The following is a 114812-nucleotide window of genomic DNA, read 5'->3' as shown; positions in this document are numbered from 1 at the left end:
AACTGCACCGGCAAGGAGTTCAGCCCCCGCATCCAGATCGACGGCCGCCACGTCAGCTCCGAGGGATCGACCCCCAGCACCAGGTCGGGCAGCCGCTCCAGCAGCGTCTCCACCGCCGTACGGGCCATCACGTCCGCGAGGAGCGGCGCCGGATACGGGCAGCGGTGCTCGCCGTTGCTGAACGACAGGTGCGAGGAGTTCTCCGCACCGACGTGCGACTCGGGCCAGATCTGCGGGTCCGTGTTGGCCGCCGCGAGACCGAGGACGAGGCAGTCGCCCTCACGGATGAGGCGCCCGCCGAGCTGCGTGTCGCGCACGGCCCAGCGGCCGATGAAGTTCTGGGTCGGCGTGTCCAGCCACAGCACCTCGTTCAGCGCGTCGCCGACACTGACCCGGCCGCCGGAGACGTTCACCGCGAACCGCTCGTCGGTCAGCAGCAGACGCAGGGTGTTGCAGATCCAGTTGGCGGTCGGCTGCTGGGCGGCGGCGATGACGGAGATCAGGTCCTGCACGATCTCCTCGTCGCTGAGCCCCGCCGCGTCCTGCAGCATCCGGGAGGTGACATCGGGACCCGGCCGGTCCCGCTTCTCCTTCACCAGCTGCATGATGCGCTCCCCGACGCGCATGTACGCCGCCACCGGGTCGTCGCCCTCACCGGCGTCGAGCGAGATCCGCAGATCGTCGACGAGCTGCTCGGTGTCCGCGCTGCCCTGCGGCATACCGCACATCCACAGCACGGCACGGGCGGGCAGGGCGTGCGCGTACGTGCTCATCAGCTCGGTCTGCCCGCTGCCGCCGAACGAGGCGATCAGCGACTCGGCGATCGACTGGCACTCGCGGGCCAGTTCGAACTGGTCGACCCCCTCCAGCGCCTGCGTGATGACACCGGCCCGGCGCTGGTGCTCCGGGCCCTCGGTGAACAGCACCGACGGCTGGTAGCCGACGAACGGCATCAGGGGCCAGTCCGCCGGAATGTTCGGCCACTGGTTCCAGCGCCGGGAGTCCCGCGCGAACAGCTCGTCATGGCTGGTCACATAGCTGACCTCGGGATAACCGAGGACGAGCCAGGCCGGGATGTCGCCGTCGAGGAAGACCGGAGCCACCGCGCCGTGCTCCCGGCGCATCGTGCGGTACAGCTGCGAGGGCGTCTGCTGGTACTCCAGACCGCCCAGCTGCACGGCGGAACCGTGCGCCGGGCAGCCCGGTGGAGGGGTCTTCGACGAAGTGGAGCCGGTGGTGTCGCTCACGACGTCCCTTCCTGGGACAGGGCCAGTGCGTAGAGATGGTCCACGAGAGTGATCAGGACTTCCTTGCCCGACGACCTGACCCGCGCGTCGCAGTCGACCATGGGCACATGGTCGCCCAGCGCGAGCGCCTGCCGGATCTCGTCGAGCGAGAACCGCTGTTCGTCGTCGTCGAAGCGGTTGACGGCCACCACGAACGGCGTCTTGTGGTGTTCGAGCCTGTCTATCGCGTACCAGGAGTCCTCCATGCGCCGGGTGTCGACGAGGACGATCGCGCCCAGGGTGCCGGAGAACAGCCGGTCCCACAGGAACCAGAAACGCTCCTGGCCCGGTGCGCCGAACAGGTAGAGCACCATCCGCTGGTTGAGGCTGATGCGCCCGAAGTCGAAGGCGACGGTGGTCGTGGTCTTGCGCTCCACACCCGCCGTCTCGTCGACGCCCTGCCCCGCCTGCGTCATCACCTCTTCGGTGTTCAGCGGCCGGATCTCGCTGACCGAGCGGACCAGGGTGGTCTTGCCGGCGCCGAAACCGCCCACGACGACTATCTTCAGTCCGGTCTCGGCGGCATCGGCCAGCGGCGTGCGCTGGGCGGGCAGCTCAGAGGTTGCGGAGCCCATGGAGCACCTCCTGCAGCAGTGCGGTTTCGGGGAGGGTCGCGACGGAATCGGCCGCGCGGGGGTGACGGGCGCTCACCTTGCCCATGGCATGGAGGTCGCCGAGGAGGATCCGCACGACGGTGATGGGCAGTTTGAGCTCGGCCGAGACCTCGACCAGTGCCGTGGGATGGCGGCACAGCTCAAGGATCCGGACGTGCTCGGACTGCATCCCGGCGGTGGGCTCGCACTCGCTGACGATCAGCGTGACCAGGTCGAAGGCGTCATCGGCTTCGCTGCGTCCGCCCGTGACCGTGTAGAGCCGGTCCGGGTCGCCGATGTCCACGGGTTTGCGGCTCACGCCGAGGCACCCCTGCTGGTGACGGGCGTACGGGGTTCGGCCCGCAGATGGTCGCCGATCTGCTCCACCAGCTCGGTCATCTGATGGCCGACGACGCCCGGGTCGGCGCTCTCCTCGGCGACGAGCGCGAGGTGCGCGCCCTGGCCGGCCTCCACGATGAACAGCAGGCCCCCGTGGAACTCGGTCATGGAGTGCCGGACGCCGCCGGTTCCGTCGCCGAACTCCACGGACGCGCCCTGGGCGAGAGCCTGGATGCCGGAGCAGATCGCCGACAGCTGGTCGGCCTGGTCGAGGGTCAGGTGCTCCGTCCAGCACAGTTTCAGACCGTCCCGGGACAGGACGAGTGCGTGGCGGGTGCCCGGCGTGCGCTCCAAGAGGTTCATCAAGAGCCAGGTGAGGCTGTTGTCAGTGGTCTCCATGATGGGCGGGTCGGGCGATGACCAGTCGGTGGTCACCCGGCCCGTTCCTCCAATCCAACGGGGTGCGGCGAATCAGTGCGGGGTGGGCTTGCGGAGCTGTGCGAAGGTGCGGAGGCGATCTAGCCGTTCGCCTCGGGCCCGGTCTCGGTCTCGGGTCCGGCGTCCTCGCCGGGCGCGGCGGGGGAGCCGTCGGCGGCCCCTCCGGCGTGCCGGCCGCGGTGGAAGGCGCCGAACCGGCTTCCGGCGTCGCGCGGCGGAGCGTTCACGTCGGGCTCCGCCTTGGGCGCCTCGGGAGGGTTCTTCGCCCGTCCGCGTTCCGCCTCGGCCATGGTGCGGCCGGGAGCCCGGACGGGCAGTCCGCCCGGAGTGGCCGCGCCGCGCCGGCGGGGGATGTCGACCGGGGGCGCCTCGTCCACGGGCGCGGCCGCCTGCGGAGTGCGTACCGGAAACGATTCCTCGGCCGCGGGGACCGGCGCGGGGGCCGGGGGTGCGGCCGGTGCGGCAGCGGCCGGACGCTCGGGACCGACCGGTTCGCGCTGCTGGGCCACCAGTTGGGGCGGCAGCAGGACGACGACACCGGTGCCGCCGCGCGAGGAGGGGCGGTAGTTGACGCTGATGCCGTGCTTGGCGGCGAGCCGTCCCACCACGCTCAGGCCCAGGCGGGTGCCCTGGAGCGAGGCGAGGTCGGTGACCTGGCCCGACACCGACTCCTCGGCCCGGCGCATGGAGGCGCCGGACATCTTCAGGCCGCTGTCCTCGATGGTGACGACGAGACCGGCGCTGCGCTCCTCCACGTACACGTGGACCTCGTCGATCGGCGGCGAGAAGTTGGCGGCGTTGTCCATGAGTTCGGCCAGCAGGTGCATCACGCCCTCGGCGGCGAAGCCCGCGATGGAGGCCTTGCTGGAGTTGTGCAGCCGCACCCGCCGGTACGCGGCGATCCGGCCGACGGAGCCGCGCAGGATGCTCTCCATGACGATCGGCTTGTTCCACACGCGGCTGGAGCGACCGCCCATCAGCAGGGCGAGCCGGTCGGTCATGAGGCCCAGCTGGGAGGTGCTGTGGTCCAGCCGCAGCAGATCGCCGAAGATCTCCCCGCCGTGGCGGTCCTGCATGTCGCGGAGGTCGGCGAGCATGCCGACGGTCTTGGCCTGGACCCGGCTGAGGGCCTTCGCGGAGGCGGCCTGGGCGGCGGCGGACCGGCGCTCGCTGTACGCCAGTTCACGGATGAACGATTCCGCGGGCGAGCGCAGCAGCGGATTGCTCGGCCAGTCGAGCTTGGCGAGCACGGTGTCGGCCGAACTGCCCTCGCGCAGCAGGGACACCGCGGCGGGCAGGGTGTCGTGGGTCAGCCGCTCAAGCTCCTGCGTCCCGTTGGCCAGTTCGCGCCGCATCACGTCGAGGTCCGACTGCGCGTCGGCGGTCCGCAGCACGGACTGGGCGACCTCGGTGGTGAAGACATGCAGCATCCGGCGCAGATACGGGTCGGAGGGGGTGGGCAGACCTGCCAGCACCTTGTCGGCGCCTACGCCGTTCTTCAGCTGTTCGGCCACCGCCGGCAGGGTCACGTTGACCAACTGGTCCGTCTCGGCGCCGTGCTGGCTCCAGTTGTTCTTGGTCATCTCCAGTTCGCCGGTGCGCGACACCGTCTGGCGGTGGGCCTTGCGCAACCGGGCGGAGGCGAGGGCGACGACGGCCGCTATGCAGCCCCAGGCGGCGATCGCCGTGCCCGCCACCCAGGGGCGGGCGCTCTCGGGGGCGAGGCCGACGGCCGCTCCGGCACCTGCGGCCGTGACGAGCAGGACCGCGGGGAACACGACCGGAGTGGAACCCGTCTTCTGCGCAGATCGGCGTTGACGGGGGCGAGCAGGCACTGGCATTCCGCGGTCCCTCGGTCCGTGCGAGCAGGAGTTAAGTCCACAGGTGAAACATCGCCGGGAGTCCGGAAGATGGTAGGCCCTCCTCCGGATCAAGCGCGCCCTCATGCTAGTCACCGCGGCCGGTGGACAGGACCGACAGGGCGCTCATCACTCGCACGACTTCACTTCGTCGGGAAATGGCTACCACGACATCACTGTGTGGTAGATGAACTGAGTTGACGTCAACTGGGGGATGACATGCGGCAGTCGTCATTTTCATGCGCTTTGCCGCCCGGGCGTCATGTTCGAAACTTCGTCACCTTCGATTCACAGCGTGCATTTTCAGCCAACTAACCGCTGATCCTGGCCGATGAGCCGACCGTTTCGACCGCCAGAACCTCCGTGTCGAGCAGGGACATGAACGCCCTCGCCGCCGGGCTGGTCGCCTCCGGCGGCGGCAGCATCGCGACCGTCTCGTACGGCGTCTCGGTGTCGGCCTTGAGCGGGAGGGCCGGGAGGGCCGGCCGCTTGTGGGCGAAGTGACGCGGTACGACGGCGATGCCGAGGCCCTCCTCGACGAGGTCGAGCAGGCTGTGCACGTCGTTCACCTCCAGGGTGACCGTGCGCTGCACCCGCGCCGCCGCGAAGGCCGCGTCGGTGGTGCGGCGCGGCCCCCAGTCGGGGTGGAAGTCGACGAAGGCCTCGCCGCCCAGCTCGTGCGGGGTGACGGGGCCGCCGCCCGCCAGCGGGTGCGAGGGATGGCAGACGACGGTCATCGGCTCTCGGGTCAGCGGCAGACTGCGCAGCTGCTCCGTGTCGGCGCGGGTCGTCACCGCGAACGCCAGGTCCAGCCGGCCCGCGGCGACGTCCTCCGCGAGCGCGCCCGAGCCGGCCTGTCGCAGCCGGATCTCCACGTCCGGATGGCGTCTGCGGAACTCGGCCAGCAGGGGAGCCACGTGCACGCCAGCGATGCACTGCTCGGTGCCCAGCGACAGCGTGCCGCGCAGTACCCCCTGTACGGCGGCCACCGCGTCGTGGGCCGCGCGGACCTGCGCCAGGATCCGCTCCGCCTCGGTCAGCAGCGCCCGCCCGGCCTCGGTGAGCGTGACCCGGCGGGTGGTACGGACGAACAGCGGCGCGCGCAGCTCGCGCTCCAGGGCCCGGATGGAGGCGGACAGGCCGGACTGCGACACCATGAGGCGTTCGGCCGCCCGGGTGAAGTGCTGGTCCTCGGCGACCGCGACGAAATGCTGAAGGTGGCGCAATTCCATGATTGAGAAGCGTATCCGCTGAATCCCATCCGATTCTCCTGTTGGACCACTGTCGGTGGGGCAGGCGAGAGTGGACCGTGGTCCACTCCGTACCGACCCCTCTGGAGAACGCGTTGTACACCGCACACACCGACCGCTACGCGGACATGCCCTACCGGCGCACCGGACGCAGCGGCCTGAAGCTGCCCGCCCTCTCCCTGGGCCTGTGGCACAACTTCGGCCCCGACCGGCCGGTGGACACCCAGCGCGCGATCCTGCGGCGAGCGTTCGACCTGGGTGTCACCCACTTCGACCTCGCCAACAACTACGGGCCCCCGCCCGGCGCCGCCGAGTCGGCCCTCGGCGAGGCGCTGAAGGCGGACTTCGGGCCGTACCGTGACGAGCTGGTCATCTCCTCCAAGGCCGGCTACCTGATGTGGCCGGGTCCGTACGGGGAGTGGGGCTCGCGCAAGTACCTGCTGTCCTCGCTCGACCAGAGCCTGAACCGCATGGGCCTCGACTACGTCGACATCTTCTACTCGCACCGCCCCGACCCCGAGACGCCCCTTGAGGAGACGATGGGCGCCCTGCACTCGGCCGTCCAGCAGGGCAAGGCGCTGTACGTCGGTGTCTCCAACTACTCTCCGGAGCAGACCCGCGAGGCCGCCCGCATCCTGGGCGAGCTGGGCACCCCGCTCCTCATCCACCAGCCGCGCTACTCGATCCTCGACCGGCGCCCCGAGGAGGAAGGGCTCCTGGACGCGCTCGACGAGCTGCGGATCGGGTCCATCGCCTACTCGCCGCTGGAGCAGGGGCTGCTCACGGGCCGCTACCTGGACGGGATCCCGGAGGGGTCGCGGGCCGCGAGCGACAGCCCCTTCCTGAGCGCGGACAAGCTGACCGAGGAGCTGGTCGCCGATCTGCGCGCGCTGAACGACATCGCGAAGTCCCGCGGGCAGTCGCTCGCGCAGATGGCGCTGGCGTGGGTGCTGCGGGGTGGGCGGGTCACTTCCGCGCTGATCGGTGCGAGCAGTCCGCAGCAGCTGGAGGACAGTGTGGCCGCCACGGGGAATCTGGAGTTCTCGCAGGACGAGCTTGATCGGATCGACTCGCTCGTTCAGCGGTAACGCTCCGCGGTAGCGCTCCGCTTTGGGGTGGGGGCGTTGTGGGTTGGCTGCGGGCCGGTGGGGGTCGGCCGCGCAGTTCCCCGCGCCCCTTGAGGGGGCTGGTGTTGTGGGTCGGGTGCCGGTCCGTGGGGGCGGTCGGATTCGGTTATTCCGGTGCCGGGAGCCGGTCCAGGAAGCCGGATACCGTGTGGATTCGGGCGTCCTCGGTCAGGGTGATGACGTCGGAGCCGGCCACCGGGGCCGAGCCGTCCGTGGGGTTCACCAGTTCCCAGGTGAAACGGACGATGTCGTGGTGGCCGTCCACCGGACCGGCCGGGCGGAACACGAAACCGGGGAACTGCTCGTGGGCCGCGGCGATCACCGCAGCGATCGCGTCGTGCCCGCGCACATCGGCGAGCGGGTCGGTGTACCCGCCGTCCGCGGTCCAGGCGGCGGCCACCGCCTTCGCCAGGGCCTCGGCCCCGTCCGCGTTCCACGCCTCGAAGTAACGGGCGACGGCGGTCTCGTAACGGTTCTCGTTCGCGGACACGTTCACGGACATGAGGAATCAGCCTCCATCGAGGTCTTCGGGATGCGGTACCGCAACCATGCCGGGCGCCGCCGGGACCGTCGATTACCCCGCGGGTAATGGGCCGCCGAGCACGGATTCCGTACGGACGGAGACGATCCGAGCCGTTTCGGCCAAAGAAGGCCGTGAATATGCCAGGAGACTGGCTGGAAAGGTGTGGTGACACTGTGTCAGGAGTGGCGATACTCGAAGGCTAGGGCAATTCACCCTTCACCACTCATCGGAACAGCGCCACGGTGCACGCCGGAACGAGCCGCGGGAAAGACCGGGAAGAGAGGCCGACAGGCGGCGAGCGGATGCGATGGGGAGTGATCGTGCACGATGAATTCCTGTGCCACGTCACCGCGTACGGAGTCTGTGGCGGAATGTGGGTCGGCGTACCGCTCGGCACCTACCGGGCGCCCACCCTGGCCCTGGCCATGTGGTGGTTACGGGACCGGGCGTCCTGGATCGCCGAGCGCCTGGATCCCGATCCCGACGCCCCCTACTTCCCGCCGAACTCGATGGCGCCCGTCGCGGGCACGACCCCCGATGTGCCCGGCCTGCTGCGCGGCTGGTGCGGCGACGACGCGCAACAGGAGCTGACCGCCGAGGAGTTGGCCGCCGGACATCTGGTGCGCATCGCCGCCAGCGACGAGACCACCGAGTACGAACTGCTCGCGGAGTCCATCGACGCCCTGCGGATGCAGCGGACCCTGCCCCACCTGTCCGCCCCGGCCGCCTGAGCCGAGCCCGCGGCCCTCCCTCGATGGCCTGGCCTCCGCGCCTGCGGCAGGCGCATATGCGGACGAATAGCTAGAATTCAGGCATGGGAGAGCGGTCGGCGGTGCCCGAACTCGTCCTCGAAACGGAGACGGGCTCCACGGTGATGACCCCGGACCACGCGTACCACGTCGGCCGGGACCCGCTCAGCGACATCGTCATCGAGGACGCCCGGGTCTCCTGGCACCACGCGGTCCTGCGGCCGGGCACCGACCACTGGACGCTGGAGGACGAGAACAGCACGAACGGCACGTACGCCGACGGCCGCCGCGTCCACGAGTGGGACGTCGGAGCCGGCAGCGTCCTGCGCTTCGGCGCCCCCGCCGACGGCCCGTGCGCGGTGCTCGCCGACCGTGCCCCGCCCGCCCCCGAACGGCCCTCGGCCGTCTCCGTGCCCGCCGCGACCGGCACCTTCCGCCGGCCCACCAGCGTGCGGCCGCTGCCCTCCCGCACCGTCCGGATCGGCCGCGGCGGCGACAACGACCTCGTCGTCGACGACCTCGGCGTCTCCCGGAGCCACGCGGAACTGCGGGCGCTGCCGGACGGGACGTACGAGATCGTCGACCTGGGCAGCCACAACGGCACGTTCCTCAACGGGCAGCCCGTCACCCGCGCCCGTATCGACGCGGGCGACATCGTCGGCATCGGCCACTCGGCGTTCTCCCTGGTCGGCGACCAGCTCCAGGAGTACGTCGACACCGGCGAGGTCTCGCTCGACGTGCAGGACCTCGTCGTCGCCGTGGACCGGGGCCGCAAAACGCTCCTCGACCGGGTCTCCTTCCCCGTCGGCGAGAAGTGCCTGCTGGCCGTCGTCGGACCCAGCGGCGCGGGCAAGTCCACGCTCCTCAACGCCCTGACCGGGCAGCGCCCCGCCGACCGGGGCACGGTCCTCTACGACGGCCGCGACCTCTACCGGGACTACGCCGAGCTGCGGCGGCGCATCGGACTCGTACCGCAGGAGGATATCCTGCACGCCCAGCTCACCGTGCGGCGCGCCCTCGCCTACGCCGCCGAGCTGCGCTTCCCCCAGGACACCGCGAAGGCGGAGCGCGAGGCCCGCGTCGACGAGGTGATCCGCGAACTCGGTCTCGGACAACGTGCCGGGCAGCCCATCCACAGCCTCTCCGGCGGCCAGCGCAAACGCGTCAGCGTGGCCCTGGAACTGCTCACCAAGCCGTCCCTGCTCTTCCTAGACGAGCCGACCTCCGGCCTCGACCCCGGTATGGACCGCTCCGTGATGCACATGCTGCGCGGGCTGGCCGACGACGGGCGGACGGTCGTGGTCGTCACCCACAGCGTCCTCAGCCTCGACGTCTGCGACCGGCTGCTCGTCCTCGCGCCCGGCGGCAAGGTCGCCTACTACGGGCCGCCCGACGAGACGCTCGCCTTTTTCGGCTACGAACAGTGGCCGGAGGCGTTCGAGGCGTTCGAGCGGGACCGGGAGAGGGACTGGGCCGGGGACTATCGCGTGTCGGCCCAGTACCGCCGGTACATCGTCGACTCCACCGCCCAGCCACGCCTGCCGCAGGCCGCACCCGCCTCCGGCGGGGTCGCGCGGCCGCCCAAGGCGCAGAGCTGGGGTTCGCAGCTGGGCACCCTCGTGCGCCGGTACGCCGCCGCGCTCGGCGCCGACCGTACCTTCCTCGCCATCATGATCGCCCTGCCCTTCGTCATGGGAGCGATGGCGCGGGCCCTCGCGGGCAGCAGGCTCACGCAGGAGACGGCGATGAACGCGCTGCTCATCCTCTGCGTCGGCGGAGTGCTGACGGGCGCGGCCAACGCCGTGCGCGAACTGGTCAAGGAACGGGTGATCTACCAGCGGGAACGGGCCGTCGGCCTGTCCAGATCGGCGTACCTGATGTCCAAGGTCGTCGTCCTCGGCACGGTCACCGTGCTCCAGGCCGTCGTCCTGACCCTGGTGGCCCTGCTCGGCGTCGACCTGAACGCGCCCGGCGGCGAGGGCGTCCTCCTGCCGCCCCTCGCCGAGATCACGGTCGCCGTGGCCCTGCTCGCCTTCACCGCGATGATGCTCGGGCTCCTCGTCTCCGCGCTGGTACGCAAGGAGGAGGTCACGATGCCGCTGCTCGTGCTCCTCGCCATCGTGCAGGTCGTGTTCTGCGGCGCGCTGCTCAGACTCGACGGCGTCCCCGGCATCGAACAGCTCTCGTGGCTGGTGCCCTCGCGCTGGGCGCTCGGCGCCATGGCGGGCACCGTCGGACTGGCCCGGCTCGTCCCGGGCGACCTGACCGCCGACCCGCTGTTCCGGCACTCGGCCGGGGTGTGGCTGCTCAACATGGGCATGCTCGTCGTCCTCTCGGCCGTCTTCGGCCTCCTCGTGGCCCGGCTGCTCAGACGGCACGAACCCGCGGTCATGCGGAAGTAGGAAGGGGAGCCGGACGCGATGACGACGACCACTCCCGGATTCCGCCCCACCCATGTGGTTCCGCCGGACGGCATGCCCGCCTGGGACGCCCCCGACCCGGTCCGGCCCACCGTGCCGCTCGACGCCCTCCTGCCCGTGCGGCTCGTCGAGCGGCGCGGCGACTGGGGGCACGTGTTGTGCGCCAACGGCTGGTCCGCGTGGGTCGACGGCCGGCTGCTGGTCGCCGTCCCGCAGGACCCGCCCGCCGCCGGACAGCCGCTCGCCCGCACCGCCGATCCGCGCCCGCTGCTGGCCCGCGTCGAGGAGACGCTGCGCCGCTACCGGCAGCACGTCGAGGAACTGGCGGCCGGACGCCTCGACCGGGAGGCGTTCCACGACCTGACGACGGGGATGCGCGTCGGGATCGTCGTGGAGGGGGAGTCCGTCTGGCTGTACGAGGCCGAGCACGAGCGGTGGGTGTACTGCGACGGCACCCGCGTGAGCACGTACGCGACGGGGCAGCCGCCGTCCGCGGCGGGCTCGGACCTCCCGGCAGCCGAGTTCCGACCCGAGCCACCCACCGGGCCCGGCCCGGGCCCGTCCGACGCCGCGTCCCCTCCCGGACCTGCGGCGCCGGGCCCGGAGCCGCCTGTCGCGGGCGGCCACGCGCCCACGCAGGTCGTACGGGGCGTGGGCCCGGCGGAACCCGCACCGGAGCCCGCACCACTCGCGCGGAGCGTTGAGCCGGAGCCGGCCCGGGGTGACGCGGGCGCGGGGCCGGAGTCGCCCGAGGGCCAGGAGGGCATCCGGCACGCCCCGACCCGGCTCGTCACGGGGGACGGCGACAGCGCCGGTCACGGCGGCAGTGCTGGTCACGTCGACAGTGCCGGGCGCGGTGACCGGTGATGGCGTACGACACGAGTCCGCACGCCGGGCGGGCCTCCGAGCTGGTCGGCAGGCAGATCGCGGGGTACCGGATCGAGCGCGAGGTCGGCCGGGGCGGCATGGCCGTCGTCTACCGCGCCAAGGACCTGCGCCTCGACCGCACGGTCGCCCTGAAACTGCTCGCCCCGGAACTCGCCCGCAACGACACGTTCCGCAGACGCTTCACCTACGAGTCACGGGTGGCCGCCGCGATCGACCACCCCCACATCGTGCCGGTCTTCGAGGCGGGCGAGACGGACGGCGTCCTCTACATCGCCATGCGGTACGTCGCGGGCCGCGACCTGCGTCATCTCCTCGACAAGGAGGGGCCGTTGGCCATCACGACAGCCACCCGCATCGCCGTACAGGTGGCGTCCGCGCTCGACGCCGCCCACGACCACGGGCTGGTCCACCGGGACGTCAAACCCGGCAACATCCTGGTCGCGCCGGGCACGGACAGCGACCACCCCGAGCACGTCTACCTCACCGACTTCGGGCTGACGAAGAAGTCGCTGTCCCTGACCGGGTTCACGACCGTCGGCCAGTTCGTCGGCACGCTCGACTACGTGGCGCCCGAGCAGATCTCCGGGCGCCCCGTCGACGGCCGCTGCGACGTCTACAGCCTCGCCTGTGTCGTGTACGAGACCCTGGCGGGCGGGCCGCCGTTCCGGCGCGACGACGACATGGCGCTGTTGTGGGCGCACCAGTACGACGTGCCGCCGGCGGTGTCCGGGAAGCGGCCCGAACTCGCCGGGGGCGTCGACGGCGTCCTGGCGAAGGCTCTCGCGAAGAGTCCCGATGACCGGTACGGGTCGTGTCTCGCGTTTGTCGCGGCGTTGCGGGCGGCGGCGGTGGGGGAGCCCGAGCGGGGTTGGGCTCCGCCCTTGCCTCCGGCTTGGGCTCGGTGTGTGGTTCCGGATGCCGGGGGCCCGTAGGGATGTACGTCAGGTGCGGGCCGGTGGGGGCTGGTCGCGCAGTTCCCCGCGCCCCTCACGGGGCGATGGTGGGCGCGGACCCTACGGTGTGGGGGTCTTCGTGAGCAGCAAGTGGGCGTGCGGGAACTGGCGTTCGTCCTCCAGTGGGGCCCTGACGAGGCGGGCCTTCTCCGTGAAACCCGTCTCCGTCAGCAGGGCGGCCACGCGGTCGGGGGACCAGCGGTAGGCGAGGGCCACTTTGTGGTCGAAGGACTCCGCCAGCTCCGCGGGGTCGTCGTGGGCCTGGAACGCGAGCAGCAAGTGACCGCCGGGCGCCAGCACGCGCTGGAACTCCGTGAGCACCAGAGGCAGTTGCTCCGGCGGGGTGTGGATGATCGAGTAACGGGCCAGCACACCGGCCAGCTCGCCGTCCGCACGATCCAGCGCGGTCATCGAGCCCACCTCGAACCGCAGGTCCGGACGGGCCGCCCGGGCGATGGCGATCATCTCCGGGGACAGGTCGATGCCGGACACATCCAGGCCGAGCGAGTCCAGCAGGGAGGTCACATGACCCGGGCCGCAGCCCAGGTCGGCCACCGGTCCGCCGCCGTCCGCGCGCACGAAGGCGGCGAATGCGCCGAGCATCGCCCGGTCCAGCGGGAAGTCCTCCAACCCGTTGGCGAAAAGCTCGGCGTAACGGGCGGCCCACGTGTCGTAGGCCGCCCGGGTGGTGTGAAGGAAGTCCGGCTCGATCATGGATGCGTACGGTAGTACGGCCCGCGGTCCTCAGTCCTTGGGATTCTCCAACTCGCCGTGATGACGCGTGCGGGAGGCGAGCAGTGCGCCCAGGAAGCCGGCGACCAGGCCCCAGAGCAGGGCGAGACCGAGCGCGCCCCACAGCCGTGGCCGCAGGAAGAGTTCGCCGGACAGTCCGCCGCCGAGGTCTCCGATGCCGAACAGCGACAGCCCGTAGTGCGCGTCGATCCGGCCGAGCAGGCAGACGGTGAGCACCGTGAGCGCGAGGGCGACGGCCATGTGCAGGCCGTGCCGCCAGGCCCGCATCCGGGCAGGCGAGCGTGAGGCCATCAGGAAGGCGACGGCCAGCAGGAGCACCGCGTCGACGACCACCAGCCACCACACCCTGCCGTCCTGCTCGGAGAGTGTGCGCAGATTCAGGGTCGAGAGGTCCGGCGTACGCAGCACACGATCCAGCACCTGCGGCATCGGCAGCCCGAACGGTCCCTCGACCCTGCCGTCCCAGGTCGCCCCCAGACCGATCGTGAAGACGGGCCAGACGAGGTTCGGCAGCCCCAGGAGCACCACCGCGAGCGTCTGGGCGGCATGCCCCCGCGTCACCGCCACCACCAGCGCGACGACCACGCCCAGGACCACGTACGCGAGCAGCAGCACGACCATGGCGTACGCGGCCGGCCGTACCGACTCCTGGAAGCGCAGCAGCCGGGGCGGGAGCGGCGCCCTGGGCGAGACGAGCAGCGCGAGGACGAGGACGCCGGCCAGCCACAGAAGGCCGAAGGGCAGCGTCACCGGCACATCGGTCTCGAACCCGACCCGCGGTGACGAGGCGCCGAACAGATCGCCGAGGTCGGAGAGCGCGCCGTCACCGAGGGAGACCGCGAAGGTCCGGCGGGCCGACAGCGCCAGCGCGGTCAGGGCGAGCAGCCACAGGACCGCGATGCGGCCGGCCCAGCCCGCCAGTTCGGGCAGGCCCGCGACGGCCCGGTGGCGCAACGGCCGCAGGAAACCGGCGGCGACGACCAGGGCTCCGGTCAGCGTCACCGAGAGCGGGAGCACCGTCAGACCCGCCCGGGTCCCGGCGATCGCTCCGGCGTTCCCGGCGAACTTCACCGAACCGCCGACCGCCGTCACCACCGTCGCGGCGACGACCCGCGGGAACGCGCCGTCCGGCAGGTCGGCGGCCCCCGCCGCCCACAGTCCGAGCGCGGCGATCACGAGCATGGCGATCAGTCCGGCGAGGACCGTGGCCAGGGCCTGGACCCAGCCGTGCCGGGACACCGCCTGGTCAGGGGCTGTAGAGAGGCTCACGCTGCCACGCTAGGCAGGCCTGTGGCGGCGCGCCTGCCGGGAGGGCCGACCGCGTCGGCTTGCGGGCGGTACGGGACCGGAGCACACAATGGGCTGATCGTGGAATCAAAGCCCGTGAAACGCAGCAAAGTGGATCGAAGTGGCAGTGTCGTGATGCCGCTGTGTCGCTACGCCGGGAAGAGGAGCTCGTGAGCGTCGAACCGCCGTCCTCAGGCCGCCCCACAGGACCCCCCTCCGGCCCTCTGTCGGGGCCGACCCGGCCGAACCCCGTACCCCCTCCGGACGGACGCGTTCCCACGGGCTCGTCGACCGGAGGACCGGGCGAGTGGGGCGGAGCCGGTGCGGGCGGCGGCGGACAGGGCGGCGGATCGGGAGGCGGACCGGGTGACGGCGGGTCCTCCGGTCCGTCCGGGCCGGGCGCGGGCCAGGGCCCCGAACGGCCCTGGTGGAAGTCGGTCCCGCGGGTCGCCCTCATCGCCGCCGCGGTCGTCGTCGCCGTGGTCCTGGCCGTGGTCCTCACCCGGCCCGACGGCACGACCACCGCCAAGTCCTCGGACGGCGAGGTCTTCCTCCAGGCGGCGGGCAAGTCGGGGCCCGACCCGTTCACCGGCTCCACGGCACGGGACGGTTCCACCGCACCCGTGACGCCCTCGCCCACAGACACCTCCGGGTCGGCCAATGTGACACGGGGCGTGGACGGTTCGGCGCCCGGCCTCTACGGCGGAACCCGTGACAGGGGCAGCTGCGACGTCGAGAAGCAGATCTCGGCGCTGGACCGGGCGCCCGACAAGAAGCAGGCGTTCGCCAAGGTGCTCGACCTCAAGACCTCCGCGGTGCCCGCGTATCTGCGCTCGCTCACCCCCGTACAGCTGCGGATGGACACCCGCGTCACCAACCACGGCTACCGCGACGGAGGAGCCACGAGCTATCAGGCGGTCCTGCAGGCCGGCACCGCTGTCCTCGTCGACGACCGCGGTGTTCCCCGGGTGCGCTGCGCCTGCGGCAACCCGCTGCTGCCGCCGGTCGCGCTGAAGACCACACCGAGGACGACCGGGGACTCCTGGCCGTCGTACCGGCCCTCGGACGTCGTGGTCGTCTCGCCCTCGACCCAGGTCGTCGACATCTTCGTGATCTTCGACGCGGACAGCGGCGACTGGTTCACCCGGCACCAGGGCGACACCGGCGGCAAGGACCGCAGGACCGATCCTCCGGCGCACCAGCCGTCCCCGTCGATGAGTTCCCCGCCGCCCTCGTCGGACTCCCCGTCGCCCTGCGTGTCCGTGGGGGACGGCGCGACCGTGCCGCCGGGCGGTTCGGCGAGCCCCTGCCCCTCGACCTCCTCTTCCCCGGCCACGCCGTCGTCGCCCTCCGAGGAGTCCGGGTCGCCGTCGTCCGCACCGCCGGCGCCGGACTCCTCCGAGCCCGCGCCCGACGACGCGTCCGGTACGACGACGGAGTCGGCCGCGAGTCACGGCGTCCCGGAGTCGGCCGCGACCTCTCCGGGACTGTGAGGAGCCTGCCGCGGGCTACTCGTCGATCGCGGCGCCGAACGCGGCGCCCAGGGAGGGTGCGCCGAGCGTGTCGGCCCCGTACGTCCACGACCCCGCGGCCGTGATGCCGCCCGCCCCGGCCGACAGCACCCAGACGAAGCCGTCGCCCGCGTTCTCGCCCGGCGCCGAGGCCAGCAGCCCGAAGCGGCCGTCCGCGTTCGGGTCGGTGAGACGGACCTGGCCGCCCCACTTGTCGCCCTTCTCGGGCACACCGGACACATCGGCCGAGTCCTGGTCCCACGACTTGGCGCCCGTCGCGGTCAGACCGGCGGACGTCCCGCGCAGCACCCACACCGCGCCCGCGTCGGCGACCGTGCCGATGTCCTCGCCCGCGGCGCCGATCGCCACGTCCGCGTACCCGTCGCCGTCCGTGTCCGCCACGGACAGGTCCGTGCCCCAGCCGTCGCCCCGCTCGGCCGTGCCGGGAACGCCGGGGGAGTCCTGCGTCCACCACTGGACCTCGTCCGCCGGCCCGTTCTCGCCGCCGTAGCGCACGCCCACCAGACCGCCGGTCATGGTCTCGCCGCCGTCGTCGGGGGAGTTCGGCTCGCCGGTCACCAGGTCGTCGTAGCCGTCGTTGTCGATGTCACCGGACGCGGTGACCGGGCCGCCGCGCACATCCCGCTCGTACGTCAGCCCGTCCGCCTGCCCGGAGAGGTACGTCGACCAGCCGTGTCCCGGTTCGTCGCCGACCGTCACGCCCGAGACGACGAGGTCCGCGAACCCGTTCTTGTCGTAGTCGCCCGTGGTCAGCGACTTGGGCAGGATGTTCCGCTCCTGGGCCCGGGCGGAGAGAGGCGCGGACGAGCGCCGCTCCAGCGAACCGGGCGCGGCGGAGTCGTAGGCGAACAGCTCCAGGCCGTTGTGGTCCATGACGGCCAGCAGGTCGCCCGGCGTCTCGTTCGTGAAGTGCCCCGCGGCTAGGCCCGCACCGAACTGCTCGCCGGTGACGGGCTCCTGGGTCTCCAGCCAGTCGCTGGCCGCCCCGGTCAGGCCCGCCTTCGAGCCCCACAGGATCACGGCACCGCCCGCGTCCGCGACCGTGCCGAGGTCCTCGCCGGGGATGCCGACGATCGCGTCGTCGTACCCGTCCCCGTCCAGGTCGCCGGTGCCGACCGCCTTGCCGAAGCCGTCGCCCGTCTCCGCCGCTCCCGCGACGCCCGCGGTGGACTGGCTGAAGAGGGCGGCGCCGGTCGTGCCGATGCCCCGCGACGAGCCGTACTGCACGGTCACGAGTCCCGCGCCCTTCTTGCCGCTGACGGTCGCGCCGGGGGCGCCCACCAGCACGTCCTCGTAGCCGTCGCCGTTGAAGTCGCTGTTGCGGTCGGAGGCCCGCGTACCGCCGGGAGTGCCCGCGTACGCGGAGGGCGCGGATGCGATGCCCAGTCCCGCCAGCAGAAGAAATGATGCCGCGGCGAGTGCTGTGGAACGGTTCTTGCGCATGAGTCGGCTCCTGTCAGGAAGAACGGCTGGGCAGCGCGGGGGTGTCCGGAAAGGGCCCGTTCCTTGTCCGGCGCCCTGTTTGACATCGCATGGGGCCCAAGGGTTGTACGGGAATTCCGATGCCGTTCACATCTGCTGTCGCCGCCGCTGTCGTTGTTGCCGCCGGGTCGGTCGGGGGCCGCGGGCAGGCAGGTCCGCCCGGCCCCCATCACCTCGCGCTGCCGCCGTCGCCCCGTACCTGACGGAAGAACGCCCGTACGTCCCCGACGAGCAGGTCCGGCTGCTCCATCGCGGCGAAGTGGCCGCCCCGGTCGTACTCCGTCCAGCGCACGATGGTGTCCGTGCGCTCCGCGCGGTGCCGCAGCGGGATGAAGTTGTCCCGGGGGAAGACGGCGAGCGCGGTCGGTGCGGTCGACGGCTGCGCGGGCGCGTTCCCGCCGTCGGCGTGCGCGCGCTCGTAGTAGATCCGCGCGGACGATCCCGCCGTGCCCGTGAGCCAGTACAGCATCACGTTCGTGAGCAGCTGGTCCCGGTCGACCGCGTCCTCGGGACGCGTGTCCGAGTCCGTCCACTCCTTGAACTTCTCGACGATCCAGGCGAGTTGGCCGACGGGTGAGTCCGTGAGCCCGTAGGCGAGCGTCTGCGGCCGGGTCGACTGGAGGTCGGCGTAACCCTGCCGTTCGCGCGTCCACTCCTGGTGGCGCCGCCAGGAGGCGAGGGCGCGTTCGCGTTCCCCGGGGTGCAGCGCCGCCAGCTCCTCGGCGGTCGGCTCGGAGGTGGCCTGGGCGCCGGGCAGCAGGTTCAGATGGACGCCGATCACCCGCTCCGGGTGGGTGCGGCCCAGCTCGTGGGAGATCGCCGCGCCCCAGTCGCCGCCCTGCGCTCCGAACCGCCGGTAGCCGAGTCGGTCCATCAGCACGGCGAACGCGGCGGCGATACGGCGGTACTCCCAGCCGGTGTCGCGCGTGGGCCCCGACAGGCCGAACCCGGGGATGCTCGGCACCACCACGTGGAAGGCGTCGGAGGGATCACCGGCGTGGGCGCGCGGATCGGTCAACGGGCCCACGACGTCCAGGAACTCCGCGATCGAGCCGGGCCAGCCGTGGGTGACGATCAGCGGGGTCGCGTCGGGCTCCGGCGAGCGGATGTGCGCGAAGTGCAGGTCGGCCCCGTCGACGACCGTCGTGAACTGCGGCCACTCGTTGAGCCGGGCCTCCGCCGCGCGCCAGTCGTAGGAGTGCCGCCAGTACTCCGCGAGCTCCTTGAGATAGGTCCGCGGCACCCCGTAGGCCCAGTCCACCCCCGGCAGCTCGTCCGGCCACCGCGTGAGGTCCAGGCGCGCGTGCAGATCGTCGAGGTCGGCCTGGGGGATGTCGATACGGAAGGGACGGAGCCCGCTGCCGGGCTGAACGCTGTCGTCGTGCGGGAAGATCATGGCGGCCCATGCTAGTTCGGTCGCGCACATCGGTCCTGTGCATAAAAAGCGGCTGGAAAGTCGGCGCGCCACCGATGAGTTTTCCGCCGAGGATCGGTCGGTAAGGACGACAGCGTTCCCGCTCCGCTCCAGGAGGCACTCATGAGCACCGACGGATTCACCACGTGTCTGTGGTTCGACGGCCAGGCCGAGGAGGCCGCGAACTTCTACGTGTCGCTCTTCAAGAACTCCGAGCTCGGGAAGACGGTCCGTGCCACGGAGGCCGGGCCCGGCCCGGCCGGCTCCGTCGTCACCGTCGAGTTCGTGGCCAACGGCCAGAGGTTCGTCGGGCTGAACGGCGGACCGGAGTTCAAGTTCACCGAGGCCATCTCCTTCACGATCGACTGCGCGGACCAGACCGAGGTCGACTTCTACTCGAACGCGCTCATCGAGGGCGGCGGCGAGCAGGGCCCCTGCGGCTGGGTGAAGGACAGGTTCGGCCTCTCCTGGCAGGTCGTGCCGACCAGGCTGACCGAGATGATCAGCGACTCGGACCAGCAGAAGGCGGGCCGCGCCATGACGGCGATGCTGAAGATGCACAAGCTCGACCTCGCGGCCCTGGAGAAGGCGTACGCCGGGGAGTGAGGCGTACGCCGGAGGGACGGCGTCCGCCAGGGGTGGGGCGCCCGCCGGGGGGCGAGGCGCCCGCCACCGCACGACGGCCGCCGTCCGATGGCCGGCGCCGCGCCGGCGGCGGTCCGGCGTGTGCGGCACACCGGCGGCGGTCCGGCAGGAGCACCGCGACGGCCGCTTTCGGGACGTCCAGCCAGGTTGGTGTCCGGCCGTCCGTCCGGCAGACGCGACGCCGGCGGTCGCCGTCCGGTACATGCGGCACGACGGCCGCTTTCGGCACGACGTCCGGCCTCGATCGTGGCCGTCCGGTAGGCGCGGTGCGCTGGCAGCCGTCCGGCTGACGCGGCGTGGCGCTCGCCGTCCGGTGAGCGCGGTGCGGTGGCGGCCGTCCGGGCAGGCGCGGCGCGGCGGAGGTCTCCCGACCTGTCCGGCGAGACGGCCGCCGTCCGACACCTCCGGCACGTACCGCGCGACGGCCGCCGCCCACCCCTGGGCGCGCACGGCCGCCACCTGCCCCGGGCGCGCACGGCCTCCGCGGCCCCGGACCGAGGAGGCGGACCCGGCCGCCCCCGCAGGCCGGCCGCCGCCCCACCCCGCCTTCAGGCCGGCAGGCCGCTGCCGTCGTGCAGTGCCGTGTACGCGCCCGCCCGGGACATCAGTTCCTCGTGCGACCCGATCTCCCGGACCGTGCCGTCCCCCATCACCACGATCCGGTCCGCGCCCCGGATCGTCGACAGGCGGTGCGCCACCACGAAGGTCGTGCGCCCGTGCACCAGACGGGCCAGGGCCTGCTGGACCAGCGCCTCGGACTGGGTGTCCAGCGCGGACGTCGCCTCGTCGAGGATCAGGACGCGTGGATTGCGGATGAGGGCCCGCGCGATGGCGAGGCGCTGCCGCTGACCGCCCGAAAGGCGCGCCCCGTGCTCGCCCACCACCGTGTCGAGCCCCCGCGGCAGCCGGTCCACGAACTCCAGCGCGTTGGCGTCCCGCAGCGCCGCGCGCACGGTCGCCTCGTCGGCGTCCGCGTCGTCCATGCCGTACGCGACGTTCTCCCGCACGGTGCCGTCGAACAGGATCGACTCCTGTGGCACCACCGACACGAAACGCCGGTAGGTCCGCAGGTCCAGGGTGTTCATGTCGGCCCCGTCGAGCAGCACCCGGCCCGAGGTCGGCCGGATGAACCCGATGACGAGACTGAGCACCGTGGACTTGCCCGCACCCGAAGCGCCGACGAGGGCGATCGTCTCGCCCGGCGCGACGGAGAGGCTGAAGTCCCGTACGGCGGGCCGGTCCGCGTCCTCGTACGCGTAGCCCACGCCCTCGAACTCGACCGCCCCGCGCACCGATGAGAGCCGCGCCCTACCCTCGTTGTCCTCCAGTTCGGGGGCCTGGAGCACCTCACCGACGGACCGTACGGACTCCAGGCCCTTGGTGATGACCGGGGTCAGCCCGGCCAGGGTGGTCGTGGAGTTGGTGAGGGTGGTGAGGAACGCGCTGAGCATGACGACGTCACCGGGGGAGACGGCCCACACGCCGTAGTACGCGACCAGCGCGGCCGCGGTGAGGAAGACGACCCCGATCATGTTCAGGAACACCCAGGCCAGTGAGGCGAAGCGGCCGTTGAGGAGGTCGAGCCGCAGCCCCGAGGTCAGCACCTTGTGCAGGGTGCCGTCCATGCGCCGCAGGGCCTTGCCCTCCAGACCGTGCGCCCGCGTGACCGAGATGAGCCGCGTCATCTCCGTGACCCGCGAGGACAGATGCTCGACCTCGTGCCGGAAGTCCTCGTTGTGGACGCGCAACCGGCTCCGCAGCCGCGCCACGAGCAGCGCCGCGACCGGCACCACGCACAGGAACACGGGGACGAACTCGGGTGTGCGCACGGCGATGATGATCAGCCCGCCGGTGAGCACGGTGACCGCGCCGAGCCCCGTCTCGGCGGTCTGCTGGACCATCTGCTCGACCGTCTCCACGTCACGGACGACCTTCGCCTGGAGCACACCGGCGCTGACGCGTGAGTGGTAGCCGATGGAGAGGTGCTGCATCCGCGTGCAGAGCGCGGAGCGCAGGGCCGTGCCCATGCGGCGCACGCTGCCGTAGAGCAGCCGCACGTACAGCAGGTGCAGCGGCATGTTGACGATCAGGATCGCCAGGATGACTCCGGCGCTGAGCCAGAGGTCGGCTATCGGTCCGTGCCGGACGACCGTGTCGATGATGGTCGCGGTGATCAGGGGCAGCAGCCAGACCGGGCTGTGCTTGACGGTGAAGACGACGAAGGCGGCGGCGAGCTTCCACCGGTCGGCCCGGAACAGATAGACGAGGGTGCGGATCGGGTGCTCGCCGCGGTAGCGGTGGTCGAGCGGTTTCTCCCACGAGGCCATGCCGGCCGTCCCTCCTCAGGGAGTGGTGAACACGGGGCAAGCGCTTTCTCCCCATCCCTCGATCACCTACACCCTCCGCCCCGCGATCACCTGTCCCCGTCGGGGTCCGGCTTCCTCCGGCCGCCTCCAGCCACGTAACGGCTCGGTTTCCGACGTAAATTTCCGCGCTCCGAGGGTTGGCGGACCACTGGCGGCTGGTTATCGTTCACGCACTTCACTCAATCGTTCCGCTGAACGAATAGCGAACGCATAGCGAGAGGGACGGTCGGCCCATGCCCGACACCCATCACCCCGGACGGCGCTCCGTCCTTGCCGCGGCAGCCGCGGGCAGCGCGTCGCTCGGTGCGTCCTGGCTGCTCACCGGCTGCACGGGCGCCTCGGCCGCCCCCGCTCTGCCCGAAGGCGCGAAGGCGGGCACCCCCGACCGCGGCGGCACGCTCCGCATCGCCCGGCCGCCCGCCTCCGAGGCCGAGACCCTGGACCCGGCGAGCGCCCTGTCCGCGTACGAATACCTCGGCGCCCTCTACAACCGGCTCGTCCGCATCGGCGCGAACGGCGAACTCGCCCCCGACCTCGCCGAGTCCTGGGAACCGGACGCCAAGGCCCGCACCTGGACCTTCCGACTCCGCAAGGGCGTCACCTTCCACGACGGCCGCGAACTCACCTCCGCCGACGCCGCGTACACCCTGCGCCACATCCTCGACAAGGCGACGGCGTCCCCGCAGGCAGCCGTCCTCGCCCCGCTCATCGACCCGGCGAAGCTGCGCACCCCCGACGCCCACACGCTCGTCGTACCGCTGAAGACCCCCAACGCGGAGTTCCCGAGCCTGCTCACGCACTACAACTGTTACGTCGTCCCCGACGGCAGCGCCCGCGGCATCGGCCGCACCGGCATCGGCACGGGCCCCTTCAAACTGGAGTCCTTCGCGCCCGCGGGCCCCGGCCGCATCACCGCGTTCACGGACCACTGGGCGGGCCGCCCGGTCCTGGACGCCATCGACTTCTACTCCGTCGCCGACATGTCGGCCCGCTCGAACGCCCTGCTCGCGGGCCAGGTCGACCTCCTCTCGCAGACCAACCTCGACTTCGCGACCGCCCGCGTCGTCGCCGCCTCCGACCGCGCGACGATCGCCCGCGTCGAGAACGCGCAGTGGTACGTGCTGCCGATGCTCACCACGGAGAAGCCCTTCACCGACGTACGCGTCCGGCAGGCGATGAAACTGGCCTACGACCCCGAGCACGTGGTGAAGGTCGCCCTCCAGGGCGCGGGCACACCCGGCTGGGACAACCCCGTACCGCCGAGCGACCCGGCCCATGTCGCCGCACACCCGGAGCACGACCCGGAACAGGCCCGCCACCTGCTGAAGAAGGCGGGCCACGAGGGCCTGACGGTCGACCTCTACACCTCCTCGTACGACCCGGTCTTCACGCCCATGGCCCTCGCCTACCAGGACTCGGCCAAGCGCGCCGGGATCCGCGTGCGGGTGAAGACTGCCTCGGCGGACTCGTATTACACGCAGATCTGGATGAAGAAGCCGCTCATGGCCACCTACTGGTACACCGGCAGACCCGTCGACCAGCTGTTCACGCAGGTCTTCCGCGGCGGCTCCTCCTACAACGAGACCGCCTGGTCGGACAAGGCGTTCGACGCGCTGCTCGACCGGGCCAGGCAGGAGACCGACGACGAACGGCGGCGCGAACTGTACGGCGAGGCGCAGACCTTCGTCGTCGAAAAGGGCGGGGCGATGACCCCGATGTTCGCCGACCGGCTCGTCGGCATCTCGCGGAAGGTACGCGGATACGCCGAGCACGGCTTCGAGTTCGACTACCTCGGCATCGGCCTGAAGGGAGCCTGACCATGCTCTCGTTCATCGCCCGCCGCGTCCTCGCCGCCCTCGGCACCCTCGTCCTCTCCTCCGTCCTGGTCTTCCTCGCCGTCCAGGCCCTGCCCGGCGACGTGGCCACCCAGGTCCTCGGCAAGGACGCCACCCCCGACGCGGTCGCCGCCCTCCGCGAGAAACTGAAACTCGACCAACCCGCCTGGGAGCGGTACGCCGACTGGATCGGCGGCGCCCTGCACGGCGACTTCGGACTCTCCCTCGTCTCCGGCAAGGCGGTCGGCGGCGAAGTCGGCATGTACCTCGGCAACTCCGCGCTCATCGCCCTGGTGACCGTCCTGTTCGCCGTCACCGGCTCGATCGTCCTCGGCATCCTCGCCGGCCTGTACCGCGACCGCTGGCCCGACCACCTCATCTCCACGGTCAGCCTGGTCGGGATGAGCGTCCCCGAGTTCGTCGTCGCCACCGTGCTCGTCCTCTGCTTCTCGGTCGCCCTCCCGTGGTTCCCCGCGGTCGTCCTGTACGGCCCCGAGGCCACCGTCGGCCAGCTCATGCCCGCCGTCTGGCTGCCCGCCCTCGCCCTCGCGGTCGTCATGGCCGCGTACATCGTCCGGATGGCCCGCACCTCGGTCATCGACGTCATGGCGAGCGAGTACGTCACCACCGCCCGCCTCAAGGGGCTGTCGAGCTGGCGGGTCGTCACCCGGCACGCACTGCCGAGCGCCCTGCTGCCGACCCTGCACGTCATCGCCCTGAACGTGGCCTGGCTCGCGGGCGGCGTCGCCGTCGTCGAGAACGTCTTCAACTACCCCGGCATCGGAAAGCTGATGCTCTCCTCCGTCCAGAACCGGGACCTGCCCGTCATCCAGGCCATCGCCCTGATCAGCGCGGTCGTGTACGTCGTCTGCAACCTGGCCGCCGACCTCGGCGCCATGGCCCTCAACCCCAAGCTCCGTACGCGCGGGAGGACCCGATGACCACCCTCGACACCCCGGCGGACGCACCCGCGGCCCCCGCCGCACCACCGTCCGCGGCGGCCCGCGCCTGGCGCACCGTGCGCTCCTCACGGGCAGCCGCCATCGGCCTCGCGATCGTCGCCGTACACGTCCTGATCGCCCTGCTGGCACCGGTCCTCACCTCGTACGACCCGATCGCCAACAACGCCGACCAGGCGCTGCTCGGCCCCAGCGGGAGCCACTGGGCGGGCACGGACCAGTACGGCCGTGACGTCCTGGCCCGCGTCCTGTACGGCGGCCGGTACGCGATCGGTGTCTCCGTCGCCGCGACCCTCGTCACCCTCCTGATCGGCACGGTCGTCGGCTGCGCCGCGGCCCTGCGGGGCGGCTGGTTCGACGACGTGCTGGGCCGGGTCCTCGACGCGGTGCTCTCCATCCCGTCGGTACTGGCCCTGCTGGTCGTCGTCACCGCACTGGGCACGGGCCCCTCGGTCATCGTCCTCGCCATCGCGGTCGTGTACGTGCCCCAGGTCGTACGCGTCGTCCGGGGCGCCGCCCTCGCGGTCGCACCCGCCGACTACGTGACCGCCGCGCGGGCCCGGGGCGAGAGCACCTGGGCGATCCTGCGCCGCGAGATCCTGCCGAACATCACCGACGTGGTGTGCGTCGAGTTCGCCATGCGGGCCTCCTGGGTCGTGCTGCTGATCTCGTCGCTGTCCTTCCTCGGCTTCGGCGCCGACCCGCCGACGCCCGACTGGGGCCTGATGGTGGCCGAGAACCGCACCGCCATCACCGTCGTCCCGATGGCGAGCCTCGCACCGATCATCGCCCTGGCCACACTCGTGGTGGGGCTCAACCTCGCGGCCGACGGCCTCTCCAAGGCATGGGGCGTCGACCGGATCAGGGAGGGGTCCTGATGACCGCCGCCGTCGTTTCGACGACATCCCCGGTGTCCGTGAACTCGCTGTCCGTGGCCTACCGTTCGGGCGGCCGTGACGTGCCGGTCGTGAGCGAGGTGTCCCTGGAGGTGCTGCCGGGCCGGACCCTCGCCCTGGTCGGCGAGTCGGGAAGCGGCAAGTCGACCGTCGCGGCCACGCTGCTCGGACATCTGCGGCACGGCTCGCGGGTCACGGGCGGCTCGGTACGGGTCGACGGGGCCGACGTGTTCGCCCTGCCCGCACGGGAGTTGCGGCGGCTGCGGGGCGGCACGGTCGCCATGGTCGCGCAGAACGCGGGCCACGCCCTGACCCCCTCCATGCGCATCGGACGCCAGATCGCGGAGGCCGGCGGTGACGTACCCGTGGTGGACCTCCTCGAACAGGTCCGGCTGCCCCGCCCCGCCGAACTCGCCCGCCGCTACCCGCACGAACTCTCCGGCGGCCAGCAGCAGCGCGTCGCCATCGCCATGGCGATCGCGGCCCGCCCCAAGGTCCTCGTCCTCGACGAGCCGACCACCGGACTCGACGTCGTCACCCAGCGCGGAGTCCTCGACCTGATCGGCACCCTGCGCGACGAACTCGGCCTGTCCGCCGTGCTGGTGAGCCATGACCTCGGCGTCGTCGCGCACATGGCCGACGAGGTGGTGGTCCTGCGGTCCGGCCGGATCGTGGAGGCGGCTGCGACGGGCCGGCTCTTCGCGCTGCCCCAGGACCCGTACACCAAGCGCCTGCTGGCGAGCGTGCCGCGCCTCGACGACGAAGGGCTCGCGCGGGTGGGCGAGGGCGGTGAGCGGGAGGTGCGGCCTCGGGCGGTGATCCCCGAGGAGGCTCCCGTGGCCGTGACCGCCCGGGACATCACGATCGACTACGGGTCCAGTCGTGCCGTGGACGGGGTCTCCTTCGACGTCCGGCGTGGCGAAGTCCTCGCGCTGGTCGGCGAGTCGGGGAGCGGGAAGTCCACGCTCGCCTGGGCGCTGGCGGGGCTGCGTACGCCGTCCGGCGGCACGATGACGCACGGCTCAGGTGGCGGTTCCGGTCCCGGCTCTGACTCCGGCTTCCGCTCCGGCTTCGGCTCCGGCTCGGATTCCGGTGACCTCGCCCGGCCCGCCGGGAAGCGGCCGTCGGCGTTGCGGCGGCGGGTCCAGCTCGTCTTCCAGAACGCCGACACCTCCCTCAACCCGCGCCGGTCCGTCGGGGACGCGGTGCGGCGGCCCCTGCGTTTCTTCGGCACGACGGACTCGCGTGCCGAGACCGTCGTACGCGCCCGGCAGCTCATCTCCGACGTCCGCCTCGACCCCGCCCTCGCCGAACGCCTGCCCGCGCAGCTCTCCGGCGGGCAGCGGCAGCGGATCGGCATCGCGCGGGCGCTGGCGGGCGAGCCGGACGTGTTGATCGCGGACGAGATCACGACGGCGCTGGACGTGTCCGTGCAGGCCGACGTGCTGCGCCTGCTCGACGATCTGCGGCGGGAGCGGTCGCTTGCGTGCCTGTTCATCAGCCACGACCTCGCCGTCGTACGGGGGATCGCGGATCGGGTGGTCGTGCTGTGGCGGGGGGTGGTGGTGGAGGAGGGGCCGACGGACTCGGTCTTCTCCTCGCCGGGGCACCCGTACACGCGGCAGCTGATGGCTGCTGTGCTGGAGCCCGATCCGGAGGCGCGGTTCGTGACGGGGGATGTGCCGGAGTGGGTGGATGCGGCGGAGGGCGGTGACCTGTGGGTCACCTCTGCCGGGGGGCATCGCGTGCGGCGGTGGCGGGCGGTGGGGTAACGGACTTTCCTCGCCCCCGCCGCCCCTACCCGTTCCCGTTCCCGTATGGGGGCTGCGCCCCCTTGCCCCCCGTATCGCGCTTCGCGCTCGTCCTCAAACGCCGGACGGGCTGAATCGTTTTCAGCCCGTCCGGCGTTTGAGGACCGGGGGTTCGGGGGCTGGCCCCCGAGTCGTTGACGGGAACGGGTAGGGGCGGCGGGGGCGAGAACACCCCAGCTCAACCCCCACCCCACCCGAACAAGGAGCCAAGTTGCACTACCGAGAGCACTTCGACCGGCAGGTCACCGTCGAGGACGTCTGGATCCCCACCCGCGACCCGCACACCCACCTGCACGCCCGCATCTGGCGCCCCACGGACGCCGACACGGCCCCCGTCCCCGCCCTCCTCGAATACCTCCCCTACCGCAAGACCGACTGGACGGCCCCCAGGGACGCCCAACGCCACCCCTGGTACGCGGGCCACGGCTACGCCTCCGTCCGCGTCGACATCCGCGGCCACGGCGACAGCGAGGGCACCCCCGGCGACGAGTACGACGCCCAGGAACTCGCGGACGGCGTGGACGTCGTCAACTGGCTGGCCGAGCAGCCCTGGTGCACCGGCAAAGTAGGCATGTTCGGCATCTCCTGGGGCGGCTTCAACGCCCTCCAGATCGCCGCCCTCGCCCCCGAACCCCTCAAGGCGATCGTCACCGTCTGCTCGACGGACGACCGCTACGACAACGACGTGCACTACACGGGCGGCGCCGTCCTCGGAGTGGACATGCTCGCCTGGGCGGGCACGATGCTCGCGTTCGCCTCGCGCCCGCCGGACCCCACCAGCGTGGGCGCGGACCGCTGGCTGCCGATGTGGCGCGACCGCCTCGAAAACCTCGAACCCTTCCTGCACACCTGGCTGGCCCACCAGCAGCGCGACGACTACTGGCGGCACGGCAGCGTCTGCGAGGACTACACGGCGATCGACGCGGCGGTCCTCGCCGTCGGCGGCTGGAACGACCCGTACCGGGACACCGTGCTGCGGCTCGTGGAGCACCTGCCCGACGACCGCGTACGCGGACTCGTCGGGCCCTGGTCGCACCAGTACCCGGACCGCGGCCTGCCGCCCGGCCCGGCGATCGGCTTCCTCCAGGAGACCCTGCGCTGGTGGGACCAGCACCTGAAGGGCGAGGACACCGGCATCATGCGCGAGCCACTGCTGCGCGCCTGGCTCAACGACCCGGTCCCGCCCGCCACTTCGTACGACGTGATGCCTGGACGATGGGTGGGGGAGGACAACTGGCCCTCCCCGTCAGTCAGTTGGGACGCGCGCCCCCTGGGGCGGGGCACCACCCCCGTCCTCGTACGCTCCCCCCAGCACACCGGTCTCGACGCCGGCCGGTTCTTCCCGTTCGGCAACGCGAGCGATCTGCCGCCCGACCAGCGGGAGGAGGACGGCCGTTCCGTGTGCTTCGACTCGGAGCCGCTGGACGAACGGGTGGAGATCCTCGGCCGGCCGCGCGTCCGGCTCCGTCTCGACAGCGCCACACCCCGCGCCCATGTCGTCGCCCGGATCTGCGACGTGGCCCCCGACGGCTCGTCCACGCTCGTCACCCGCGGTGTCCTCAACCTGCTCAGCAGACACGGGCGCGACCGGGCCGTGGAGTGGACCCCGGGGACGTACGAGACCGTGGAGTTCGAGCTCAATGGCGTGGGCTATGCCTTTCCGCCGGGGCATCGCGTCAGGGTCGCCGTCTCCGACGCGTACTGGCCGTGGGTGTGGCCGCACGGCGAACGCGGCGAGCTGACCGTGCTGCCCGCCGAGAGCGCCGTACTCCTGCCCGTGCGGGACCCCGCGTCCGACGAGGGCCGCGCGCCCATCCGCTTCGAGGAACCCGAGCAGGCCGTACCGCTGGCCGTCGAGCACGAGCGGGCGGCCGACCCGGGGCCGGAGCGGCTGGTCACGCATGACGTGGCCGAGGGGGAGTGGACCCTGGAGGTCGACCCCAACTACGGCGGCTCACGGGTCTACCCGGACGGGCTGCGCTACGACGAGAGCGCCCGCGAGACGTACACGATCCGCTCCGACGACCCCCTGTCCGCGCGGGCGGTCTCCGAGTGGGCGATCCGGCTGCGGCGCGGCGACGACTGGGACGCTGAGATCATCACGCGTACGGAGCTGCGGGCCACGGCCACGGAGTTCATCATGGACAGCCGGATGGAAGCACGGGCGGACGGAGAGACAGTGGTCAAGCGCGCATGGCACCGCACCACCCCGAGGACGTCCGCGTGAAGGCCGCGAAGACGCCCCGCCGTGCGGTCGCCGCGGCCGACCGCACACGGCAGCCCACCGAGGTTCGCCGCCGGCTCATCGTGGAGGCGGCCGTCCCGCTCATCGCCGAGCGGGGCTACGCGTCCGTGGGCGTACGGGACGTCGCCGCCGCGGCCGGGGTGTCGGTGGGCACGGTCACGTACCACTTCGGCTCGGTCCAGGAGATCCTCTCCGAGGCCATGGTGCTGAACATCGAGCGCTACTACGCGGCGCTGAACGAGGCCGCAGAGGAGGCGTCCGGCGCAGCCGAGGCGCTGCGGCTGCTGATCGACGCGCTGTTCACCGAGGACACCGACCGGCACTGGCGGATGTGGTTCGACTACTGGAGCGCCGGCGACCGCGACCAGGACCCCGAACAGGCCTTCGCGGGCGGCCAGGCCAAACGGTACGAGGACTGGCACGGGCAGATCCGCGCACTGGTCGAACGGGGCGTCGCCGACGGCGAGTTCGTCTGCGCCGACCCCGCCGGGTTCACCGTCCGCTTCGCCGCCCTCTCCGACGGCCTCGCCCTCCAGCGGCTGCGGCAGGCGCCGCCGCTGAGCACGGAGGACGCGCGCCGGCACATGTACCGGCTGGTGGAGACGGAGCTGGGGACCGGCGGACGCTGAGTCCGGTGCCTGAGTCCGGTGGCTTGGTTCTCAGTCCGCCGGCGCGGCCACGGCCCGGCCGATCGCCTGGCTGATCGCCCGGGTGATGCGCAGGATGCCGGGGGAGCGGACCGGACAGGGCTTGGGCGTCGACGTGGTGGGTGCCAGGCAGAAGTGCAGGTAGTCGTCGTCGCGGTGCAGTGCGGTGCGGCCACTGCCCGGCTGCGTGCAGTACGCGCCGTGCTCACGCTCGTACGCGGTGCACGGCAGGTACTGGGTCCAGGTGTAGCGGGCCGAGGCCGCGCTCACCGTCTTTCCGGCGTCCGCGAGCAGACCGCCGGAGGCCCGCGCCTGCCGCTCGTACACCGCGTTGACACGCCGGACCCGGTCGGGAGTGATCGGGTCGGGTCCCTGGAGCACCCAGACGATCCTCGCCCCGCTCGCGGCCTCCGCGATCTGGTCCGTCAGCCGCCCGGCGTCGGCGGTGTAGCGCGCGAAGTACTCGTCCCGCTCCTTGTCGTACGTGATGCCGTCCATGCAGGGCGTGTAGCCCCAGGCGTTCCCCCAGAACTGGAGCACCACGAAGTCCGGCCGCAGCCGGCGCACCAGGGCGGCGGCCTTGTCCTTCGGCGGGACGAGGGAGTCCTCGCCGCTGCCCTCCAGGTAGTCGCACAGCGTGGTGCCGGAGTAGGGGGCGCTGGTGTAGCGCGCCTTCTTCTCGTCCCGCAGGAGTCCGCCGAGGACCTTCTGGTTCTCCATGGCGAGGGAGTCGCCGAGATAGAGGACGGTGGGGCGCTCGGCGGGGGCTCCTTGGGTGTCGGCTCCTGCGGTGTCGGTCCCTCGGGCGTCGGCCCCTCCGGTGTCGCCTCCGGCGCTCGCCCCGGGCGTGGCGGCCGGGCGCTGATGCGTGGTCGAGGCTGTTCTCGGGGACGAGGGCGTGGACGCGGTCTCGGGCTCCGACGAAGGATCCCCGCACGCGCTGAGCAGCAGTAATCCCGCCAGTACTCCACCGATCCACGGCCTGCTCATACGGCAACTCCCGCCCCAGCCACCGAAAACGGCCCCCAGACAAGCACAGCGGACCGCAGGGTGGAAGGGCCCGGGCGCGCCCTCGGCTACCTGCCGGGACTACCGCTCCAGCTCCCCGGCGGCCCGCGTCACGGCCGCGAGCACCCGGTCCGTGTCGGCCCCGGTCGTCCGCCAGTTGCTGAACGCGGCCCGCAGCGCATGGGTCCCGTCCAGGAAGGTCGGCGTCAGGAACGCCTCCCCGGACCCGGCGACCGCCCGGCCCAGCGCGTGCACCCGCTCCTCGGTGGCGGACCCGGCGAGGGTGAAGCAGACGACGTTCAGCCGGACCGGCGCGAGCAGGCGCAGCCCCGGTACGCGCGCGATCCCCTCGCCGAGCCGCCGGGCCTCGGCCACGTTCCGCTCGACGATCTCGCGATGCCCCTCACGGCCGTACGCGGTGAGCGAGAACCAGGCCGGAAGCGCGCGCAGCCGACGCGAGTTCTCCGGTGTGAGATGGACGAAGTCGGGCTCCCCGGTGGGCAGTCCGAGGTACGGCGACGCGTTGTGGAAGACCCGCACCTGAAGCTCCCGGTGCCGGGTGAACTGCACAGCGGCGTCGTACGGGACGTTGAGCCACTTGTGCAGATCGACGCAGACCGAGTCGGCGGCGTCGATGCCGTCGGTCAGGTGCGCGTGCTCGGGGGACAGCGCGGCGAACCCGCCGAAGGCGGCGTCCACATGCAGCCAGAAGTCGTACCGCTCCTTGAGCGCCGCGATCGCCCGCAGATCGTCGAAGTCGACCGTGTTCACCGTGCCCGCGTTGGCCACCACCACGGCCGGGCGCCCGTCCAGCGCCTCCAGTGCCTCCGCCAGCCGCGCCACGTCGACGGCCTCCCGGCCCCCGGTCAGCACCGGCACCGTACGCAGCCGGTCGCGGCCGATGCCCAGGACGGACAGGGCTTTCGGGATGCTGGAGTGCGGGCTGCCGGAGAGCACGTCGACCGGGCCGAGCGCGGCGACGCCCGCCTCGGACACGCGCACTCCCTTGCGGTCGCCCAGCCACTCGCGCGCCAGGGCGAGGCCGACGGTGTTCGACATGGTCGCGCCCGTCACGAAGGAGCCGCTGTGCGCCGGGCCGAGCCCGAACAGCTCCCGCAGCCAGCCCAGCGTCTCCCGCTCCAGCGCGGCCGCCGAGGAATCGTCGCCGCCGGCGGCGTTCTGGTCGTAGGCGCCGGTCAGCCAGTCCCCGGCGACCGCGGCCGGGGTCGCGCCGCCGGTCACGAAGCCGAGATAGCGGGGTCCCGAGGTGGCGGCGAAGCCGGGCGCCCACGACGCGGCGAACCGGGCGAGGGCGCCCTCCGCACCCGCGCCCTCGGCCGGAAGCGGCCGCGGATCCGGCGCCTTGCCCTGCTGGACCACGGGCCGGGCGTCGATCCCTGACACCTCGCGGGCGGCGAAGTCACGGGCGGACTGGAGGAGTTCGGGGAGCCGGGAGAGATCGCCGGCGAGTGCGGGATGCATGGCGGCAGCGTAGGCGGGCAGGTGAGCGGGAAGCAGGGGCCAATCGCGGGGAACTGGCCCCGTCCCGGGGAACCGGCCCCGCCCCGGAGCGGGGGAAGCCGCTCGCGTGGCGTCCCGTACGGTTCCGTACCGTCGTCCCGTGTGCCGAATGACCCGGTTCAAGATCATGTCACCGTTTCGTTCCAGCTGGTCAGGCACCACAACCGATGTCCCGCGGTGTGTGTCTAGCTGGCAGAGATCGACCGGATCGAAGAAGCACCCAAGTGGAACCGAAGCGGAACCGAAGAGGAAAGGCCTGGCCATGGGGGACATTCGCAGACGGGTAACCGTCGCACTGGGGATCACCGGGATGGTGGTGCCGCTGACCGTCGCACTGGGCGCGGCGCCCGCGCAGGCGGCCAGTTGCACCACGTCGAGCGGCCCGTACCAGAAGAAAGTGGAGAAGTTCCTCGGCCGGCCGGTCGACGGCAAGCAGTCCACCGCCGACTGCAAGGCGATCAAGGCCTTCCAGACCCAGCACGGCATCACCCCGAACATCGGCTACGCCGGTTCCATCACCTGGGGCGTGATGGATCTGATGACCAAGCAGAAGGCCGTCGGGACGAACCCGAACAAAGACGGCAAATGCCCGGTCAACAAGGGCCGTATCGCCTGCGTGAACCTGACGCTCCAGCTCAGCTGGATCCAGGACGGCAAGAAGCTCGTGTACGGACCGGTGCCGGTGCGCACGGGCCGCGACGGCTACGAGACCCGTACCGGCCTGAAGAAGATCTACTGGCGGCACATCGACCACGTCTCGTCCATCTACGACGTGCCCATGCCCTACAGCCAGTTCTTCGACGGCGGCCAGGCCTTCCACTCGGTCGGCGTGAGCATGTGGAACCCGCCCGGCTCGCACGGCTGCGTCAACATGACGAAGACGACGGCCAAGAAGTACTGGTCGCTCCTGAAGAAGAACGACGACGTCTACGTGTACGGCCGCAAGCCGGGCACCTGAGCCGCACCGGCCGCACGCACCGGCCGCACGCACCGACCGCGCGCGGCGGGTGAACGCCCGAGTCCCGCCCCACCGGTTTCGGTGGGGCGGGACGCGGACTCCCCCCTGCGGAAATGGTCGATCGGTCAGAGCAGGACGTTCACGGTGCCGACGTTCACGTAGCCGCCCAGCGGTGCGGGCGACCCGGCGGGATTGCGGTAGGCCAGCGAGGCGACGAGCGAGTAGGTGCGCCCGGCCTGCAGCGACGACAGGACGATCTCCTGCCGGTAGTCGGGATTGCCGTTGAGCGGGACGGGCACCGGCGTCGACGGCTCGTTGAAGTCGTGCGGGCCGCCGATCTCGTCCACGCTGACGTGCAGGTTCCAGGTGCCCGCCAGCAGCGGCACGAGGAAACCGGTGAGGTTCCACTCGACCCGTACGGTGACCGGCGTGCCCTTGTTGACGACATCGGCGGGGTTGCCGCCGGGGTCCAGGACGATGGCGCTGATGCGGCCGTCGAGTGCCGTGGTCGGGACCGGAAGGGACTGGAAGGTTCCAGAGGCCATGCGATGACTCCTTGTCGGATACTGGCCGGTTGTGGACATCTCCCACGGTGCGGCGCCCGGCCCGTCCGCAGCAGAGGCAGGCGTCCTGTCCGGGCCGGGACGCCGTCCCGGCAGCCGTGGGACGCGCTCGGGCGGTGGAGTGGAGGGGGAACCTGTTCAGGCCGCCCGGGGCAGCGGGAGGTGTACGCGCACCTCGGTGCCGCTGCCCCGGACCGTACGCACGGAGAGGGTTCCGCCCGCGGCCTCGGCGCGCTGCCGTATCGACGTCAGCCCCACCCCGGCCGTCGCGCAGGCGATACCGCGTCCGTCGTCGGCGATCGTGACCAGCAGCGAGCGGGGCCCCGCGGCCAGGGTGACCCGCGCGTGCCGGGCGTCGGCGTGCCGCACGACGTTGGTCATCGCCTCCGTGACGATCCGGTACACCGCGCTCTCCACGGCCGACGGCAGCGCGGGCAGCGCACACGTCACGATCTCGACGTCCGTCGGCGGCGGAACGAACCGGGCGTGGTCGCGCAACGCCCCGACGAGCCCCAGCGAGGCGACCGCGGCGGGAGGCAGCGCGTCGACCAGACGGCGGACCTCCACCACGGCGTTGGACACCTCCGTACGGATCCGGTGCACCAGAGTGCGCTCGATGTCCAGACCGCGCCCCTCCAGCCGGTCCGACAGGGCCCGGGCGCACAGCGCTATCCCCGACAGCAGGGGACCGAGCCCGTCATGGAGGTCGTGCCGGATCCGGGTGCGCTCCACGGCGACGGCCTGCCGGACGTGTACGTCGGACGGGCCGCGGCGCAGCAGGGCGGGGACCATGGCGGTGAGCGCCGCACACAGTGCCCCGATGCCGTAGAGGGCCAGAGCCACGTCGGCCCGTGCCGAGAAGCAGCCGACGGCGGCGAGCTGAAGGGCCAGGCAGACCGGCACGGCCACGACGGCCCGCGGCCTGGTCCTCACGGGTGGGGGGTCCTCACCGTGTATCCGGCCCGCCACCCGGCCGTCCGCGGGTGGGCGGCCCGCACCTGGCGCAGGGCCCAGCGCATCCGGGGCACGGCGGTCTCCGGGCGCTCGCCGTAGGCGCACGCGAGCGCGCCCGCGCAGCCCAGGCTGCCGCCGTTGCTGCGGATCGCCCGCCGGATCGCCTCGGTGATCTCGGTCCGCGTCGGCTCGGATCCGGTGGCCAGGTCGCTGCTGAACAGCGCCTCGGCCCGGGCCGCGGTCAGTAGGTCGGTCATGGATGCCCCCGTGCTCGTGGATGGCTGAAGCCGGTGTCGAAGCCGACGCGATGTCGGAGTCGGTGTCGGCTTCGGCGTCGCTGCTGCTGTCGGTGTCTGTGCTGGGGGAGCCGAGAGGGAGGGGTGCGTCACCTCCCGCCCGGCCCCTGACACCAGGCTGCGGGCGGGGGTTGCAGCCCCCGCTGCAGGAGCCGTTGCAGTCCGGGCAGCGGTGTTCACACCGGTTTGGCGCTAGCGTGGACGGCAGGTGCCGCTTGAGGTGGGAGCCCGTGATGACTGGGCCTGAGCCGTTCACCGGACTGCGTTTCCAACTGCTCGGACCGCTGCGGGCATGGCGGGGTACGACCGAGCTGGACCTGGGACAGATGCAGCAGCGTGTGGTGCTCGCCGTGCTGCTCCTGCACGCCGACACCCCGATCGGCCGGGACCAGCTCGTCGACGCCGTGTGGGGATGGGCCGTACCGGCGCGCGCGGCCAACCTGCTGCAACGGCACGTCTCCGGACTGCGTCGCGTCCTGGAACCCGAACGTCCGCCCCGCGCGCCCTCGGGACTGCTCGCGTGGACCGAGGCCGGCTATCTGCTGACACCGGGACCGGCACAGCTGGACGTACGGGCTTTTGACGGCCTCATCGAACGGGCGCACCTGGCCCGCGCCAGGGGCGACCGGGCCGGGACCGCCGAGGCTCTGCACGCGGCCCTGGGCCTGTGGCACGGCCGGCTCTGCGAGGGCATGACGGGACCGCTGGTCGACGCCGAGCGCGACCGGCTCGCGGAGCGGCGCCTCAGCGTCCTGGAGGAGCGCATCGAGGTCGACCTGTCCCTCGGCGACGACTTCGACCTCGTGGGCGAGACACACCGGCTCACCGTCGAACACCCGCTGCGGGAGGGCTTCCACGGTCTGCTCATGCTGGCCCTGCACCGTGCAGGGCGGCAGGCGGAGGCGCTGGCCGCCTTCCACCGCGCCCGCCGCCTGCTGCGCGACGAACTCGGCATCGAGCCGGGACAGCGGCTGCGCCGCCTGCACGCGAGGATCCTGGCCGACGATCCGGCGCTCGGCACGGGCCCGGACGATCGCGGACCGACCGAGGCGCCGCAGGGCCGCGCGCCGCGCGCCCCGGCCGACACCGGCCTGCCGACGACCGTCGTACCCGCCCAACTCCCACATCCGGTCGCCGGTTTCGTCGGCCGGGAGGAGGCGATCGACCGGCTCGACTCCTTCCTGCCGGGGGCGGGCGCGGGGCCGGGCGGCGACGGCGGGACCGTCGTCATCACGGCGATCGGCGGCACGGCAGGGGTCGGCAAGACCACCCTGGCCGTGCACTGGGCCCACCGGGTCCGCGAGCGCTTCCCCGACGGACAGCTCTACGTCAACCTGCGCGGCTTCGACCCGAGCGGCACTGCCATGCATCCGGCCGAGGCGATCCGCGGATTCCTGGACGCGCTCGGGGTGCCGGCCCGGCGCATCCCCGTCGACACGGACGGCCAAGCGGCCCTCTACCGCAGCCTGCTGGCGAACCGGCGCATGCTCGTCGTCCTGGACAACGCACAGGACGCGGATCAGGTACGCCCCCTCCTGCCCGGCTCGCCGGAGTGCTTCAGCGTCGTCACCAGCCGCAATCTGCTCACCGGACTGATGATCACCCACGGGGCTCAGCCGCTCGGCCTCGGCCTGATGTCCCACGCCGAGGCGAAAGCCGTACTGGGCCGCCGTATCGGTACGGACCGTCTCGCCGCCGACCCCGACGCGGTGCGGGACATCATCGCCTCCTGCGCGCGTCTTCCGCTCGCCCTGGCCATCGTGGGAGCCCACGCCGCCACCCGCCGCCAACAGCCGCTCGAAGCGGTGGCGAAGGAACTGCACGCCGCGGGCAGCGCACTGGACCTGCTCGACGGCGGCGACTCCGCCACCAACGTCCGGAAGGTGTTCTCCTGGTCCTACGAGCGTCTTTCCGAACCGGCCGCCCGACTGTTCCGGCTGCTCGGACTGCACCCCGGCCCCGACATCGGCGCGGCCGCCGCGTCGAGTCTGGCAGGCCTGTCCCTCGCGGAAGCCCGGACGCTGCTCGACGAACTGACGGCAAGTCACCTTCTGGCCTCTCCGTCGGGCGACCGCTACGAACTGCACGACCTGCTGCGCGCCTACGCCGGCGAACTCGCCCTGACACGAGACCTGCCCGTCGACCGGCTGACCGCGACGCAGCGCATGCTCGACCACTATGTGCACAGCGCCTACCGGGCCAGCCTGTACGTGAGTCCGTACCGGGACGACCCCATCACTCTCGTCCCGCCGCTGCCATCGGTCACCGGTGAGAACTTCGCTGACCACGACGAGGCGCTGTCCTGGTTCCTGCGGGAACACGCCGTGCTGCTGGCGATGCAGCAGGAGGCCGGGCGCAGCCGGTTCCACACCCACGTCTGGCAGCTGGCCTGGGCACTGCAGCCCTACTTCGACCGGGCCGGACACTGGCACGACTCCGCCGCCGCACACGAACGGGCCCTTGAGGCCGCGCATCGTGAGGGGAGTGCCCACGGCAAAGCGGTCAGCCATGGGTGCGTCGCCTATGCGTACATGAGGCTCAGCCGGTATGAGGACGTCGCCACCCACATGCGGCAGGCACTCGACCTGTACGAGGCGCTCGGAGACGTCCTCGGTCAGGCGCACGTGCATCGGACGCTTTCCTGGCTCAAGGACGAGGAAGGGCAGTACGAAGAAGGGCTCGACCATGCCCGTAGAGCGCTGGAGTCCTTCGAGGCGGTCGGTCACCGTACCGGTCGGGCGCGGGCGCTGAACGCGGTGGGCTGGTTCTGCTCCCGGCTGGGCCGTCACCGGGAGGCGCTGGACCACTGCGTGGCGGCGCTCGACCTGCTGGAGGAAGTGGGGGACCGGTTCGACCAGGCCGACACCCTGGACAGCCTCGGCCACATCCACCTCGACCTCAAGCAGTACGAACAGGCCGCCGAGAGGTATGAACGGGCGCTCACCATCTACCGGGAGATCGGCGACCTGTACAACGAGGCCGACACGCTCTCTTCCCTCGGTGATGTGCTCCTGGCCACCGGCGACCGGGGCGCGGCGGGCGCGGCGTGGGGGAGGGCGGCGGTGCTGCTGGAGGAACTCGGACACCGGCAGGCCGCCCAGGTGCGGGCTCGCCTCGCCGCCGAAGTGGAGGCCGGGGTGCCGCAAAACAAGGCCCCTTGACGGAAGGGTGTCCCGCCACCAGACTCCCCGGCGTTCAGTGTTGCCAATTAATGTTCGGAAAGGGGCGTCGTGGACGGGAATACAGTTGATTGGCAGGACATAGAGCGTCTCGCGAACGCGGTGGTGCGGGCGGGGGACAAACTCTCCGAGGCCGACAAAAGGGCTTTGGAATTAGTGTTCGAGGCTGCCGGTGATCAGCTCACCGGCAGGATGGAGGCGCAGCTTCTGGGTACGCGCTTCAAGCGCGGGCGTGACTCACGCAGGTCCCGGGCCGCGTTCAAAGTGAACCGACTTTACTCGGCGCAGGACGACGGGGCAGACCGGGGAGACCGGGGCGAGCGGAACGACCGGTTGGCGAATGAGCCACCGAAGTCCGGGCCGACCAGGAAGTAGCCCGGGCTCCGAGATGTCGAGTGTGAGCGATCCGCGGCGTGGCGAATGGCCCGTCGTCCTGGTGTGCATGCCCTTCATGGACGACCGGCGCCCCTCCCTCCAGGCAGGGCTGCTGAGCGCCCTTGCCTGGACGCACGGGTTCCCCGCGACCACCCTCCACGCCAACCTGGATTTCGCCGCGGGCCTCGGCGTGGACATGTACCGCGCTCTCGCCGACAACTCCGGACGCCTGGTCGGGGACTGGCTGTTCTCCCTGGAGGCGTTCGGCGCTGCTGCGCCCGATCCGCGGAACGAGTCCGTCGACCTGTACGCCGAAGACCTCGCACCGGCCCTCGGTACCCCCGTGGACCGGTTGCGCGAACGGCTCGTGCGCATCAGGTGCGACGAAGTCCCGGCCTATCTGGACGCCCTCGTCGACGCGTACCCGTGGGACCGGTTCCGTGTAGTCGGTTTCACCTCGACGTTCCAGCAGAACGCGGCCTCGATGGCGCTGGCCCGACGGCTCAAGCAGCGGCACCCGGAGCTGTTCACCCTCTTCGGCGGCGCCAACTTCGACGCTCCCATGGGGCAGGAGTGGGTACGCGCGGTCGACAGCATCGACGCGGCGGTCATCGGGGAGGCGGACGCGGCCTTCCCGATGCTGCTGGAAGCGCTGGCCGGCGACAGGGACCTCGACGGCGTGCCCGGGCTGGCCCGCAGGAAGGCCGGGCGCGTGGTGACGGGGCCGTCGGCACGGCTCGTCCAGAATCTCGACGACCTGCCGATGCCGGACTACGACGAGTACTTCCGACGCGCCGAGAACCTTCGGCTGCAGCCCCGCGCGGCGTCCCGCGCCGTCCACCTTCCTCTGGAGACCGCCCGCGGCTGCTGGTGGGGGATGAAACACCACTGCACTTTCTGCGGCCTCAACGGGGAGACCATGCACTTCCGCTCCAAATCGGCCCAGCGAGTTGTCGACGAATTCGCCTGCCAGACCCGTCGATACGGCAGTTTTCGATTCGAGGCGGTCGACAACATCCTCGACATGCGCTACTTCCGGACGTTGTTTCCCGCGCTGGTCGAAAGCGGCGCACACTACGAGATCTTCTACGAAGTCAAGGCCAATCTTTCCCGGGCCCAGATCAAACTGCTCGCGGACGCCGGTGTTTCACAGATCCAGCCCGGAATCGAGTCGTTCAGTTCCCGTGTGCTGAGTCTCATGCGCAAAGGCGTGACGGCCGCGCAGAACGTGAATCTCCTGCGCTGGGCGCGCCATCACGGGATGGACGTGCAGTGGAACCTCCTCTGGGGATTTCCCGGCGAGAGCCCGCGGGACTGCGACGAGCAGGCCGCCGCCTTGAGGGACCTCTGGCATCTGACACCGCCGGGGGACGCCGGCCGTCTCACCATGGAGCGGTTCAGCCCCCTGTTCACAGACCGGGACGAGATCCTGCGCGACCTGCGTCCCGAGCCCGCCTACGCACGGGTGTATCCCGCGGACATCGACCTCGATCTCGTCGCGTACTTCTTCCGCTGCGAGATGGAGGGAGCACTCCCCGACGACGACTACAGGTCCCTGCGCGAGGCCGTCGCCGATTGGCAGGGCGCGTGGCTGGGCGACGCCGAGCCACCCGTACTGGAGTACCGGCAGGCGCCGCACTACGTCCAGATCCACGACGGCAGAAGGAAGGAGGACGAGGGCACCTACGTCCTCGAAGGCCCGACGGCGGACCTGTACCTCGCCTGCTGCGACCGCCCCGTGACGGCGGCCGCGGTGCACGAGCGGCTGGGACTGCACGGACCGGTGGACGGGGTGCAGCACGTCCTGAACGAATTCGCGGAAGCCGGGCTCGTCTTCAGGGACGGCCCCAGGAACGTGGCTCTGGCCGTCCCGGCCACCCGGCCCTGACTCATCGGGGGTACACGCACATGGCCTACAGCATCGAGAACCGTCTGCCCGGCAGGGTGTACGCGCACGCGTCGCCCCTTTCGCGAGGCGGGGTCTCCCTCTTCGACGCCGGCACGATCACGACGGAGAACGCGGAGCAGTTCGTCTCGGACGACAGCGTCGTCCAGCGCGCGAAGCAGGAACTCACCAGGGCCGGCTTCACCGTCCTCGGCACCACCGACGACAGCAGCACGGTGAGCATCAACATCGTCGGTCCGCCGGACGCCTACGAGGACTACTTCGATACGATCCTGGTCACGGAGGAGCGCGAGGTCATCCAGCCCGGCGCGGTGAATCTGCGCAGGACCCGCACGTACATCGACACGGCCAGGGCCGATCTGCCCGGTCTCATCTCGACGGAGGGGCTGCCGGCGGCCCAGTTCCTGGAAGGCGTGGCACTGGAGCAGCCGGCCACCACGCTGCGCGGCGCCGGCCCCCTGCCGAAGCTCGACTACTGGCATCTCACCACCGACCAGGTCGCCGAGTACCTGGGCGCACGCACGGTGCACGGCCGGCACATCCTGGGCACAGGCGTCCGGCTGACCATGGTGGACACCGGATGGGAGGAGCATCCGTATTTCGTCGAGAGGTCGTTGAAGGGCACCGTCGTCCTGGGGCCCGGCACCAGCGATCGGGAGATCGACGAGGACGGACACGGCACCAGCGAGTCGGCCAACGCCTTCGCGCTGGCACCAGGTATCGACTTCACCATGGTCAAGGCGCTGGACACCAATCTCCTCGGGGCGTTCATCGAGGCGGCTCAGCAGAAACCCCAGCCGCAGATCATCAACATGAGCCTGGAGTACGACCGCAAGGCGGACCTGTCGGCCCTCGATCCGTTCCTGGCGGCGGCGGTGTCGCTCGCGGTGAAGAAGGGCATCGTCGTGGTGTGTGCCGCGGGCAACGGCCACTACGCGTTCCCGGCCCAGCATCCCGACACCATCGCCGTCGGGGGCGTCTACCGGGACGAGTTCGAACAACTGGAGGCGTCGAACTACGCCAGCGCGTTCACCAGCGCTTTCTACCGGGACCGCAAAGTTCCCGACGTGTGCGGTCTCGTGGGGATGCGCCCCGACGCGACCTACATCCTGCTGCCCACTCCCCGTGGCTCCACGATCGACCAGGAGCAGTCGAGGAAGGCCTCGGACGGCACGACGCCCGGTGACGGCTGGGCGCTGCTGAGCGGTACGTCCGCCGCCGCACCGCAGGTGGCTGGAGTCTGCGCGCTGCTGCTGGAGCGGAACCCCGACCTGTCACCGCGCGAGGTGCGGAGCCTGCTCAAGGCGACCGCACGTCCGGTCGACCGGGGATGGAGCAACGAGGACACCGGTGGTCGGTCCGCCCGTGCCGGCGCGACAGGTGCGGGGCTCGTCAGCGTCGAGAGGGCGATGACGCTGCTGATGGACCGATGAGGTGCGACGCGGTTCGTGTCCCGCGCCCTTCATCCGTGCGGGACACGAACCCCGTGCCCCGCACGGCTTCACCCCCGCCGCGCCGCCACGGGCGCCCCGGTACCCGGATCCTGCGCGTCCCGGCGCAACTGCAGCTTGATCGCCTGGACGAGGTCGAAGAGCACCTGGGTGCGCTCGGCGTACCGGCGCCCCACATCGGAGACGAGCCACGCCAGCGCACCGAGCAGGACGGGCAGATAGACGTTCTCCGGCAGTGGCTCGCTGTCCCAGTGGCTCACCATTACCGCGTTGGTGACGAGCAGGGAGACGGTGTACAGGACGCTCGTGAGGAACAGGGCCGGCCGCGCGCGGTCGTGCAGGCGGTGTGCCATGGCGACGGCGACGGCGAAGACCCCGAACCCCAGGATCGGGAAGCCGCGCAGGGCGACCGAGCGGTAGATCTCCGACTGGTCGCTGGGATGCTTGCCGCTCCAGTAGCCCAGGCTGCCCAGACCCACCCAGGTGGCGACCAGGTCGAGGAGCCAGAACGCGGCGACCCCGAGTGCCACGGTCAGTACGACGGTGGTGGTGCTCGGCTCGATCCGCGGCCGCGGACCGACGATCCGCGTGCTCTCGCCGGGTGGCCCGGCGGCCCGCCGGCAGTCGGCGTTGGTGGAGCGCTGCAGCACGGGCAGACCGGCCAGGATGAGTCCGAACGCGCAGGCGCCGACCTGGGCGATCTGCTCGGCGTCGGTCGTGTGCAGCAGCAATGTGAGCACGGCGGTCAGCAGGGGAGGAAGGGACTGCAGGGTGGCTGTCGTTCGAGGACTTACGGCGAACTGAGGCGGGAAGATCGACAAGGTGCTCCCTCGATTCTGGCGCCGGGCTCGGCGCGGAGTACACGACAGGGTCGCCGCCCGCCGCGCCGCCGTCCTGATGCGCAGGTCCCGTCGGTGCCGGGAGGACGGTCCGCCAGGAACGGGACACGGGTTCCGCGGACAGGGGCACCGACCAGGACCGGGGAGAGGCGATGAACGACGGAGCCGGCCGCCGGGCCGTCCGCGTCGTCATCGCCGACGACCACCCCATGTACCGCTACGGCCTGGCCGCCGTGCTCGCCACCAGCGGGACCGTGGACGTCGTGGGCGAGGCCGGCAACGGCGACGACCTGCTGGCGGCCGTCGAGCGCACATCACCCGACGTCGTGGTGACCGACCTGGCCATGCCCGGTCTGGACGGCACCGCGGCCACGCGTGCCCTGCTGGCCCGCCACCCGTCCCTCGGCGTACTGGTGCTGACGATGCACGAGGACGACCAGGCCCTTTTCGGGGCGCTGCGGGCCGGAGCCCGGGGGTACCTCCTCAAGGACGCCGACAGCGCGGACATCGTCCGGGCCGTACTCACCGTCGCCGCCGGGGACGCGGTCTACGGCCGGGCGGTGGCCCACCGCATCATCGCCTTCTTCACCGGAGCCCATCGCGCGTACGCCGCCCAGGTCTTCCCCGAACTGACCGAGCGCGAAAGGGAGGTGCTGGACCTGGTCGCCCTCGGGCACGGCAATCACCAGATCGCCGGCCGGCTGGTCCTGTCGGAGAAGACGGTCCGCAACCACGTCTCCGCCATCCTGTTCAAGCTCCAGGTCTCCGACCGAGCCGCGGCCGTCGCCCGGGCCCGAGACGCAGGGATCGGTGGGTCCCCGACCTCGTCCGAATGAACCGGGACACCGGGACCACGTGGAGGGGGCCGGTGCCGTCCGGCACCGGCCCCCTCCACGTGAAGACCGCTCACACCTCCGGCGCGTCCCCGAAGTCCGGGATCTCCAGCCGGGCCCCGCCCTGCCGCGCCGACTCGTGCGCGACGATGCCCGGCAGGGTGTAGCGGGCCGCCACCCACGCGTTCACCGACGGCAGGGTGCGGGTGTTGACGGCGGTCACGAAGTCGTCCACCAGGAAGTGGTGGCTGCCCTCGTGACCGTTGTGCAGGTTGTCGAACTCCCTCGGCAGCCGTGAGCGGTCGTGCACCGGGGCAGAGCCCGAGGTGAAGGCGGCTCGCAGCTCCGGCGCGATGTGCTGGAGGGAGGGGTCGTCGGGGGACATGGTGGGCTTGGGCTCAAGGAGTTCGCTGATGTCCTTGACCCCCTTCTTGTCCTGCCAGAAGGCCACCGTGGCGAGCTGCTCCATGCTGGCGTCCGTGCCGAAGAACCGGAACCGCGACTCCCGGATGTGCGAGGGATAGCCCACCCGCCGGAACTCGTTGGTACGGAACGAGCCGCCGCCCGCGACCTCGAACAGCGCGGTGGCGTTCGAGAAGTCGTTGCCGAACTGGCTGATCTCCTCGTCGAAGACGCCGTCCCCGCGGTCGTCCCTGACCCCGATCGCGGACACGCTCACCGCGTGCGTCTGCCACGCCCCGAGGACCCCGCCCACCGAGTGCGTGGGGTAGAGCAGCGGGGGATAGCTGGCGGTCGCCTTCCAGTTCTCGCCGCCGCTGTACTGATAGGCCTCGTAGAAGCCGAGGTCCATGTCGTGCACGTAGTCGCCCTCGGCGTAGAAGAGCCGGCCGAAGGAGCCGTCCGCGATCTGGTTGCGGGCGTGGACGGTAGCCGGGTTGTACTGGCTGGTCTCACCCATCATGTAGGTCAGCCCGGTGGCCCGTACCGTGTCGATGATCGAGGCGATCTCCTCGTGGGTGATCGCCATCGGGACCGCCGAGTAGACGTGCTTGCCCGCGTTCAGGCCCTGGATCACCAGCGGGCCGTGGGTCCAGCGCTGGGTGAAGATCGCGACGGCGTCCACCGCCTCCGACTCCAGCATCGCCTGGTACGAGGGGAACGTGCCCGCCAGTCCTTCGGCGGCGGCCAGTTGCTCGGCGCGCTCCGGCAGCAGATCGGTGACGTACACGTCGCCGACACCCGGGTGGGCGAGGAACAGCTTCGCGAACTGGCCGGAGAACTGGCCGGCGCCGACGATGCCGAGGGAGAACGTCATGGAGTGTGTGCCTTTCACTGTGCGAGTCATGGCCCGGGTCACTGGCCGAGGATGAAGTTGATCTGGTCGTTGGTCTTGGTCAGGCCCTTCACCGGGGCGTTGTTGGCGAAGACGTCCTGCATCGCGGGACGCATCAGGGCGTACACGTCCGCCGCGTAGTCGGTGACGGGGAACGAGAAGGTGGTGAAGTCCTTCTTGTCCGCGACGGGCCCGGTGAACGCGGACACGTCGATGTCCTTCTTCTCGTACGCGGCCACGGCCGCCTCGGTACCGCCCGGGGTCGCCGGGAAGACGATGCCGTAGCCGCCGACGGTCCGCTGGCACTCGTCGGAGGCCAGATAGCGAACCCACTTCTTCGCGCCCGCCTTGTTGTGGGCGTTCTTGGTGATGGAGTCGGCGAGGCCGTTCATCATGGTGGCCCGCTTGCCCGTCGGACCGGCCGGGGTGACGGCCGTCCCGACGTCGAGGCCCTTGGTGCCGTAGTACGTGGAGATCATCCAGGCGCCGTCGAAGGCGGTCGCCGCCCTGCCGGAGGCGACCTGGGCGTTGGCCGGGTTGGCGCCGTCGGTGTAGTCGGTGAACGGGGCGAGGTACCCCTTCTTCGCGAGGCCGAAGTACCAGTCGACCACCTTCTGGAAGGTCTTGCTGTCGTACTGGTACTCGGTGCCCCAGCGGGCCTTGTCCGTGTACTTCCAGCCCGCCGAGGCGGCGAACGGGCTCCAGGTGGTCTGCCCGTCGCTGTCGCCGGCGCCGCCGGTGGCGAGTCCGTACACCTCGACGTTCTTCCTGTCGAAGCCCTCCTCGTCGCCGCGCCTGCCGTTCTTGTCGACGGTCAGATGCGCGATGGCCTTCTCGAAGGTGCCGCCGTCCTCGGGGTTCCAGGAGAGGTCGCCCATCTCCTCGGCGGCCAGCCCGGCCTTCTCGGTCAGCTTCTTGTTATAGAAGAGGGCGACGGTGTCCCAGTCCTTCGGGGCGCCGTAGCGGTGACCGTCCTGGCCGGTCCAGTTGGCGGCGAGCCCCGGCTGGTAGGCGGACTCGTCGATACCCAGGTCGTCCAGCGGTTCGAGCACGTTCAGATCGGCGAACTGACCGAACTTCTGGATGTGGTCGGTGAACACGTCGGGCTCGGTGCCCGCGATGAAGCTCGCGGTGAGCTTGGTCCAGTAGTCGGCCCAGCCCATCTGTGTGATCTTCACGTCCAGGCCCGGGTTCTGCTTCTCGAAGTCCTTGGCGCAGGCCTGGTAGGCGGGCAGCTGGTTGGCGTCCCAGAGCCAGTACGTCACCGTGTTCGCGCCCGCCCCGGCGGCTCCGCCCTGTGCGCAGCCCGTGACCAGGGACAGCGCCAGCGCCCCGGTCAGTGCCACGACCGTACGCGTACGAATTCGCATGCCCGTCCCCTTACTTGATGCCGGTGAAGCTGATGGTGCTGACGATGCGGCGTGCGAAGAAGCCGAAGAGCACGAGCATCGGGAGAGCGGCGATGAGGGTCGCCGCCATCAGACCGGACCAGTCGTAACCGGTCTGCGGTGTCTGTGCCCGGAAGATGGCCAGGGCCACGGTGAGCACGCGCGAGCTGTCGCTGTAGGACACCATCAGCGGCCAGAAGTAGTCGTTCCAGGAGGTGATGTACGTCAGGACGCCCAGGGTGAGGATGGGCGAGGACGCCATCGGCAGCATGACGCGGAAGAAGATCCGGATCTTCCCGGCCCCGTCGAGCAGGGCCGCCTCCTCGACCTCCCGGGGCACGTTCATGAAGAACTGGCGCATGAAGAACACCGCGAACGGGGTCATGAACATCGTCGGCAGGGAGATGCCCAGCAGGCTGTCCACCAGGCCGAGTTGCTTGATGAGGACGAAGTTCGGCAGCAGCGTGAAGATGGTGGGCACCATCAGCCCGGCCAGGAACAGCCCGAACACCTTGTCCCGCCCGCGCCACCGCAGCCGGGCGAAGGCGTACGCGGCCATGGCGGAGAAGAGGATCTGGCAGACGGTGATCAGGGTGGACACGACCACCGAGTTGAGCAGATAGCGCCAGAACTTCAGCCCACCGCCCGAACCGCCCTGGGCGATCGCCTCCTCGGTGGACTGCAGACCCAGCGCCCGCTCGAAACCTCCGGTCGTCGGGTCCACGGGCAGCACGTCACCGGGGTGGGCCGCGAGCGCCGCGTTCGAGGACAGCGCGGTGCGCAGGATCCAGTAGAACGGCAGCAGGGTGATGAGGACCATAGCGGCCATCACCGTCCAGGCCAGCACCTTCCCCGGGGAGAGCCTTCGGCGCTGTGGCCGTACCTTCGTCGTCGTTGCCGTCACGGCGGTCATGTCGGTCGCTCCCTTCGTCAGCCGAGGTCGGTCTGGCCGGCCCGGGTGAGCCGGTACTGGAGGATGGTGATCGCGCTGAGCACGGCCAGCAGCGCCACGGACATCGCGGAGGCGTAGCCGAACTGGAAGCGGCCGAACGCCGAGCCGTAGATGTAGAACTGGAGGACGTTGGTGGCGTTGGCGGGGCCGCCGTTGGTCGTCACCGCCACCGTGTCGAAGACCTGGAACGAGCCGATCACGGTCATGATCAGCACCACCGCCAGCACCGGCCGCAGCAGCGGCATGGTGATGCGCCAGAACATCCGCCACTCGCTCGCGCCGTCGACCTTCGCGGCCTCGTACATGTCGTTCGGGATGGCCTGGAGTCCGGCGAAGAGCAGCAGGGCGGTGTAGCCGACGTGCCGCCACACGTTGATCAGCGCGATCGTCGGGATCGCCCACGTCTCGTCCGCCAGGAACGGGATGCGGTCGAGGCCCAGGCCCGCGATGATCTCGTTGCCGATGCCGAGCTGGGTGTCGAGCATCCACAGCCAGACGATGCCCGCCACGACGTTCGACATCAGATACGGGGTGAGTACGACCCCGCGCAGCACCGCGGACTGGGTGAGACGCTGCAGGAGGACGGCGATGGCCAGCGCGGAGACCGTCTGGACCCCGATGTTGATGAACACGTACTCGACGGTGACCTTCAGCGAGTCCCAGAAGATGGGGTCGTTGACCATGCGCCGGTAGTTGTCGAGGCCGACCCACTCGGCCGGGGTCAGCAGGTTGAAGCGGGTGAAGCTCAGATAGATGCCGCGCAGGGTGGGCCAGAACAGGAAGAGCAGGAAACCGAGCATGGCCGGAGCGATGAACAGCGCCGCCAGGGCCCCGTCACCGCCACCGCCGTGTTCTCGCTTCCTGCCGCTCCTCGGCTGCGGAGCTGTCCCCTCGACGTCGCGCGGTGACAGACGCGACGGTGGGCTGCTTGAGGCGACGGTCATCGGGAGACTCCCTCGTCTGCGGCTCGTCCTCGGGCCCCACTTACTTTTGGGCCGAAAGAATCCAGCCGTCAAGAGGTCTGCGCATAACTTTTACTTCCAGGATCGGATGGGCTTACGTGCTCCGTGGTGGCATGATTACTTCTGCACCGAAAGAAACGACGAGGGGGTCGGTCATGACCGCACGCGCCGCCAGCTGGCTGCCGCTCAGTCCCGGTGAACGCTCCGTGGCGATCGAGGTCCTGACCCACGGCCCTCTGTCGCGCAGCGACATCGCCCGCCGGCTCGACCTGTCCGCGGGCAGCCTGACCCGGCTCACCAAACCGCTCATCGAGTCGGGCCTGTTGGTCGAGGTCCCCGAGGGCAACGCGCTCCCCGACGCCGAGGTCCGCCAGGGCCGGCCTTCCCAGCCCCTCGACATCGTCGCCGAATCCCGCACCTTCATCGGCTTCAAGATCACCGAGGACATGGTCTACGGGGTCGTCACGACCCTCAGGAGCGAGATCGTCGCCCGCCACGACCTGCCCCTGACCGGCCACGATCCGCAGCACGTGGTGGATGTGCTCCAGGCGGTCACCAAGGAGTTCGCCCGGGAGTTCCCCGGCCTCGCCGGGATCGGCATCGGACTGGGCGGGCGCGCCTCGGACCGCTCCGTCGTCGACGAGTCCGCCTTCCTCGGCTGGCGCGACGTCCCACTGGCGCGGCTCCTCCAGGAGCGCACCGGACTGCCCGTGGTCGTCGAGAACGACGTGAACGCGCTCGTCGAGGCCGAGAGCTGGTTCGGCGCCGGCCGTGGCCTCGACCGGTTCGCGGTCCTCACCATCGGCGCGGGCCTCGGCTACGGCCTGGTCAGCGGCGGCAAGCGGGTGGTGACCGCCGAGGACGGACGCGGGGTCGGCCGCTTCTGGATGGTGAACCCGAACGGCCCGCTCACCCCCGAGGGCGAACGCGGCAGCGCCATCTCCCTGCTGACCATCCCGAGCATCCGCTACCAGGTCCGCGCCGCCACCGGCCGCGACGTCTCCTACGACGAGGTCCTCGCGCTGGCCGCCGAGGGCGAACCCCTGGCCGCCCGGGTCGTCGACGAGGCGGCGCGCGCCCTGGGCACCCTCGTCGCGCAGATCGCCAACTTCGCCATGCCCGAGAAGATCCTCCTCGCCGGTGAGGGGGTGGGCCTGGTCGACGTGGCCGGTCCGGTGGTCGAACAGGCGGTCCTGGCCAACCGCCATCCGCAGGCCGACCCGGTCAACCTGGAGACGAAGGTGTCCGACTTCCACGACTGGGCGCGCGGCGGCGCCGTACTGGCCATCCAGACGCTGGTCCTGGGCTCCGGCTCCGGCTGACGGTCCGACCGGTACGGCCGTCCGATACGGGGAATTGACACCGTGGTGCTTGTCACAGCCGCCGGAAGGCGGTAAGGATCACAGTCTCCACTCACATGGTCTTCACGCACAGCCCCGTATGATTCACGCTATGTCCACCACTCACCGTCGTGCGCCGGGAGCCACGCAAAGATCAGCCGCCGAGGTCAACGAAGAGATCCGGGCCCTGTGGCTCCGGGCCGGCGGAACACTGAGCGGTGAGCAGCGGCGGGACTACCAGCGACTGGTCCTGGAGTGGGCGGCCGCCGCCCCCCGGGCCGACGCGCACGCCGACTCCACGCAGGCGGCCTGACCGACCGGTCCGCCGCCGCACCCCGTCGACAACCCCGCCGCACCGCTCGCCCCTTCACCCCTCGGCCCCCACCGCTCAGCCCTTCATCGCCCCCTGCAGCAGTCCCGCGAGGAAACTGCGCTGGAAGACGACGAAGAGGATCAGGATCGGCAGCATCACGATGATCGTCCCCGCCGCCAGCGTGGGGATGTCCGTGCTGTTCTGACCGACGAAGAACCCGAGACCCGCGGGGGCCGTGTGCTTCGTGGTGTCCTGGATGAGGACCAGCACCAGCAGGAACTGGTTCCACGACCACATGAAGACCAGCAGCCCGAGCGTCATCAGGGACGGCCGGGCCAGCGGCAGCAGGATGCGGACCAGGATCGTCGCCGACGACGCCCCGTCCATCCGCGCCGCCTCCACCAGTGACATGGGCGTCGACAGGAAGTGCGTACGCATCCAGAACACGCTGAACGGCATGAACAGCGCGATCTCCACCAGGATCACACCCAGGTACGAGTTGGTCAGCCCGAGATTGCGCAGGTCGAAGTAGAGGGGCACCACGATCAGTTCGACCGGGATCGTGAGGCCAGCGATGAAGAACGCCGCCATCGCGTTGCCGCCGGGAAGCCTCATCGTGCCCAGCGCGTACCCCGCCAGTGCGGCGAGGACCAGACAGGCGGGCACGACGCCGACCGCGATGATCAGACTGTGCCGGATGAGGTCGGAGAACCCGGCCACCGACCAAGCCGTCTCGTAGTTGTCCCAGCTCCACCGCTCCGGCCAGGTCAGACCCACCACCGGCGTGCCCGCGGGCTGGAGCGAGGCGAGGAAGACACTGAGGAACGGGATCACGACGACGATCGCCATGACGGTCAGCAGCGCATAGCCGGACCAGCGTTCCGAGCGCGCGACGGTCTTCATGTCCGGTCCCTCGACAGTCGGTTGATGAGGTAGACGATCGCGAGTATCAGGACGCCCAGGACGACGGCCAGGGCGGCGGCGAGCCCCACCTTGCCCTCGGAGAACGCCAGCCGGTACACGAGGAGCCCGGGGACCGTCGTCTGCTCGCCCGGACCGCCGTTCGTCGTCACGTACACGATGTCGAAGCTGGCGAGCGCGGCCACCGTCGTCACGGTCATGGCGACGGCCAGCTCACCGCGCAGATGCGGCAGCGTCACGGACAGGAACTCGCGGACCGGGCCCGCCCCGTCGATCCGGGCTGCCTCGTACAGGCTCGGGTCCACCTTCTGCACCCCGCTGAGGAAGAGCATCATGCACAGCCCGCTCAGCACCCAGGTGCCGACGAGCCCCACCGCGATCAGCGCGAAGTCGAAGTCGCCCAGCCACGCCCGCGCCACACTGTCGAGGCCCACCGCGCGCAACGCCTGGTTGACCACCCCGTCGTCCCCGTACAGCCACCGCCAGGTCACACCGACCGCGACGAGCGGCACGACCTGCGGCAGCATGAACAGGAAGCGGTACGCGCCCATGCCGGGCCGCCGGTACCGGGCCAGCAGCCCCGCCGACAGCAGTCCGAGCACGATCGGCACGAAGGAGAAGAACACCACCAGCACCAGGGCGTTGAACACCGAGCGGCGCAGGATCGAGTCCTGGAAGATCTCCGCGTAGTTGCCGAGCCCGACCCATTCGCCGAGCGTGACCCCGTCCCAGTCGAACAGCGACAGATACGCCGTGTGCAGGGCGGGCAGCACCGCGAAGGCGACGTAGACGGCGAACGCGGGCAGCACGTACACGTACCCGCGCCACCGCCTGCGGGCCTCCCGGTTCCGGACGGGCGGCCTACTCCCCATGATGGTCCTCCCACTCGTCCTGAAGAGAGTCGAGGTAGTCCGCGGGCGTCACGCGGTCCGCGATGAGCTTCTGGACGCCGGAGCGCAGCCTGTCGAGCATCGCGGGCGCCGCGAAGTCGGGGAACGTGGTGATGCCGTCGTCGGCGACGGCCCGCCGGTGCCCCTCCGCGATGTCCGCGAGCACGCCCGTCGGCTTCTTCACCGCGTCCGGATTCGGCGGCATGAAACCGTTGTCGCTGATGATCTGGCCCGCCTCGGGAGAGGTCAGGAAGTCGAGGAACGCGCCCGCCGCCTGAGGGTGTTCGGTCTTGGCCGACACGGCGTACGACACGCTGAACCCCGAGGCCACCGTGGGGGAGCCCGCCTGCTCGCCGGGCATCGGGAAGAACCCGACGTTGTCCCCCATGACGGTGGCGAGCTGCCCGGCCGCCCAGTTTCCGTTGATCAGGAAGACGCTGTCGCCCTTGGCGAACTGGGCCGTCGAGTCGACCTGTGCGGTGCCGTTCGCGGACTCGTTGTAGTACCCCTTGCGGCCCCAGTCGATCACGAGTTCGCTGGCCTCGACCGCCGCCGGGTTCTCCATCGTGGCGCCCTTCCGGCCGTTGACCCAGTCCCAGTACTCGTCCGTGGGCATCAGCTGGTTGAGCAGGGCGGCCCACAGATGCAGTCCGCCCGAGTCGAGCGCGCCCACCCCGAGCGGGGTGAGGTCCGCGTCCTCGGCCGAGGCGAGCTGCTTCTCGAACTCGCCCAGCGTCTTCGGGGGAGCGTCTATCCCGGCCTTCTCCGCGAGTTCCTTGTTGTAGTAGATGCCCGTCATGGACAGTCCGGCCGGGACCCCGAACAGAGCCCGCCCGCCGGTGGCCTCACTGGTCTGCCCCGCCGTGAGCTGGTCGAGGCTGACCGGCGGAATGGCCTCGTCCCAGCCGTACGCCTCCCGGTAGGGCGCCAGATCGAGGATGTGGCCGTCCGCCGCGAGGTCCGTCATACCGACCGCGTACTGCGCGATGTCGGGCGCGGTGTCGGAGGTCATCGTCAGCTTCAGGTTCTGCACGTAGTCCGAGAACGTCTTGTACTGCGGCTCCACGGTGATGTCGGGGTGGTCCTTCTCGAACGCGGCGATCAGCGCGTCGACCATCAACGGGGCGTCGGCGAACTGGAGATGCAGCGTGACGTCCCCGGCCGGCACGGCGGTCGACGACGGCACGCTGGTGGGGCCCGGCACCGCCGTCGCGCTGCCCGGGGTGAGCGCGTCGCACGCCGCGAGCGGCAGCACGAGGGCGACGGCGCAGACCGTCGCGGCGATGCGGCGCCGCACCCGGTGTGTGCTGTCCATCATCGGCCTCCTTGCATGGCCTCGTCGGTCGGATCGGTACGTCAGTCTCGCGGGCAGCGGTCCTTGTACCGCTCCAGCAGCTCGTCGTTGCGTCGCCCGGCGTCGCCGTCGGTGTTCTGGCTGACGATCAACGGCGGTGTCTGCTTGTGGTGTTCGACGAGCAGCTGGGCCGCCCGGCAGGTCAGCGCGTTGACGAGAGCCGCCCCCAGCACGGTCGACAGGGCTCCCACGGCCAGGTCGCCCAGGGGCACCACCGTGTCACCGGGGCTGCCGTGGGTGTCGATGACGATGTCGGCGACGTCGAGCAGCCGCTGTCCGCCGGGGTGCCGCGACTCGGCCGCCAGGGAGTGCGCCCGGCTGGTGACGGCGACGACGGTCGCCCCCGACTCCCGTGCGCCCAGCGCGAATTCGACGGGCACGGCGTTGATCCCGGAGTTGGAGATCACGACCACCACTTCACCCGCCCTGATGTCAGCCGTACGGAGGACGGCCGCCGCGTAGCCGCTGACGCGTTCGGCCGCGCCGGCGTGGCGCGGGGCGACGGGGGAGAGCGCGGGGTCGGCGATGACGTTGACCGGCGCGAGTCCGCCGGCGCGCTGCAGCGGTTCGACGGCGACGAGTTGAGAGTGGCCGCTGCCGAAGTAGTGGACGACACCTCCGGCCGCGATGCTGCTCGCGACGGCCCGGGCCGCACGCTCGATCGCGGGCCGCTCGGCGGTGGCCAGCGCGGTGAGGTTCTCCTGAAGAGCGGCGAAATAGACGAGGTCGGCGTTCATCGTGTCGAGGCCACCCGAGGTGTCGAACGGAGCCGCTGATGTGGCTGTGGACCGTACCAGAGGGGTTCGGGCATGCCCAGCCCTGCGACCGACCGGCCTTCTTTCCGGTCGACTTCCTTGACCGCCCCGAGTGGCACGGCTAGCTTCGAGAGTTCTGTGGTACGTACCACGACTCACAGGAGTGGTCCGGACGATGACACCTCCCGAGGAAGCGGGCACGGGAACCCCGGCCGCCCGGCGACTGCTGCGGCGCCTCCTGGGGGAGCGGGCCGCGGAGTTCACCGCCGAAGTGGTGCCCGCAGGCGCCGGACCCGACTGGTACGAGATCGACGCCGGGCCCGGGGGAGTGGTCCTGCGCGGGTCCAGCGGGGTCGCGGTCGCCTCGGCGCTGCGCTGGTATCTCCGGAGCGCCTGCGGCACGCAGATCACCTGGGACGCGCCCGTCCCCCGGCTGCCGGACCGGCTGCCGCGCACCGGCACGACACCCCGCACGACCTCCCCCCACCTGCACCGCTACCACTTCAACGTCTGCACCTTCGGCTACACCACCGCCTACTGGGACTGGGCGCGCTGGGAACGCCACATCGACTGGATGGCCCTGCACGGCGTGACCACCCCGCTGGCGATGACCGGCCTGGAAGCGGCCTGGCAGCGTGCCCTCATGAGCACCGGCCTCGACGACAGCACCGCCCGGAGCTTCCTCGGCGGACCGGCCTACCTGCCGTGGAACTGGCTCGCCTCCCTCGACGGCTGGTCCGGTCCGCTGCCGCAGAGCTGGATCGACGGACACCTCGACCTCGGCCGCCGCATCCTCGACCGCGAACGCGCCCTGGGCATGCGACCGGTCCTCCAGGGCTTCTCCGGGCACGTCCCCGAGGAACTGATCGCGAGCCGGGGCGCCCGGTCGACGACGCTGCCCTGGTGGGACTTCGAGGTCGGCATGCTGGACCCGCGCGACCCGCTCTTCGAGGAGTTCGGCACCACCCTGCTGACCGAGCAGAACCGCCTGTTCGGCACCGACCACCTCTACGCCGCCGACCCGTTCATCGAGACGACACCCCCGGTGACCGACCCCGCCGACCTCGCCCGGGTCGCACGGGCGGTGCACGGCGTGATGACGGCGGTGGACGAGCGGGCCACCTGGGTGCTCCAGGCCTGGCCCTTCTCCTACCGCGCCCGCTACTGGACACCGGAGCGCACCGCGGCTTTCCTCGACGCCATCCCCGACGACGGAATGCTCGTCCTCGACCTGTGGGCCGAGCACCGGCCGGTCTGGCGGCGCACCGACGGCTACCGCAAGAAGCCCTGGGTGTGGTGCATGCTCCACAGCCTCGGCGGCCGGCCCGGGCTCTACGGAAAGCTGGACGAGATCGCCACAGGACCCGCCCGCGCGCACGCCGACGCACGCGGCGGCTCGCTCTCCGGGATCGGCGCGAGCATGGAGGCCTTCGGCGGCGACCCGGTCCTGTACGAGCTCCTGGCCGACGTCGCCTGGCAGGGCGCCGTCGACGACGTACAGGCATGGCTTGAGACCTGGACGCGGGCCCGGTACGGGCGGACGACTCCCGGGCTGCTGCGGGCCTGGGACCTGCTGCACCACAGCGTCTACGCGTCCGACGGGCCCGGGCCGCCCGGCTCGGTGATCATCGGCCGGCCCACGCTCGAAGGCGATCTGCGGCACGAACTGCCGGTGCACCTGGCCGACCCGCCGTCGCCCCACGTGCCACCTGCGCTCGCCGAGGCCTGGGAGCTCCTGGCCGACGAGACGACAGCGCAGGACAGTGCGGGACCGCTCGGCCGGGACCTGTGCGACGTCACCGCGCAGGTGCTCACCCATGTGGCGTGCGAACGGCAGTGGCGGGCGGCGGACGCGGCCTTCGCCCGCGACGCGGAAGGTTTCCACCGGGCCGCCCGCGCACTGCTCACCACCATCGAGGACCTGGACACGCTGCTGGCCACCCGCCCCGAACACCGGCTGGACGGCTGGCTGGCCGATGCCCGCGCCTGGGCCACCACCCCGGCCGAGGCCGACCTGTACGAGACCGACGCGCGCCGCCTGCTCACTCTCTGGGGACACCGCCACAGCAAGCTGCACGACTACTCCGGCCGCCACTGGGCCGGCCTGGTCGGCACGTTCCACCTGCCGCGCTGGCGCAGCTGGTACGAGCACATCGCGCGGGCGCTGGAGACCGGAAACCCTTACCGCGCCGAGGAGTTCGAGGCCTCCCTGCTCGCGCAGGAGGAGCGGTGGGTGGCCGGGCGGAGCGCGACGACGACACCGGAGGCGGACACCGCGGGAACGACCCTTGACGTGGTGCGTACTCTGATGCCCCGCTACCGCGTCCTTCGAGGAGGAGGCGGAGATGGCGGACAGGTGCGAACCGCGGAGTGAATGTGACGGTCGAGGACAGGCGCCCAGACGACGGCCCGGCGACGGACTCCCTCAAGACGGACTCCGTCGAAGCGGACTCTGGCGAAACGGATTCCTTCGAGGCGGACTCCGGCGGAACGGATTCCTTCGAGGCGGACTCCGGCGGAACGGATTCCTTCGAGGCGGACTCCTTCAAGCACGAGGCGCTGCGGCGGCGGCTCCAGGCCGACATCGCCCGGATGCGCCCAGACGAGGCGCTGCCCACCGAACGGCGGCTCGCCGAACGGTACGACGTCAGCCGGGCGACCGCCCGGCGCGCGCTCCAGGCCCTCCGCGAGGACGGCCTCATCCGCAGCGTGCGGGGCGTGGGAACGTTCGTCTCCCACCCCCACGTCACCAAGACGTCGACGCTCACCTCGTTCTCCGAGGACCTGCGCTCACGCGGCTACCGGCCCAGCGCCGAACTCCTCGCGGCGGAGCTGGTGGAGGCCGACCTGCACCACTCCACGGCCCTGGGCGTCGACCCCGGCACCACCCTCCACCGCATCGAACGCCTGCGCCTCGGTGACGGCTTCCCCATCTGTCTGGAGACCGTCTACCTCTCCGCCGAGCGCTTCCCCGACCTCGACGAGTCCCTGCTCAAGGGCTCACTCTCCGAAGCCCTGCAGAACACCCAGGGCGTGCGGGTCGTACGGGCCACCCAGCAGATCCGCGCGGTGAACGTCACCGGCCGCCAGGCCCGCCTGCTCGGCGTCAAGGAGGGCTCCGCCGCCCTGCTGGTGCGCCGCACGGCGTTCGACGGGACGGGCCACGTCGTCGAGTACGGCGAATCGCTGTGCCGGGGCGACCTGTACGAGTTCTCGCTGGTGGTGACCAAGTAGCGCCCGCGCCTGCCGTGTGACGCCATGCGCTCTCCCGGTGCGCTCTCCCGGTCCGCTCCGCCGGTCCGCTCTCCTCGTCCGCTCTGCCGTCGGCGAATCTGCCGAGAGCCGAGATTCCTTCCGCGTCGCCGACGGCGGACCGAGGGTGGAGGCACCGCGGCGCACCTGGCCGCGCCACCACCAGGAGGAGCGATGGCACTCAGCAGCACCGGATTCCACCCAGGGCCGCGGGCCGAGGAGGGGGACACCCCTCCGTCACGGTTCGACGACCACCTCGCCGCCCAACTCCTCAACCAGCGCATCATCTTCCTCGGCACCCAGGTCGACGAGGTCTCCGCCAACCGGGTCTGCGCGCAGCTGCTCCTGCTCTCCGCCGAGGACCCCCGCACCGACATCGGCCTCTACGTCAACAGTCCGGGCGGCTCCGTCCACGCGGGCCTCGCGATCTACGACACCATGCGGCTCATCCCGAACGACGTGTCGACCCTCGCCATGGGATTCGCCGCGAGCATGGGGCAGTTCCTGCTCACCGTGGGCACCCCCGGCAAGCGCTACTCGCTCCCGAACGCGCGGATCATGATGCACCAGCCCTCGGCGGGCATCGGCGGCACCACCGCGGACATCGCCATCCAGGCCGAGAACCTCCAGTTCACCAAGGAGACCATCGAGCGCATCACCGCCGAACACACCGGCCAGAGCGTGGAGACCATCTCCCGCGACGGCGACCGCGACCGCTGGTTCACGGCCGAACAGGCAAGGGAGTACGGCATGGTCGACCGGGTCGTCGAATCGCTCGACGACGTCCGGCCGGCCTCCTCGAAGCGACGGATGGGACTCTGACATGCACCAGCACGCGACGCGCATGAGCTCGTACACGATCCCCAACGTCGTCGAACGCACCCCGCAGGGCGAGCGCGCGTACGACATCTACAGCAAGCTGCTCGCCGAGCGGATCATCTTCCTCGGCACCGAGATCGACGACGGCGTGGCCAACGTCGTCATCGCCCAGCTCCTCCACCTGGAGTCGGCGGCGCCCGAGCAGGAGATCGCCGTCTACCTCAACTCACCGGGCGGCTCGTTCACCTCGCTGATGGCGATCTACGACACGATGAGCTTCGTCAGCGCGCCCATCTCGACGTTCTGCGTCGGCCAGGCCGCCTCGACCGCGGCGGTGCTCCTGGCGGGCGGGGACCCCGGCCGGCGCTTCATCCTGGAGCACGCGCGGGTGCTGCTCGGCCAGCCCGCGAGCGGCGGCGCGCGGGGCACCGTCTCCGACCTGGGCCTCCAGGCCAAGGAGATGATCCGGATCCGCTCCCAGGTGGAGGAGGTGCTGTCCCTGCACACCCATCACTCCGTCGAGACCCTGCGCGCCGACATGGACCGCGACAAGGTCTTCACCGCGCAGGAGGCGGTGGCGTACGGACTCGCCGACGAGGTGCTGAGCCGGCGCCTGACCGCGGTCGCCGCCTGAGGAGTACCGAGCCCCTCCCGGGCGTCAGGCGGCGAGCCGGACCTCGCCGTACCGGGAGGTGGCCTCCGTTCGCCGGGGCGCTGTACGCGACCTGAGGGGGCGGGGCCGCTCCTGGCGCACGAGGCGGCGGTGCGACAGGGCGAGCAGATCGGCGAGGCCGAGCCCGAGCGCGTGCGCGGCGGCCGCGAGGACCTCGGACGAGGCCTCCTTGCGGCCGCGCTCCAGCTCGGAGAGGTAAGGCATCGAGATACGGGCCGCCTCGGCGACCTCCTTGAGCGTCCGCTCCTGCGCGAGCCGCTCCCGCCGCAGGACCTCACCCACGACGTCCCGCCACAAGGGCTCCCTGGGTGCCGGTTCGGCCGGCTCCGAAGGCGCCGCCGGCTCGGCCGGGACGGGTCGCAGGGGAATGACGCGGGCTCGGTTCGACGCGTGGCTGCTCACGCCTCCACCCTAGGAAGTCCGGCCCGTTTCGGGCACCCCGCCGCGTTCTGCCCTCGGCGAATCACCGGTCCCGGCCTCGGTGCGGACGGGGATCGTCAGTGCAGATGCGGTTCGTCCCGGTGCACCGGACCGTGCGCGGCCTCGCAGTGCGTGTCGTCGGCGGGGTCGCCGCCGGTGCGGACGTCCAGGAGGTCCTGCGGGGCGTGGTCGACCTGGAGGGTGGTGTGGCTGACGTCGTAGTCGCACTGCAGGATCTTCTCCAGGTCCCGGCGCACGGTGTGGCAGTCCGCGACCGGTTCGACCAGGACGTGCGCGGACAGCGCGGGCGTCCCCGACGTGATGGTCCACACGTGCAGGTCGTGCACCTCGGCGACCGAGGAGTGCGCGGCCAGCCGGTCCCCGATGGCGTCCGGGTCGAGATGCGCGGGCGCCGCCTCCAGGAAGATCCGCCCCGACTCCCGTACGAGCGCGTAGCCGGCCTTGAACATCAGGGCCACCACGACCAGCGTGGCGATGGCGTCGGCGCGGACGAAGCCGGTCAGCAGGACCACGAGGCCGGCGATCGCGGTGCCGATGAACGCGAACAGGTCGTTGAGTATGTGCTGGTAGGCGCCCTCGACGTTGAGCGAGGTGCGGTTGGCCTTCGAGATGCACCAGGCCGCCGCCACGTTCACCGCGATGCCCGCGAGCGCCGTGTAGAACATCAGCCCGCCCTCGACCGCGGGCGGATCGAACAGCCGCCGCACCGCCTCGTACGCCAGCCAGGCACCGAGCAGCAGCAGCGTCAGTCCGTTCGCCTGCGCGGAGAGGATCTCGGCCCGCTTCAGGCCGTACGTGAAGCCGCCGCGGGCCGGACGCTCGGCGAGCCGCATCGCGATCAGGGCCAGCACGATGGACACGGCGTCGGTGAGCATGTGCGCCGCGTCGGAGATCAGGGCGAGCGACTGGGCGACGATGCCGATGACGACCTCGATCGCCATGAACGTCGCGATCAGGGTCAGCGCGATCGCGAGCCAGCGGCGGTCCGCGTCCGCGGTCACCCCGTGCGAGTGCCCCGCGTGCCCGCCCGACCCGTGCTCGTGGCCGTGGTGCGCGCTCATGAGAGTCCCCCTCGTTGCGGTGTCCGACGGGTGTCCGACACCCGCAGTGAAGCGCACCTCGCGGAGATCGGCAAAGGCTGCATCGGTGACCGTTGTCATCATCGTTAGTGCGCCGCTGACCTGCGGTGATGTGTTCAGGGTCGGGGACTGCCGCGCGGTGGGGTCAGGCGCCGAAGAGCTGTGTCCAGTACGTGCCCGCCGAGCCGCCGCCCGCGAAACCGACACCCAGGTGGGTGAAGGCGGGCTTGAGGATGTTGGCGCGATGGCCGGGGCTGTCCATCCAGCCCCGTACGACCTCGGCGGGGGAGCGCTGGCCGCAGGCGATGTTCTCGCCGATGGTGCGGCGGGGGCTGCCCGCGGCGGCGGCCCGGTCCCAGGGCTCGCTGCCGTCGGGTGCCGTGTGGGAGTAGAACGCGCGTGCCACCATGTCCGCGCTGTGCGCCTGTGCCGCCCGGGTGAGCAGCGGGTCGTCGGCGAGCGGGGGCAGACCGGCGGCGGCCCGCTCGGCGTTGGTGAGCGCGAGGACCTCGGCGGCGGTCCGCGCCAGCCCGCCCGGGGTCAGGGGGCCGGCCCACAGCGCCGTCCAGTAGAGCGTCCCGGACCGGTTGTCGGGCACGCAGGCCACTCCGGCCCCGGTGAAGGCCGGGTCCTGGAGCGTCCGCCGGGTCCGCTCGCCCGAGAGGCAGTACTCCACGAACTCCGCCGCGTCACGCGGCCCGGATACGAGATGCTCGCCGACCGTCAGATACGCGTAGCCCGCGGCGGTCACGCGCTGGTGCACGGACAGCCCGTCGGCCCCCTCCGACCCGAGACGCCCGCGCGCCGCCATGTCCGCGGCATGCGCCCGCGCCGCGGCGGTCAGCCGCCCGTCCAGGACGACGGCCGGGGAGCCGGCGGCGGCACGGGCGGAGTTCACGAGCGGGAGGAAGCCGTCGGTGTGGGGATCGGCCCCGGCTCCGGCTCCGGCTCCGGCTCCGGCCCCGGCTCCGGTGGTTCGGGGCGCGGCGGCGGCCCCTGTCCCCTGGCCCGGACCCGTGTCGATGTCCTCGGCCACCTCCACGCCGAAGTCCCGTGCGATCCCGGCCAGCCCGTCGGCGTACCCCTGGCCCAGTGCGCGCAGCTTCCAGGTGGTTCCGCGGCGGTAGATCTCCGCGAGCAGCAGCACGGTCTCCCGCTGCGGGCGCGACGGCGTGAAACGGGCGAGGACCCGGCCGCCGGAGTCGGTGACCTGCAAGGTCGGGGTGGGCAGCCGTCCCAGCGGGGTGCCGGGCTCGGCGGGACTGACGACCACGGTGACGCGGTCGGCCCCCGCCCGCAGCGCGGCCGGATCGACCGTGAGGGTCTGCCCGCTCAGCCGTGCGCCGGGGGCGGCCGGCTGGTTGTAGAACACGAAGTCGGCGTCCCCGCGCACCTTGCCGCCGCCGTCGGTGACGAGCGCCGACACGTCGAACGGGCCGGGGACCGCGAGGGTCAGGGCGCCGCCGGGCAGGGGCAGATTGCCGCCGGGTACCAACTCGTCCATCGTGCCGCCCGTCCAGGTGCCGGTTCGCTGTGCGCGCCCCGTGGGGCGTCGACAGGACAACGCCCCACGGGTGTGCGCGGGTTCCTGGTGCCGGGCGCCCGGCACCAGGAACCGGTCACCGGTCAGTCGAGGGCGACCCCGGGAGCGATGTCCTCGTACCGCTCCACGGGCGCCTGGCTGCGGGCGGTCGCGGTCTTCACCGGTTTGCCGCAGAAGGCGGACTCCAGGGTGCGGGCCATGGTGTTGAGCACGGTCCCGTTGTTGGAGGTGTTGGCGAGCGCCGTGACGGTGCGCGAACCGTCCTTCGACGTGAACGCGTACGTGTAGTAACCCTGCACGGTGCCCGTGTGGCCGTACACCGAGACCCCGCACGACAGGTCACGGCGGCGCAGACCGAGCCCGTACCCCTGGGTGCTGTTCACGGGCGTCCACTGCTGCATCTGATCGAGCTGCGCGGCCGAGGTCAGCCTGCCGCGCAGCAGGGCCGAGAAGAAGGTGTCCAGGTCCCGGGTGCTGGAGATGACCGCGCCCGCGCTCTGCGCCCACGACACGGTCTGCTCGGTCGAGTCGACGAGCGTCCCGTCGGCCACGTCGGGCGGCAGGTAGCCCATGGTGTGCCGGCCGGCGATCGCCGTGCTCGGGTGTACGTAGGAGGTGTCCTTCAGGCCGAGCGGCTTGATGATGCGGCTCTTGTACGCGGACCGCACGGATTTCCCGGTGAGCTTCTCGATGAGCATGCCCCCCACCACGAAGTTGGTGTTGGAGTACGAGTAGGCGGCGCCCGGCGCGTTGCCGAGAGGCTGCTTCAGGGACAGGTCCACCAGCTCCTGGTAGCTGAAGACCTTGTTGCGTACGGCCTCGAAGCCCGGGACCGTGTCGGCGAACATGTCGTTGGTGTAGTCGTACAGACCGCTGCGGTGGCTCAGGACATGGCGCACCGTGATGCCGTCGTCGGGCAGCAGGCCCGGCAGGTAGGTGTTGACCGAGGTGTCCAGGTCGAGCACGCCCTCGTCGACGAGCTGCAGCAGGACCACGGCCGTGAAGCTCTTGGTGACACTGCCGACGCGGAAGCGGTCGGCGTTGTCGAGGGCCCGTCCGGTGGTCCGGTCCGCGACGCCCTCGGCGACCTTGTGGACCGTGCCGTTGTCGTCGATCCGCGCCATGGCACCGGGCGCGCCCTGCGTCAGCGCCGTCCGCAGCACCTCGCGCAGTCCTTCCACGTCGGGCGCCGCGAGGTTCTCGGCCGCCGCCCGGGTGCCGCTCACGGCACGGTCGCCGGTGTCGGCGGGTGCCGCGGTCGCGTCGGTCGCCGGGACCGCGAGCACGGACAGCAGGACCGCTCCCAGTGCCGCCGTGCCCCTCGCCGTACCCCGGCCCATCATTCTTGAGACCATCTGTGTGGTTCTCCCCGTAGTCGTCCGCAATGCGGAACACGTGCAGGCGGCACCGCGGATCACGGTGCCGTCATCTTCTCTACGCGCAGGACCTGCCTGCGGGTTGCATCGGCGGGAGTGAATTTCCGCCGGTCAGTCAGCGTGCGGCTCGCGCGGCTCGTGCCAGCAGTCCGGACAGCAGCACTTCGAGCGACTCGCGCAGGGCCGCGGTGAAGTCGATCCGCAGGACCGTCAGTTCGGGTTCGGACTCGTAGACCGCGAGGACGGCGGGCGACGGATGGGCGTGCGGCCAGGCCGCCGTGGCCATCATGAGCGCCCCGGCGGTGAACCGTACGGCGTCCCGCTCGTCCAGTTCGGGCACGTGCAGACGGACCCGGTGCGCCAGGGCGAACGCGTGGCCGATGGAGGAGCGTTTGTGCTCGGCGGCGACCTGCGTCGACACGTTCCGCTCCAGGACCGCGGCCTGAGCGCTGATCAGGTCGCACAGCACCGGGCGCGCGGCGAGGGCGTCCGCGAGGGTCGCGGCGACCTGGTCCGCGCGCTCGAAGACGGGGGCGCCCGCGTCGACGGCCTCGGGCAGCGCGGTGTCGAGGTGGTCGAGCAGTTCCTGCGTGGCGGTGGCGAGCAGTTCCAGCAGGACGGCCTCGCGGGACTCGAAGTAGCGCAGCACGTTCGACTTCGCGAGCCCCACCCGGCGGCTCAGTTCGTTCAGGCTCACCTTCGCCACCGGCATCTCACCGAGCATCGCGGCCGTGGTGTCGAGGATCGCCCTGCGGCGGACGGCGCGCTGCTCCTCGCTGCGGGCGCGTTGGAAGGTGTCTGGCATGGCCGCAGTCTACCGACCGGCGATCTGTGGACGCCGGACAGCAGACCCCCGGTCTGTTGTTATCAGACTGGTGGTCTGCTAGCTTGAATCACATCAGACCGCCGGTCTCCTAATCCTGGGAGTGCCGCACACACAAGGAGTCCCCGTGCCCACGTCATACGTCGTCCCTGATCGGACGGGACAGTCCGCCGTCGTCACCGGTGCCAACAGCGGCACGGGCAAGGAGGCCGCACGGCGGCTCGCGGCGGCCGGGGCGCGCGTGGTGATGGCCGTGCGCACCGTCGCCAAGGGGGAGCAGGCCCGCGCCGAGATCCTTGCCCGGCATCCGCACGCGCAGCTGGAGGTGCGGCGCGTGGACCTCGCCGACCTGGCCTCCGTCGAGACGTTCGCCGACGGGATCCTCGCCGACGGCACCCCGCTCGACCTGCTCGTGAACAACGCGGGAGTGATGGCCCCGCCCACCCGGCTGACCACCGCGGACGGCTTCGAGCTCCAGCTGGGCAGCAACTACCTCGGCCCGTTCGCCCTCACCGTGCGCCTGCTGCCGGCGCTGCTCGCCGCGCCGGCGCCCCGCGTGACCACCATGAGCAGCGGCATGGCGAACTTCGGCCGCATCGACTTCGACGACCTCCAGTGGGAGCGCCGCCGCTACAACCCCAACCGGTCGTACGCCCAGTCCAAGCTGGCCGACCTGATGCTGGCCAGGCATCTGGCGGACCTCGCCGCCGAGCGCGGCTGGAACCTCCTCAGCACGGCCGCCCACCCCGGCTACACCGTGACCAACCTCCAGACGGCGGGCGCCACCCTCGGCCGCGACAAGCCCGAACGCACCGTGATGCTCCGGCTCGGCCTCCTTCTGCCCAAGCAGCAGGTCGAGGAGGGCACCGAACCGCTGCTGTACGCGGCCACCAGCCCCGAGGCGACGGCCGGCGGCTACTACGGGCCCGGCCGCAGGTTCGGCCTGGTCGGCCCGACCGCCACCACCCGGGTCACCCGGCGCGCCCTCGACACCGGCACCAACCGCAGGCTGTGGGCCGAGTCCGAGCGGCTGACCGGCGTGGCCCTCCCCGCGGCCGTCGCCTGAACGGCCCCGTCCCACGGGGGCGGCGTCCGGCGCGGCGCCGGACGGGTGCCAGACTGACCCCATGGACGAGCGCGAATTCAGCAGGTCAGGACAGCACGCATCGGTCGTCGGACTCGGCACCTGGCAACTCGGTGCCGACTGGGGCGACGTGGACGACAAGGACGCGCTGGCGGTCCTGGAGACCGCCGCGGAGTCGGGGGTGACGTTCTTCGACACGGCGGACGTGTACGGCGACGGGCGCAGCGAGGAGACCATCGCCGCGTTCCTCAGCGGCCGGCCCGATCTGCACGTGCTGGTCGCGACGAAGATGGGCCGCCGGCTCGACCAGGTCCCGGAGAACTACGTCCTCGACAACTTCCGTGCCTGGAACGACCGTTCGCGCCGCAACCTCGGCGTCGACCGGATCGACCTGGTGCAGCTGCACTGCCCGCCGACCGCGGTGTACTCGTCGGACGAGGTGTTCGACGCGCTCGACACGCTGGTCGAGGAGGAGCGCGTCGCGGCGTACGGCGTGAGCGTGGAGACCGTCGACGAGGCGCTGACGGCGATCGCGCGGCCGGGTGTGGCGAGTGTGCAGATCATCCTCAATCCGTTCCGGATGAAGCCGCTGGAGCGGGTGCTGCCGGCGGCGCGGGAGGCCGGGGTCGGCATCATCGCCCGCGTGCCGCTCGCCTCCGGGCTCCTGTCCGGCAAGTACACGAAGGACACGGTGTTCGCGGCGAACGACCACCGGACGTTCAACCGGCACGGGGAGGCGTTCGACCAGGGCGAGACGTTCTCCGGCGTCGACTACGCCACCGGGGTGGAGGCGGCGGCGGAGTTCTCCGCGCTCGCTCCGGAGGGGGTCACTCCGGCGCAGCTCGCGCTGGCGTGGATCGTGCAGCAGCCGGGCGTGACGTCGGTCATCCCCGGCGCGCGCACGCCTGAGCAGGCGCGGGCGAACGCGGCGGCGGGGAAGCTTGGACCGCTGCCGGCGGAGACGCTGTCGGCGATCTCGGCGCTGTACGACCGCCGGATCAGGACGCAGGTCGAATCGCGCTGGTAGCGGGCCCCTTGGGCGGGGTGCGGCTGGATCGTGCGCGGCTGCGGGCCGGTTGTGGCTGGTCGCGCAGTTCCCCGCGCCCCTGAGGGGTGGGGTCCATCGGGCTTGTGTGTGTCTGCGGGCCGGTTGTGGTTGGTCGCGCGGTTCCTCGCGCCCCTGAGGGGTGGGGTCCATCGGGCTCGTGTGTGTCTGCGGGCCGGTTGTGGTTGGTCGCGCGGTTCCTCGCGCCCCTAAAGACATGGGGTGCGCGCAGGCCCGTGCTTTTAGGGGCGCGGGGAACTGCGCGCTCAGCCACGACGGACCTGCAGCCAGGTACGAGCCTGTCCCCCCGCCCCCTCAGGGGCGCGGGGAACTGCGCGGCCAGCCGTGTCCGGGCCGCAGCAGCGGAGCTACCTCGTCCCCCGGGGTGGGAACCCATGGCCCCGGGCCATCCACACCGTCACAATCACCGGCACCAGCAGAACCCCCGCGCTCCAAGGGAACGCCCCCGCGCCGAAGCGGTTCAGGAGGACACCCCCCACCACCCCGCCCCCGGCCATCGCCGCGTTCCACAGCGTCACCAGCAGCGCCTGCGCCGCATCCGCGGACTCCCCGCCCGCATCCGCCACCGCCGTCTGCAGGAGCGTGGGCGCGCCGCCCCAGCCGAGCCCCCACAGCGCCGCCGCCGCGTGGACGAGGGCGGGGCTGTCGGCCGGCACGGCCAGCAGGCCAGCCGCCACCGCGACCAGCAGAACGCTCGCCAGCGTCAGAGCCCGCAACCACCGGTCGATCCGCGCCCCCGTGAACCAGATGCTCACCAGTGACGCCGCCCCGAACACCAGCAGCACGACATCGGTCGACCCACCCATGCCCAGCCGGTCGAGAAACGTGGCGATGTACGTGTACAGAATCGTGTGGGCCAGCACGAAGGCCAGCGTGACGAACAGCACCGGTGACACCCCGGGAACCCGCAACGCCCCCAGCATCGGCACCCGCCCCTCCCCGCGCCGCCCCGGCAGATCCGGCACGGCCACGCCGATCCACCCGAGCAGGACGACGGCGAGCACGGTCATGAGCGAGAACGTCACCCGCCAGCCGAGCGTCTCCCCGAGAAAGGTCCCCGCGGGCACCCCCAGCGACAGCGCGACGGGAATCCCGGTCATCACCACGGCGACGGCCCGCCCTTGCAGCGGCACGGGGACCAGCCGCCGCGCGTACCCCGCGAGCAGCGCCCAGGCCAGCCCCGCGGCCACCCCGGCGAGGAACCGCGCCACCATGGTCAGGGGATAGTTCGCGGACACGGCGGTCACCGTGTTGGCGACGGCGAAGCCCGCCGTCGCCGTGAGCAGCAGGCGCTTGCGCCGCCACCCGGCGGTGGCCGCGGACAGCGGTATCGCGGTGAGCGCGGTCCCGGCCGCGTAGACGGTCACCGACTGCCCCATCGCGGACTCGCCGACCCCGAGGTCGGAGCTCATCGCGGGCAGCACACCCGCGGGCAGGGTTTCGGTGAGGCTGGTGACGAACACGGCGGTGGCCAGGGCCAGAAGAGCGGCCAGGGGCAGGCCGGCACGGGCGACGTCAGGTGGAGGGGCGGTCGGTTCGGAGTTACGGGTTCCAGTGATCCGCGTAGTCATGCCGCGTATGCTCGAACCCTCACATCGGTGTGAAGGTCAAGTGGTGAAGCGCGAGGTCGGTCGCATGCGGATCGGAGAGCTGTCGAAGCGCACGGGCACGCCCCCACGGCTGCTGCGCTACTACGAGGAGCAGGGACTGATCACCCCCGAGCGCTGCACGAACGGCTACCGCTCCTACGACGAACGCCTCGTGGACCGGGTGCAGCAGATCCGGGGCCTGCTCGACGCCGGACTGCCGACCCGGATCATCAAGCAGATCCTGCCCTGCCTCGACAGGCCCAGCACCATCCATTTCCCCGACCCGACCCCGGAGATGCTGGCCACCCTCGAATGCGAACTCGACCGCATGACCCGCCGCATCGACTGCCTCGCCCGCAACCGGGACGCCATCGCCGCGTACCTGGCGACGGTACGCGGCGACGACCCACCCGCCACCGAACAGGGCGCGGCCGAACAGAGCAGAGCTCAACAGGCTTGATCCGAAAGGTACTTCGGGGCTGAGCCGGACCGCGTCACGCCGCCCGTTCCCGCGCCCGCCCCGCCGCCTCCCGTACGGAGCCGCGGTACACGGGACCGTGCCCGGGCAGCAGAATGTCGCCCGGCAGTGCCTCGAACGCGTCGAGGGAGGCCAGCGCCCCGCCCCGGTCGTGATGGAACATGACAGGCAGCAGTTGCGGTCCCTCCAGACGTGAGGTGGGGTGGCCGTTGACCAGCCCGTCGCCCGATATCACCACGCCCGCCTCGGGCAGATGGAAGGCGCAGTGGCCGGCCGTGTGCCCGGGGGTGTGCACGGGCACGGGACGGCCGGGCAGATCGAGCGCCCCCTCGCCCGGGAACGCCCGCGGCTGCGCGACCGGCACATGGGCGGTGCCGCCGGACCGCAGCGCGTGCACGGCCCACGGCACCACACCGGGCCGCCAGGCGTTCCTCAGGACCTGTCCGACGGTCACCTGGTGGAGGAAGTCCCGGCGCGCGTGCGGGACTTCGGCCTCGTGGGTGTACACGGGCGTGCCGTAGGTGCTGCTGAGGTACTCGGCCGACCCGAGGTGGTCGTTGTGGGCGTGCGTCACGAGGACGGCCGTGACGGCCTCGGGTGAACTGCCCACGGCCGCCAGGGACGCGAGCACCTTCTCGCGGTCGCCGGGATAGCCGGTGTCCACGAGGGTGACGGCGTCCCCCTCGGTGAGGATCACCCAGTTGGTGTTGCTGCCGTGCACGAGATGGATGCCGTCGGCGACTTGACGGATGTCTGCCTGCATGATCGTCCCGGCCCTAGAGGTCCTTGTCTGACGGAGCCAGCCAAGCAGACTCGCGGCCGTCCCGGCGCAGCGGGGCGGACGAAGCGCGCATCGACCGCAACGCCAGCAGCAGTACGGCGATGTCGTCGAAATAGGCCGGGTCGGGCATCAGGTCGGTCGGCAGCACGACATAGGCGATCGCTCCCCAGAAGACCCAGCGGGGACCCGTCGGCAGTCCGGCGCGGCGCAGGTTCCGCCGCGTGCGGACCAGGCGGACGGTCAGGACGACCGCCCCCGCGAGTGCCGCCGCCAGTACGACCGCGGCGGCGATGACCAGAATCCACAAGTTGGTGTCCATGAGCCCTTCCCAGGCGCGTCCGGTGCTGTTGTCCGGATGCCCAGGTTCACCCTGCCATCACAGCCGGGCCGGTCCGACACGCGGCGCGGTGCGTCCCGGGGCCGCCCGCCGCACCCCTACTCTTTGCTGTCGATCGACGACCTTGAGTGACAATCGACTGATGAAGGTGGGATGCGCGCGTGAAGATCGCCTGCGTCGGCGGTGGGCCCGCCGGCCTGTACCTCTCGATCCTGATGAAGCGTCAGGACCCGGACCACGAGATCACCGTCCATGAACGCAACCCGGCCGGTTCGACCTACGGATGGGGGGTGACGTACTGGGGGAGCCTGCTCGACAAGCTGGAGGCGGGCGACCCCGAGTCGGCGCGGGTCGTGCGGGAGAACTCGGTCCGCTGGAGCGATGGTGTCGCGCACGTCGGCGACCGTACGACCACCCACCACGGCGACGAGGGGTTCGGCATCGGACGCGGCCGGCTGCTGGACATCCTCGCCGAGCGGGCCCGCTCCCTGGGCGTACGCGTCGAGTTCGAGGACGAGGTCGCCGACGGGGCCGCGCTGCCCGACGCCGACCTGGTCGTCGCCTGCGACGGCGTGCGCAGCGGGGTGCGCGAGCGCCACGCCGACCGCTTCGGCACCGAGACCGCGCTCGGCCGCAACCGGTACATCTGGCTGGGCACCACGAAGGTCTTCGACGCGTTCACCTTCGCCTTCGTCCGGACCCCGCACGGCTGGATCTGGTGCTACGCCTACGGGTTCGGCGACGACCGCAGCACCTGTGTCGTCGAGTGCTCGCCCGAGACCTGGACGGGGCTCGGCCTCGACCGGGCCGACGAGGCCGAGGGGCTCGCCCGCCTCGAAGAGCTCTTCGTCAAGCTGCTGGACGGCCACCGGCTCATCGGACGGGCGACCGCGGGCGGCAGCGCGCAGTGGCTGAACTTCCGCACCCTCACCAACCGCTCCTGGTCCCACGGGAACGTCGTCCTGCTCGGCGACGCCGCCCACACCACGCACTACTCCATCGGCGCGGGCACCACCCTCGCCCTGGAGGACGCCATCGCCCTGGCCGACGCGCTGGGCAAGCGGCCCGCGAGCGAGCCCGGGCGGGCCGGACTCGCCCCGGCCCTCGCCGCGTACGAGAAGGTGCGCAAGGCCGAGCTGCTGTCCGTGCAGAGCGCGGCCCGCCACAGCGCCCTGTGGTACGAGAACCTGCCGCGGTACATCGACCTGCCTCCGGCGCAGATGTTCGCGCTCCTCGGCCAGCGGCACTCGCCCCTGCTGCCGTACGTGCCGCCGCAGCTCTACTACCGGCTCGACCGGGCGGCCGGGCGGCTCGAATCCCTGCGCAGGCTCAAGCGCTGGCTGGGCCCGAAGCTGGCACGCACCCTGCACGGCACCGCCGCCAAGGGCTGACACCTCGTCAACAGAGCACCTCATTGGCGGGAATGGCGGTGTTGCCCACGGGCCGGATGATGCGCGAGCGTGCTGAGTCATGGACCGAGACCGGGGCGACGCCGCCCTCTCCCTCTCCCGCCGCCGGCTCCTCGCGGCCGCGGGCGCCGCCGGTGCCGTCACCGCCATCGGCCTCGCACCCGCCGCCGCGCAGCCGCGTACCGGGCTCTCCCTGTCCTTCACCGGGGCCACCAACGGCGCGGCGACCCTCGCGCCCGGCGGGGACCGGCTGATCGCCGAGATCCAGAACGTCCTGTGGTCGCTCCCGCGCACCGGAGGCGGAGCAGTCCCGCTCACCCCGGCGGGCCTCGAACCGAACCGGCCCGTGTACGCGCCGGACGGCGGCCTCGTCGCCTTCTGCGCCTACCGGGGCGGCGGCTTCCACCTCTGGACGATGCGGCCCGACGGGTCCGACGTACGCAGGCGCACCGACGGGCCCTTCGACGACCGCGGCCCCGCCTGGTCGCCCGACGGCACCCGTATCGCCTTCGCCTCCGAGCGCGGCGGCGACCCGGTGACCGGCAGCCCGTACCGCATCCACGTACTGGACCTGCGCACCGGCGGCATCCACCGGGTGACGGGACTGCCCGGCCAGAACGGACCCGTGCAGGACGGGGCCTGGGAGGACTTCGACCCCACCTGGTCGCCGGACGGGGAGCGCATCCTGTTCGTGCGCGCGAAGGGCGTCACCACCGCGAACGGCGTGGGACTCGACGCCCGGACCGTCGCCGCCGTCCCCGCCTCCGGCACGGGACCGGTCGTCGTGGAGCACACCGACACCACGACCGCCCAGCTCCTGACCCCGGCCCTCTCGCCGGACGGCCGCCGCCTGGCGTATCTGCGCACCACCGCGGCCCCGAACGGCTCCTGCGCACTCGTCGTCGACGGCCGGCCCGTCGCCCTCGCCGGGGACCTCGCACCCGTACCGCCCCGCTGGACGCCCGAGGGCGAGCTGCTGCTCACCGTCGACGGCGACTTCACCCTCGTACGACCGGAGAACCCGACGCGGCCGGACACCATCCCCTTCGAGGGGGTGCTGCCCGTGGACCGGCCGCGGTACGAGGTCAAGGAGTACGACCTGGGGGAGGGGCGGGCCCGGCCGGTGCGGGGGATCCATCTGCCCGCGCTCTCGCCCGACGGGCGGCACATCGCCTTCGCCGCGCTCAACTCGCTCTGGCTGGCGAACAGTTCGGGCGGCGCGGCGCCGAAGCGGCTGCGCCGGGCGGCGGCCACGGAGTATCTGCTCGGGCCCTCGTGGTCGCGCGACGGACGTACGCTCCTGTACGCGGACGACCGGGACGGCCTGCTCGGTGTGTACCGGCTGGATCCGGCCACCGGCGAGGAGAGCGCCCTCGCGACCGGCGGACGGGTCCATCCCGCGCTCTCGCCCGACGGGACACACCTCGCCTGCCTGGACCTGACCGGACGGCTCGTCGTCCGCGACCTCGAAGGCGGCACGGAGAAGGTGCTCGCGACCCCGCTCGGCGCGGGAGGGCTGCCCGGGCGGCCCAGCTGGTCGCCCGACGGCCGGTACGTGGCGTTCTGCGACCGCAACCGGCTCAACCTCCGCTTCCGGGAGGGCTACAACCTCGTCCGGGTCGTCGACACCACGACCGGGAAGGACCGGCTGCACGGGGTGGCACCGCACGGGTCGATCGCCGACCGGTACGACTCGGGCCCCGTCTGGTCGCCCGACGGCCGCTGGATGGCGGTCATCGTCGAATCCGCGCTCTGCCTGCTGCCCGTCACCCCCGACGGGACCCCGCGCGGCGCCCTGCGCACCCTCACCACCGAACCGGCCGACCACCCCTCCTGGTCCGGCGACTCGCGGACCCTGCTGTACCTCTCCGGAGCCGCACTGCGGCTGATCGACATCGGCGGCGGACCGGCCCGTACCGTCCGCGTGCCCCTGGACCGGCGCAGGCCCGTACCCGCCGACACCGTGGTGCACGCCGGGCGGCTCTGGGACGGCACGGGCGACTCCGTACGGGAGGACGTCGACATCGTCGTACGCGGCGGACGTGTCACCGCCGTCGAACCGCACCGCAGACGTGCGGCGACGACCGGCGTCGACGCCTCGGACAAGACCGTCGTCCCCGGACTCTGGGACACCCACACCCACCCCTGGCAGGCCACCTACGGAGGCCGCCAGACGGTCGGCCAGCTCACCTACGGCATCACCACCGCCGTGTCCCTCGGCGGCTTCGCGTACGAACAGGCCCGCATCCGCGAGGCGGTGACGGCCCATCAGCTCGCCGGACCGCGCCTGCTGACCACCGGCGAACTCCTCGACGGCTCCCGGGTCGCCTACAGCATGGGACGCGCCCACCGGACGAGGGACGGGCTGCGACGCTCGCTGGAGCGGGGCGCCGCGCTCGACTGGGACTTCGTCAAAACCTATGTCAGGGCGCCGAGTTGGGTGATGGAGGAGGCGGCGCGGTTCGGACACGAACGGCTCGGCGTGCGCTCGGGCAGCCATCTGCTCTCGCCCGGCGTGCAGCTGGGCCAGGACCTGACGACCCATCTGCAGGCCACCCAGCGCTACGAGTTCGGCCATGCGACCACCTCGACGGGCCGTGCCTACCAGGACCTGCTGGAGATCTACACCGCCCGGGGCGTCGACTTCGGCCTCATCGCCACCCCCTTCACCTCCGCGCCCCTGCTCGGCGCGGACCCGGGACTGGCGGACGATCCCAGAGTGACGGCCGTGATGCCGCCCTGGGACAGCGCGCTCGTCCAGCAGGGGGCGACCGTGCCGCCGACCGCGGCCCAACTCGCCACCCTGCGCACGGAGACCGACATCTACCGGCGGATCCTTGCCGCGGGCGGACTCGTCGCCCTCGGCACCGACCAGCCGCTCGTGCCGGTCGGCCTCTCCCTCCACCTCGGCCTGCGCGCCCTGCACCGGGGCGGCCTCTCCCCGGCCGAGGCGCTGCGGACGGTGACCGTGCTGCCCGCCCGGCTCTTCGGCCTCGAAGGCGACCTCGGCACGGTCCGGCCCGGCAGGCTCGCCGACCTGACCGTGGTCGACGGCGACCCCTTCACCGACTTCGACACCCTCGTCCGTACGGTCGCCGTGCTCCGGGGCGGGGTCCCGTACACGACGGACGACCTCGTGGCCGCGTACGAGCCCGTGTCCGCGCCCGCCGTCCGCCGTGCGGCGCAAGAGGTGGACTGGCTGGAGGCGGGGCGGCTGATGCGACGTGAGGGGTGCTGCGACGCGGGCTTCTGAGACCGTCCCGCCGGCCCAGGAGCACGATCCGGCGTGCATGTCCGCGATCGATCCGGCTGTCCGGCTCCGTGTCGAACGGCGGGCCAAGGTATTCGAACAAGTTGTGGTGCCCGCGTTCGTTGCCGGTTCGGGCGCACGCCCCCGCGGTCGCGTGCGCTCTCGCGGCACCATCCGGACACGCGGCGTCCGAGTGATCAGACAACGCGTAGCTGCGGCGCGGCGGTTGGAACGGGATCGTCCGCAAAACGCACCAAGCGTCATGCGCCTTGACAGCATCGATCGTGCGCCGGCGCAACTAATGTGACGAAAGAGCGCCACAGTGACCCCACGTCGGGATACGCTGCCCCGCGCACCCCACGTTCGAGTCCGCGCACGTGGGGGGCCGGTCATCCCGGCCTGTTCGTGTGCGGGTTCGGCAGAGCCCCAACGCGAGAGACATACCGTCCGGTCTGACGTTCCACCCCTCACCGCAACCCGGTGAACCCAGTCCACCCCCGGAAGGCTCCACGCGGCCGGGCACCGATCAGACTTGGCGTCCTCCGTCGGTCCGTACACGCAGTGCGGGCCTTCAGGCAGGGCGTCCCGAACCCCCGTCAGGGCAGCCTCGGCTCGAACTCGGCACCGAAAAGAACGCACCACGGACTCCGCCAGGAACCGTGCGCCGCGGACGGCTCCACCAGGACCTGCCGGTCCGGCCGGGATCGGACGCCCTCAGGTGCACAGCCGGCCGCCGAGTACCGCCGACTGCCTTTCATCCAGTGAGGAACAATGAGCATGCGCGCCCGCACCACCGTAGCTGCGGCCCTTTCGACGGTCCTGTCCCTCTCTCTCGCCGGCTGTGGCGAGGGATCCGACAGTGGGAGCGACGGAAAGGCCGCGTCCGTGGGTATCGCCATGCCCACGAAGACGTCCCAGCGGTGGATCAACGACGGCCAGAACATGGTCGACGAGCTCAAGGGGTTCGGCTACACCACCACCCTCAAGTACGCCGACAACGACCCGAAGAACCAGGTCGCACAGGTCGAGGCCATGATCGAAAGCGGCGTCGACGCGCTGGTCATAGCCTCGGTCGACGGCAAGGTGTTCACCGACGTCCTGGAGAAGGCGAACTCGGCCAACGTGCCGGTGATCTCCTACGACCGGCTGATCCTCGGCAGCCCGAACGTCGACTACTACGCGACCTTCGACAACGTGAAGGTCGGCACCCTGCAGGCCGACTACATCTCGGAGGGCCTCGGGCTCGTCAACGGCAGCGGCAAGGGCCCGTTCACCGTCGAGCTCTTCGCGGGATCCCCCGACGACAACAACACCAAGTACTTCTACGAGGCCGCCATGGAGGTCCTGGAGCCGTACATCCAGAGCGGCGACCTGATCGTCAGATCCGGGGAGACCGAGCTCAAGGAGATCACCACCCTGCGCTGGGACGGCCCCACGGCGGAGAAGCGCATGAACAAGCTGCTCGACGCGGAGTACTCCGACCAGGACATCGACGCGGTCCTCTCCCCGTACGACGGTATGTCGCTCGGCATCATCAAGGCGCTCAAGGCGCACGGCTACGGCACCGCCGCCAAGCCGCTGCCCCTCGTCACGGGCCAGGACGCCGAGGTGCCCTCGATCAAGTCGATGATGGACGGCGAGCAGTCGCAGACCGTCTACAAGGACACCCGTGAGCTGGCGCTGGTCACCGCGTACATGGTCAACTCCGTGGTCCACGGCAAGAAGCCGGCGCTCAACGACACCAGGACGTACAACAACGGCAAGAAGGTCGTGCCCGCGTACCTCCTGGAGCCGGTGGGCGTGGACAAGGCCAACTACCAGCAGGTGCTGGTGGACTCGGGCTACATCAAGGAGAGCGACCTGAAGTAGGTCGCGCGAGCGGTTCACGCACGGGTGCGGGGCAGGGAGAGTCGTCTCCCTGCCCCGCACCCGTGCGTGGGGGTCGGCGTCAGTTGACGAAGACCGCCGGGCTGCCGCTCTGCGTGGTGTCGGCGACCGGGGCGTACTTGGCGGTGAAGAAGCCGTTGCTGAAGCACAGCGACGAGCCTGAGAACTTCGTGAACTGCTGGTTCGTGAACGAGATGCTGTTGTCGGCGTTGTTCGCCGTGCCCGACAGGCTGGGTGCCCGGTAGACGCAGGTGATGCTGCCGAGCAGCGTACGCAGCACGGCGGTTGTCTGGATGGACGAACCGGCGGCCGGGGTGATGGTGAGGGCGCCGCCCGAGGTCACGGTCGTGGTGTAGGGCAGGTTGTCGACCTTGATGCTGGTGACACCGAGGACGCCGACCACGTTGCTGGAGCAACTCGCGCTGTCGAAGGTGTGGCTGGTGACCGACTCGGTGGCCGTGCCGGGCGCGGCCGGGTTGTCGACCACCGTGGCGACGAAGGCCGACGACGAGCAGGAGATGCCGCTCGTGCCGGTGGCGCTGGAGTAGAGCGTGGCGTTCGTGCCGCCGGCCAGGGACGCGCTGAGCACGTCGCCGGCGGCGACCGCCGTTCCACCGGCGCCGCCGGTGGTCAGGACCGAGCCGTCGGCCGCGGAGGCCGGCCCGGCCGCCGAGAGGGCGAGGGTCGTGACGGCGGCGGCCAGGGTGAGGGAAGTCCGAGTACGCATGCGGGTGCCTCGTTTCCAGGAGTGGGGGTGCCAGAGGTGGCCGCCGCCGGCCCGTCACGCCTTCTCCGAACGTGACGGGCCGACGGCAGCTGCCGGAAGGTCGGCCGGAGGTGTCGAAGGACAACCTCCGGCACATGACCGGCGGTCGGGGCGGCCGGACGCGGCCCAGGGGGGAAGTGGCCGTGCCGGTGCCGTGCAGGAGTGGACGCGGAGCGCACAGGTGGTGGGTCCGCGAAGGGCGCTCGTGCGGCCGAGTGGCGGTCCGGAGCGCCGTGCGACGGGATGCGGTGCCGTGCGAACGGGATGAAGCCCGGGAACGGCATACGCCGTCGATCGGATCCGGCGCCACGGATCCATGCGCAGCCAGGGAGAGTTGTAGACCTGAACGATGTTCAACGTCAAGACGCAGTAAGGAAGTTGACGTTCAATCAGGGGGCCTCCATCGCTTCGCCACATCTCCGACTTCCTTTTTGCACAAGGTGCTTGACCCTCGACACTTACCGCGGGTAACTTCCGTCGCGGCTACTGCTGCGTAACGTGAAAGCCCTTGCACCCGCCGGGAGTTGTGAGGAGACGTGCGCCGCATCCGCTGTCCGCGCCAGGACAACGTGCCGCCCGAAGCCCCACCTAGCGTTGACCATGCCCCTGGGAGCAGAAATATGGCCTCGTCCTCGGACGCCAACCCGTCCGCCGGTTCCACCCCCGAGCCCTCCGAAGCACCGGAAAGCGGTTCCACGGCGGAGACACCCGCAAGCTCCGCGAGACGTGGGCGGGTCCGTCCACGCCGCGCCGCGGTGATGGCGGTTCCCGCCACCGTGATCGCCGCGGGCCTCATGATCCTCACCGCCCAGGGGGCCCTGGGTGTGCAGTTCGCGATCTCCGGCATGCCGTTCACGGTCACCGCGACCAATCTCGACGGTGAGGGCTTCGCACAGTTCGGCGGCCTCGACCAGATGGCCGAGGGCAGCCCGAACGAGGGCGACACCGGCGGCCAGGTCCTGGTGGTGGTCTCCGCGATCAAGAAGGCGACCCTGGAGAAGCTCTGCCAGAGCGTCGACCTCGGTGGCACCAACCTGCTCATCAGGGCCGGGGAGGGATCGCAGAAGGTCTCCGCGACCAACCTCACCACCGACTCCACCGAACTGTCCGGCAACGCGTCCTTCGACAACATCGAGATCGGCAACGACGCCAGCACGCTCGACAAGTCCCACACGCGCGGCCCCAAGGGCGTCTTCAGCCAGCAGGCCGACACCGTCCACATCGGCAATCTGCGGCAGACCAACTACGCCACCACGGCCGCCGTGTTCAAGCTTCCCGGTCTGAAGCTGAGCTTCAGCGACAAGGGCTGCTGATGGCCGCCTTCCGGCGCTGGCGTGCGGACCGCCCGTTCCTGGGCGGGCTGCTGCTCACCCTGGGCGGGGCGGAGATCCTCCTCACGCAGAAGGCGTCGCTGAAGGTCGTCATGCACATCGGCATGCAGGGCCTGGCCGGCTATCTCCTGCCGGTCCTGATGGTGATCTGCGGACTGCTGATCCTCTTCAACCCCGCGCAGCGACTCTTCTACTCGATCCTCGGCGTCCTGTTCTCCCTGGGCTCCTGGATCACCTCGAACCTGGGCGGCTTCCTCATCGGCCTCCTCCTCGGTGTCGTCGGCAGCTGCCTCGCCTTCGGCTGGCTGCCGGACCAGGAGCCGCGCCGACCCCGTAAATGGTTCCGCCGCGATCGGACGCGGGCGAAGCCGGTGCGGCTGACGCGGTCGGTGGAGTCGGTGGGCCGTCCGTGACGCGTCGGGGGCGCCCGCAGGCGCCCCCGCGGTCGCGGCACCCGTCTGCTCACTGCACGCCGTGCGGCCGGAACTGGATGCTCACGCGGGGACCCGCCGCCCGCGCGCTCTTGGGGATCGCGTGCTCCCAGGTGCGCTGGCAGGAACCGCCCATCACGATCAGGTCGCCGTGCCCGAGCGGACGCCGTACCGTGCCGCCGCCGCGCCGGGGTCGCAGGAGCAGATCCCGCGGGGCCCCCACGGAGACGATCGCGACCATCGTGTCCCGGTGTGCGCCGCGCCCCGTCCGGTCCCCGTGCCAGGCCACGCTGTCCCGGCCGTCCCGGTAGTAGCAGAGCCCGGCCGTGGTGAACGGTTCCCCCAGCTCGTCCGCGTAGTGGCAGGACAGGGCGTCCCGCGCCTCGTCCAGCACGGGATGCGGCAGCGCGTGCTCCGCACGGTAGAACGCCAGCAGCCGCGGTACGTCCACCACCTGCTCGTACATCTGTCGCCGTTCCGCCCGCCAGGGGACCTCCTCGGCGAGCCGGCCGAAGAGCGGGTCCGCGCCGTGGAGCCAGCCGGGCAACAGGTCGATCCACGCCCCGTCGCCGAGCGCGGTCCGGCGCAGCCCGGTGAGCGGGCCGAGGCGGATGGCGTCGCTCTGGTCGAACAGTGATCCCTGAAGGTGCGTGGACATGTCTCCAGGCTACCCGGTGATTCGAATAGGTGTGCTAATCGAATGTCGAGGGTCACCTCGGGTGCTTCGGCGATCTGCCCCGCTCAGTGATCGGCGCCGGGACGCCCGCTCGGCGCATGGCGGCGGTGGCTGGTGTCGCACCAGGGGAAGACGCGGCTGCGCCGACAGGTGCACAGGGCGACGCAGAAGCGGTCGGAGGACACGGTCGTGCCGTCCTCCAGGACGACCTCGACCGGCCCTTCGACGAGCATGGGGCCCTCGCGGTGGGCGACGATCCGGCGCGGGCGTTCGGCGGGGCTCTCCGGCACGGCCGTTCACCGCCTTTCTGTCGACTGTCCCGACTGTTCCGACTCTCTCGGTTCTCACGTCTCTCTCGACGACGTGCTGTGAGCGCTTCGCAGGGGGCCTGCGCCGTGGCGGTCACACGGCGGTGCGCAACGAGGACCGGCCGGACCGCCAGGCCTCCAGCAGGCGGTTCGCGAGCCGGTCCTCGACCCATCCGGTGGCATCGACACCGAACGCGATGTCGGCGTCGAGATGCGGTTCCTGCTCCAGCAGGCCGGCCACGACCTCACGGCGTACAACCTGTTCGTGCACCGCGTCCGCCTCGACGTGCTCGGTGTAGAAGTGCTCGGCCGCCGGGCCCGCCCCGGTGCGCCGCATCGCGCTCGCGAGCCGCCTGGAGCCGGGGGAGGAGGTGGTCTCCACCGCGGCGAAGTGGCCCACCAGCGCGCCACGCAGTGCGCGGTGCAGACCGAAGAGCGACATCAGGTTGACGACGGCCAGCGCCTCGTCGCCGCACGCGTCGAGATAACGCCCGTACGACGGGTCCAGGCCGAGGTCGGTCATGAGGTCGGCGAACAACCGGGCGTGCACGCGCTCGGCGCGCCCCGCTCCCCACTCGTCGAACTCCACCGCCGCCATGCCCGCCTTGGCGCGCCCCCAGAGGCGCGGCAGGACCCAGGCGTGCGGATCGGCTTCCTTGAGGTGGTAGACCGAGCGCTGGGCGGCGTACTCGCGCAGCTGCCACAACTCGCCCTCGTCCCGCAGGAAATGGGAGACGCCCTCACCGTCGACGGGTTCCACGAGCAACTCGTCCAGCGCCTCGTCCGCGCGGGTGTGCCGGGTCGCCCCGGCGCGCAGGGCCGCCAGGAACGGCTTCTCCAGCGCGGCGCGGACCCGCAGCAGCCCGGGGTCCCACTCGCGGGCGCCGTCGACCCCCGCGAAGCCCCGGTAGTGCAGCTCGTAACAGAGGTAGAGCGCCAGCTGAAGATCGTCGCCGAGCGGCTCGGCACCGGTGAGAACGGCGTCGCCGGGCAGCGGTCCCGTGCCGCGCAGATACTCGATGAGCGCCGCGGAGATCTCTCCCCGGCCCGGCGGGAGGTCCGGTTCCGCGTACGGGCGCTCGGCTGCTGGTTCCATGGCTTCCGGGTACCCGTGATCGAGGAGCCCTCACCTGCGGGGACTCACCCGCGGACTCACCCGCGGACCCACTCCGGACGCGGCGGTGGTCGCCGGATCAGCCGCGCCCTGTGTCGATGACGCAGAAGCGGTTCCCGTCGGGGTCCGCGAGGACGACGAAGTCCGGATCCTCGGGATACAGGTCCCAGTCGACCCGCCGCGCGCCGAGGGACACCAGCCGCTCGACCTCGGCGGCCTGGTCGGCGGCGTCGCCGGCGTACAGGTCGAGGTGGACCCGGGGATGTTCCTGCACCGGTGTGTCGCTCAGGCCGAGGGACACCTGGAAGCCGGTGCCGTCCACGGGGACCAGCACCACCCAGTCGTCCTCGGCCGCCTCGCGCGGCTCGTAGCCGAGCGCCTGCGTCCAGAACGCGGCGGCGCGCCGGACGTCCGACACACCCAGTACGACGGACCCGATCTTCAGCATGCGCCGAGTGAAGCAGATGCCCGCGGGGTCCGGGTGGCCTTTTCGTCGTCCGGCGCGCTGGCGTGCTGGCGTGCGTGCCTACGTACGTACGTGGGTGCGTGCCTGCGTGTGCGGGCGTGAGCAGGGCGCGGGTCAGGTGCGCCCGGGGCCTCCGCTGCCGAAGCCTCCACTGTCGTTGTCGCTCCAGGTCGGGCGTTCCTGGTCGGCCGAGCGGTGCGAGGAGTCGCCGCCCAGTTGGTGCGGGGTCAGGCGGTCCTGGCCCTCGGCGATCCCGTCGGGCTCGCGCTGCTCGGTCACCGGGCCGACCGGCCCGGAGTCCGGAAGGCGGGGCTGTTCCTCGGGGCGGGGCGGCGCGGGCTGGCGGGAGCGCTGCCGACGGCCCCACACCACGGCCCAGATCAGGCCGCCGACGAGGATGACGCCGATCAGGAACGGCACGATTCCGCCCACGGCGGCGCCGGAAGCGGCCAGGGGTGTCGCGTTGAAGTCCATTTCCCCCGAGTACCCGGCCCCACCAGCCGAAACAGGGGTTCCGCGCCCGGCGGCCCGCCCGCCGGCCCGGACCGGAACGAGCGACGGCTCCCGGACGGCGTGTGTCCGGGAGCCGGCTCGATGCGGCTCTCCCTCACCATCTGTACCAGCGTGACCTGCCTCCCGAGCCCGTCGTGCCCCGCATCAGGAAGCCGAGCAACCAGATGACGAGCACCGCGATCGCGATCCACCAGAGCACTTTCACGGCGAATCCGGCCCCGAAAAGGATCAGGACCAGCAGCAGGACCAAGAGAATCGGAACCATGGCCTCCACCTCCTGGGTGGCTGGGTTCCCCGAATAGCTGTTCCCTACCACGTCATAGTGGTGTGGATGGGATATTTATTTGCAGAAGCGGCGAAAATCGTAAAGTCATGTTATGTAATGAAAAGTTTGGGGATGTCCGCTTCGGGGAAAAATATCCACAGTGCTTCGGACTGGAGGCACGTCCGCGGGAGCTGGTGAACCAGACCTCGGTTGTGTCCCGGCCGGGCCCGTTTGCGCGCCCTCCCACGGTGACTGTTCCGTGAGCACCCTCTGAGGGAGATGCGACGCAGCATGCCAATCACCGTCAGGACGAAGCAGCATCCCCATGACGACGCCCCCGACACGGCCGCGGCCTTCGAACGGCTCGCGGCCCTTCCCGAAGGGGCCGACCGGCAGACCCTGCGCGACGACCTGGTGCGGGACTGGCTGCCCATGGCGAACAGGATCGCCATGCGGTACCGGGGGAGGGGCGAGTCCACCGAGGATCTCGCCCAGGTGGCGGCGCTCGGCCTCGTCAAGGCCGTCGACCGCTACGACCCCGAGCGCGGCAGCGCCTTCGAGAGCTACGCCATCCCGACCATCACCGGTGAGATCAAGCGCCACTTCCGCGACCACATGTGGGTTCTGCACGTGCCGCGGCGCGTCCAGGACCTGCGCAACCGGGTCCGCGCCGCCGCGAAGGAACTGTCGCAGGCCATCCCGGGCCGCAGACCGACCGTCGCCGAGATCGCCGCGCACGCACAGATGACCGAGGACGACGTACGGGCCGGATTCGAAGCCCTCGACAGCTTCACCGCCCTGTCCCTCGACGCCGAACTGCCCGGCAGCGACGACGGTTACGCGCTCGGGGACGCCCTCGGAGAGTCCGACACCGGATTCGACCTGGTCATCGACCGCGAGGCGGTGAAGCCCTGTATCGCGGCGCTCCCCGAGCGCGAGCGGACCATCCTCTATCTGCGCTTCTTCAGGGGGATGACCCAGGGGAGCATCGCGGAGCACCTGGGCATCTCGCAGATGCATGTCTCCCGGCTGCTCAGCGGCTGCTGCGCGAAGGTGCGCGACGAGGCGCTCGCCGATCACGAACACGACGAGGACAGTGACCGGGGGCATACCCGGACGGCCGGGTCCCACGAACCCAGCCGCCCGCCCCGGGGTGGTGCTCCCGAGCCGGGCGGCTGTGTGGCGAGCTCACTGCCGAACCCTCCCGGGAGCGGTTTGCCAGCGGCCTGCCACTCACCGAAGTAACCAACAGGGCCTGAACAAAACGCCCTTGTCATGGTGGTGGGTCATATCCCGGCCGCAGGGCGGGTCCGTACGGGTCGAGTGTCTCGTTCAGAGCGGGCGCTCGTCACCCAGGGTCACGGAAGCTCACGGATTGCGAAGGTTGCCCGTGGGGCGCAGGGTGAAGACGGCAGTCCAACCCCCGTACGAAGGCGGAACACCATGAGCAAGGCGAAGAGCAAGGCCAAGCAGATGAAGGGCAAGATGAAGGAGGCCACCGGCAAGGCCATGGACGACAAGTCCATGGAGGGCGAGGGCCGGGGCGAGCAGATGGCGGGCAAGGCCGAGGAGCTCAAGGACCGGGCCGCCGGCCACATGAAGCAGTCCGGCCGGTAGAGCGTCGGCCCATTCGCGAGTACGCCCCCGAACGGTCACCGGTTCCCGCCGCGACCGCCGGGGGCGTTGCCGCGTCCGCACGACGGGGCGCCACCGCCCGTCACCGGCCGCCACCTGCGAGGCGTCCGTGGCGGAAGAGGTGTGGAGGAGTGATCCATGGGCACTCGACCGCTGCAAAGACGTGCCCGACCAGGCGTTCACCGGCCGTGTGCACCCACCTCCCGCACCCGACAGGGGCGCTCGGACGGAGGACTTCCCTCATGGCTTTTCTCGTCGATCCGACGCGCCCGCCCGGCCCTCTGATGGCGCCCCCGGGCGTCTACGCGCCGCAGGCCGACACCTTCCTGCTGGCCCGGGCGCTCTACCGCGAGGGCCCCGCCCCCGGCATGGAGGTCCTCGATCTCGGGACCGGCACCGGAACCCTGGCCATCTGTGCCGCGCGAAAGGGCGCACGTGTCACGGCGGTCGACATCGCCTGGCGGGCCGTGCTCACCGCCCGGCTCAACGCCCTGCGGTCCCGGCAGCGCCTCACGGTCCACCGCGGCGACCTCCTGGAGCCCGTACGGGGACGGTCCTTCGACCTGATCATCAGCAATCCGCCGTACGTTCCCACGCCGCCGTCGCGGCAGTCGGCCGGCCACAGCCGTGAGCGGGCCTGGAACGCCGGGCTCGACGGGCGGGCGATCCTGGACCGCATCTGCGCCGATGCGCCGCGCGTCCTGCGGCCCGGCGGTGTCCTGCTCATCGCCCAGTCGGGGCTGAGCGGCACCGACGAGACCCTGGACCGGCTGGCCGGATCGGGACTGCGGGCCACGGTCGGCGACCGGGCGTACATCCCGTTCGGGCCCGTCCTCCGCTCGCGTCTGCCGTGGCTGAGGGAGTCCGGCCGGATCGCGGCATGCGAGGAGAACGAGGAGCTGGTGGTCATCAGGGCCGAACGGACGTGCTGACTGCCGTGTCCCGCTGACCTCCGTGTCCTGCCCGACCGCCGGGGACCACTTCGAGGAGCGCTCCCCGAGCCCTGTCCCGCCCCTACGACGGCCTCTCGCGGACGACGTCCCGCGGCGGCTTGTCGTAGCGCAGTCCGAGGAAGCGCGGATGGCGGAGCATGCCGTCCCGCGTCCACTCCGTGAACGCGATCTGCGCGACCAGTGCCGGCTCGGCCCAGTGGGCGCCCGCCTCACGTACCCGGTCGGTGAACGGCGAGGCGGGCAGGGCTAGTTGGTCCAGGGCGCCCCGCAGCGCGAGGAGCGTACGGCGGTCGAACCCCGTACCCACCTTGCCCGCGTACCGCAGGTCCTCGCCCTCGAAGTGGCCCAGGAGCAGGGCGCCGAACCCGGCGCGGCTGCCGCCCGGTGCGCTGAACCCGCCGATCACGAACTCCTGCTCCAGGGAACACTTCAGCTTGAGCCAGTCCGGTGAACGGCGGGGCGAATAAGGGCTGTTGGCGCGCTTGGCGATGAGCCCCTCCCAGCCGCGGGCGCAGGCGTCGGCCAGGAGATCGGCGCCTCCCTCGTTGCGGTGGGTCGTCAGGCGCAGCGGCGCGCGGTAGGTCAGGGCGCGACGGAGCAGCGACTTGCGGGTGCGCAGCGGCAGCCGTGTCGTGTCCGCGCCCTCCAGCCCGAGCAGATCGAAGAGGCAGTACGTCACGGCGACCTCGCTCGCCTCGACGTCCCGGCGGCGGGTGAGTCCCATGCGCTGCTGAAGACGGGCGAAGTCGGTGCGGCCCCGCGTGAACGCGACGATCTCCCCGTCCACGGTGAAGTCCGTGCAGGGCTGGGCGGCGAGCGCGTCCACGATCTCCGGGTAGGTCGCGTCGAGGCGGTTGCCGGCGCGCGAGAGCAGACGGACCCGTTCCCCCTCGCGCACCGCCAGCACGCGGACGCCGTCGAGTTTGCGCTCGAAGATCCAGTCCCCGGGGAAGTCGCGCCGGTCGCTGAGCGTGGCGAGCATCGGCCGGGAGGCGAGCTCGACGCCGGGAACCGCGTGACGGAGCAGCCGCGCCTGGTCCTCGGGCAGGGAGCCCAGCAGGTCGGTCATCGCCGTTCACTCCTTCGTCCGGCCCCTTCCCCTGCCCCCCCACGCATCGTCGCGCAGGCCCCCGGCCCCCGCGACCGGGCGGTCGTCCCTGCGCGTCCGGGCGGGGGCGGACGCGCCGTTCATCGGCAACCCCTTCCTGTGCGGGCGGATCTCAGCATGATGTGAGGAGGACGGCGCCCCGCCCTGGCTAGCGGGGCGGGCCCGGTTTCTTGGGGGAGGATCCGTGGACAGGACAGGGACCACCGGCCGCACACCCGAAGGCGACGCCCGCGCGATGGGCGCCGAGGAGCCCGCGCGACGCGCACAACCCGTGCGACGCGCGGATCCGGCGGATCCGGCGGACCCGACGCACCATGCCACCGATCTCACCGATCTCACCGACCTCGCGGAACTCAGGAGTCAGGAGTTCGGCTATCTCGACGCCGGCGGTCACACCTACCTCGATCACACGGGAGCCGGCCTCGCCCCGACCTCACTCGTCCGGGGGAGCGCCGCACGGATCACCGGCGGTGTCTTCGGGAACCCGCACTCCGAGAGCCCGGCCTCCCGCGCCTCGGGACTCCTGCTGGCCCGGGCGCGCCGGGCGGTGCTCCGCCACTTCCACGCCGACCCGGCCGAATACGCCGTGATCTTCACCCCGAACGCGACGGGTGCCCTGCGCCTGGTCGGCGAGGCGTACCCCTTCAGCCGCCGCAGCAGGCTGGTCATGCCGCTGGACAACCACAACTCGGTCAACGGCCTGCGGGAGTACGCGCGTTCACGCGGCGCGCGCACGACGTACGTCCCCGTGGACGGCCCCGGTCTCCGCGTGGACGAACGGCGGCTGCGGGCAGCTCTGCCCGAGCGCGGACGCGGACGCGGTGTCGGCCGACGCCCCGCGCGACCGGGCGAGCGCAGACAGGGGCTGCTCGCGTACCCGGCGCAGAGCAATTTCACCGGCGTCCAGCATCCGCTCGCCTGGATCGCGACGGCCCAGGAGCGCGGTTACGACGTCCTGCTCGACGCGGCCGCCTTCGTCCCCGCCAACTCCCTCGATCTGAGCCGCTACCACCCCGATTTCACCGTCGTCAGCTGGTACAAGGTCTTCGGCCACCCCACCGGCGTCGGCAGTCTGATCGCCCGCCGGGACGCGCTCGCCCGGCTGCGCCGGCCCTGGTTCTCCGGAGGCACGATCTACGCGGTCAGCGCCCAGGCGCAGTGGCACGTCCTCGCCGACGACGAGGCGGCCTTCGAGGACGGCACGGTCAACTTCCTCTCCATCCCCGACGTGACGGCCGGGCTGGAGTGGATCGACGCCGTCGGCATGGAGCGGGTGCACACGCATGTGACCGAGCTGACCGCCCAACTCCTCGCGGGACTCACGGCGTTGCGGCACAGCGACGGCTCTCCGCTGGTGAGGGTGTACGGCCCGCGCGACCTCGTGGCCCGCGGCGGAACCGTCGCGCTCAATCTGCTGGACGCCGACGGCCGCGTCGTCGACGAACGGGTCGTCACCCGCGACAGCGCCGCGCGCGGCATCTCCCTGCGCACGGGCTGCTTCTGCAATCCGGGCGCGGGCGAGGCGGCCTTCGCCCTGCCGCTCCGCCTGCTGCGCTCGGCCGCCCGCCGCCGGCTCACATCCCTGGAGGAGTACCTGGAGCTGCTGCGCCTGCCGTCGGCGGGCGCGGTCCGTGTCTCGCTCGGCCTGTCGTCACAGCCCGGGGACATCGACACGTTCCTGAGGTTCGTCCGGGAGACCTACCGGGACCGGGTGCCGGGCGCGACCGGTCTGGAGGCGAGAACCGGCTGCTGAGAGACGGGCGGCGGCTGCAGCGAATGGACGAGGGCCGGCGGACGGGGCCGACGGTCGGGGGCCGGAGACGGGTCGGCGCGGTGCCTCAGCCTCCCGCCCGGTCGCGCACCACACCGCCCCGGCACTTGCGCACCAGGACCGCCCAGGTCGCGGCCAGGAACACCAGCGTGAACCCCGTCAGGATCAGCCAGCCGTGCCGGGCGGGCCCGGCGAACGAGTCGCCGTACGCGTCGAGCAGGGGCGGGCCCAGCCGGGAGGCCCCGTCGCGCCACAGCGCTTCCAGGCCGATCCCCGCGCCGAGTGCCTCGAACGCCCAGCGGTTCGTCATGGCCCAGCTGATCGCCTCCCCGGCCGCCGTCATCCGGGGAACGGGTACGAAGGCCCCGGAGAAGAGCACCTGGGGGAAGCACAGCAGCGGCAGCATCAGCGTCGCCTGTCCCGGGTCGGTCACCGCGGCCGAGGCGAGCAGGCCCAGCGCGAGCGCGGCCGCGGAAGCCAGCACACTCGACACGAACAGGGAGAGGTAGACGTCCCAGCCCGCCGCGGGCAGCCGGTCCAGGGCGCGCAGCACGGCGAGCAGCAGGGCGTCCGCGGCGGCGAGCACCGGCAGCATGATCGTGAGCTTCGAGGCGACGTACGGGCCGATCCGCAGGCCCGCCAGCCACTCGCGGCGCAGCACGGGCAGCTCCGTGCAGATCTGCAGCAGCCCGTACGTCAGCCCGAAGAAGAAGGCGCCGAACGCGATCCAGAACATGATCATCGCGGTGGACCCCGGATCGGGGTCCGCCGGGTCGAACGCCCCCGCGCGGAAGAGCACCGCGAACATCGCCACGATCATCACGGGCGAGCCCGCCAGCACGGCGACCGAGAGCCGGCTGTGCAGCAGCAGGGCGCTGCCGCGCCGCGTGAGCAGGGACCACTGCCGTACCGCGCCGACGCGCCGCCGTGGCACGGGCCGCGCCGCCGGGCGGGCGCGGGGAACGGCGGGCCCGTCCGGCGCCGGTCCGACCCGCACACCGTCGGAGCCGGCGCCGTCGGAGACCGTACCGTCGGAGCCGGCGCCATCGGGCAGGGCGCCGGCGGATGCGCCCCCGGCGGCCACGGCGCCGACGGGTACGGCTCCTTCGGCCACCACGCCGTACACGTCCTCCACCGTGTCCACCCCGAACGCCCCGCACAGGCGGCCCGGTTCACCCGCGTACGCGACCTGCCCGTCGGGGGAGAGGAACACGACGTGGTCGCCGCGCAGCAGATCGGCGAGGACGTGCGTGGTCAGTACGACGGTGGTGCCGCCCTCGGCCAGCGAACGCAGGGTCCGCAGCAGGGCGGCCCCGGTCACCGGATCGAGTCCGGAGGTCGGTTCGTCGAGGAAGAGCGCCCTCGGGCCGGTGAGCAACTCGGCGGCGATACCGGCCCGTTTGCGCTCCCCGCCGCTGAGCGCGCGCACCGGTGTGCCCGCCCGGTGGGAAAGCCCCAGGGAGACCAGGACCCGGTCCACGGCCGCGGTGACCTCCGTGGCGGAGGTGCCCGCGGGCATCCGCAGACCGGCGGCGTACACCAGGGTCCGGTGCAGCGGCAGGTCCCGGTGCAGGATGTCCTCCTGCGGGACGAACCCGAACTCCGGTCCCGGCGCGCCCGGTCGGGCGCCGTCGTGCAGGACCGTTCCCTCGTCGGCGGCGCGCAGTCCCGCCAGCGATTCCAGCAGGACCGTCTTGCCCGCCCCGCTGCTGCCCGCGATCACGACGATCCGTCCGGGGGCGATGTCGACCGACACGTCGTGCAGCACGCGCCCCGCTCCGCGCACCCGCTGGGTGAGCCGGCGAGCCTGAACGCGGAGTCCTGTCGGTGTCGTCGGCATGGGGGCAGCATGCCAGGGGGACGCCGACGGCGGACCCGTATCGACGAGGGCACCGGCATGACCTCTGTTTCACTGGTAAGTCGGCCTTCTATGCGCATACTTGCAAGTCAGCAAGGTAATGAGACCTCACTTAAAACGATCTTTGTTTCTTTCATTGACGATGGAAAAGAATCGACCTAGGTTCCGGGCATGCGCTCGACTCCTCGCACCGAGGCGTTCCCGGCCCACACGCCGGCCGCTGCCCAGATCTTCACCACCGTGCTGTCCCACGGCCCGCTCACCCGCTCCGACATGGCCGGGCGGGCGGGGCTGTCGGCCGCCGCCGTCACCAAGGCGGTCCGGCCTCTGATCGAGGCCGGATACCTGGTGGAGGAGGCCGGGGACGAGGCGCGGCCCGCGCTGGGACGGCCCGCCAACTCCGTGCGCGTGGACGGCGGCCGGGCCCTGTTCATCGGTGTCAAGGTGACCGGCGACGAGATCATCGCCGTACTGACGGACCTGTGCTGCCGGATCCGGGTCGCCCGTCATGTGCCTCTGCGGGCCCGTGAACCGCAGCCCGTGCTGACCGCCGTCGCCGACCTCGTCCAGGAACTCCTCGCGGAGGCCGACGGGTTCGGCGTCCAGGTGCAGGGGATCGGTGTCGCCGTCTCCGGCGACGTGGACCGGGCCGCGGGCGAGGTGCGTCTGTCGCCCTTCCTCGACTGGCACGACCTGCCGCTCGCCGAGCTGGTGGAGATGACGACCGGACTGCCGGTCACCGTCGACAACGACGTGCGGGCCCTGACCGTCGCCGAGCAGTGGTTCGGCGCGGGCGTCGGCCTGTCCGACTTCGCCGTGGTCACGGTGGGAGCGGGCATCGGCTGCGGCCTGGTGGTGCACGGCAAGGTCGTCTCGGGCGCGCACGGTGTCGCCGGGGAGATCGGGCACGTGGTCATCGACCCCACCGGCCCGCTCTGCCACTGCGGGAACCGGGGCTGCGCGGAGGCGATCGCCGCCGACCCCGCGATCGTCACCGCGGTCCGCGAGGCGACCGGTCGACCGGTGGCCGACGCGGCGCAGGCCGTCGAACTGGCCCGCCGGGGCGACCCCGGCGCACGAGAGGTCTACGCACGGGCCGGGGACGCGATCGGCCGGGCCATCGCGACCGTCGCCAACCTCATGGGACCCGAACGCGTGATCATCTCCGGTGAGGGCCTGGCGGCGTACGACCTGTTCGCCGGGCAGATCCGCGACGCCTTCGCCGCGTCCGCCTTCGGTACCGCCGCCCGCTGCGACCTGCTGACCCGGCCGTTGCCCTTCGACGAGTGGGCCCGCGGCGCGGCGGCCACCGCGATCCAGTCCTTCATCGGCGGCCCGCCCCACGGCACGGGGTGAGCCACCGCCTCCCACGGCACAGCCGCACACGCCGTACACCCCGACGCGGTCGCCGAGCCGCGGCACCACACCCCCGCACAGCCCGACCCCTCACAGGAGGTTCCGACCCATGCGGTCATCCTCGTACGCCCCCACGGTCCCCGCCCGCCGTTCCCTCAGAGCCCTCCTCGTCCTGGCGCTGACCGCCGCGACGGCCGCCGCCCTCCCGTCGGCGCGGGCGGCCACGCCGACCCCTACCGTCACCCCGGCCGCCTCCACGTCGGCCCTCGCGGCCAAGCCGTACATGGGCTGGTCGAGTTGGAGCATGCAGTCCTCGAAGTACCCGGGGCTCAACCCCGACGGCGACTACAGCTACCTCACCGAGAAGAACGTCCTCAAGCAGGCGGACGCGCTGGCGGCCAAGCTCAAGCCGTTCGGCTACGAGTACGTCAACCTCGACGCCGGCTGGTGGATGGACCAGGCCTGGAAGCCGGGCTTCGACGGATACGGCCGCCAGAAGGCGGACCCGGGACGCTTCCCGCGCGGGATGAAGCCCGTCGCCGACCACATCCACGGCAAGGGGCTCAAGGCGGGCATCTACCTGCCCGTCGGTCTGCAGAAGGAGGCGTACGGCGAGGGCGAGGTGCCGATCTGGAACGCCGGTGACTGCACGACCGCCGACGTCGTGTACGGCGACCTGCGCACCACCAACGGCTGGGACAGCGCCTACAAGCTCGACTTCTCCGATCCCTGCGCACAGAAGTACGTCGACTCGCAGGCGCGGCTCTTCGCCGACTGGGGCTACGACTTCCTGAAACTGGACGGCGTCGGGCCGGGTTCCGGCAAGAACGGCGACCAGTACGACAACGTTGCCGACGTCGCCGCCTGGAACAAGGCCATCGCCGCCACCGGCCGCCCCATCCACCTTGAGGTCTCCTGGTCGCTGGACATAGGCAGGATCGCCGACTGGAAGAAGTACTCCGACGGCTGGCGCATCGACACCGACGTCGAGTGCTACTGCAACACCCTCGTCAGCTGGGAGAACTCGGTCGACGACCGCTGGGACGACCTCCCCGGCTGGACCCGCCACGCGGGCCCCGGCGGCTGGAACGACCTGGACTCCCTGGACGTCGGCAACGGTGAGATGGACGGCCTCACCAAGGCGGAGCGCCAGAGCTACGCGACCCTGTGGGCCATCGCCAAGTCCCCGCTCTACACCGGTGACGACCTGACCAAGCTGGACTCCTACGGGGTGTCGCTGCTGACCAACCGCGAGGTCATCGCCCTCAACCAGGGCAGCATGCCGCCCGCCCGGCCGATCACCCCGTCCGACCCGCAGCAGGTGTGGGCCGCGAAGAACACCGACGGCAGCTACACCGTGGCCCTGTTCAACCTCGCCGACAGGCCCGCCGCCGTCTCCGCCGACTGGGCCGCCCTCGGCTTCACCGGCAAGGCCGCCGTACGGGACCTGTGGAACCGCGAGAACCTCGGCACCTACAAGGACAAGGTGACCCAGGCGCTGCCCGCGCACGGCTCCCGGCTGTTCACCGTGACCCCGCGCGGCACCGCGCTCACCACGACCGGTTTCGAGGCCGAGGCCGCCGCCAACACCCTCGGCGGAAACGCCTCGTTGGCCGACTGCTCCGCCTGCTCGGGCGGCAAGAAGGTCGGCAACCTCTACGTCGGCGGCTCGCTCCGCTTCAACGACGTCGTCGTCGCCAAGGCCGGCACGTACCAGGTGAAGGTCGCCTACGTCAGCGGTGACCCCCGCTCGGTCGAGGTCTCCGCGAACGGCAACGGCTCGACGAGTCACAAGTTCCCCTCCACCGGCGACTGGGGGACCGCCGACACCGTCAGCGTGCCCGTCCAGCTCAAGGCGGGCGCCAACACCATCACCTTCGACAGCGGCTCCGGCTACGCCCCGGACATCGACCGCATCGACGTACCGAAGTCGTCCTGATCGCCGTACTCCCCACCTCTCTTCCCCTGGAGCCGCACCATGGACAAGAGCCGTCCCGCCGAGCCCAGCAGACGAAGACTCCTCTCCCTCGCCGCCGCGACCGGCGTCGCCACCGCACTCGGCGGCCTGCCCGCCTTCACCGCGACCGCCGCACCGCAGCGGCCCACCGACTCGCCGCTCCCGAAGGGGAGTTCGCACAACCGGCTGTGGTGGCAGGCGCCCGGCGACGAGCACTCGATGATCGAGCAGGGCCTGCCCGTCGGCAACGGCCGCCTCGGCGCCCTCGCGAGCAACGACCCCGGCCGTGAGCTACTGCTCATCACGGACGCCACGATGTGGACCGGCGGCCTCAACGACACCCTCGACTCCGACGGCCAATTTCCCTACGACCGCGACAACTTCGGCTCCTTCACCCTGCTGGGCCGTCTCACCGTCGACATCCCGGACCACGACCTGTCGGCCGTCTCCGGCTACCGCCGCACCCTGGACCTCGACCGGGGTGTGATCGACACGTCGTACGTCCGCTCCGGAGTCACCTACGAGCGGCAGGTGTTCGCCAGCCGTCCCGACGACGCGATCGTCCTGCACTTCACCCAGAGCGGCGGCGGCCGCTACACCGGCAGCGTGACCCTGGACGGGACACACGACGAGACCGTCCAGGGCACCTCCTTCGGCGCCGCCTTCCCGAACGGGCTGCGCTACGGCGCGGCCGTGAAGGCGTACGGGACCGGTGGCAGCGTCCGGGTGAAGGGCGCGCTGATCGAGTTCACCGGGTGCAAGGACCTCACCGTGGTGGTGAGCGGCGGCACCAACTACGCGCCCGACGTCTCCGCCCACTACCGCGATCCGTCCCTCGACCCGGAGAAGCTCGCCCGTACCAAGGTCGCCGCCGCGGCGGTCCACTCGGCGGACACGCTCCTGCGCACCCATGTGGCCGACCACAAGGCACTGTTCGAGCAGCTGGACCTCTCGCTCGGCACCTCGTCCGCCGAGCAGCGCTCCCTGGACACCTGGGAGCGGATCAGGGCGCGCGCCCGCGACGACGTGCCCGATCCCGAACTGGAGGCCGCCTACCTTCAGTTCGGCCGCTATCTGATGATCTCCGGGTCCCGGGGCAGTCTGCCGCTGAACCTCCAGGGGCTGTGGCTGGACGGCAACGACCCCGACTGGATGGGCGACTACCACACCGACATCAACATCCAGATGAACTACTGGATGGCCGACCGGGCAGGCCTGTCGCAGAGCTTCGACGCGCTCACCGACTACTGTCTCGCCCAGTTCCCGTCGTGGCAGAAGCTCACCCACGACCTCTTCAACGACCCGCGCAACCGCTACCGCAACTCCACCGGGAAGGTCGCCGGCTGGGCCGTCGCGTTCTCCACCAACATCCATGGCGGCAGCGGCTGGTGGTGGCATCCGGCGGGCAACGCCTGGCTGTGCGCGAGCCTGTGGGAGCACTACGAGTTCACCCGCTCCCGCTCCCATCTGACGAAGATCTACCCGCTCCTGAAGAGCGCCTGCGAGTTCTGGGAGGCGCGGCTGATCACCACGACACTCCCCGGCACCTCGAAGGAAGTGCTCGTGGACGACAGCGACTGGTCGCCCGAGCACGGCCCGCAGGACGCCAAGGGCATCACCTACGCCCAGGAACTGGTGTGGGCGCTCTTCGACAACTACCGCACGGCGGCGAAGGAGTTGAAGAAGGACGCCGCCTACGCGACGACCATCGGCGGCCTCCAGGAGCGGCTGTATCTGCCGAAGGTGAGCGAGAAGACGGGCTGGCTGGAGGAGTGGATGTCGCCCGACAACCTCGGCGAGACCACCCACCGGCACCTGTCCCCGCTCATCGGACTCTTCCCCGGCGACCGCATCCGGCCCGACGACTCCACCCCCGCCGAGATCGTCGAGGGCGCGACGGCCCTGCTGACCGCGCGCGGCATGGAGAGCTTCGGCTGGGCGAACGCCTGGCGCAGCCTGTGCTGGGCCCGGCTCAAGAACGCCGAGAACGCCTATCAGCTGATCGTCAACAACCTCCGCCCCTCGACCGACGGCGGCAACGGTTCCGCGCCGAACCTCTTCGACATCTACGAGGTCGAGAAGGGCCGCGGCATCTTCCAGATCGACGCCAACTTCGGCACCCCCGCGGCGATGATCGAGATGCTCCTGTACTCCCGTCCAGGTCACCTGGAACTGCTCCCGGCCCTGCCCGACGCATGGGCGGAGTCCGGTTCCGTCACGGGAGTCGGCGCCAGGGGCGGCTTCGTCGTCGACCTGCGCTGGCGCGACGGCAGACCGACCGAGGCACGCATCCGCAGCGTCGGCGGGCGGACGACCACGGTCGCGTACGGCCGCTCGTCGCGCAGGGTGACCCTGAAGCCGGGCGCCTCCGTCACGCTGCGGGACTTCACCCGATGAGCGCCGGTCTCTCCCGGGCGGGCCGGGCGGGCCGGGTGAGCCGTCTCCTGGCTCCGGTGGTGCTTCTGCTGACCGCCGCCGCCGTCCAGGTCACCCCCGCGACCGCCGCCCCGGCCATCCCCGCCGGGCGGCACGACGTGGTCACCTGGGGTGCGAGCGCGGACCGGGTCGGGGACGCGGTCGCCGACCGCAGCTACCGCCTCGTCGTGCGCACCAGCGTGGCCGGGGACAACCTGCGCATCCGGCTCTCCAACGCCCTCGGCGACCGGCCGCTGACCTTCGACAGCGCCTACGCCGGTCTCCGGCAGACGGGCGCCGAGCTGGTCCCGGGCACCAACAAGCGGCTGACCTTCGGCGGCACGCACTCCGTCACCGTCCCGGCCGGGGCCACCGCCTACAGCGACCCGCTGCCCGGCAGACTGCCCGCCGCGGCCGACCTCGTCGTCAGTGTGCACACGCAGACGGCGGGCGGCCCCGCGACCGGCCACGGCATGGCCATGCAGACGTCGTATGCCGCCACCGGCGACCACACGGGGGAGGACGGGGCGGCCAACTGGACCGAACGCACCGGCTCCTGGTTCTACCTCGACGCGGTCACCGTCCGCACGAGCGCAGCCGTCGGCGCGGTCGTCGCGCTCGGGGACTCCATCACGGACGGCTGGCAGTCCAGCGGCGACCTGAACCGCCGCTGGCCCGACTATCTCGCCCGGCGCCTGGGAGCAACCGACAGTCCGGTCAGAGGAGTTGCCAACGAGGGCATCTCCGGGAACAAGGTGTTGGCCGACGGGGCCGGACAGAGCGCCCTCAACCGGCTGGACCGTGACGTCCTGTCCCACCCCGGCGTCCGTACGGTGTTCCTCTTCGAGGGCGTCAACGACATCAAGGCGCACACCGGCGTCACGGGCGCCGACCTGATCGCGGGATACCGCGAGATCATCGCCCGCGCCCATCAGGCGGGGAAATGCGTCGTCGGCGCCACCGTCGCGCCCTTCAAGGGCTGGTCCGAGTGGGACACGGCAGCCGAGTCCGTACGGCAGGAGGTCAATCACTTCATCAGGAGCAGCGGGGAGTTCGACGCCGTCACCGACTTCGACCGCATCCTGCGCAGCCCCTACGACCACGAGCGCATCATGCCGGTCTTCGACGGCGGCGACCGGCTGCATCCCAACGACAAGGGCATGCAGGCGATGGCCGACTCGGTCGACCTCGACAGCCTGCGCTGCGACCGGACGTCCACGATGGACGTCCCTTGATGTGAACTACGGCCGGTTCCGTGAACTCGACTTGGTTCAGGCCAAGTTGACCAAGTCGAGTCCGGGCCGTGGACACCGCTGGGGCGGGAGTTCAGGATGTGCCTCACATGGGTTTCACATGGAGAGGAGTCGTTCACATGGATAGACGCCAGCTGTTGGCCGGCGGTGCCGCTCTCTCGGCCTCCGCCGCTCTGCTCCCCACGTCCGCGTCCGCCGCCGAAGCTCCCGCACCCCCCGCCCCGCACCTAGCACCGGCCCTCCCGTCCCGAGCCGCGATCATCCGCGACCTGCGCCGGGTCGCCGACCACTGGATCGGCGCCCACACCGACCCCGGCGACAACGGCTGGGCCAACGCCACGTTCTTCAGCGGCCTGCTCGCCCTGCACCGGCTGACCGGTAGCGCCCGCTACCTCGCGTACGCCCGCGGCTGGGCCGAGAAGCACGCGTACGGGCTGCGCAGCGGCGTGACGACCCGGCACGCCGACAACCACAACGCCGGTCAGGCCTACCTCGACCTCTACGAGATCGAGCCGGAGGCGCAGAAGATCGCCGCGATCGAGGAGTCCCTGCACCGCATGGTGTACACGGACCAGCCGGCGAAGAGCGACGACTGGTGGTGGGACGACGCCCTCCACATGGCCATGCCGCCGTTCGCCCGCATCGGCGTCCTGCGCAAGGACCTCCAGTACTGGGAGAAGGTGTACGCCCTCTACAGCCACACCAAGCGCACCGAGGGCGGCCCCGGCCTGTACGACACCGCCACCGGCCTCTGGTACCGCGACAAGCGGTTCCTGCCCGGCGGCATCCTGTCCCCCTCCGGCAATCCCGTGGTCTGGTCGCGCGGCAACGGCTGGGTGGCGGGCGGACACGTCAAGACCCTCAAGGCCCTGCCGGGCAGCGAGCGGCACACCGGCGAGTACCGGGAGACCCTGACGAAACTGGTCACCGCGCTGGCCCGCGTACAGCGCGCGGACGGCTTCTGGAACGTCAACCTCGCCGACGCCGCGCATCTGCCGGGACCCGAGACGAGCGGCACCTCCTTCTTCGCCTACGGCACGGCCTACGCGATCCGCTCCCGACTCGTGGACCGGGCCGCGTTCCTGCCGGTGGCGGCACGGGCCTGGCAGGGACTGATCACCACCGCCGTCCACCCCGACGGATTCCTCGGCTACGTCCAGAACGTGGGCGACCGCCCGGAGTCCAGCCAGCCCGTCACCTACGACACCACCGCGGACTTCGGCGTCGGCGCGTTCCTGCTGGCCGGGACCGAACTCGCCCTCCTGGCAGGCTGACGGGAACCCTCCGCCCGGCCCTGGGTAGCGTGGGCACCTCGACCGACGCTACGGAGGCCATCACATGACCCGCCCGATCACCGTGGGAGCAGACGGTACCGCCGAATCCCTGGCCGCCGTGCACTGGGCGGCCAGGGAAGCGGTACGCCGCGACCTTCCGCTGCGCATCGTGCACGCCCGGCCGAAGGCCGACGGCGACGAGGGGACGGCGGACGCCCAGGAGGCCGACGTCCGCGAGGCCCTGACGCGGACCGCGGGCGACGTCACCGGACACCACCCCGGGCTGACGGTGACCACCGACCTCGTCGACGGCGTCCCGGTCCAGGCGCTCCTCGTCGCCGCCGCCGAGGCCGAGACGCTGGTGCTCGGCTCCCGCGGCCACGGCGCGATCGTCGGCTTCCTGCTCGGCTCCGTCGGCCAGCAGGTCATCGCCGAGTCGACGCGCCCCGTCGTCCTCGTACGCGCCACCGACCGGCCCGAGTCGGAGGCGGCGGGCCGCGAGATCGTCGTCGGCCAGCAGGGCGGCCCCGACGACAGCGCCGCCGCGCTGGGCTTCGCCTTCGAGGCGGCGGCGACCCGCGGCGCCGACCTGCGGGTCGTACGCGCCTGGGCGCTGCCCACCGTCTTCACCTACAGCCCCGCCTCACTGGCGCTCGCCGACGAGGCCGGCGGCCTGGAGCAGTACGAGAAGAAGGCGCTCGCGGAAGCGCTTCAGCCGTGGCTGGAACGCTTCCCCGACGTGAAGGTGGTCCAGCACGTCGAGATGGGCAGCGCGGGCGAGGTGCTGCTCTCCGCGGCGGCCCGCGCCCAGCTGACGGTGGTCGGCCGGCGGGCGCACCGCTCGGCCGTGGGCTCACGGATCGGTTCGGTCGCCCACGCGGTCGTCCATCACGCGCCCTCGCCGGTGGCGGTCGTCCCGCCGGCCTGAGCGTTCGCCCCGCCGCCGCCCGACGCGGGCGACAGCGTGTCCCGCATCCCGGGCAGGATGTTCGTGACGTAGTCCCGGACGACCGTGTCCAGGTCGATGTCGTGCTGCGCCCGCTCGGACAGGTACCAGCGGTGTTCGAGCAGCTCGTGGTACAGCTCGGCGGGGTCCATGGAGCCGCGCAGGTCCAGCGGTATGGCCCGCACGGTGGGCCGGAAGACGTCCCGGACCCACCGGTGGGCCAGCACCTCGGGCCGGGCGGCCAGGGGATCGCCCGGCGCGTAGTCGTCCTGGGTGGCCATCCAGCTCTCCAGGTCGTTCAGCAGCCGCCGGGCCTGGTTCTCCTCGGTGTCGAGCCCGGTCAGCCGCAGCAGCTGACGCTGATGATGACCGGCGTCGACGACCTTCGGCACGAACGTGACGGTGTCGCCGTTCGAGGAGTGCGCGATCTGCATCTCGGCGACGTCGAAGCCGAGTTCGTTCAGGCGCCGGATCCGGCGGTCGATGTAGTGGTGCTTGCCCGCCGGGTACACGGACGTGCGGGTCAGCTCCCGCCACAGCCCGTCGTAGCGCTTGCAGATCTCCATGCCGAACTCGATCGGGTCCACCGAAGGGTGCAGCGCCCCCGAGGCCTCCAGGTCGAGCAGCTCGCCGCTGATGTTGACCCGTGCCAGATCGAGGTCGTACTCCCGCTGCCCCGGGCTCAGTCGCGGATGCACCTCGCCCGTCTCGGCGTCGACGAGATACGCGGCGTACGCCCCGGCGTCCCGGCGGAACAGCGTGTTGGACAGCGAGCAGTCGCCCCAGGCGAACCCCGCGAGATGCAGCCGCACCAGCAGGACGGCCAGCGCGTCCATGAGCCGGTGCATGGTGGCGGGCCGCATGGTCGTCTCGAACATCGACCGGTAGGGCATCGAGCCGCCCAGGTGCCGGGTGATGAGGACCGACTCCAGTGGATCGCCGGCCTTGTCGGTGCGGCCGGTGACCACGGCGAGGGGGTCCACCGAGGGGATGTTCAGCCGGTCGAGGCCGCGCAGCAGCTCGTACTCGCGCAGGGCGGGCCGTTCGGCCAGCTCCTTGACCGCCACGACCTCCGTGCCGGCGCGCGCGTACCGCACCACGTGCCGCGAGATGCCCCGCGGCAGCGGCACCAGATGGTGCTCGGGCCACTCCTCCAGAGGGATGTCCCACGGCAGGTCGAGCAGGAGCGCGGGATGCTCCGGGTTGGTGGCGCTGATCTGCAATGCCATCGCTCGCTCGCCCTGCCTCACGCTCGGCCGTCATGTCGCAGGAGCATCTCCGCACCTGGACGGCCCCTTCGTCAACACGACAGTCCGATTTGTCAGCAGGTGGGAGGGGCCCGGCCGTCCCGCACGCAGGGCCGGAAGCGACCTCCCGGTGGAGGGTGCGGGACGTGATGTACAGCACGTCGGGAGGGCGCCCGGGACACCTGGGGCGAGGGTTCTGGCTGCGCACGGCTTGATCGATGATCAAGTGGGGTGAAATCCCTGGCCAACGCCCATTCTGCCCATTTGACACCCCGTCGCCCGCCCAGATAGGAAGCAGCCCTCTGGGGTCGAGAGGTGGAGCGTGTACGAGCCGAATGTGGTCGGGGACTGGCAGGAGTACGACGACGGGCATGCCGGCCTGCGCGTTCGGGTTCATGGTGTGGAGAAGGCCGAGCCGCCGCGGGGGCGTGACGACGCGGCCGAGGGCCTCGTCTACTTCCGGTTCCGGGTGACCGTCGAGAACCGTACGAATGTGCACTTCGGTATTCATCTGGAGGACGGCCAACTCGACGTCCGGGTCGGCACCGACGGCGAGAGCGCGTTCCTGGACTGGCGCAACTCCCAGTTCATCGAGGGCTTCGACGTCTACCCGCTGCGCCGGGTCACCTCCGTCCTGTACGCCGCCGCTCCGGAGAACTGCCTGTCATTGGTCGACATCCAGGTGCAGTTGAAGGTCGACGACGAGTGGACGGAGCGGTACCTGTGGTCGGGCGGTATCGGCTCGCAGGAGTCGTCCGTGGCCGTGTGCGCCCGTGCCGACTCCGCGCAGGACAGCCTCGCCGCCCAGGTGATCAGTTACCTGGAGAGGGAAGCGGGGTCCGGTCCGGCGGCCTGAGTCCTGCGTCCGGCCGCGGTTCACGGGTTTTCAAGCGGTCGGATCGCCGTCCAGGGCCTCGGCGGCCTCCGCGGTCACGGCCTCGGCGACGGCGGCCAGCGCCGGGAAGTCGAGCTTCCACTGCTGCCAGAACAGGGGAACGTCGATCTGCCGGTCCGGCGCGAGCCGGACGAGCCGTCCCGCGCCGAGCAGGGGTGCCGCCTGCACCTCGGGGACCATGCCCCAGCCCATCCCTGCGGCGACGGCCTCGACGAAGCCCTCGGAGGTCGGCACGAGATGCCGCACCGCACTCGCACCCCGGGGACCGTGGGCGCCGCGTACGAGCGTGCGCACGAAGGCGTCCTGGATGTCGTCCCGCCGGTCGAAGGTCACCACGGGCGCGACGGCGAACGCGTCCCGCGGCGCGCCGCCCGGCCTGTCTTCGAACCAGCGCGCGGCGAAGGCGGGGCCCGCCACCGGGACGTACCGCATCCGGCCCAGACGGCGCACGGAGCAGCCCGTCACCGCGTCCGGCGACGAGGTGACGGCCGCCATCACCAGGCCCTCCCGCAGCAGTGCGGCCGTGTGGTCCTGGTCCTCGCGGCGCAGCTCGTAACAGACGGGCAGGTCCTCGGACACGCGCGAGAGGGCGGGCAGGAACCAGGTCGCCAGCGAGTCGGCGTTCACCGCGATCGACAGCCGGGCCGGTTCCTCCGTCCCGGACATGCCCAGTTCGGCGCGCGTGTCGCGCTCCAGCCGGGCCAGCTGCCGTGCGAAGCGCACCACTGCCTCCCCGGACTCGGTCGGCCGGACCGGCTTCGTACGCATCAACAGCACGCGCCCCGTGCGCTGTTCGAGGGCCTTGACCCGCTGGCTCACCGCGGACGGCGTCACATGGAGCACGGCGGCCGCGGCGTCGAAGGTGCCCTCGTCCACCACGGTCAGCAGGGTCCGCACCTGGTCCAGGGGAAGATCTGTCATCACGAATGCTAAGGATACGTAAGAATCTTTAGCTGTACTTCTCCCCGGCCGGGTTCCTAGCGTGGACGGTGTGAACAGCGCTCTGACCGCCACGGCCGCCGGGTTCGGCACCGGCCTCTCCCTGATCGTCGCCATCGGCGCCCAGAACGCCTTCGTCCTGCGCCAGGGCGTCCGCCGGGACGCGGTGTTCGCCGTGGTGGCCATCTGCGCCCTCTCCGACGCGGCACTCATCGCACTGGGCGTCGGCGGTGTCGGCGCGGTCGTGGTGGCCTGGCCGTCTGTGCTCACCGCGGTCGGGCTGGTCGGCGGCCTCTTCCTGATCGGCTACGGCTGCCTCGCCGCCCGCCGGGTCCTGAAACCGTCGGCGCTGACCCTGGAGCCGGGATCGGCGGGAGCGTCCGGTGCGGCCGGCGTGGCGGACCTGGCCGGCGTGGCGGGATCGGGAAGCTCGCGCCGCCGGGCCGTGCTCACCTGTCTGGCGATGACCTGGCTCAACCCGCACGTCTACCTGGACACCGTGTTCCTGCTCGGCTCCATCGCGGCCGACCGCGGGCCCTGGCGCTGGACCTTCGGCCTCGGCGCGGTGGCCGCCAGCCTGGTCTGGTTCGCGGCCCTGGGCTTCGGCGCCCGGCTGCTCAGCCCTCTGCTGGCCCGCCCGTCGGCGTGGCGGGTACTGGACGCTCTGATCGCCGCGACGATGATCGTGCTCGGAGCCACGCTGATCGCCGGGGTGTGACGGGGCCGGCCACCGTGAACCGCCGGCGGCCACCTTTCGTACGCAGGTCGCTCCGGCCACCCCGGTCGCCCCGGTGCACGACGGCGACGGCCAGCAGACCGAGTCCGAGCCCCGCCGCCGTCTGCGCCCCGAAGGGCTCGCCGAACATCAGCGCGCCCCACACGGCCGTGACCGGGGCCATCAGGAACATGAGCGTGTTGACCTTGGTCACCCCGGAGCGCCGGAGGATCAGCCAGTACAGCCCGTACCCGCCGAACGTGGAGAGCGTCACCAGCCACACCACCGCGGTCCAGAAGTCGCCGTCCGCCGGGGGCGTCAGGCCTCCGCCGAGGGCGGCGAGCACCGTGAACACGACGGCGCTGGTGACGGCGTGCACCGTCATCGACACCATCGGGCCGACGTCCGCGCGGGACCTCCGGTCCAGGAACGTCGCCGCGACCAGGCTGAGCATGCCGAGGAACGGCACGAGGTACGCCCACCACGCGGCGCCCGCCGCGGCGCCCGCGTCGGCCGTGGTGACGACGGCGACCCCGGCCACACCCAGCCCGAGGCCGAGCCACTGCGTACGCGAGACGGCCACGCCCAGCAGTGGTCCGGCCAGCGCTCCGGCCACCAGTGGCTGCGTACCGTCGATGAGGGCGGTCGTCCCGCTGGAGACGCCCAGCTCTATCGCGTAGTAGACGGTCAGCAGATAGCCGCTCTGCGACAGGAGCCCGACGCCGGCCTGCCGGAACAGGTCGCGGGGTCCGAGGCCGCGCCAGGAGGACCGGGACCGGGCGGTGCTCAGGGCCGCCACGCCGAGGACGAGGGCCAGCGGCAGGAAGCGCCACATGAGGAGCGTGACCGTCGGGGCGCTGCCCGACCCGAGCTTCGCCCCGATGAAGCCGGAACTCCAGGCACCCACGAACGCGATCGACAGAAGGATGTTCACGACACCGCACACCTCCAGGAGTAGACAGATCTGTATACCCGTTTCGGCCGAGTATACAGATCTGTCTACAATGGGAGGATGAGCAGCACGGACGCGCCCCGCCGAGTACCGCTGACCCCTGCCGCCCGCCGCGCCCTGGCCGCGGCGGGGCGACTGTTCTACGAACGGGGGATCCACGCCGTCGGCGTCGATCTGATCGCCGCCGAGGCCGGCGTCACGAAGAAGACGCTCTACGACCGGTTCGGCTCCAAGGAGCAGCTCGTCGTCGAGTACCTCGCCGACCGCGACGAGCGCTGGCGCGCGTATCTCGCCGCCCGCCTCGACGTCTGCGCGTCACCGCTGGACAGCGTCCTGACCGTCTTCGACGTGTCCCGCGCGTGGATGGACGCCAACAGCCCCCGGGGCTGCAGCATGGTCAACGCCCATGCGGAGATCGACCACCCGTCCCACCCCGCGTACGCGATCATCACCGGCCAGAAGCAGTGGATGCTCGCCCTGTTCACCGATCTCGTACGCCCGCTCGCGCCCGACTCGGCCGCGTCGCTGGGCCGGAGCCTGATGCTGCTCCACGAGGGCGCGCTCGTCGCCTTCGGCCTGCGCATCTTCCCCGGGGCGCTGGAGCACGCCCGCGAGCAGGCGGCGGCCCTCCTGGCCCGCTGACCGGACACCTGCCACTTTTCGTCCTGTCGTCCTCTCGTCCTGTCCACGGACCGACCCACCGCGCGAAGATCGCTCCGCATCGGCGATAGTGAACCTCCGATCGAAAGATGTATCTGACAATCAGAGCGGGCAGAGCGAGCAGGATGGGTGTGGACACCAGCAGGAGCAGTGCGGACGACAACGCGGAACCACGGACCGGGACCGAGGAGCCGTCGCTCCCCGCGGACCCGGGGAACGGGCCGCGGCGCGGGTGGCGCCGCTGGGCCATGGACACCCGGCCGCTGCGCCGCCCCGCGTACCGGCGCCTGTGGTCCTCGACCATCGTCACCGCCGTCGGCAGCCAGCTCACCGCCGTCGCCGTACCCAAGCAGATCTACGACATCACCGGATCCTCGGCCTGGGTCGGCTACGCGAGCTTCGCCGGGCTGCTGCCCCTCGTGGTCTTCGCGCTCTGGGGCGGTGCGATCGCCGACACCGTGGACCGGCGCAAGCTCCTCCTCGTCACCAACACCGGCATAGCCGTCACCTCCTTGCTTTTCTGGATCCAGGCCGTCACCGGACTCGGCTCGGTGGCCGTCCTGATGGTGCTGCTCGCCGTCCAGCAGGCGTTCTTCGGCCTCAACTCCCCGGCCCGCCAGGCCTCCATCGCCCGGCTCGTACCGAAGGAGGAGCTGGCCGCCGCCAACGCGCTCGGCTCGACCGTCATGCAGACCGGCCTGGTCGCGGGACCGCTGCTCGCCGGAGCGCTCATACCCGTCGTGGGCCTCGCCGAGCTCTACCTGATCGACGCCGTGGCCCTGTGCGCCACCGTATGGGCCGTCTACCGGCTGCCCGCGCTGCCGCCCCTGGCCACCGCCACCGCGGCGGCCGGCCGGGCGGGCCTGAAGGGCATCGCGGAGGGCTTCCGCTACATCTCGCTCAACCAGGTGCTGCTGCTGTCCTTCCTCGCCGACATCATCGCGATGGTCTTCGGCATGCCCCGCGCGCTCTTCCCCCAGCTCGCCTCGCAGACGTACGCGCCGTACGGCGAGGGCCTGGCGCTCGGACTGCTCTTCGCGGCGGTCCCCATCGGCGCGGTGCTCGGCGGACTCATGTCGGGCACCTTCTCGCGGGCACGCCGACACGGCCTCATGGTCATCGTCGCGGTGGTCGCCTGGGGAGTGGCCATCACCGGATTCGGGCTGAGCGCCAACCTGTGGGTCGCCGTGGCGTTCCTCGCCGCCGCCGGAGTCGCCGACATGGTCTCCATGGTCTTCCGCGGGGCCATCCTCCTCTCGGCGGTCACCGACGAACTCCGGGGCCGCATGCAGGGCGTCTTCACGGTCGTCGTCGCGGGCGGCCCGCGACTGGCCGACGTGCTGCACGGCACGGCCGGATCGGCACTGGGCGCCCGGACGGCGGTCGCGGGCGGCGGCCTGCTGGTCGTCGTCTCCATGCTGGTCCTGGCGGCGGCCATGCCCGCGCTGCGCCGCTACAGTGCGACCACCTGAGTCACCGCCGATGAATTACGTCGCTTCCGTGCGCGCGGCGAACTAGCCTCGCCGTCCATGAACACCTTGCGGACGATCCATGACGTGCCCGTCTTCCTGTGCGCCGCCGAAGGCGAGCCCATCGGCGGCGAACGGGAAGCCCTGGACGTCATCGGCGAGGCCTCCTACCAGGGCGCGCGGTGGGCCGTCGTCCCCGCCGAGCGCCTGGACGAGACGTTCTTCAAGCTCAGCACGCGCGTCGCCGGGGACATCGTCCAGAAGTTCGCGAACTACCGCCTCGGGCTCGTGGTCCTCGGGGACATCTCCCGCCACACGGCCGACAGTTCGGCGCTGCGCGACTTCGTACGGGAGTGCAACCGCGGGCGGCAGACGTGGTTCGTCGCCGACGCGGACGAGCTGGACGAGCGCATGAAGGGCTGAGGGCTTGGGGCTTGAGGCTGGGGCTCAGCCCTGGACGCCCGCCGCGGCCTGCGCGATGAGTTCCTGGAGGTAGAGGCCGCGGCGGGCGTCGAGCTCGCCGGAGACCCCCGTCCGCACCGCCGTGGCGAAGGCCTGGCGCAGTACGGGCCAGCACTCGTCGTGGTCCAGGTCCGCACTGTCGTACACGAGCCCGGGACGAGGGCCGAACAGCTCGACCCGCATGATCCCGGGATCCACGTCGACCGACCCGGACAGCGAGGCCTGGCTGACCGCGCCGCTCTCGTGCTCGCAGGTCAGCTCGATCCACCGGCGCGAGTCCCCGGTGCCGCGGACCCGCACGACGGGGCCGACGGCGGCGTCCAACAGGTCCAGGACATGGGGCCCGATGTCCAGCAGCGCGCCGTGCTCAAGACGCCAGGGAGTCGCGAAGTCGCCGCCGAGGAAGGCGCCGCTCAGACCGGCCGAGCGGGCGCCCGACACCTCGATGTCCCGCGCGGCCCGCAGGAACTCCTGCGCGACGGGGTGATAGCGGTTGGTCAGGACCACCTGCGAGACGACCCCGGCCTCGTCGATCGTGTCGACGAGCCGCCGCGCGGACGGCACGTCGAGGCCGATCGGCTTCTCCAGCAGCAGGGCCTTGCCCGCCTTGGCCGCACGCCCGGCGAGATCCGCCTGGACGTCCGGCGGCACCGCGAAGGCCACCGCCTCGCACCGGTCCAGCAACTCCTCGAAACGTGCCACCGCGACGGCCCCGTACGGCTCGGCGGTCTCCCGCGCCGCTTCTGGGCGCCGCGCCCACACCGCCGTCAGCTCCGTCTCGGGCCCGGCGGCGAGCACGGGTGCGTGCACTCCGCGGGCCCACGGGCCGGCGCCGACCAGGCCGACCTTGACGGGGGAGTGGGGCCAGGGGGAGGTGTTGTCGGCCACGGGAGTCCAATCTGTGCGGGTCATTGCCGGAGCGGCGACCGTAGCAACGAACGGGTGGACGTGCCCTGGTGGGGCTGGAGGGTCGTCTGCGGGCCCGGTGGGGGCTGGTCGCGCAGTTCCCCGCGCCCCTGAGAGTGGGGCTGCGCCCCGACTGTCAGCCCGTCCGGCGTTTGAGGACCGGGGGTTCGGGGGCAGCGCCCCCGAGTCGTGGACGGGAACGGGTAGGGGCGGCGGGGGCGAAGGAATCCGGGCCTAGGCCGGACGCAGCCAGATCGTCGCGAGCGGCGGCAGCGTCAGGCGGATCCCGGCCGGACGGCCGTGCCACGCCTGATCGTCCGCTTGCACGGGACCGGCGTTCGCGACACCACCCCCGCCGAAGCACAGCGCATCCGTGTTGAGCACCTCCTGCCACGCAGGCACGTCGTCGGGCACCCCGAGCCGGTACTCGTGCCGTACGACGGGTGAGAAGTTGGAGACCGCGAGCAGCGGCGACCCGTCCGCCCCGAAGCGCAGGAACGCGAAGACGTTGTCCTCCGCCGCATCCCCCGCGACCCACGCGAACCCGGCGGGCTCGGTGTCCCGCTCCCAGAGCGCCCCGGAAGCCCGGTACTGAAGATTCAGCTCGCGGACGAGGTCACGCACCCCCCGGTGGTCGGCCTCGGCCCCGTACGACGGATCGAGGAGCCACCAGTCGGGCCCGTGCGCCTCGGACCACTCGGCGCCCTGAGCGAACTCCTGGCCCATGAAGAGGAGTTGCTTGCCGGGGTGGGCCCACATGAAGCCCAGATAGGCGCGGTGGGTGGCGCGCTGCTGCCACCAGTCACCCGGCATCTTCGACACCAGCGCCCGCTTGCCGTGGACGACTTCGTCGTGCGAGATGGGCAGGACGTAGTTCTCGCTGTACGCGTACACCATCGAGAACGTCATCTCGTCGTGGTGGTACTTGCGGTGCACCGGCTCGTGCTTGATGTACTCCAGCGAGTCGTGCATCCAGCCCATGTTCCACTTCAGCCCGAAGCCGAGGCCGCCGTCGGTGGTGGGCCGGGTCACCCCGTTCCAGGCGGTCGACTCCTCCGCGATGGTCACGATCCCCGGCACCCGCCGGTACAGCGTCGCGTTCATCTCCTGGAGGAACGCCATCGCGTCGAGGTCCTCCCGGCCGCCGAAGACGTTCGGCGTCCACTGACCGGAGTCCCGGGAGTAGTCGAGGTAGAGCATCGAGGCGACCGCGTCGACGCGCAGTCCGTCGATGTGGAACTCCTCGCACCAGTACACGGCGTTGGCGACCAGGAAGTTGCGCACCTCCACGCGGCCGTAGTCGAACTCGTACGTGCCCCAGTCCGGGTGCTCGGCCCGCCGGCCGTCCCCGGGCTCGTACAGCGGCTCCCCGTCGAAGCGCCCCAGCGCCCAGTCGTCCTTCGGAAAGTGCGCGGGCACCCAGTCCATGATCACGCCGATGCCGGCCCGGTGCAGCGCGTCGACGAGGTACTTGAAGTCGTCGGGCGTGCCCAGCCGTGAGGTGGGGGCGTAGAAGCCGGTGACCTGGTAGCCCCAGGAGCCGCCGAAGGGGTGCTCGGCGACCGGCATCAGCTCGACATGGGTGAATCCGAGGTCGTTGACGTACGCGGGCAGCTCGTCCGCGAGCTGACGGTATGTCAGGCACGGTCGCCAGGAGGCGAGATGGACCTCGTACACGGAGAACGGCGCCTCGTGCACCGGCGTGTCCCCGCGGTGGGCCAGCCACTGCGCGTCGTTCCACTCGTAGTGCGAGACCGTGACCACGGACGCCGTGTCGGGCGGCACCTCGGCCCGGCGCGCCATCGGGTCCGCCTTCAGGAACCGGTCGCCGTTCCGGGACGTGATCTCGAACTTGTACCGCGCGCCCTCGCCCACACCGGGCAGGAACAGCTCCCACACCCCGGCCGCGCCCAGCGAGCGCATCGGAAACTGCGTACCGTCCCAGAACGTGAAGTCCCCGGCGACGCGCACCCCTTGCGCGTTCGGCGCCCACACCGTGAAGCGGGTGCCCGCCACGCCCTGGTGCTCCATCGGCTCGGCCCCGAGCGCCCGCCACAGCTGCTCGTGCCGGCCTTCACGGACGAGGTGCAGATCCAGCTCGCCGAGCGCGGGCAGGAAGCGGTACGGATCCTCCACCTCCAGCTCGACACCGCCCGCGTATCTGACCACCAGCGTGTACGCGGGAACCGCGTCGAGCGGCAGCACCCCGGAGAAGAGACCGTCGCCCTCGCTGTCCAGCAGCATCCGCAGACCGTCCGGCAGCGCCACCGCCACCGACTCGGCGAACGGCCGCAGCGCACGGACGATGACACCCTCCGCCACCGGATGCGCCCCGAGCAGCGCGTGCGGATCGTGATGGGTCCCCGCCAGCAGCCGCTCCCGGTCCGCCACCTCCATCGAGGACACCGGCGGTCGCCCGCCGGGTCCCCCCGGCCCCGGTTCGCACGGACCGGCCTCGACGGACCGGACGTCCTCGGACGGCGGCGGGTCCAGGGGTACGGAGATATCGCGGGCTGCCACGGTTTTCAGCCTCCTTGAGCGCTGTGGAAGGAAGGAACCGGCGTGTGCGGACCGCCGGACGGGGAAGGGGCGTGCTCGGCGAGCCGGGCGATCGCCGCCATCGGCACGGGCAGCCAGTCGGGCCGGTGCCGCGCCTCGTACAGGGCCTCGTACACGGCCCGGTCGGTCTCGTGCGCCCGCAGCAACGCCCGCTGCGCACGCGGGTCCCACCGCGCCTGTACGGCGTATCCCGCGCAGTAGGCGTCACGGCAGCGCCGCGCCCACTCGGGACGCCACGGGTGGCGGCTGCGGGCGGCGTAGTCGAAGGACCGCAGCATGCCCGCGACATCGCGTACGGGGGACTGCGATTGCCGGCGTTCGGCGATGGGGCGGGCCGGTTCGCCCTCGAAGTCGATGACGGACCAGCGCTCCTTGGCCCACAGCACCTGGCCGAGATGCAGATCGCCGTGGATCCGCTGCACCGGACGGCCCGAGTCGAGCGCCGCCAGCTCGTCGAAGGCGCCCCGCAGCCCGTCCACGTGGGGCAGCAGCTCCGGCACCGAACGGCTCGTCGTGTCCAGGCGTTCGAGCATCGCGGCCGCGAGCCGCCGGTTCCCGTCCGCGGTCGGCGCGTCGAGGGCGAACGCCGCGGCCAGCGCGAGATGCACCTCGGCCGTCGCCCGCCCCAGTTCGTACGCCTCCTCCCCGAAGTCCCGTCCCGCGGTGAGCGATTCGAGCGCCAGGGTCCACCCGTCGACGGCGTCCGGCAGGAACGGCTGGAGCACCCCGAGCGTCGCAGGCTGCGGATCCGAGGTACGGAACCACGCCACGGGGGCCGGTACCCGGGTGCACCCCTGACGGGCCAGCGCCCAGGGCACCTCCAGGTCCGGATTGATGCCGGGCCGGACCCGCCGGAAGATCTTGAGGATGTACGCGTTCCCGTAGACCAGGCTGGTGTTGGACTGCTCCACGTCCAGCAGACGCGGAGTCAGACCGGCGGGGACGGTCACCTTCGCGTCACGTTCGAACCGCAGCGGCCCCGCCGTTCCCGGTGTGCGCAGCCGCTCCAGGAGCAGGTCGGCCGACCTCGGCTCCTGCAGGGCGTCGTACACCGTCAGACCGGCCAGCGGCCCTTGGCTCGCGCGCCCGATACGGGCGTGGGCCAGCCGGGGAGGCAGGACCTCCCCGACACCGAGGAGCAGTTGGTAGCAGTCCCCGGGCCGGGACGGGGAGGAACCGTCCCCGGTACTGACCAGGAGATGCAGGCACGCCGGATGCAGCTCGGTCACCGAGAGCAGGGAGAGGTCCGTGACCCGTCGGCCCTTGCCCGCGAACCACCGTTGTTCGGGCAGCCACGCCTGAAGCAGGTCGGCGAGCGATGTCAGCAGATGGGCCGGACTGTGGCCGCTGGGGCGGGGTGCTACGACCTTGCGCATGTCGACCCGTCCTTTCAGGAGCACACCGTCAATCGGCGTTTGGTGGCGAGCGGGGCGCTGTCCTTGTGCAGGCGGAACCAGTAGAAGCCGTGGCCGGCGAGGGTGAGGAGGTAGGGGAGTTCGCCGATGGCGGGGAAGCGGACGCCGCCGATGAGTTCGACGGGGTGGCGTCCGTTGAAGGTCTGGAGGTCGAGTTCGGTGGGTTGGGCGAAGCGGGAGAAGTTGTGGACGCACAGGACGAGGTCGTCCTTGTATTCGCGCAGGAAGGCGATGACGGCGGGGTTGGAGGAGGGGAGTTCGGTGTAGGAGCCGAGGCCGAAGGCGGGGTTCTGTTTGCGGATCTCGATCATGCGGCGGGTCCAGTGGAGCAGTGAGGAGGGGTTGCTCATGGAGGCTTCGACGTTGGTGACCTGGTAGCCGTGGACCGGGTCCATGATCGTGGGGAGGTAGAGGCGTCCGGGGTCGCAGGAGGAGAAGCCGGCGTTGCGGTCCGGGGTCCACTGCATGGGGGTGCGCACCGCGTCGCGGTCGCCGAGCCAGATGTTGTCGCCCATGCCGATCTCGTCGCCGTAGTAGAGGATCGGTGAGCCGGGCAGCGACAGGAGCAGGGCGGTGAAGAGTTCGATCTGGTTGCGGTCGTTGTCCAGGAGGGTGGCGAGGCGTCGGCGGATGCCGATGTTGGCGCGCATGCGGGGGTCTTTGGCGTATTCCGCGTACATGTAGTCGCGTTCTTCGTCGGTGACCATTTCGAGGGTGAGCTCGTCGTGGTTGCGCAGGAAGATGCCCCACTGGCAGCCGGAGGGGATCGCGGGGGTCTTCGCCAGGATCTCCGACACCGGATACCGGGATTCGCGGCGGACGGCCATGAAGATGCGGGGCATGACGGGGAAGTGGAAGGCCATGTGGCATTCGTCGCCGCCGGCGGTGTAGTCGCCGAAGTAGTCGACGACGTCCTCGGGCCATTGGTTGGCCTCGGCGAGCAGGACGGTGTCGGGGTAGTGGGCGTCGATCTCGGCGCGGACCTGTTTGAGGACCTGGTGGGTGGCGGGGAGGTTCTCGCAGTCGGTGCCCTCTTCGGCGAAGAGGTAGGGGACGGCGTCGAGGCGGAAGCCGTCGATGCCCAGGTCGAGCCAGAAGCGCAGGGCGGAGACGATTTCCTCGACGACGGCGGGGTTTTCGAAGTTGAGGTCGGGCTGGTGGGAGAAGAAGCGGTGGAAGTAGTACTGCTTGCGGATGGGGTCGAAGGTCCAGTTGGAGGCTTCGGTGTCGACGAAGATGATGCGGGCGTCGGCGTACTGCTGGTCGTCGTCGGCCCACATGTAGTAGTCGCCGTAGGGTCCGTCGGGGTCGTTGCGGGAGGCCTGGAACCAGGGGTGCTGGTCGCTGGTGTGGTTCATGACGAAGTCGATGATGACGCGCATGCCGCGCTGGTGGGCGGCGTCGACGAATTCGACGAAGTCGGCGAGGTCGCCGAATTCGGGCAGGACGGCGGTGTAGTCGGAGACGTCGTAGCCGCCGTCCCTGAGGGGGGACTGGAAGAAGGGGGGCAGCCACAGGCAGTCGACGCCGAGCCATTGGAGGTAGTCGAGTTTGGCGGTGAGGCCTTTGAGGTCGCCGATGCCGTCGCCGTTGCTGTCCTGGAAGGAGCGGACGAGGACTTCGTAGAAGACGGCGCGTTTGAACCATTCGGGGTCCCGGTCTTTTGCGGGGGTGTCCTCGAAGGTGTCCGGGACGGGTTCGTTGACGATCATGTGGGTGACCCTCCGGTGGGCGGTGAGGACGGTCGCAGGACGGTCAGTACGTGCGCGGCCCGGTGACCGGGGGTGAGGCGTACGTAGTTGGTCCTGCCCCAGGGGTAGACCTCGCCGGAGAGCTCGTCGCGTACCGGCAGCGACGCGTGCCAGTCGAGGCCGAGTCGTGGCATGTCCAACGAGATGGTGGCTTCCTGGGTGTGGTGGGGGTCGAGGTTCACGACCACCAGAACCGTGTCCGTGCCGTCGCGCTTGCTGTACGCGATCACGGCGTCGTTGTCGGCCTGGTGGAAGTGGACGTTGCGGAGCCGGCGCAGCGCGGGGTGTTCCCGCCGGATCCTGTTCAGCGAACCGATGAGCGGTGCGAGGGACGTGCCCGCCCGCTCGGCTGATTCCCAGTCCCGCGGTCGCAGCTGGTATTTCTCCGAGTCGAGATAGTCCTCGGTACCTGCCCTCGCCGCGGTGTTCTCGCACAGCTCGTATCCCGCGTACATCCCCCAGGTGGGCGAGAGAGTCGCCGCCAGCACGGCCCGGATCTCGAAAGCGGGCCGGCCGCCGTGCTGAAGGAACTCCGGGAGGATGTCGGGGGTGTTGACGAAGAAGTTGGGCCGCATATGGGCGGCCGCGTCACCGGAGAGTTCGGTGAGGTATTCGGTCAGTTCCTCTTTGGTGTTGCGCCAGGTGAAATATGTATAGGACTGCTGGAAGCCGATCGCGCCGAGCGTGTGCATCATCGCCGGGCGGGTGAACGCCTCGGCCAGGAAGATCACATCGGGATCGGTGCGATTGATCTCCCCGATCACCTCCTCCCAGAACATGACCGGCTTCGTATGCGGATTGTCCACGCGGAAGATCCGCACCCCGTGCCCCATCCAGAACCGCAGAATGCCGAGGGTTTCCTCGACCAGGCCCGGCATGTCCTCGTCGAAGGCGATCGGATAGATGTCCTGGTACTTCTTCGGCGGGTTCTCCGCGTAGGCGATCGTGCCGTCCGCCCGGTGCTGGAACCACTCCGGGTGCTTCTCCACCCACGGATGGTCGGGGGAGCACTGGAGCGCGAAATCGAGGGCGACTTCGAGTTGGAGAGAGGTGGCGGTGCGTACGAAGTCGTCGAAGTCGTCGATCGTGCCGAGATCCGGGTGGATCGCGTCGTGCCCGCCCTCCGGTGAGCCGATCGCCCACGGCACCCCGACATCCTCGCGATGCGCCGAGAGGTTGTTGTTGGGTCCCTTGCGGAAGGTCGTCCCGATGGGGTGGATCGGCGGCAGATAGACGACGTCGAAACCCATGCCGGCGATCGCGGGCAGCCGCCGGGCCGCCGTCTTGAACGTACCGCTGACCGGCGGTTTCCCGGGCTCGACCACCGCGCCCTCCGAGCGCGGGAAGAACTCGTACCAGGAGCCGAACAACGCCCGCTCCCGTTCCACCGACAGGGGGAGCGGGGCCGACCGTGTGATCCGCTCCCGCAGGGGGTGCGCGGCCAGTGCCGTGTCCACGTCCGGGGTCAGGGCGGCGGCGAGACGGGCGGACGGGGGCCGGGCATCGTCGCGCAGGGCGTCCGCGGCGGCCAGGACCGCCGCTCGGCCGGCGTCACGCGGCACCCCGGAAGCGGCCCGCTCGTACAACTCGGCGCCCTCCTCCAGGACCAGGCCCACGTCGATGCCCGCCGGGATCTTTATGCGGGCCGACCGCCGCCAGCCGGACACCGGGTCCGACCACGCCTCCACCCAGTAGGTCCACTCGCCCACCGCCGTGGGCGTGACGTCGGCGCCCCAGCGGTCCGTACCGGGGGCCAGTTCCCGCAGCGGAGTCCACGGGCCGGTGCGCCCGTCGGGGCCGCGCAGGACGACGTTCGCGGCGACGACGTCGTGGCCCTCACCGAACAGGACGGCGCTGACCTGGAAGGTCTCGCCCACCACCGCCTTCGCGGGGCGGTTGCCGCGGTCGACGGCCGGACGGACGTCGACGACGGGGACGCGGCCGATCCGAACGCCGGTCGTGCGGCCGACTGGGGGGAGGTGGCCGCCGGCCGGGTTCTCGGTCATGTGATTCATCTCCGTCGTCGATGTCCTGGTCCAGGTCGGTGGAGGCCCACGGGTCGGAGGGCTCTTCCCTAGGTCGCGGGGCTCACCGCGAGCCGGCCGGAATGCCCCGGAAGCGCACTGACAGGCGGGCTGTGACCGGCCCGTTCGCGGCGCCGGGCCGAAGTGGCCGACAGATAGCGCTCGGCCGCGTGCACCGCCTCGCGT

The 114812-nt window shown here is 71.3% G+C and carries 98 protein-coding genes and 1 pseudogene (2 of these 99 running past the window's edge); 47 read left to right on the top strand and 52 right to left on the bottom strand.

Features of this window, described 5'->3' with window-relative positions; translation table 11 throughout:
• The 6 genes from J8N05_RS44825 to J8N05_RS44800 all read right to left on the bottom strand — a co-directional run.
• Positions 1-1247, bottom strand: partial view of a cytochrome P450 gene (locus tag J8N05_RS44825; RefSeq protein WP_210893576.1) — the 5' portion only. The gene continues 19 nt to the left of window position 1, outside the view; the window shows 1247 of its 1266 coding nt (coding positions 1-1247); the start codon lies at positions 1245-1247; its stop codon lies off the left edge, out of view.
• On the bottom strand, positions 1244-1861 hold the full coding sequence (locus J8N05_RS44820) for a GTP-binding protein (protein WP_107019020.1): 618 nt from the start codon (positions 1859-1861) through the stop codon (positions 1244-1246). Before J8N05_RS44820 ends, J8N05_RS44825 begins: the two co-directional genes overlap by 4 nt.
• Positions 1842-2198 (bottom strand): DUF742 domain-containing protein, encoded by a 357-nt coding sequence (locus J8N05_RS44815; protein ID WP_189776066.1) that lies wholly within the window; start codon positions 2196-2198, stop codon positions 1842-1844. Before J8N05_RS44815 ends, J8N05_RS44820 begins: the two co-directional genes overlap by 20 nt.
• Positions 2195-2617, bottom strand: a complete 423-nt coding sequence (locus J8N05_RS44810) for a roadblock/LC7 domain-containing protein (RefSeq protein WP_210894361.1) — start codon at positions 2615-2617, stop codon at positions 2195-2197. Before J8N05_RS44810 ends, J8N05_RS44815 begins: the two co-directional genes overlap by 4 nt.
• A gap of 119 nt (positions 2618-2736) precedes the next feature.
• Positions 2737-4497, bottom strand: coding sequence for an ATP-binding protein (locus J8N05_RS44805; protein ID WP_210893575.1), 1761 nt, complete (start codon positions 4495-4497; stop codon positions 2737-2739).
• 329 nt (positions 4498-4826) lie between these two features.
• A complete protein-coding gene (locus tag J8N05_RS44800) occupies positions 4827-5747 on the bottom strand; it encodes a LysR family transcriptional regulator (protein ID WP_210893573.1) in 921 nt (306 codons plus the stop codon).
• A 113-nt stretch (positions 5748-5860) separates the two neighbouring features.
• Between J8N05_RS44800 and mgrA the strand changes: the two genes are divergently transcribed.
• The gene (mgrA, locus tag J8N05_RS44795; protein WP_210894359.1) at positions 5861-6853 is read left to right on the top strand and encodes an L-glyceraldehyde 3-phosphate reductase; all 993 of its coding nucleotides are present in this window, start codon (positions 5861-5863) and stop codon (positions 6851-6853) included.
• A 145-nt stretch (positions 6854-6998) separates the two neighbouring features.
• On the opposite strand, the gene J8N05_RS44790 is transcribed toward mgrA, so the two are convergent.
• A complete protein-coding gene (locus tag J8N05_RS44790; protein WP_210894357.1) occupies positions 6999-7382 on the bottom strand; it encodes a nuclear transport factor 2 family protein in 384 nt (127 codons plus the stop codon).
• Positions 7383-7735: 353 nt separating this feature from the next.
• Here J8N05_RS44790 and J8N05_RS44785 point away from each other — a divergent pair, with 353 nt between their 5' ends.
• The 4 genes from J8N05_RS44785 (at position 7736) to J8N05_RS44770 (ending at position 12404) form a co-directional block, all read left to right on the top strand.
• A complete protein-coding gene (locus J8N05_RS44785) occupies positions 7736-8146 on the top strand; it encodes a hypothetical protein (protein WP_210893571.1) in 411 nt (136 codons plus the stop codon).
• Positions 8147-8229: 83 nt separating this feature from the next.
• Positions 8230-10566, top strand: coding sequence for an FHA domain-containing protein (locus J8N05_RS44780; protein WP_210893569.1), 2337 nt, complete (start codon positions 8230-8232; stop codon positions 10564-10566).
• 18 nt (positions 10567-10584) lie between these two features.
• Complete coding sequence (locus tag J8N05_RS47760; RefSeq protein WP_247706952.1) at positions 10585-11451, top strand: hypothetical protein; 867 nt, start codon at positions 10585-10587, stop codon at positions 11449-11451.
• Positions 11451-12404: a serine/threonine-protein kinase gene (locus J8N05_RS44770; RefSeq protein ID WP_210893567.1), complete on the top strand. Its 954-nt coding sequence runs from the start codon at positions 11451-11453 to the stop codon at positions 12402-12404. The genes J8N05_RS47760 and J8N05_RS44770 overlap by 1 nt, the downstream gene beginning before the upstream one ends.
• 81 nt (positions 12405-12485) lie before the next feature.
• Here J8N05_RS44770 and J8N05_RS44765 read toward each other — a convergent pair whose 3' ends face one another.
• Complete coding sequence (locus tag J8N05_RS44765) at positions 12486-13139, bottom strand: class I SAM-dependent DNA methyltransferase (RefSeq protein ID WP_210893565.1); 654 nt, start codon at positions 13137-13139, stop codon at positions 12486-12488.
• A gap of 30 nt (positions 13140-13169) precedes the next feature.
• On the bottom strand, positions 13170-14447 hold the full coding sequence (locus J8N05_RS44760) for a streptophobe family protein (RefSeq protein ID WP_210893563.1): 1278 nt from the start codon (positions 14445-14447) through the stop codon (positions 13170-13172).
• A 188-nt stretch (positions 14448-14635) separates the two neighbouring features.
• On the opposite strand from J8N05_RS44760, the gene J8N05_RS44755 reads away from it, so the two are divergent.
• The gene (locus J8N05_RS44755) at positions 14636-15958 is read left to right on the top strand and encodes a DUF6777 domain-containing protein (protein ID WP_210893561.1); all 1323 of its coding nucleotides are present in this window, start codon (positions 14636-14638) and stop codon (positions 15956-15958) included.
• A 15-nt stretch (positions 15959-15973) separates the two neighbouring features.
• On the opposite strand, the gene J8N05_RS44750 is transcribed toward J8N05_RS44755, so the two are convergent.
• Together J8N05_RS44750 and J8N05_RS44745 are read right to left on the bottom strand one after the other, a co-directional pair.
• On the bottom strand, positions 15974-17440 hold the full coding sequence (locus tag J8N05_RS44750) for an FG-GAP-like repeat-containing protein (protein ID WP_210893559.1): 1467 nt from the start codon (positions 17438-17440) through the stop codon (positions 15974-15976).
• A gap of 208 nt (positions 17441-17648) precedes the next feature.
• Positions 17649-18875: an epoxide hydrolase family protein gene (locus J8N05_RS44745; protein ID WP_210893557.1), complete on the bottom strand. Its 1227-nt coding sequence runs from the start codon at positions 18873-18875 to the stop codon at positions 17649-17651.
• Positions 18876-19016: 141 nt separating this feature from the next.
• Here J8N05_RS44745 and J8N05_RS44740 point away from each other — a divergent pair, with 141 nt between their 5' ends.
• Positions 19017-19499, top strand: coding sequence for a VOC family protein (locus J8N05_RS44740; RefSeq protein ID WP_210893555.1), 483 nt, complete (start codon positions 19017-19019; stop codon positions 19497-19499).
• Positions 19500-20086: 587 nt separating this feature from the next.
• On the opposite strand, the gene J8N05_RS44735 is transcribed toward J8N05_RS44740, so the two are convergent.
• Positions 20087-21865: an ABC transporter ATP-binding protein gene (locus J8N05_RS44735; protein ID WP_210893552.1), complete on the bottom strand. Its 1779-nt coding sequence runs from the start codon at positions 21863-21865 to the stop codon at positions 20087-20089.
• A 272-nt stretch (positions 21866-22137) separates the two neighbouring features.
• Between J8N05_RS44735 and J8N05_RS44730 the strand changes: the two genes are divergently transcribed.
• From J8N05_RS44730 to J8N05_RS44705, 6 genes are all read left to right on the top strand, one after another.
• Positions 22138-23721, top strand: a complete 1584-nt coding sequence (locus J8N05_RS44730) for an ABC transporter substrate-binding protein (protein WP_210893550.1) — start codon at positions 22138-22140, stop codon at positions 23719-23721.
• Positions 23722-23723: 2 nt separating this feature from the next.
• Entirely contained in the window at positions 23724-24680 is a 957-nt protein-coding gene (locus tag J8N05_RS44725) for an ABC transporter permease (RefSeq protein ID WP_210893548.1), read from the top strand.
• On the top strand, positions 24677-25576 hold the full coding sequence (locus J8N05_RS44720) for an ABC transporter permease (RefSeq protein WP_210893546.1): 900 nt from the start codon (positions 24677-24679) through the stop codon (positions 25574-25576). Before J8N05_RS44725 ends, J8N05_RS44720 begins: the two co-directional genes overlap by 4 nt.
• Positions 25576-27366, top strand: coding sequence for a dipeptide ABC transporter ATP-binding protein (locus tag J8N05_RS44715; RefSeq protein ID WP_247706951.1), 1791 nt, complete (start codon positions 25576-25578; stop codon positions 27364-27366). Before J8N05_RS44720 ends, J8N05_RS44715 begins: the two co-directional genes overlap by 1 nt.
• 250 nt (positions 27367-27616) lie before the next feature.
• Entirely contained in the window at positions 27617-29632 is a 2016-nt protein-coding gene (locus J8N05_RS44710; protein WP_210893542.1) for a CocE/NonD family hydrolase, read from the top strand.
• Entirely contained in the window at positions 29599-30279 is a 681-nt protein-coding gene (locus J8N05_RS44705) for a TetR/AcrR family transcriptional regulator (protein ID WP_210893540.1), read from the top strand. The genes J8N05_RS44710 and J8N05_RS44705 overlap by 34 nt, the downstream gene beginning before the upstream one ends.
• Before the next feature lie 30 nt (positions 30280-30309).
• On the opposite strand, the gene J8N05_RS44700 is transcribed toward J8N05_RS44705, so the two are convergent.
• Positions 30310-31287, bottom strand: coding sequence for an SGNH/GDSL hydrolase family protein (locus J8N05_RS44700; protein ID WP_210893538.1), 978 nt, complete (start codon positions 31285-31287; stop codon positions 30310-30312).
• A 99-nt stretch (positions 31288-31386) separates the two neighbouring features.
• Positions 31387-32787: a pyridoxal phosphate-dependent decarboxylase family protein gene (locus J8N05_RS44695; RefSeq protein ID WP_210893536.1), complete on the bottom strand. Its 1401-nt coding sequence runs from the start codon at positions 32785-32787 to the stop codon at positions 31387-31389.
• 301 nt (positions 32788-33088) lie between these two features.
• Between J8N05_RS44695 and J8N05_RS44690 the strand changes: the two genes are divergently transcribed.
• On the top strand, positions 33089-33784 hold the full coding sequence (locus tag J8N05_RS44690; protein ID WP_210893534.1) for a L,D-transpeptidase family protein: 696 nt from the start codon (positions 33089-33091) through the stop codon (positions 33782-33784).
• Positions 33785-33909: 125 nt separating this feature from the next.
• On the opposite strand, the gene J8N05_RS44685 is transcribed toward J8N05_RS44690, so the two are convergent.
• The 3 genes from J8N05_RS44685 to J8N05_RS44675 form a co-directional block, all read right to left on the bottom strand.
• On the bottom strand, positions 33910-34329 hold the full coding sequence (locus J8N05_RS44685; protein ID WP_210893532.1) for a hypothetical protein: 420 nt from the start codon (positions 34327-34329) through the stop codon (positions 33910-33912).
• A gap of 156 nt (positions 34330-34485) precedes the next feature.
• Complete coding sequence (locus tag J8N05_RS44680) at positions 34486-35280, bottom strand: sensor histidine kinase (protein ID WP_210893530.1); 795 nt, start codon at positions 35278-35280, stop codon at positions 34486-34488.
• Positions 35277-35558, bottom strand: coding sequence for a hypothetical protein (locus J8N05_RS44675; RefSeq protein WP_210893528.1), 282 nt, complete (start codon positions 35556-35558; stop codon positions 35277-35279). The genes J8N05_RS44680 and J8N05_RS44675 overlap by 4 nt, the downstream gene beginning before the upstream one ends.
• 272 nt (positions 35559-35830) lie before the next feature.
• Here J8N05_RS44675 and J8N05_RS44670 point away from each other — a divergent pair, with 272 nt between their 5' ends.
• The 3 genes from J8N05_RS44670 (at position 35831) to J8N05_RS48025 (ending at position 42490) form a co-directional block, all read left to right on the top strand.
• Positions 35831-38758 carry an AfsR/SARP family transcriptional regulator gene (locus J8N05_RS44670; protein WP_210893526.1) on the top strand — a complete coding sequence of 976 codons (2928 nt, stop codon included), beginning with the start codon at positions 35831-35833 and terminating at the stop codon, positions 38756-38758.
• Positions 38759-39173: 415 nt separating this feature from the next.
• Positions 39174-41039, top strand: a complete 1866-nt coding sequence (locus tag J8N05_RS44665) for a RiPP maturation radical SAM C-methyltransferase (protein WP_210893524.1) — start codon at positions 39174-39176, stop codon at positions 41037-41039.
• Positions 41040-41059: 20 nt separating this feature from the next.
• Complete coding sequence (locus tag J8N05_RS48025) at positions 41060-42490, top strand: S8 family serine peptidase (protein ID WP_210893521.1); 1431 nt, start codon at positions 41060-41062, stop codon at positions 42488-42490.
• A gap of 68 nt (positions 42491-42558) precedes the next feature.
• Here the strand turns inward: J8N05_RS48025 and J8N05_RS44655 are convergent, their stop codons facing one another.
• A complete protein-coding gene (locus J8N05_RS44655; RefSeq protein ID WP_210893520.1) occupies positions 42559-43248 on the bottom strand; it encodes a hypothetical protein in 690 nt (229 codons plus the stop codon).
• Positions 43249-43499: 251 nt separating this feature from the next.
• Here J8N05_RS44655 and J8N05_RS44650 point away from each other — a divergent pair, with 251 nt between their 5' ends.
• Entirely contained in the window at positions 43500-44183 is a 684-nt protein-coding gene (locus J8N05_RS44650; protein ID WP_210893518.1) for a response regulator transcription factor, read from the top strand.
• Between the two features lie 70 nt (positions 44184-44253).
• On the opposite strand, the gene J8N05_RS44645 is transcribed toward J8N05_RS44650, so the two are convergent.
• The 4 genes from J8N05_RS44645 to J8N05_RS44630 are packed head-to-tail and all read right to left on the bottom strand — an operon-like array spanning position 44254 to position 48758.
• Positions 44254-45456 carry a Gfo/Idh/MocA family protein gene (locus J8N05_RS44645; RefSeq protein WP_210893517.1) on the bottom strand — a complete coding sequence of 401 codons (1203 nt, stop codon included), beginning with the start codon at positions 45454-45456 and terminating at the stop codon, positions 44254-44256.
• A gap of 38 nt (positions 45457-45494) precedes the next feature.
• Positions 45495-46844: an ABC transporter substrate-binding protein gene (locus tag J8N05_RS44640; protein ID WP_210893515.1), complete on the bottom strand. Its 1350-nt coding sequence runs from the start codon at positions 46842-46844 to the stop codon at positions 45495-45497.
• Positions 46845-46854: 10 nt separating this feature from the next.
• The gene (locus J8N05_RS44635; RefSeq protein WP_210893513.1) at positions 46855-47775 is read right to left on the bottom strand and encodes a carbohydrate ABC transporter permease; all 921 of its coding nucleotides are present in this window, start codon (positions 47773-47775) and stop codon (positions 46855-46857) included.
• Between the two features lie 17 nt (positions 47776-47792).
• The gene (locus tag J8N05_RS44630) at positions 47793-48758 is read right to left on the bottom strand and encodes a carbohydrate ABC transporter permease (RefSeq protein ID WP_210893510.1); all 966 of its coding nucleotides are present in this window, start codon (positions 48756-48758) and stop codon (positions 47793-47795) included.
• Between the two features lie 173 nt (positions 48759-48931).
• Between J8N05_RS44630 and J8N05_RS44625 the strand changes: the two genes are divergently transcribed.
• Both J8N05_RS44625 and J8N05_RS44620 read left to right on the top strand, forming a co-directional pair.
• Positions 48932-50098, top strand: a complete 1167-nt coding sequence (locus J8N05_RS44625; protein WP_210893508.1) for an ROK family transcriptional regulator — start codon at positions 48932-48934, stop codon at positions 50096-50098.
• Between the two features lie 118 nt (positions 50099-50216).
• The gene (locus tag J8N05_RS44620) at positions 50217-50429 is read left to right on the top strand and encodes a hypothetical protein (protein WP_210893506.1); all 213 of its coding nucleotides are present in this window, start codon (positions 50217-50219) and stop codon (positions 50427-50429) included.
• Between the two features lie 75 nt (positions 50430-50504).
• Here the strand turns inward: J8N05_RS44620 and J8N05_RS44615 are convergent, their stop codons facing one another.
• Genes J8N05_RS44615 through J8N05_RS44600 form a run of 4 tightly spaced genes read right to left on the bottom strand, consistent with a single transcriptional unit; the run spans position 50505 to position 54331 of the window.
• Complete coding sequence (locus J8N05_RS44615) at positions 50505-51332, bottom strand: carbohydrate ABC transporter permease (RefSeq protein WP_210893505.1); 828 nt, start codon at positions 51330-51332, stop codon at positions 50505-50507.
• Positions 51329-52222, bottom strand: coding sequence for a carbohydrate ABC transporter permease (locus tag J8N05_RS44610; protein WP_210893503.1), 894 nt, complete (start codon positions 52220-52222; stop codon positions 51329-51331). Before J8N05_RS44610 ends, J8N05_RS44615 begins: the two co-directional genes overlap by 4 nt.
• Positions 52212-53558: an ABC transporter substrate-binding protein gene (locus J8N05_RS44605; protein WP_210893501.1), complete on the bottom strand. Its 1347-nt coding sequence runs from the start codon at positions 53556-53558 to the stop codon at positions 52212-52214. The genes J8N05_RS44610 and J8N05_RS44605 overlap by 11 nt, the downstream gene beginning before the upstream one ends.
• A 38-nt stretch (positions 53559-53596) precedes the next feature.
• A complete protein-coding gene (locus J8N05_RS44600) occupies positions 53597-54331 on the bottom strand; it encodes a sugar isomerase domain-containing protein (protein WP_210893500.1) in 735 nt (244 codons plus the stop codon).
• Positions 54332-54524: 193 nt separating this feature from the next.
• Here J8N05_RS44600 and J8N05_RS44595 point away from each other — a divergent pair, with 193 nt between their 5' ends.
• The 4 genes from J8N05_RS44595 to J8N05_RS44580 all read left to right on the top strand — a co-directional run bounded on the left by J8N05_RS44595 (position 54525) and on the right by J8N05_RS44580 (position 59054).
• The gene (locus J8N05_RS44595; RefSeq protein ID WP_210893499.1) at positions 54525-56723 is read left to right on the top strand and encodes an alpha-N-acetylglucosaminidase; all 2199 of its coding nucleotides are present in this window, start codon (positions 54525-54527) and stop codon (positions 56721-56723) included.
• A 2-nt stretch (positions 56724-56725) separates the two neighbouring features.
• Positions 56726-57583, top strand: coding sequence for a GntR family transcriptional regulator (locus J8N05_RS44590; protein ID WP_210893497.1), 858 nt, complete (start codon positions 56726-56728; stop codon positions 57581-57583).
• Between the two features lie 192 nt (positions 57584-57775).
• The gene (locus tag J8N05_RS44585) at positions 57776-58423 is read left to right on the top strand and encodes an ATP-dependent Clp protease proteolytic subunit (protein ID WP_210893495.1); all 648 of its coding nucleotides are present in this window, start codon (positions 57776-57778) and stop codon (positions 58421-58423) included.
• Between the two features lies 1 nt (position 58424).
• Positions 58425-59054, top strand: coding sequence for a ClpP family protease (locus J8N05_RS44580; protein WP_282108204.1), 630 nt, complete (start codon positions 58425-58427; stop codon positions 59052-59054).
• Positions 59055-59078: 24 nt separating this feature from the next.
• Here J8N05_RS44580 and J8N05_RS44575 read toward each other — a convergent pair whose 3' ends face one another.
• The 5 genes from J8N05_RS44575 to J8N05_RS44555 form a co-directional block, all read right to left on the bottom strand.
• Complete coding sequence (locus tag J8N05_RS44575; RefSeq protein ID WP_210893491.1) at positions 59079-59495, bottom strand: helix-turn-helix domain-containing protein; 417 nt, start codon at positions 59493-59495, stop codon at positions 59079-59081.
• Between the two features lie 95 nt (positions 59496-59590).
• Positions 59591-60595, bottom strand: coding sequence for a cation diffusion facilitator family transporter (locus J8N05_RS44570; RefSeq protein WP_210893489.1), 1005 nt, complete (start codon positions 60593-60595; stop codon positions 59591-59593).
• Between the two features lie 163 nt (positions 60596-60758).
• Positions 60759-62117, bottom strand: coding sequence for a CAP domain-containing protein (locus J8N05_RS44565; protein ID WP_210893487.1), 1359 nt, complete (start codon positions 62115-62117; stop codon positions 60759-60761).
• 122 nt (positions 62118-62239) lie between these two features.
• Positions 62240-63511, bottom strand: coding sequence for a serine hydrolase domain-containing protein (locus tag J8N05_RS44560; RefSeq protein ID WP_210893485.1), 1272 nt, complete (start codon positions 63509-63511; stop codon positions 62240-62242).
• Positions 63512-63647: 136 nt separating this feature from the next.
• Positions 63648-64337 (bottom strand): TetR/AcrR family transcriptional regulator, encoded by a 690-nt coding sequence (locus J8N05_RS44555; protein WP_210893483.1) that lies wholly within the window; start codon positions 64335-64337, stop codon positions 63648-63650.
• 145 nt (positions 64338-64482) lie between these two features.
• Here J8N05_RS44555 and J8N05_RS44550 point away from each other — a divergent pair, with 145 nt between their 5' ends.
• Together J8N05_RS44550 and J8N05_RS44545 are read left to right on the top strand one after the other, a co-directional pair.
• On the top strand, positions 64483-65421 hold the full coding sequence (locus J8N05_RS44550) for an SDR family oxidoreductase (protein WP_210893480.1): 939 nt from the start codon (positions 64483-64485) through the stop codon (positions 65419-65421).
• A 61-nt stretch (positions 65422-65482) separates the two neighbouring features.
• Entirely contained in the window at positions 65483-66466 is a 984-nt protein-coding gene (locus tag J8N05_RS44545) for an aldo/keto reductase (RefSeq protein WP_210893478.1), read from the top strand.
• Positions 66467-66852: 386 nt separating this feature from the next.
• On the opposite strand, the gene J8N05_RS44540 is transcribed toward J8N05_RS44545, so the two are convergent.
• The gene (locus J8N05_RS44540; RefSeq protein ID WP_210893477.1) at positions 66853-68076 is read right to left on the bottom strand and encodes an MFS transporter; all 1224 of its coding nucleotides are present in this window, start codon (positions 68074-68076) and stop codon (positions 66853-66855) included.
• Between the two features lie 64 nt (positions 68077-68140).
• On the opposite strand from J8N05_RS44540, the gene J8N05_RS44535 reads away from it, so the two are divergent.
• Positions 68141-68554 carry a MerR family transcriptional regulator gene (locus J8N05_RS44535; protein ID WP_210893475.1) on the top strand — a complete coding sequence of 138 codons (414 nt, stop codon included), beginning with the start codon at positions 68141-68143 and terminating at the stop codon, positions 68552-68554.
• Positions 68555-68588: 34 nt separating this feature from the next.
• On the opposite strand, the gene J8N05_RS44530 is transcribed toward J8N05_RS44535, so the two are convergent.
• A complete protein-coding gene (locus J8N05_RS44530) occupies positions 68589-69335 on the bottom strand; it encodes an MBL fold metallo-hydrolase (RefSeq protein ID WP_210893473.1) in 747 nt (248 codons plus the stop codon).
• Between the two features lie 13 nt (positions 69336-69348).
• Positions 69349-69672: a YkvA family protein gene (locus J8N05_RS44525; protein WP_210893471.1), complete on the bottom strand. Its 324-nt coding sequence runs from the start codon at positions 69670-69672 to the stop codon at positions 69349-69351.
• Between the two features lie 179 nt (positions 69673-69851).
• On the opposite strand from J8N05_RS44525, the gene J8N05_RS44520 reads away from it, so the two are divergent.
• From J8N05_RS44520 to chvE, 3 genes are all read left to right on the top strand, one after another.
• Positions 69852-71081 carry an FAD-dependent monooxygenase gene (locus J8N05_RS44520; RefSeq protein ID WP_210893469.1) on the top strand — a complete coding sequence of 410 codons (1230 nt, stop codon included), beginning with the start codon at positions 69852-69854 and terminating at the stop codon, positions 71079-71081.
• 79 nt (positions 71082-71160) lie between these two features.
• A complete protein-coding gene (locus J8N05_RS44515) occupies positions 71161-74352 on the top strand; it encodes an amidohydrolase family protein (protein ID WP_210893467.1) in 3192 nt (1063 codons plus the stop codon).
• A gap of 768 nt (positions 74353-75120) precedes the next feature.
• Positions 75121-76218 carry a multiple monosaccharide ABC transporter substrate-binding protein gene (chvE, locus tag J8N05_RS44510; RefSeq protein ID WP_383947824.1) on the top strand — a complete coding sequence of 366 codons (1098 nt, stop codon included), beginning with the start codon at positions 75121-75123 and terminating at the stop codon, positions 76216-76218.
• Between the two features lie 79 nt (positions 76219-76297).
• Here chvE and J8N05_RS44505 read toward each other — a convergent pair whose 3' ends face one another.
• Positions 76298-76963, bottom strand: a complete 666-nt coding sequence (locus J8N05_RS44505) for a Tat pathway signal sequence domain protein (RefSeq protein ID WP_210893462.1) — start codon at positions 76961-76963, stop codon at positions 76298-76300.
• 659 nt (positions 76964-77622) lie between these two features.
• On the opposite strand from J8N05_RS44505, the gene J8N05_RS44500 reads away from it, so the two are divergent.
• A complete protein-coding gene (locus tag J8N05_RS44500; RefSeq protein WP_210893460.1) occupies positions 77623-78315 on the top strand; it encodes a DUF6230 family protein in 693 nt (230 codons plus the stop codon).
• Positions 78315-78746, top strand: coding sequence for a DUF6114 domain-containing protein (locus tag J8N05_RS44495; RefSeq protein ID WP_210893458.1), 432 nt, complete (start codon positions 78315-78317; stop codon positions 78744-78746). The genes J8N05_RS44500 and J8N05_RS44495 overlap by 1 nt, the downstream gene beginning before the upstream one ends.
• Positions 78747-78795: 49 nt before the next feature.
• Here the strand turns inward: J8N05_RS44495 and J8N05_RS44490 are convergent, their stop codons facing one another.
• The 6 genes from J8N05_RS44490 to J8N05_RS44465 form a co-directional block, all read right to left on the bottom strand.
• Positions 78796-79422 carry an alpha-ketoglutarate-dependent dioxygenase AlkB gene (locus J8N05_RS44490; RefSeq protein WP_210893456.1) on the bottom strand — a complete coding sequence of 209 codons (627 nt, stop codon included), beginning with the start codon at positions 79420-79422 and terminating at the stop codon, positions 78796-78798.
• Positions 79423-79505: 83 nt separating this feature from the next.
• Entirely contained in the window at positions 79506-79730 is a 225-nt protein-coding gene (locus tag J8N05_RS44485; protein WP_210893454.1) for a CDGSH iron-sulfur domain-containing protein, read from the bottom strand.
• 112 nt (positions 79731-79842) lie between these two features.
• Positions 79843-80844: an iron-containing redox enzyme family protein gene (locus J8N05_RS44480; protein ID WP_210893453.1), complete on the bottom strand. Its 1002-nt coding sequence runs from the start codon at positions 80842-80844 to the stop codon at positions 79843-79845.
• Positions 80845-80941: 97 nt separating this feature from the next.
• Positions 80942-81310, bottom strand: a complete 369-nt coding sequence (locus J8N05_RS44475; RefSeq protein WP_210893451.1) for a VOC family protein — start codon at positions 81308-81310, stop codon at positions 80942-80944.
• Between the two features lie 132 nt (positions 81311-81442).
• Positions 81443-81802 carry a DUF6479 family protein gene (locus J8N05_RS44470; RefSeq protein ID WP_210893449.1) on the bottom strand — a complete coding sequence of 120 codons (360 nt, stop codon included), beginning with the start codon at positions 81800-81802 and terminating at the stop codon, positions 81443-81445.
• Between the two features lie 133 nt (positions 81803-81935).
• Positions 81936-82106, bottom strand: coding sequence for a hydrophobic protein (locus tag J8N05_RS44465; RefSeq protein ID WP_210893447.1), 171 nt, complete (start codon positions 82104-82106; stop codon positions 81936-81938).
• Between the two features lie 291 nt (positions 82107-82397).
• Between J8N05_RS44465 and J8N05_RS44460 the strand changes: the two are divergent.
• From J8N05_RS44460 to J8N05_RS44450, 3 genes and pseudogenes are all read left to right on the top strand, one after another.
• Positions 82398-83183: pseudogene (locus J8N05_RS44460) on the top strand (SigB/SigF/SigG family RNA polymerase sigma factor); the annotation flags it as partial.
• A gap of 366 nt (positions 83184-83549) precedes the next feature.
• The gene (locus J8N05_RS44455) at positions 83550-83723 is read left to right on the top strand and encodes a CsbD family protein (RefSeq protein ID WP_210893443.1); all 174 of its coding nucleotides are present in this window, start codon (positions 83550-83552) and stop codon (positions 83721-83723) included.
• Positions 83724-83983: 260 nt separating this feature from the next.
• Positions 83984-84673 carry a HemK2/MTQ2 family protein methyltransferase gene (locus tag J8N05_RS44450; protein WP_210893441.1) on the top strand — a complete coding sequence of 230 codons (690 nt, stop codon included), beginning with the start codon at positions 83984-83986 and terminating at the stop codon, positions 84671-84673.
• A gap of 82 nt (positions 84674-84755) precedes the next feature.
• Here the strand turns inward: J8N05_RS44450 and ligD are convergent, their stop codons facing one another.
• Entirely contained in the window at positions 84756-85763 is a 1008-nt protein-coding gene (gene ligD, locus J8N05_RS44445) for a non-homologous end-joining DNA ligase (protein WP_210893439.1), read from the bottom strand.
• 223 nt (positions 85764-85986) lie between these two features.
• Between ligD and J8N05_RS44440 the strand changes: the two genes are divergently transcribed.
• A complete protein-coding gene (locus J8N05_RS44440; protein WP_247706950.1) occupies positions 85987-87555 on the top strand; it encodes an aminotransferase class V-fold PLP-dependent enzyme in 1569 nt (522 codons plus the stop codon).
• Between the two features lie 85 nt (positions 87556-87640).
• On the opposite strand, the gene J8N05_RS44435 is transcribed toward J8N05_RS44440, so the two are convergent.
• Positions 87641-89413 (bottom strand): ATP-binding cassette domain-containing protein, encoded by a 1773-nt coding sequence (locus J8N05_RS44435; protein ID WP_210893437.1) that lies wholly within the window; start codon positions 89411-89413, stop codon positions 87641-87643.
• A gap of 189 nt (positions 89414-89602) precedes the next feature.
• Between J8N05_RS44435 and J8N05_RS44430 the strand changes: the two genes are divergently transcribed.
• From J8N05_RS44430 to J8N05_RS44405, 6 genes are all read left to right on the top strand, one after another.
• Positions 89603-90787 carry an ROK family transcriptional regulator gene (locus tag J8N05_RS44430; RefSeq protein ID WP_210893435.1) on the top strand — a complete coding sequence of 395 codons (1185 nt, stop codon included), beginning with the start codon at positions 89603-89605 and terminating at the stop codon, positions 90785-90787.
• A gap of 109 nt (positions 90788-90896) precedes the next feature.
• Positions 90897-92726, top strand: a complete 1830-nt coding sequence (locus tag J8N05_RS44425; protein ID WP_210893432.1) for an alpha-galactosidase D — start codon at positions 90897-90899, stop codon at positions 92724-92726.
• Positions 92727-92765: 39 nt separating this feature from the next.
• A complete protein-coding gene (locus J8N05_RS44420) occupies positions 92766-95141 on the top strand; it encodes a glycosyl hydrolase family 95 catalytic domain-containing protein (protein WP_210893430.1) in 2376 nt (791 codons plus the stop codon).
• The gene (locus J8N05_RS44415) at positions 95138-96394 is read left to right on the top strand and encodes an SGNH/GDSL hydrolase family protein (RefSeq protein ID WP_210893428.1); all 1257 of its coding nucleotides are present in this window, start codon (positions 95138-95140) and stop codon (positions 96392-96394) included. Before J8N05_RS44420 ends, J8N05_RS44415 begins: the two co-directional genes overlap by 4 nt.
• 137 nt (positions 96395-96531) lie before the next feature.
• Positions 96532-97686, top strand: coding sequence for a glycoside hydrolase family 88/105 protein (locus J8N05_RS44410; protein WP_210893426.1), 1155 nt, complete (start codon positions 96532-96534; stop codon positions 97684-97686).
• Between the two features lie 64 nt (positions 97687-97750).
• The gene (locus J8N05_RS44405) at positions 97751-98614 is read left to right on the top strand and encodes a universal stress protein (RefSeq protein ID WP_210893424.1); all 864 of its coding nucleotides are present in this window, start codon (positions 97751-97753) and stop codon (positions 98612-98614) included.
• Here J8N05_RS44405 and J8N05_RS44400 read toward each other — a convergent pair.
• Positions 98575-99861, bottom strand: coding sequence for a DUF4032 domain-containing protein (locus tag J8N05_RS44400; protein ID WP_210893422.1), 1287 nt, complete (start codon positions 99859-99861; stop codon positions 98575-98577). The two genes, J8N05_RS44405 and J8N05_RS44400, sit on opposite strands and share 40 nt — an antisense overlap.
• A 340-nt stretch (positions 99862-100201) precedes the next feature.
• Between J8N05_RS44400 and J8N05_RS44395 the strand changes: the two genes are divergently transcribed.
• The gene (locus J8N05_RS44395; protein WP_210893420.1) at positions 100202-100735 is read left to right on the top strand and encodes a hypothetical protein; all 534 of its coding nucleotides are present in this window, start codon (positions 100202-100204) and stop codon (positions 100733-100735) included.
• A gap of 30 nt (positions 100736-100765) precedes the next feature.
• On the opposite strand, the gene J8N05_RS44390 is transcribed toward J8N05_RS44395, so the two are convergent.
• Entirely contained in the window at positions 100766-101698 is a 933-nt protein-coding gene (locus J8N05_RS44390) for a LysR family transcriptional regulator ArgP (RefSeq protein ID WP_210893418.1), read from the bottom strand.
• A gap of 67 nt (positions 101699-101765) precedes the next feature.
• Here J8N05_RS44390 and J8N05_RS44385 point away from each other — a divergent pair, with 67 nt between their 5' ends.
• On the top strand, positions 101766-102431 hold the full coding sequence (locus J8N05_RS44385) for a LysE/ArgO family amino acid transporter (RefSeq protein WP_210893417.1): 666 nt from the start codon (positions 101766-101768) through the stop codon (positions 102429-102431).
• Here the strand turns inward: J8N05_RS44385 and J8N05_RS44380 are convergent.
• A complete protein-coding gene (locus J8N05_RS44380; protein ID WP_210893415.1) occupies positions 102331-103362 on the bottom strand; it encodes a DMT family transporter in 1032 nt (343 codons plus the stop codon). The genes J8N05_RS44385 and J8N05_RS44380 overlap by 101 nt on opposite strands.
• Positions 103363-103440: 78 nt before the next feature.
• Here J8N05_RS44380 and J8N05_RS44375 point away from each other — a divergent pair, with 78 nt between their 5' ends.
• The 3 genes from J8N05_RS44375 (at position 103441) to J8N05_RS44365 (ending at position 105932) form a co-directional block, all read left to right on the top strand.
• The gene (locus J8N05_RS44375; protein WP_210893413.1) at positions 103441-104022 is read left to right on the top strand and encodes a TetR/AcrR family transcriptional regulator; all 582 of its coding nucleotides are present in this window, start codon (positions 103441-103443) and stop codon (positions 104020-104022) included.
• Between the two features lie 143 nt (positions 104023-104165).
• Positions 104166-105512, top strand: coding sequence for an MFS transporter (locus tag J8N05_RS44370; protein ID WP_210894353.1), 1347 nt, complete (start codon positions 104166-104168; stop codon positions 105510-105512).
• A 57-nt stretch (positions 105513-105569) separates the two neighbouring features.
• Entirely contained in the window at positions 105570-105932 is a 363-nt protein-coding gene (locus J8N05_RS44365; RefSeq protein ID WP_210893411.1) for a DUF4180 domain-containing protein, read from the top strand.
• 24 nt (positions 105933-105956) lie between these two features.
• Here J8N05_RS44365 and J8N05_RS44360 read toward each other — a convergent pair whose 3' ends face one another.
• The 6 genes from J8N05_RS44360 to J8N05_RS44335 all read right to left on the bottom strand — a co-directional run.
• Positions 105957-106883 carry a Gfo/Idh/MocA family protein gene (locus tag J8N05_RS44360; RefSeq protein ID WP_210893408.1) on the bottom strand — a complete coding sequence of 309 codons (927 nt, stop codon included), beginning with the start codon at positions 106881-106883 and terminating at the stop codon, positions 105957-105959.
• 228 nt (positions 106884-107111) lie between these two features.
• Complete coding sequence (gene glgB / locus J8N05_RS44355; protein WP_210894351.1) at positions 107112-109274, bottom strand: 1,4-alpha-glucan branching enzyme; 2163 nt, start codon at positions 109272-109274, stop codon at positions 107112-107114.
• A 128-nt stretch (positions 109275-109402) separates the two neighbouring features.
• Positions 109403-110812, bottom strand: coding sequence for a maltokinase N-terminal cap-like domain-containing protein (locus tag J8N05_RS44350; protein WP_210893405.1), 1410 nt, complete (start codon positions 110810-110812; stop codon positions 109403-109405).
• A 14-nt stretch (positions 110813-110826) separates the two neighbouring features.
• Positions 110827-112563 (bottom strand): maltose alpha-D-glucosyltransferase, encoded by a 1737-nt coding sequence (gene treS / locus J8N05_RS44345; protein WP_210893403.1) that lies wholly within the window; start codon positions 112561-112563, stop codon positions 110827-110829.
• Positions 112560-114608, bottom strand: a complete 2049-nt coding sequence (locus tag J8N05_RS44340) for an alpha-1,4-glucan--maltose-1-phosphate maltosyltransferase (RefSeq protein WP_210893401.1) — start codon at positions 114606-114608, stop codon at positions 112560-112562. The genes treS and J8N05_RS44340 overlap by 4 nt, the downstream gene beginning before the upstream one ends.
• Before the next feature lie 68 nt (positions 114609-114676).
• Positions 114677-114812, bottom strand: the 3' portion of a protein-coding gene (locus J8N05_RS44335; RefSeq protein ID WP_210894349.1) for a DUF5133 domain-containing protein. It continues 155 nt past the right edge of the window; the window shows 136 of its 291 coding nt (coding positions 156-291); the start codon falls outside the window, past its right edge; it ends in the stop codon at positions 114677-114679.

The organism is Streptomyces liliiviolaceus, from assembly GCF_018070025.1.
GTDB lineage: Bacteria > Actinomycetota > Actinomycetes > Streptomycetales > Streptomycetaceae > Streptomyces > Streptomyces liliiviolaceus.
The sequence above is the reverse complement of the archived record's forward strand: the minus strand, read 5'-3'. Positions and strand labels throughout refer to the sequence as shown.

Excerpts from the sequence above, each read along its gene's own strand:
- J8N05_RS44740 (WP_210893555.1), top strand. The coding sequence starts at position 19,017 with ATGAGCACCGACGGATTCACCACGTGTCTGTGGTTCGACGGCCAGGCC.
- J8N05_RS44595 (WP_210893499.1), top strand. The coding sequence starts at position 54,525 with ATGACACCTCCCGAGGAAGCGGGCACGGGAACCCCGGCCGCCCGGCGA.
- J8N05_RS44555 (WP_210893483.1), bottom strand. The coding sequence starts at position 64,337 with ATGCCAGACACCTTCCAACGCGCCCGCAGCGAGGAGCAGCGCGCCGTC.
- J8N05_RS44410 (WP_210893426.1), top strand. The coding sequence starts at position 96,532 with ATGGATAGACGCCAGCTGTTGGCCGGCGGTGCCGCTCTCTCGGCCTCC.
- J8N05_RS44610 (WP_210893503.1), bottom strand. The coding sequence starts at position 52,222 with ATGGGGAGTAGGCCGCCCGTCCGGAACCGGGAGGCCCGCAGGCGGTGG.
- J8N05_RS44700 (WP_210893538.1), bottom strand. The coding sequence starts at position 31,287 with ATGAGCAGGCCGTGGATCGGTGGAGTACTGGCGGGATTACTGCTGCTC.
- J8N05_RS44800 (WP_210893573.1), bottom strand. The coding sequence starts at position 5,747 with ATGGAATTGCGCCACCTTCAGCATTTCGTCGCGGTCGCCGAGGACCAG.
- J8N05_RS44455 (WP_210893443.1), top strand. The coding sequence starts at position 83,550 with ATGAGCAAGGCGAAGAGCAAGGCCAAGCAGATGAAGGGCAAGATGAAG.
- chvE (WP_383947824.1), top strand. The coding sequence starts at position 75,121 with ATGAGCATGCGCGCCCGCACCACCGTAGCTGCGGCCCTTTCGACGGTC.
- J8N05_RS44340 (WP_210893401.1), bottom strand. The coding sequence starts at position 114,608 with ATGACCGAGAACCCGGCCGGCGGCCACCTCCCCCCAGTCGGCCGCACG.
- J8N05_RS44525 (WP_210893471.1), bottom strand. The coding sequence starts at position 69,672 with ATGGACACCAACTTGTGGATTCTGGTCATCGCCGCCGCGGTCGTACTG.
- J8N05_RS44515 (WP_210893467.1), top strand. The coding sequence starts at position 71,161 with ATGGACCGAGACCGGGGCGACGCCGCCCTCTCCCTCTCCCGCCGCCGG.
- J8N05_RS44465 (WP_210893447.1), bottom strand. The coding sequence starts at position 82,106 with ATGGTTCCGATTCTCTTGGTCCTGCTGCTGGTCCTGATCCTTTTCGGG.
- J8N05_RS44530 (WP_210893473.1), bottom strand. The coding sequence starts at position 69,335 with ATGCAGGCAGACATCCGTCAAGTCGCCGACGGCATCCATCTCGTGCAC.
- J8N05_RS44745 (WP_210893557.1), bottom strand. The coding sequence starts at position 18,875 with ATGATCTTCCCGCACGACGACAGCGTTCAGCCCGGCAGCGGGCTCCGT.
- J8N05_RS44430 (WP_210893435.1), top strand. The coding sequence starts at position 89,603 with ATGCGCTCGACTCCTCGCACCGAGGCGTTCCCGGCCCACACGCCGGCC.
- J8N05_RS44560 (WP_210893485.1), bottom strand. The coding sequence starts at position 63,511 with ATGGTCTCAAGAATGATGGGCCGGGGTACGGCGAGGGGCACGGCGGCA.
- J8N05_RS44495 (WP_210893458.1), top strand. The coding sequence starts at position 78,315 with ATGGCCGCCTTCCGGCGCTGGCGTGCGGACCGCCCGTTCCTGGGCGGG.
- J8N05_RS44630 (WP_210893510.1), bottom strand. The coding sequence starts at position 48,758 with ATGACCGTCGCCTCAAGCAGCCCACCGTCGCGTCTGTCACCGCGCGAC.
- J8N05_RS44500 (WP_210893460.1), top strand. The coding sequence starts at position 77,623 with ATGGCCTCGTCCTCGGACGCCAACCCGTCCGCCGGTTCCACCCCCGAG.
- treS (WP_210893403.1), bottom strand. The coding sequence starts at position 112,563 with ATGATCGTCAACGAACCCGTCCCGGACACCTTCGAGGACACCCCCGCA.
- J8N05_RS44615 (WP_210893505.1), bottom strand. The coding sequence starts at position 51,332 with ATGAAGACCGTCGCGCGCTCGGAACGCTGGTCCGGCTATGCGCTGCTG.
- J8N05_RS44580 (WP_282108204.1), top strand. The coding sequence starts at position 58,425 with ATGCACCAGCACGCGACGCGCATGAGCTCGTACACGATCCCCAACGTC.
- J8N05_RS44675 (WP_210893528.1), bottom strand. The coding sequence starts at position 35,558 with ATGACCGACCTACTGACCGCGGCCCGGGCCGAGGCGCTGTTCAGCAGC.
- J8N05_RS44490 (WP_210893456.1), bottom strand. The coding sequence starts at position 79,422 with ATGTCCACGCACCTTCAGGGATCACTGTTCGACCAGAGCGACGCCATC.
- J8N05_RS44720 (WP_210893546.1), top strand. The coding sequence starts at position 24,677 with ATGACCACCCTCGACACCCCGGCGGACGCACCCGCGGCCCCCGCCGCA.
- J8N05_RS44360 (WP_210893408.1), bottom strand. The coding sequence starts at position 106,883 with ATGACCCGCACAGATTGGACTCCCGTGGCCGACAACACCTCCCCCTGG.
- J8N05_RS44820 (WP_107019020.1), bottom strand. The coding sequence starts at position 1,861 with ATGGGCTCCGCAACCTCTGAGCTGCCCGCCCAGCGCACGCCGCTGGCC.
- J8N05_RS44695 (WP_210893536.1), bottom strand. The coding sequence starts at position 32,787 with ATGCATCCCGCACTCGCCGGCGATCTCTCCCGGCTCCCCGAACTCCTC.
- J8N05_RS44765 (WP_210893565.1), bottom strand. The coding sequence starts at position 13,139 with ATGATCGAGCCGGACTTCCTTCACACCACCCGGGCGGCCTACGACACG.
- J8N05_RS44780 (WP_210893569.1), top strand. The coding sequence starts at position 8,230 with ATGGGAGAGCGGTCGGCGGTGCCCGAACTCGTCCTCGAAACGGAGACG.
- J8N05_RS44405 (WP_210893424.1), top strand. The coding sequence starts at position 97,751 with ATGACCCGCCCGATCACCGTGGGAGCAGACGGTACCGCCGAATCCCTG.
- J8N05_RS44810 (WP_210894361.1), bottom strand. The coding sequence starts at position 2,617 with ATGGAGACCACTGACAACAGCCTCACCTGGCTCTTGATGAACCTCTTG.
- J8N05_RS44480 (WP_210893453.1), bottom strand. The coding sequence starts at position 80,844 with ATGGAACCAGCAGCCGAGCGCCCGTACGCGGAACCGGACCTCCCGCCG.
- J8N05_RS44725 (WP_210893548.1), top strand. The coding sequence starts at position 23,724 with ATGCTCTCGTTCATCGCCCGCCGCGTCCTCGCCGCCCTCGGCACCCTC.
- J8N05_RS44535 (WP_210893475.1), top strand. The coding sequence starts at position 68,141 with ATGCGGATCGGAGAGCTGTCGAAGCGCACGGGCACGCCCCCACGGCTG.
- J8N05_RS44370 (WP_210894353.1), top strand. The coding sequence starts at position 104,166 with ATGGGTGTGGACACCAGCAGGAGCAGTGCGGACGACAACGCGGAACCA.
- J8N05_RS44470 (WP_210893449.1), bottom strand. The coding sequence starts at position 81,802 with ATGGACTTCAACGCGACACCCCTGGCCGCTTCCGGCGCCGCCGTGGGC.
- J8N05_RS47760 (WP_247706952.1), top strand. The coding sequence starts at position 10,585 with ATGACGACGACCACTCCCGGATTCCGCCCCACCCATGTGGTTCCGCCG.
- J8N05_RS44685 (WP_210893532.1), bottom strand. The coding sequence starts at position 34,329 with ATGGCCTCTGGAACCTTCCAGTCCCTTCCGGTCCCGACCACGGCACTC.
- J8N05_RS44415 (WP_210893428.1), top strand. The coding sequence starts at position 95,138 with ATGAGCGCCGGTCTCTCCCGGGCGGGCCGGGCGGGCCGGGTGAGCCGT.
- J8N05_RS44420 (WP_210893430.1), top strand. The coding sequence starts at position 92,766 with ATGGACAAGAGCCGTCCCGCCGAGCCCAGCAGACGAAGACTCCTCTCC.
- J8N05_RS44635 (WP_210893513.1), bottom strand. The coding sequence starts at position 47,775 with ATGACCGCCGTGACGGCAACGACGACGAAGGTACGGCCACAGCGCCGA.
- J8N05_RS44650 (WP_210893518.1), top strand. The coding sequence starts at position 43,500 with ATGAACGACGGAGCCGGCCGCCGGGCCGTCCGCGTCGTCATCGCCGAC.
- J8N05_RS44705 (WP_210893540.1), top strand. The coding sequence starts at position 29,599 with ATGGCACCGCACCACCCCGAGGACGTCCGCGTGAAGGCCGCGAAGACG.
- J8N05_RS44570 (WP_210893489.1), bottom strand. The coding sequence starts at position 60,595 with ATGAGCGCGCACCACGGCCACGAGCACGGGTCGGGCGGGCACGCGGGG.
- J8N05_RS44585 (WP_210893495.1), top strand. The coding sequence starts at position 57,776 with ATGGCACTCAGCAGCACCGGATTCCACCCAGGGCCGCGGGCCGAGGAG.
- J8N05_RS44625 (WP_210893508.1), top strand. The coding sequence starts at position 48,932 with ATGACCGCACGCGCCGCCAGCTGGCTGCCGCTCAGTCCCGGTGAACGC.
- J8N05_RS44805 (WP_210893575.1), bottom strand. The coding sequence starts at position 4,497 with ATGCCAGTGCCTGCTCGCCCCCGTCAACGCCGATCTGCGCAGAAGACG.
- J8N05_RS44735 (WP_210893552.1), bottom strand. The coding sequence starts at position 21,865 with ATGGCCTCGTGGGAGAAACCGCTCGACCACCGCTACCGCGGCGAGCAC.
- J8N05_RS44600 (WP_210893500.1), bottom strand. The coding sequence starts at position 54,331 with ATGAACGCCGACCTCGTCTATTTCGCCGCTCTTCAGGAGAACCTCACC.
- J8N05_RS44425 (WP_210893432.1), top strand. The coding sequence starts at position 90,897 with ATGCGGTCATCCTCGTACGCCCCCACGGTCCCCGCCCGCCGTTCCCTC.
- J8N05_RS44540 (WP_210893477.1), bottom strand. The coding sequence starts at position 68,076 with ATGACTACGCGGATCACTGGAACCCGTAACTCCGAACCGACCGCCCCT.
- J8N05_RS44770 (WP_210893567.1), top strand. The coding sequence starts at position 11,451 with ATGGCGTACGACACGAGTCCGCACGCCGGGCGGGCCTCCGAGCTGGTC.
- J8N05_RS44620 (WP_210893506.1), top strand. The coding sequence starts at position 50,217 with ATGATTCACGCTATGTCCACCACTCACCGTCGTGCGCCGGGAGCCACG.
- J8N05_RS44750 (WP_210893559.1), bottom strand. The coding sequence starts at position 17,440 with ATGCGCAAGAACCGTTCCACAGCACTCGCCGCGGCATCATTTCTTCTG.
- J8N05_RS44350 (WP_210893405.1), bottom strand. The coding sequence starts at position 110,812 with ATGCGCAAGGTCGTAGCACCCCGCCCCAGCGGCCACAGTCCGGCCCAT.
- J8N05_RS44565 (WP_210893487.1), bottom strand. The coding sequence starts at position 62,117 with ATGGACGAGTTGGTACCCGGCGGCAATCTGCCCCTGCCCGGCGGCGCC.
- J8N05_RS44730 (WP_210893550.1), top strand. The coding sequence starts at position 22,138 with ATGCCCGACACCCATCACCCCGGACGGCGCTCCGTCCTTGCCGCGGCA.
- J8N05_RS44435 (WP_210893437.1), bottom strand. The coding sequence starts at position 89,413 with ATGCCGACGACACCGACAGGACTCCGCGTTCAGGCTCGCCGGCTCACC.
- J8N05_RS44475 (WP_210893451.1), bottom strand. The coding sequence starts at position 81,310 with ATGCTGAAGATCGGGTCCGTCGTACTGGGTGTGTCGGACGTCCGGCGC.
- J8N05_RS44400 (WP_210893422.1), bottom strand. The coding sequence starts at position 99,861 with ATGGCATTGCAGATCAGCGCCACCAACCCGGAGCATCCCGCGCTCCTG.
- J8N05_RS44505 (WP_210893462.1), bottom strand. The coding sequence starts at position 76,963 with ATGCGTACTCGGACTTCCCTCACCCTGGCCGCCGCCGTCACGACCCTC.
- J8N05_RS44640 (WP_210893515.1), bottom strand. The coding sequence starts at position 46,844 with ATGCGAATTCGTACGCGTACGGTCGTGGCACTGACCGGGGCGCTGGCG.
- J8N05_RS44715 (WP_247706951.1), top strand. The coding sequence starts at position 25,576 with ATGACCGCCGCCGTCGTTTCGACGACATCCCCGGTGTCCGTGAACTCG.
- ligD (WP_210893439.1), bottom strand. The coding sequence starts at position 85,763 with ATGACCGACCTGCTGGGCTCCCTGCCCGAGGACCAGGCGCGGCTGCTC.
- J8N05_RS44605 (WP_210893501.1), bottom strand. The coding sequence starts at position 53,558 with ATGATGGACAGCACACACCGGGTGCGGCGCCGCATCGCCGCGACGGTC.
- J8N05_RS44375 (WP_210893413.1), top strand. The coding sequence starts at position 103,441 with ATGAGCAGCACGGACGCGCCCCGCCGAGTACCGCTGACCCCTGCCGCC.
- J8N05_RS44450 (WP_210893441.1), top strand. The coding sequence starts at position 83,984 with ATGGCTTTTCTCGTCGATCCGACGCGCCCGCCCGGCCCTCTGATGGCG.
- J8N05_RS44645 (WP_210893517.1), bottom strand. The coding sequence starts at position 45,456 with ATGACGTTCTCCCTCGGCATCGTCGGCGCCGGCCAGTTCTCCGGCCAG.
- J8N05_RS44670 (WP_210893526.1), top strand. The coding sequence starts at position 35,831 with ATGACTGGGCCTGAGCCGTTCACCGGACTGCGTTTCCAACTGCTCGGA.
- J8N05_RS44545 (WP_210893478.1), top strand. The coding sequence starts at position 65,483 with ATGGACGAGCGCGAATTCAGCAGGTCAGGACAGCACGCATCGGTCGTC.
- J8N05_RS44690 (WP_210893534.1), top strand. The coding sequence starts at position 33,089 with ATGGGGGACATTCGCAGACGGGTAACCGTCGCACTGGGGATCACCGGG.
- J8N05_RS44365 (WP_210893411.1), top strand. The coding sequence starts at position 105,570 with ATGAACACCTTGCGGACGATCCATGACGTGCCCGTCTTCCTGTGCGCC.
- glgB (WP_210894351.1), bottom strand. The coding sequence starts at position 109,274 with ATGGAGGTGGCGGACCGGGAGCGGCTGCTGGCGGGGACCCATCACGAT.
- J8N05_RS48025 (WP_210893521.1), top strand. The coding sequence starts at position 41,060 with ATGGCCTACAGCATCGAGAACCGTCTGCCCGGCAGGGTGTACGCGCAC.